Raw genomic sequence first — 111,529 nt, forward strand, 5'->3', positions numbered from 1 at the left:
ACGCTCAAGACCCGAAGCGGAGTGATCTAGCCATGGGCAGGTTGAAGCGGAGGTAAGACTTCGTGGAGGACCGAACCCACCAGGGTTGAAAACCTGGGGGATGACCTGTGGTTAGGGGTGAAAGGCCAATCAAACTCCGTGATAGCTGGTTCTCCCCGAAATGCATTTAGGTGCAGCGTCGTGTGTTTCTTGCCGGAGGTAGAGCACTGGATAGGCGATGGGCCCTACCGGGTTACTGACCTTAGCCAAACTCCGAATGCCGGTAAGTGAGAGCGCGGCAGTGAGACTGTGGGGGATAAGCTCCATGGTCGAGAGGGAAACAGCCCAGAGCATCGACTAAGGCCCCTAAGCGTACGCTAAGTGGGAAAGGATGTGGAGTCGCACAGACAACCAGGAGGTTGGCTTAGAAGCAGCCACCCTTGAAAGAGTGCGTAATAGCTCACTGGTCTAGTGATTCCGCGCCGACAATGTAGCGGGGCTCAAGCGTACCGCCGAAGTCGTGTCATTCCAGCACATACTCCCAACGGAGGCTGGGATGGGTAGGGGAGCGTCGTCTGCCGGGTGAAGCAGCCGCGGAAGCGAGTTGTGGACGGTTGACGAGTGAGAATGCAGGCATGAGTAGCGATACAAACGTGAGAAACGTTTGCGCCGATTGACTAAGGGTTCCTGGGTCAAGCTGATCTGCCCAGGGTAAGTCGGGACCTAAGGCGAGGCCGACAGGCGTAGTCGATGGATAACCGGTTGATATTCCGGTACCCGCTGTGAAGCGTCAAACATCGAATCCAGTGATGCTAAGGCCGTGAAGCCGCCCTGGAGCCTTCGGGTGAAGGGGAGTGGTGGAGCCGCCGGCCCAAGTTGGTAGTAGGTGAGTGATGGGGTGACGCAGGAAGGTAGTCCATCCCGGGCGGTGGTTGTCCCGGGGTAAGGGTGTAGGCCGTGCGATAGGCAAATCCGTCGCACATTAAGGCTGAGACCTGATGCCGAGCCGATTGTGGTGAAGTGGATGATCCTATGCTGTCGAGAAAAGCCTCTAGCGAGTTTCATGGCGGCCCGTACCCTAAACCGACTCAGGTGGTCAGGTAGAGAATACCGAGGCGTTCGGGTGAACTATGGTTAAGGAACTCGGCAAAATGCCCCCGTAACTTCGGGAGAAGGGGGGCCATGTCTGGTGATCCGTTTTACACGGTGAGCTGGGTGTGGCCGCAGAGACCAGCGAGAAGCGACTGTTTACTAAAAACACAGGTCCGTGCGAAGCCGTAAGGCGATGTATACGGACTGACGCCTGCCCGGTGCTGGAACGTTAAGGGGACCGGTTAGTGACCTTTCGGGGTTGCGAAGCTGAGAACTTAAGCGCCAGTAAACGGCGGTGGTAACTATAACCATCCTAAGGTAGCGAAATTCCTTGTCGGGTAAGTTCCGACCTGCACGAATGGCGTAACGACTTCTCGACTGTCTCAACCATAGGCCCGGTGAAATTGCACTACGAGTAAAGATGCTCGTTTCGCGCAGCAGGACGGAAAGACCCCGGGACCTTTACTACAGTTTGATATTGGTGTTCGGTTCGGCTTGTGTAGGATAGCTGGGAGACTTTGAAGCTCACACGCCAGTGTGGGTGGAGTCGTCGTTGAAATACCAGTCTGGTCGTGCTGGATGTCTAACCTGGGTCCGTGATCCGGATCAGGGACAGTGTCTGATGGGTAGTTTAACTGGGGCGGTTGCCTCCCAAAGGGTAACGGAGGCGCCCAAAGGTTCCCTCAGCCTGGTTGGCAATCAGGTGTTGAGTGTAAGTGCACAAGGGAGCTTGACTGTGAGACCGACGGGTCGAGCAGGGACGAAAGTCGGGACTAGTGATCCGGCGGTGGCTTGTGGAAGCGCCGTCGCTCAACGGATAAAAGGTACCCCGGGGATAACAGGCTGATCTTCCCCAAGAGTCCATATCGACGGGATGGTTTGGCACCTCGATGTCGGCTCGTCGCATCCTGGGGCTGGAGTCGGTCCCAAGGGTTGGGCTGTTCGCCCATTAAAGCGGTACGCGAGCTGGGTTTAGAACGTCGTGAGACAGTTCGGTCCCTATCCGCTGTGCGCGTAGGAGTCTTGAGAAGGGCTGTCCCTAGTACGAGAGGACCGGGACGGACGAACCTCTGGTGTGCCAGTTGTTCTGCCAAGGGCATGGCTGGTTGGCTACGTTCGGGAGGGATAACCGCTGAAAGCATCTAAGCGGGAAGCCTGCTTCGAGATGAGGACTCCCACCCACTTGATGGGGTAAGGCTCCCAGTAGACGACTGGGTTGATAGGCCGGATATGGAAGCACGGTAACGTGTGGAGTTGACCGGTACTAATAGGCCGAGGGCTTGTCCTCAGTTGCTCGCGTCCACTGTGTTGGTTCTGAAACCACGAACAACCCCATGTGCCACACATGGTGCGGTTGACAGTTTCATAGTGTTTCGGTGGTCATAGCGTAGGGGAAACGCCCGGTTACATTCCGAACCCGGAAGCTAAGCCTTACAGCGCCGATGGTACTGCAGGGGGGACCCTGTGGGAGAGTAGGACGCCGCCGAACTCCTTTTATAGCTCCGGCCCTTGGGTGATACCCGAGGGCCGGAGCTTTTTTGCGTTGAGGTAAGGTCAGGGAGCATCGTCGGCACGTTTACCGCAGGAGGCCCCCGGGTGGAGGTCCAGGAGACCCGCGTCCAGACGGACAGGGTGCTCACCATCCCGAACATCCTCAGCATGGCCCGTCTCGTCGGCGTGCCCCTGTTTCTGTGGCTGATCCTCAGGCCCGAGTTTGGGGGGCCGAAGAGCGATGGCTGGGCTCTCCTCGTGCTGGCCCTGAGCGGGATCAGCGACTATCTGGACGGCAAGCTGGCGCGTCGGTGGAACCAGATCAGCAGCCTCGGCCGGCTCCTGGACCCCGCGGCCGACCGGCTCTACATTCTCTCGACGCTGGTCGGACTCACCTGGCGCGAGATTCTGCCGCTCTGGCTGACCGCGGTACTGCTGGCGCGGGAGTTGGTCCTGTTGGTGATGGTGGGTGTCCTCCGTCGGCACGGGTATCCGCCGCCCCAGGTGAACTTCCTCGGGAAGGCGGCTACATTCAACTTGATGTACGCCTTCCCCCTGCTCCTGCTCAGTGACGGAAGCGGTTGGATCTCGTCACTCGCTGCTGTTTTCGGATGGGCGTTCGCCGGATGGGGTACAACGCTCTACTGGTGGGCAGGAGTCCTCTACGTGGTACAAGTCCGCCGTATCGTTCGGGCGGACGCCATGGCCGATTGAACTCGCGGATTGGCGCGGCCGTAACGCCGCGATGGCCCGCATCGGAAATGTGCGGGACAATTCGGACGGGTGAAGTCGGCTAGACCGTCGTCTCTTCGAGGAGGACGCTTCCGACATGAAGGCCGTCGTGATGGCCGGAGGCGAAGGCACGCGCCTTCGCCCCATGACCTCAAGCATGCCCAAGCCGCTCCTGCCGGTTGCCAATCGGCCGATCATGGAGCATGTTCTGCGGCTGCTCAAAAGGCATGGGCTCAATGAGACCGTCGTTACCGTGCAGTTCCTGGCCTCACTGGTCAAGAACTACTTCGGTGACGGTGAAGAGCTCGGCATGGAGCTCACCTATGCCAACGAGGAGAAGCCACTCGGTACCGCCGGAAGCGTCAAGAACGCCGAAGAGGCGCTGAAGGACGACGCTTTCCTGGTCATCTCCGGTGACGCGCTCACCGACTTCGACCTCACCGATCTGATCCGTTTCCACAAGGAGAAGGGCGCGCTCGTCACGGTCTGTCTGACGCGTGTGCCCAATCCGCTGGAATTCGGCATCACCATCGTCGACGAAGAGGGCAAGGTCGAGCGGTTCCTGGAGAAGCCGACCTGGGGGCAGGTCTTCTCCGACACCGTGAACACCGGCATCTACGTGATGGAGCCCGAGGTCTTCAACTACGTCGAGGCCGATGTGCCCGTCGACTGGTCCGGCGATGTCTTCCCGCAGCTGATGAAGGAAGGCAAGCCGATCTACGGCTACGTGGCCGAGGGCTACTGGGAGGACGTCGGCACCCACGAGAGCTACGTCAAGGCCCAGGCCGATGTCCTCGAGGGCAAGGTCGACGTCGAGATCGACGGGTTCGAGATCTCGCCGGGCGTGTGGGTCGCCGAGGGCGCCGAAGTGCATCCCGATGCCGTGCTGCGCGGGCCGCTCTATATCGGTGACTACGCCAAGGTCGAGGCCGGCGCCGAGATCCGGGAACACACCGTCGTCGGATCGAACGTGGTCGTCAAGAGCGGCGCGTTCCTGCACAAGGCCGTGGTGCACGACAACGTGTATGTCGGCCAGCACAGCAATCTGCGGGGATGCGTCGTCGGCAAGAACACCGACATCATGCGCGCGGCCAGGATCGAGGACGGCGCGGTCATCGGCGACGAATGCCTGATCGGTGAAGAATCGATCGTCCAGGGCAACGTGCGGGTGTACCCGTTCAAGACGATCGAGGCCGGTGCCTTCGTCAACACCTCGGTGATCTGGGAGTCCAGGGGACAAGCGCACCTCTTCGGTGCCCGTGGCGTCTCCGGGATCCTGAATGTGGAGATCACGCCCGAGCTGGCCGTGCGGCTCGCCGGCGCCTACGCCACGACCCTGAAGAAGGGCTCGACCGTCACCACGGCCCGCGACCACTCCCGTGGTGCTCGTGCACTGAAGCGGGCCGTCATCTCCGCGCTGCAGGCCAGCGCCATCGACGTACGCGACCTGGAGAACGTACCGCTGCCCGTGGCGCGGCAGCAGACGGCGCGGGGAAGTGCCGGCGGGATCATGATCCGGACGACGCCCGGCGTGCCGGACTCGGTGGACATCATGTTCTTCGACGGGCAGGGTGCCGACCTGTCACAGGGCGGCCAGCGGAAGCTGGACCGGGTGTTCGCGCGGCAGGAGTACCGGCGGGCCTTCCCCGGGGAGATCGGGGACCTGCACTTCCCGGCGAGCGTCTTCGACTCGTACACCGGGTCGCTGCTGCGGAACATCGACACGACGGGGATCGCGGAGTCGGGGCTGAAGGTCGTCGTCGACGCGTCGAACGGCAGTGCCGGTCTGGTGCTGCCGAGTCTGCTCGGCAAGCTCGGGGTGGACGCGCTGACGATCAACCCCGGTCTGGACGAGGCGCGGCCCACCGAGACGGCGGAGGCGCGGCGGTCGGGGCTGGTGCGGCTCGGCGAGATCGTGGCGTCCGCGCGGGCCGCGTTCGGCGTGCGGTTCGACCCGGTCGGTGAGCGGCTGTCGCTCGTCGACGAGAAGGGCCGCATCGTCGAGGACGACCGGGCGCTGCTGGTGATGCTCGACCTGGTGGCCGCCGAGCGGCGCAGCGGGCGGGTCGCGCTGCCGGTGACGACCACGCGGATCGCCGAGCAGGTGGCGGCGTACCACGGGACGCAGGTGGAGTGGACGACGACATCGCCGGACGACCTCACGCGCGTGGGCCGCGACGAGTCGACCATCTTCGGCGGCGACGGCAAGGGCGGCTTCATCGTCCCGGAGTTCAGCGGCGTGTTCGACGGTACGGCGGCCTTCGTACGGCTGATCGGGCTGGTCGCGCGGACGCAGCTCACGCTGAGCCAGATCGACGCGCGCATCCCGCGTGCGCACGTCCTCAAGCGTGATCTGGCGACTCCGTGGGCGGTCAAGGGGCTCGTCATGCGGCGGGTCGTGGAGGCGGCCGGGGACCGCTTCGTGGACACCACCGACGGTGTACGTGTGGTCGAGACGGACGGGCGCTGGGTGATGGTGCTGCCCGATCCCGCCGAGGCGGTCACCCATCTGTGGGCGGAAGGCCCGGACGACGCGTCCGCGCAGGCCCTGCTGGACGAGTGGTCGGCTGTCGTGGACAGCGCCGGACGGTAGAAAAGGCAGCACACGCGCGTGCCGGACAAGTGCCCCCAAGGGGGCCTGTCCGGCACGTCGGTGGGGCCATTCGGAGGTACCGGCTGCGACATGCGACGATGTGCGGCATGTCGCAGCAGCCCCCCGTTCGGAGCACTACCGCGCACCCCCCGCGCCCGGACGCGTCCATGTCGCTGCTCACCAACGTCATGGACCACAGCCTCGACGACGGCTATGCCGAGGCGGCGGCCCGGAAGACGGCCGCGGGCGAGGGGGGTCTGCCCAGGACGCTCCGGGCGAAGCTCGGACTCGCCGCAGGGCTGGTGCTCGCGGCGCTCGTGGTGACCGTCGGCGCTGCGCAGGCGCGGGTCGCGGCCCCGGTCGTGGCCAAGGAGCGCGAGGAGCTCATCGACCGGATCGGTCGGGAGACCGACGCCGCGGACGAGCTGGAAGAGTCCGTGGAGGCGCTGCGCGACGATGTCGGAGCGCGGCAGCGGGAGGCCCTCAAGGACAGCGGGGGCGGCGACCAGGGGGAGCTGGTGAGCCTGCTCTCGGGTGCCGTGGAGGTGCACGGGCCCGGAGTGAAGCTGATCGTCGACGACGCCGAGGAGACCGCCGAGGGCGGGGACGGCGATCCGCGCGGGACGTCGGGTTTCTCCGACACGGGCCGGGTGCGCGACCGGGATCTGCAGCGCGTGGTGAACGGGCTGTGGGAGTCGGGCGCCGAGGCGATCTCCATCAACGGGCAGCGGCTGACGGCGCTGTCCGCGATCAGGGCCGCGGGTGACGCGATACTGGTCGACAACAGGCCGCTGGTACCGCCGTACACGGTGCTCGCGGTGGGGGACGGGAAACAGCTGAGCACCCGGTTCCAGGACAGTGCCGACGGGCTGTATCTGCACGTCCTGCAGGAGAACTACGGGATCCGCACCGCCCTCTCCGTGGAGGAAGACCTCCGGCTGCCGGCCGCGCCGAGCCTGATCGTACGTACCGCACAGCCGAGAACCGAGACAGCACAGCCGCAAGCTGAGAAGGGCACATCGTGATCGCCGTACTGGGCCTCGTCGTGGGAGTCGTGGCCGGCCTGTTGGTCCGGCCTGAGGTTCCGGCGGTGGTCGAGCCTTATCTGCCGATCGCCGTCGTGGCGGCGCTGGACGCCGTCTTCGGCGGTCTGCGGGCCATGCTCGACGGGATCTTCGACGACAAGGTGTTCGTGGTGTCGTTCCTGTCGAACGTGGTCGTCGCCGCGCTGATCGTGTTCCTCGGCGACAAGCTGGGCGTGGGGGCGCAGCTGTCCACGGGCGTCGTGGTCGTGCTCGGCATCCGTATCTTCTCCAACGCCGCCGCGATCCGCCGGCACGTCTTCCGGGCGTGAGGCCGATGAGCAACCAGGACGAGTCGCCCGAGAACCGGCTGCGCAAGGAGCTGCCCGAGGAGGTGCCCGCGACGGCGCCCGCGGTCGGGCCGCCCGCGCGGGACGCGGAGCCCGGGCTCACGGGCCGCGGGCGGCTGGTGAAGGGGTTGTGGCCGCCGCGTGTCAGCCGGGCCCAACTCATCGTCGCCGTGCTGTTGTTCGGTCTGGGCTTCGGTCTCGCGGTCCAGGTCGCGTCCAACAGCGACGACGACACGGCCCTGCGCGGGGCACGCCAGGAAGATCTTGTGCGCATCCTCGATGAACTGGATGACCGTACTCAGCGTCTTGAGGACGAGAAGCAGGGTCTCGAGCAGCAGCGGGACGAGCTGGAGAACAGCTCCGACCAGGCGGAGGAGGCCCGTAGGCAGACGGTCGAGAAGGAGAGGCAACTCGGCATCCTGGCGGGCACGGTGGCCGCGCAGGGTCCCGGGATCACGATGACCATCGACGACAGCAAGGGCACGGTCGAGGCGGACATGCTGCTCGACGCCATCCAGGAGCTGCGCGCCGCCGGCGCGGAGGCGATCCAGGTGAACGGCGTGCGGGTGGTGGCCGGGACCTATCTGACGGATTCCGACGATCGTGTGAGCGTCGACGGGAACAAGATCAACGCGCCCTATCGTTTCAAGGTCATCGGCAAGCCTCAGGATCTCGAACCGGCACTCAACATCCCGGGAGGCGTGGTGCAGACGCTGGAGAAGGAGCAGGCCACCGTTACTGTCGAGCGGTCGGACAAGATCGTTGTGGACGCCTTGCGAGCAGCGAAGCGGCCTGACTACGCTCGGTCGTCCTCCCAGTGAACCGGGGGTGCATGGGGGCCGTCCGTCGAGGGCATGAGGTTGCGGGGGGTCGGCGCACCGATTGGGTGGTGCGTGGTGGAAACTGTCTGGTGGATACGGACGTTGTGAGGATGTCCGGGTCTTCCGGAGTGTGCAGTCAGGGTTCGTCCTGCCCCACGGGCGGGTCTGTTTCGGTCAAGGGGAATCGCCCGTGAAGTTGTTTGCGAAGTTGTTCGGCAAGAGCGCGCGAGAGGGCAGCGACAGCAGCGCCACCGCTCGTCATCGCGCACAGCCCGACGCCGAGGGTCAGCGCCCGCTGTTCCGCGACCAGGTCGCTGGGCCGGGCGGTGACATCCCCGGTGGTCAGGGCGCGCCGTCGGTCGACCCTGCCCAGGCCCCAGGCATAGGTTTCGGGCAACCGTCGACCTCAGGTGCGGGCGGAGGGTACGCCCCCGGCCCGTACGCGTCCAACGCCCCGGCGGGGCAGCCGCGGCAGGAGGAGCCGTCCATGTCGGCCCTGGTGTGTACGAGGTGCGGTCACCGCAACGCGGAGAACAGCCGGTTCTGCTCCAACTGCGGCGCTCCGCTGCGGGCGGGTGCCGTCCCCGAGCGGGCGTCCGAGACGACCTCCACGATCTCGATCTCGGGTCTTGAGGCCTACGACGCCGAGGTGACCGGTCAGACGCAGCTCCCGGCGCTCTCTCCCGAGGCGCAGGCCGCTGTCGACGCGCTGCCGCTGGGTTCGGCCCTGCTTGTCGTGCGGCGCGGTCCGAACTCGGGCAGCCGCTTCCTGCTGGACGGCGAGCTGACCACGGCGGGCCGCCACCCGCAGAGCGACATCTTCCTGGACGACGTGACGGTCTCGCGCCGCCATGTGGAGTTCCGGCGCCAGCCGGACGGTTCGTTCACCGTCGCCGACGTGGGCAGCCTCAACGGCACGTACGTCAACCGTGAGCGGATCGACCAGGTCGCTCTGTCCAACGGTGACGAGGTGCAGATCGGAAAGTACCGACTCGTTTTCTACGCGAGCCGGCAGAGCATCTGACCCACCCCCAGGGAAGGTCCATGCTTCATACACCGAGCGGCGGTGCCGGGAGCGGCACCGCCGCCGCGGACAGTGGTCTGATGAGCATCGGCACGGTGCTGAACGTGCTGCGCGACGAGTTCCCCGAAGTGACGATCTCCAAGATCCGTTTCCTGGAGTCGGAAGGGCTCATCGAGCCGCAGCGGACCCCCTCGGGGTACCGCAAGTTCAGTGCGAGCGACGTCGAGCGCCTCGGCCAGGTGCTGCGGATGCAGCGGGACCACTATCTGCCGCTGAAGGTGATCCGCGAGTACCTGGACGCCGTCGAGCGCGGCGAGGACGTACGGCTTCCGGCGCTCGGCCGGCAGCGGGACGGCGAGGCGCTGCCGGAGGCCACCGAGGGACCGACGGTGGCCCGGATCGGGCGCGCGGAGCTGCTCGCGGCGGCCGACATCGACGAGGCCGAACTGGCCGAGTGGGAGTCGTACGGCCTGGTCACGCCGCTGTCGGACGGGGTGTACGACGCCGAGGCGGTGACCGTGGCCGCGTTGGTCACCGAGCTGGGCCGGTTCGGTATCGAGCCGCGGCATCTGCGGATGGTGAAGGCCGCGGCCGACCGTGAGGCCGGTCTGGTGGACCAGGTGGTGGCCCCGCTCAGACGGCACCGCAACCCGCAGACCCGGACCCATGCGGAGGCCCGTACCAAGGAGCTGGCGGGGCTCACGACGAAGCTGCACGCGGCGCTGTTGCAGACCGCGCTCGGGGTCCGCCTGCCCTGAGCGGCGGCGGCCCGATCGGGTCCCGCTCCCGGGCCCCGACTACCCAAAGGTCCCGGGCACGGCCTAGGGTTGCTGTGTGAACGAGCTCGATGTCGTAGGTGTCCGGGTCGAAATGCCCTCCAACCAACCGATCGTGCTCCTGCGTGAAGTGGGAGGCGACCGCTACCTCCCCATCTGGATCGGGCCGGGGGAGGCGACCGCGATCGCTTTCGCCCAGCAGGGCATGGCCCCCGCGCGGCCGCTGACCCACGACCTGTTCAAGGACGTGCTGGAGGCCGTCGGCCAGGAGCTCACCGAAGTACGCATCACGGACCTGCGTGAAGGCGTCTTCTACGCCGAGCTGGTCTTCGCCAGCGGCGTCGAGGTGAGCGCCCGCCCGTCCGATGCCATAGCGCTGGCCCTGCGCACCGGCACGCCGATCTACGGCAGTGACGGGGTGCTCGACGACGCGGGCATCGCGATTCCGGACGAGCAGGAGGACGAGGTGGAGAAGTTCCGCGAGTTCCTCGACCAGATCTCGCCCGAGGACTTCGGCTCCAGCAACCAGTGAGACGCGGTGCGGCCGGCTGGGCGGAGGTTCCGCCGGGCCGGCCGTACGATGTGTCGTCGCCGCTGTGACGGCGTCGAGGGCCCCTTCGGGAGTGGCGTATCGGCGCGGACGACTCGGCACATGCCAGCGGCGATTGAGAGCGTCCTGCGGCCTCCCGGGAGCGCATTCGGCTAGCCTTTCCCCGCGACGGGATACGGGAAACCACTCCTAGGGTGATTATCACTCGGCGTGCCGAGTGTGGCGATCGTTGACGCACCCTTGGTGACTGCCTACCGTCGAGAGGGCAGGTCAAGGACGGAGGTCGGCGTGAGAAGCAGCGGCGACGGTACGGCTGGGGGTGCCACCGGACGCAGTCCGGGGGAGAGCGGTCCGTACCCGCTTCATGGCGGCGCGTCCGATCACGCTCCGAAGCGGCCTACGGTCGTGCCCAGCGACGGAGGGGCGTCCATGGCGACCGAGGAGATCGGCTACCGCGGGCCGACGGCCTGCGCAGCCGCAGGTATCACGTACCGGCAACTGGACTACTGGGCGCGCACGGGCCTCGTGGAGCCGAGTGTGCGGCCCGCGTACGGGTCCGGGACCCAGCGTCTGTACAGCTTTCGGGACGTCGTCGTCCTGAAGATCGTCAAGCGGTTCCTGGACACCGGGGTGTCGCTGCAGAACATCCGCAGCGCCGTGCAGCATCTGCGGGAGCGCGGGTTCCGTGACCTGGAGCGCATGACGCTGATGAGCGACGGTGCCACCGTCTACGAGTGCACCTCGCCCGACGAGGTGCATGCCCTGCTGCAGGGCGGTCAGGGCGTCTTCGGTATCGCCGTCGGTGTGGTGTGGCGGGACGTGGAGAGTGCGTTGTCGCAGCTGCACGGGGAGCGGATCGACACCGGGGAGACGCTGGTCGGGCACAACCCGACGGACGAGCTGGCCAGGCGGCGCAACAAGGCCGTGTAGCGCCTGCCGTCGGTTCCGCCCGGGGTGTGGGCGGGGCCATTGTCAGTGGCGTGGTGCAGCATCGGAGATGTGAGAACCGCGCCCACGATCCTGCATCTCGACATGGATGCCTTCTTCGCCTCGGTGGAGCAGGCGTCCAAGCCGAGCCTGCGCGGGAAGGCCGTCGTGGTGGGCGGTCTCGGGCCGCGTGGGGTGGTGGCGACCTGCTCCTACGAGGCCCGGGTGTTCGGGGTGCACTCGGCGATGCCGATGGCGCAGGCGCGGCGGCTCGCGCCGAACGCGGCGTATCTGGTTCCGCGGGGAGGGCTGTACCGGGCGATCAGCGAGCAGGTGATGGGGCTGCTGCGGGCGCTGTCGCCGTTGGTGGAGCCGCTGAGCCTGGACGAGGCGTTCGTGGACCTGGAGGCCGGTGGGGCGGCCTGGGACGGGGAGTCCGCGCGGCTGGCCGGGGAGAGACTGCGGGCGGACATACGGGCCGTCACAGGGCTCACCGGCTCGGTGGGGCTGGCCGCGTCCAAGATGCTGGCGAAGATCGCCTCGGAGCAGGCCAAGCCGGACGGCCTGGTCCTGATCCCGCCCGGGACCGAGCGGGCGCTGCTCGGGCCCATGTCGGTGCGGACCCTGCCGGGGGTGGGGCCGGCGACCGGGGACCACCTGAGACGGGCGGGCATCCACACCGTCGAGGAGCTCGCCGAGGCGGGCGAGGACGAGCTGGTGCGGCTGCTCGGGAAGGCCCACGGGCACGCCCTCCACGCCATGGCACTCGCGCGTGACGAGCGGCCGGTGGTGGCCGAGCGGGAGGCTAAGTCGGTCTCCGTCGAGGACACCTACGACGTGGACATCCATGAGCGGGTGCGCATCGGCCTGGAGGTGCAGCGACTGGCCGACCGGTGTGTGCGCAGGCTGCGGGGGGCCGGGCTGTCGGGGCGGACGATCGTACTGAAGGTGCGCCGGTACGACTTCTCGACCCTGACGCGTTCGGAGACGCTGCGGGGGCCCACGGACGACCCCGCGGTCGTGCGGGAGGCCGCGCTGCGGCTGCTGGACTCCGTCGACACCACGGGTGGGGTGCGGCTGCTCGGCGTCGGGGTGAGCGGGCTGGCCGACTTCACGCAGGAGGACCTGTTCGCGCAGGCCGCCGGGGAGGCGGAGACGGACGACGAGGAGGAGACGGCCGAGGAGGCGGCGCGGGAGCCGGCGGAGCCCGAGGAGCGGCGGTGGGCTCCCGGGCATGACGTGCGGCACACCGAGTACGGGCACGGGTGGGTGCAGGGCAGCGGGCTCGGGCGGATCACCGTGCGGTTCGAGACGCCCTGGTCGGAGCCGGGGCGTGTGCGGACGTTCCGGATCGACGATCCCGCGCTTGAGCGGGCCGAGCCGTTGCCGTTGGTCCAGGGAGGGGAGGGGGTGGAAGAGGGGGAGCGTGTGGAGGGCGTGGCGGGGGCTGCGGAGGTGTCTGAGGTGTCTGAGGTGCTTGGGGTTCGTGGGGCTTCGGCGGTGTAGGTGCCGTGCCCTGGGCGTGGGCGTTGGGCTGGGGCTGTGGGGCGCGGGCCGTCGGCCTTCGCTGGGTGGGGCCGGCTGTGCTGCCCGGTGGCGGCGGGCGGTCCGCGTAATCGTCCGTGCCAGGCGGTCGGCGGCCGGCGGCCGGGTGCGTGCCCGGTCGTCCGTGCCGGGCGGCCGGCGGCCGGGCGTGGTGCGTGCCCGCCTGTGGCGCTCAGCGATGGTGAGTGCGTGGGCACCCTTCTCGGCCCGGGCTCTCCGCTTGGCCCGGGGTCTCCGCTTGGCCCGGGCTCTCCGCGTGCTCGTGCCTGCCGTCGGCCCGTGCTGCATCAGCGGGGACTACCCCTAGGCGGCGCCCGGGCGGGGCTCCGGCTGCGCGGAGGTCACTGGGGATGCGTGTGCGGATCGTGGTCGTTGTGGGGGTCCTGGCCTGCGACGTTGCCGAAGTCCCGGTCGGGGGGCGGAGGTGATGGGGCCACGTTGAGGCCGTAGTGGTGGTAGAGCTGGAGTTCCTGTTCGGGGGAGAGGTGGCGGCCGACGCCGAAGTCGGGGGCGTCCTTGATGAGGGCTCGGTCGAAGGGGACGTGGAGTGTGCCCTCGATCAGCTCGCTGGGCTCCAGGGGGACGAAGGCGTCTCTGGAGAACAGGCCGGTGCGTATGGCCGCCCATTCCGGCACGCCGGTCGCGTCGTCGAGGTACACCTCGTCGATCGTGCCGATCTTGGTGCCGTTGCGGTCGAACGCCTTGCGGCCGATCAGGTTGCGCGGATCGATGTCGGTCTGCACGAGCCCTCCACTTGGTCGCAAATCATCCGTAAGCACTACGAAAGAGCACATTTGGGTGCGCGGCCACTCGAAGGCTCGTGCGGTGGGCTCGCTGGTAGGCTTGCAGACGGCTGCTGACCCCGTGCGGGAGAGTCCTCCGATCGTCACCGGAGGCGCCGAAGGAGCAAATCCTCCCCGGAATCTCTCAGGCCCACGTACCGCACGGACGAGGTCACTCTGGAAAGCAGGGCGGATGTCGACGGCTTCCGCTCTCACCGACGGTGAAAGCCGGGCGCCCTCGGGCGGCCGGTGAAGCTCTCAGGTTGAGATGACAGAGGGGGAGGCCGTCGGGGTACCCGCGCCGTGGTGCCCCTCGAAGGTCGCGTCAGACCAGGAGGCCTCCGCAATGACCGCCCAGCGCATTCCGCTCTCCGAGCTCGAACAGGGCATCCCCTTCGAGCAGCGTCACATCGGGCCCGACCAGGAGGCGCGGGCCAAGATGCTCGCGCAGGTCGGCTACGGCTCGCTCGACGAGCTCACCGCCGCCGCGGTGCCGGACGTGATCAAGAACGCCGACGCCCTGGACCTGCCGGGCGCCCGCTCCGAGGCCGAGGTGCTGGCCGAGCTGCGCTCGCTGGCCGACCGCAACCAGGTCCTCGGCTCCATGATCGGGCTCGGCTACTACGGCACTTTCACCCCGCCGGTCATCCTGCGCAACGTCATGGAGAACCCGGCCTGGTACACGGCGTACACGCCTTACCAGCCGGAGATCTCCCAGGGACGTCTGGAAGCCCTGCTGAATTTCCAGACGATGGTCGCCGAGCTGACGGGGCTGCCGACCTCCGGCGCCTCGCTGCTCGACGAGGGCACCGCGGCCGCGGAGGCCATGGCGCTGTCGCTGCGGATGGGGAAGAACAAGAAGGGCCTCTTCCTGATCGACGCGGACGCGCTGCCGCAGACCATCGCCGTGATCGAGACCCGCGCCGAGCCGACCGGTGTCGAGGTCGTCGTCGCCGATCTGAGCGAGGGCATCCCGGCCGAGATCGCCGCGCGTGAGATCAACGGCGTGCTGATCCAGTACCCGGGCGCCTCCGGTGCCGTACGCGACATCAAGCCGGTCATCGACCAGGCGCACGAGCTCGGCGCGCTCGTCACCGTGGCCGCCGATCTGCTGGCGCTGACGCTGCTGAAGTCGCCGGGTGAGCTGGGCGCGGACATCGCGGTCGGTACGACGCAGCGGTTCGGTGTGCCGATGGGCTTCGGCGGGCCGCACGCCGGTTACATGGCCGTGCGCGAGAAGTTCGCGCGCAGCCTGCCGGGCCGGCTCGTGGGCGTGTCCGTGGACGCGGACGGGAACAAGGCGTACCGCCTGGCTCTCCAGACGCGTGAGCAGCACATCCGCCGGGAGAAGGCCACCAGCAACATCTGTACCGCGCAGGTGCTGCTCGCGGTGATGGCCGGGATGTACGCCGTCTACCACGGCCCCGAGGGGCTGAAGAGCATCGCCGGGCGGACCCACCGCTACGCCGCGATCCTGGCGCAGGGGCTGAAGGCCGGCGGTGTTGACGTCGTTCACAGCTCTTTCTTCGACACGGTCAGTGCACGCGTCGAGGGCCGTGCGGCCGAGGTCGTCGCCGCGGCGCGTGTGAACGGTGTCAACCTGCACCTCGTCGACGCCGACCAGGTGTCGATGTCCTGCGACGAGACCACCACGCGGGACCAGCTCCAGGCCGTCTGGGCCGCCTTCGGTGTCGAGGGCGACGTCGAGGCGCTGGACGCGGCCGCCGGTGAGGCGCTGCCCGAGGCGCTGCTGCGCACCGACGACTACCTCACCCACCCGGTCTTCCACCAGCACCGCTCCGAGACCGCGATGCTGCGCTACCTGCGCAAGCTCGCCGACCGTGACTACGCCCTCGACCGCGGCATGATCCCGCTGGGCTCCTGCACCATGAAGCTCAACGCGACCACCGAGATGGAGCCGGTCACCTGGCCCGAGTTCGGCCAGCTGCACCCCTTCGCGCCCGAGGAGCAGGCCGAGGGCTACCTCACGCTCATCCACGAGCTGGAGGACCGTCTCGCCGAGGTCACCGGCTACGACAAGGTCAGCCTCCAGCCGAACGCCGGCTCGCAGGGTGAGCTGGCCGGTCTGCTCGCCGTACGGGGATACCACCGCGCCAACGGCGACGAGCAGCGGACCGTCTGCCTGATCCCGTCCTCCGCGCACGGCACGAACGCCGCGAGCGCCGTGATGGCGGGCATGAAGGTCGTCGTCGTGAAGACCGCCGAGGACGGCGAGATCGATGTCGAGGACCTGCGGGCGAAGATCGAGAAGCACCGTGACGAGCTGGCGGTGCTGATGATCACGTACCCGTCGACGCACGGTGTGTTCGAGGAGCACGTCGCCGACATCTGCGCGCAGGTGCACGAGGCCGGCGGTCAGGTGTACGTCGACGGTGCCAACCTGAACGCGCTGGTGGGCCTGGCCAAGCCGGGGCACTTCGGCGGCGACGTCTCGCACCTCAACCTGCACAAGACCTTCTGCATCCCGCACGGTGGCGGCGGCCCGGGTGTCGGCCCCGTCGCGGTCCGCGAGCACCTCGCGCCGTACCTGCCGAACCACCCGCTGCAGCCGTCGGCCGGCCCCGAGACCGGTGTCGGGCCGATCTCGGCGGCGCCGTGGGGCTCCGCGGGCATCCTGCCGATCTCGTGGGCGTACGTCCGTCTCATGGGCGGTGAGGGGCTGAAGCGGGCCACGCAGGTGGCGGTGCTGTCCGCCAACTACGTCGCCAAGCGCCTGGAGCCGCACTACCCGGTGCTGTACACCGGCCCGGGCGGGCTGGTCGCGCACGAGTGCATCATCGACCTGCGGCCGATCACCAAGGCGACCGGTGTGTCCGTGGACGACGTCGCCAAGCGGCTCATCGACTACGGCTTCCACGCGCCGACGATGTCCTTCCCGGTGGCCGGCACGCTGATGATCGAGCCGACCGAGTCCGAGGACCTGGCCGAGCTGGACCGTTTCTGCGACGCGATGATCGCCATCCGCGCCGAGATCGAGAAGGTCGGCGCGGGCGAGTGGCCGGCCGAGGACAACCCGCTGCACAACGCCCCGCACACCGCGGGTGCGCTCGGTGGGGAGTGGAAGCACGCCTACTCGCGCGAGGAGGCCGTGTTCCCGGCCGGGGTGTCCGTGGCCGACAAGTACTGGCCGCCGGTGCGGCGCATCGACCAGGCGTACGGTGACCGGAACCTGGTGTGCTCCTGCCCGCCGCTGGACGCGTACGAGGACTGAGGTCCTGAGGTCCGAGTAAGGCCTGAGGCCCTGCCCCTGCTCTGCGGGGGCGGGGCCTCTCGCCTTTCTGCTGCCTGCTCTCTGCCTTACGCCGGGTAGGCGTGCGTCTGGGTCGCCTTGACCGTGGCCCAGACCTTTGTGCCGAGGTGCAGGTCGAGTTCGGCGGCGGCGACGGTGGTGAGGTCCGCGGCGAGGGGGAGGTCGCCGGTGAGGGCCACGCGGATCTGGTCGCCGTGGGTCTCCAGGCCGGCCACCTCGCACTGCCACAGGTTGCGGGCGCTGGAGCCGGTGGGGTGGTCGCCGAAGAGGGTGACGGCGCTGGGTGGGAAGGCCACGAAGGCGGGGCCGGTGAGGTGCTCGGTGGTCGTCACGGTCGGGCCGGCGTCCAGGCGGACGGTGTGGCCGTCGGCCTCGCCGCGGTAGAGGTTCAGGCCGACGAGCTGGGCGATGTAGTCCGTGCGGGGGCGGCGCGCGATCTCGGACGGGGTGCCCTCCTGGACGATACGGCCCTCCTCGATCACGACCAGGCGGTCTGCGAGCACCATCGCGTCCAGCGGGTCGTGGGTGACGAGTACGGCCACCGCTTCGAAGTCGGCGAGGTGGCGGCGGAGTTGGGCGCGCACCTCCAGGCGGGTGCGGGCGTCCAGTGCGGCGAGGGGCTCGTCCAGGAGCAGCAGGCGGGGGCGTACGGCCAGGGCGCGGGCGAGGGCCACGCGCTGGGCCTGGCCGCCGGAGAGGTGGCGGGGCTTGCTGGCGACGTGGTCGGCCAGGCCCATGCGGGCCAGCCACTCTGCGGCCTGGGCGCGGGCCTCCGCCTTGGGGATGCCCTGGCAGCGGGGGCCGAAGGCGACGTTGTCCAGGGCGGTGAGGTGGGGGAAGAGCAGGTAGTCCTGGAAGACGACCCCGACCGGGCGCGCCTCGGGCGGGGTCTGCTCAAGGGGGGTGCCGTCGAGGTGGAGGTGGCCCGCGGTGAGGGGCGTGAGGCCGGCGAGGGTACGCAGGGCGGTGGTCTTTCCCGCCCCGTTGGGACCGAGGAGGGCGAGGACGTCGCCTGGGGCCGCGGCGAGGGAGACGTCCAGGTGGAAGGGGGCGTGGTCGACGATCAGGCGGGCGTCCAGGCCGGGCTGGGGCGGGGGCGGAGGCGGGGTCCGTGGGGTGGTCATGGTGTCGTCGTCCCTGGGGCTGTGGTTTAAAGGGCCTGGTTTCGCTGTGTGGGGGCGTTCACGCGGCTGCCCGCGGTTGCCTCGGGCTGTCCGGTTCTACGGTGCTCTCATCCAGCGGTCCCGCAGGCCCGCCAGTACGGCGATCGAGACCGTCAGGAGGACCAGGCTCAGGGCGATGGCCGCGGCCGGGTCGTTCTGGAGGGCCAGGTAGACGGCGAGGGGCATGGTCTGGGTGCGGCCGGGGAAGTTGCCGGCGAAGGTGATCGTCGCGCCGAACTCGCCCAGCGCCCGGGCCCAGGCGAGGACCGAGCCCGCTCCGATGCCCGGGGCGATGAGGGGCAGGGTGACGCGGCGGAACGCCGTGAAACGGGAGGCGCCGAGGGTGGTGGCGGCCTCCTCGTAGCGGGGGTCCGCGGCACGCAGGGTGCCCTCGACGCTGATGACCAGGAACGGCAGCGCCACGAAGGTCTCCGCGATCACCACGCCCGTCGTGGTGAAGGGGAGCGTGATGCCGAACCAGGCGTCCAGCCACTGCCCGACCACGCCGTTGCGGCCGAGGGCCAGCAGCAGGGCCACACCACCGACGACCGGGGGCAGCACGAGGGGCAGGGTCACCAGGGCGCGGAGCAGGCGGCGGCCCGGGAAGTCGGTGCGGGCCAGCAGCCAGGCGAGGGGCACACCGAGGACGAGGCTCAGGGCCGTCGCCGCCGTCGCGCAGACCAGCGACAGCCGCAGCGCCTGCCACACCTCCGGGCTGGTCAGCTGCTCGGGCAGCGTGCTCCAGGGCGTCCGGATGAGCAGGGCGAGGAGGGGGAGGAGCAGGAAGGCCAGGCCGAAGAGTGCCGGGATGAGGAGGGGGAGGGGGATCGGGGTTGTGCGGGTGCGGGGGCGGGGTTTGAGGGTGCGGGGGCGCCGAGGGGCGGAGGGGGCGGGGTGCGCCTTGCTCCTGCCGTCGGGGAGGCCGGGGTCGGAGGGCGCCGGGTGAGGGTTGCTGGTGCCGCCTGTGCCGCCTGTGCCGCCGGTGCCGCCTGTGCCGACGGCGCCGCCATCTGTGCTGCCTGCGCCTGCTGTGCCGCCGCCCCTATTGCCGCGAAGAGATCCTCCCGCGTTGCCCTCGCGCGGCTCGGCGCCGCCGGTGTTCTCCCAGGAGGGGCCGAGGCCGGCTTGCGGTGGGTCGGCGGTGGGGTCGTCCTTCCAGGGCGTAGTGCTGCTCATGGCTTCAGAAATCCCGCGTCCGTGAGGATCTTCTGGCCCTTGGGGGACTTCACGAGGTCGATGAAGGCCTGGGCCGTTTCCGTGTGGTGGGCGTTCTTGAGGAGGGCGATCGGGTAGTCGTTGATCGCGTCGGCGGACTCCGGGAACTCCACGCCCTGGACCTTGTCGCCCGCCGCCTTCACGTCCGTCTTGTACACGACCGCCGCGTCGGCCTCGTCCAGCTCGACCTTCATCAGGGCGCCCTTGACGTCCTGCTCGTAGGAGACGGGGGTGAGCCGGAGGCCGGCGGCGTCCAGGGCCTTCTGGGCGGCGGAGCCGCAGGGGACGTCCTTGTCGCAGAGGACGACCTTCAGGCCGGGGGCGGTGAGGTCCTTGAGGGAGGAGATGTCGTCCGGGTTGCCGGGCAGCGTGGCGATCGCCAGCTCGTTGCGGACGAAGGTGGTGGGGGTGCCCGCCGCGGCGCCCGCGTCCGTCACGAGGGTCATCGTCTTGGGGCTGGCCGCGGCGAAGACGTCGGCGGGCGCGCCTCCCGTGATGCTCGCGGCGAGCGAGTCGCTGCCCCCGAAGCTGAAGGTGACGTGCGCGCCCGGGTGCTGCCGCTCGAATTCCGCGCCCAGTTTCGTGAAGCTCTCCTTCAGCGAGGCGGCCGCGAAGACCGTGACCGTGCCGGACACCTTGCCGGAGGAGCCGGCCGCCTGGGATCCGGGGGAGTCCGAGGACGCACCGCAGGCCGAAAGGGCCAGCAGCGCGATCCCTCCCACGATGGCGCGGCGTGTGCGTACGGATCGAGTCGTCACAGGTCCCTCCCGGGCATCGGCCGTTCGCGCAGGGCATGCCGGAGCGGCCCTGCCGATACGCCGATCATAGTGACGCAGATGCTGGCCTCAGGTCTGCTGGAGCATCGCATGAGCGAGCGTAAGCAGTCATGTTGATCCGCACATGCGGTTGCCGCGGAGGATCTACGTACGGTCGATGTGTACGTTTGTCGACTTCACCCGGGCCGTGGCCTCCATGCCGACCTCCAGTCCCAGCTCCTCCACGGCCTCGCGGGTCAGCAGCGAGACGAGTCGGTGCGGGCCCGCCTGGATCTCCACCTGGGCGGCGACGTCGCCGAGCTTGATGGCCGTGACGATGCCGGGGAAGGCGTTGCGGACCGAGGTGTACGGGGGCTCGTCGTCGTCCGGGGTGGTGGACGCTCTGGCCAGCTCCACGGAGAACGCGGCGAGGTCACGCCCGTCGATGAGCCGGCGGCCGGTGTCGTCGCGGTGGGTGGCCACGCGCCCGGCGTCGGCCCAGCGGCGTGCGGTGTCGGGGCTGACGCCGAGCAGACGGGCGGCCTGGCCGATGGTGTAGGACTGCATGACCGTCACGATATGGCGTGTCGCCGGTGACGGGCCGCGCGCATACGTCGGGGCCGGTGCGCGGCGGTGCGCCGCGGGCCGGCCCCTGTCGGTGCGTGGCGTCTCCTGTTCGTGGCGACGCCTGTTGTCGCGCGTGGGCGCCTCCAGCCATGGCCGACGCCTGTCGGGCGTTGCGCGGGCGCCTCCCGTCGTGGCCGGCGCCCTGGACTGCTCAGGCGGCCGTCACGACCCTGCTGGTGTCCAGCGGGCGGTGCGGGGCGATGATCTGGCCGTCCGGCAGGAGCTCACCGGTGTCCTCGAAGACGACGACGCCGTTGCAGAGCAGGCTCCATCCCTGCTCCGGGTGAGCCGCCAAGAGGCGGGCGGACTCACGGTCGGCGGAGTCGGCTGAGGGGCACGGTGGCTGGTGCTGGCACATGGGTGGGATCTTTCGCTCGGTCGTGGTGGATGAGATGGCTGTGGTGTCTGTCCCGCGGCGTGAAGAGTCGTTCATGGCCGCCCCCCGTTGTGATAAGTCGGTCCGGAACCAAGTGTTGCCCCACGGGCGTCGATCCGCAGGGATTTCGCAGCACCGCTTCTCACAGGTTGAGGACGCGTCACCCGCGCGGACGGTTCACCTCAACTGCACTGCCCTTTCGGGTGGTTCGCGGTGGCCGTAAAGGGCTAGTCCGCATGGGCAACAGGGCGATGATCAGCTCGTACGAGCGGAGGTGTGCTCGTAGGAGAAGGCGTGCGGCGGGCGCACGAAGAACCCCGCCGCGGGACGACCACGGCGGGGCGGAGGCGGAATACCCGAGGCGGAACCCCGGAGGCGGCCCCAGGCGGCGGAGTGCCGGAGGCGAGATGCCGCAGACGGCCTCAGGCCGGCGAGCCGAGCAGCGGCGGCGGTACGACCGGTGTCACGCGATGGGTGAGCAGCGGGAGCAGTTCGGCGACGCGGTGCGGGAGGTGCGAGGCGATGCCGGGCGGGGCGGGGGCCAGCGGGACGAGCAGGTCGGCGGGCTGGAGTCCGCCGGTCGAGCCGTCCGCGGCCAGGTCGCCGTGCAGCCACAGGGTCAGCATGTAGAGGCTGGGGATGGACAGCAGACGTGGCTGGTAGGCCTGGGTCAGTGTCTCGGCCTGCCGCAGGGCGCGCTCGGTGGAGGCGATGTAGGGGCCCTCGAAGAAGTGCGCGAACGCCCAGCCGTCCGGCGTGAGCCGGGTCTCGGCGGCGGCCAGCGCGCGATCGCCGTTGCGGATCATGAAGCGCCACCCGGCCAGCCTGGTGGCGGGCGGGCCCCCGGCGGCGAACCGGTCCAGCACGTGCACGGGCAGCGGCATTTCGGGCGTCACGGGTCCCTCGGCGATGCGCAGGGAGGGGGTCGGGGCCTCACGGACGGCGGTGGGGGAACCGAGGGCCGTGAGGACGGTGCGCAGGGCGGGCGCGGGAGCCGGGGGGACATGCAGCGGCATGGTGGGTCGCCTCTCGTTCGACAGGCATGGGCGCGCAGGGGCGGGGGCGGACGGCGCTGTCTGCTCACGAGGTCAGAGAGGCGGGGGCCGGGGTCGGTGACGAAAGGGCGGGCGGTTTCGCCGGGTCTCGGCTCGACGGCACTCCGTGCGACCGCGGGCGCCAGCCTTCTCTGCCTTGTTCGCGGAGTTTATACGACAGGTGTTCACCCGGTGTTTCGGCTAGCCGTTACCGGGAAGTCCGGCAAGGAGTAATCCGGTCGCGGAACTGCGGAAATCCTCCCGATTCCGGAACGGTCGCAGGGCGATGACCTCGGGTTTCGCTCCTGGAGCGGTAGGCCAATTCTCGTCGGCGTTTTTCACGAGTCACCGTCCGCCGGAAACCGCTGGTTCCCGCTTGCCCGTGGAATGTGCCCCCGGTACCCCGTGTGCCGCTTTCATCAGAGTAGCGGTGCAGGGGTGGCTGCGGGGACGTTATCGATCGCTCCGGCTGGGCATCATCCCCCCTGCACCAGGACCCCGGCGGCCGGTCCGGCGGTCCGCACATCCGAGGAGGGAGGCCCCGATGGGGGAGAAGGTCGTGGCAGGCGCGTTCGACCTGTCCGATCGGCAGCGCTACCGCGACAAGCTCCGGCGGTGCCTGAGGGGACTGGAGCGGCTCCTGGCGGAGAAGCGGTTCGATCGCCCCAAGAACCTCATGGGGCTGGAGATCGAGCTGAATCTCGCCGGGTCCGACGGCCTGCCCAGAATGTTGAACGCGCAAGTCCTGGAACGCATCGCGAGCCGCGATTTCCAAACAGAACTCGCCACGTTCAACCTTGAAGTGAACATTGCGCCGCACCGCCTCGGCGGGCGGGTTTTCGACCGGCTGGCCGAGGAACTCCGCACGGGTCTGGCATATGCGCACCGGAAAGCGGCCGAACTCGACGCCGGCATCGTGATGATCGGCATTCTGCCCACCCTCGACCGCGACGACCTGGTGTCCTCGAACCTCTCCGCCTCGGACCGCTACACCCTGCTCAACGACCAGATCGTCACCGCCCGAGGCGAGGACTTCACCCTCGACATCGACGGCGTCGAGCGCCTGACCTGCACCGCCCGGTCCATCGTGCCCGAAGCCGCCTGTACGTCCGTGCAGTTGCACCTCCAGGTGACCCCGGCCCGGTTCGCCGACGTGTGGAACGCCGCCCAGGTGGCCTGCGCGCCGCAGATAGCCATGGGCGCCAACTCGCCCTTCCTGTTCGGCCGGGAGCTGTGGCGCGAGTCGCGGCCGCCGCTGTTCCTGCAGTCCACCGACACCCGCCCGCCCGAGCTGCAGGCGCAGGGCGTACGGCCGCGGACCTGGTTCGGCGAGCGCTGGATCAGTTCGGCGTACGAGCTGTTCGAGGAGAACCTGCGCTTCTTCCCGGCGCTGCTGCCGATCTGCGACGAGGAGGACCCGCTGGAGGTGCTGGACGCCGGGGGCGTGCCGAGCCTCGCGGAGCTGGTCCTGCACAACGGCACGGTCTACCGCTGGAACCGGCCGGTCTACGGCGTCGCCGACGGGGTTCCGCACCTGCGGGTGGAGAACCGGGTGCTGCCCGCGGGCCCCACGGTCACGGACGTCGTCGCCAACGCCGCCTTCTACTACGGCCTGGTCCGCGCGCTGGCCGAGGAGTCCCGGCCGGTGTGGACCCGGCTGCCGTTCGAGACGGCGGCCGCCAACTTCGACGCCGCGTGCCGCCTCGGCATCGACGCCCGCTTCCGCTGGCCCCGGCGCGGCCGCTACGGCGGTGTCGGCGAGGTCGACGCCGTCACCCTCGTACGCGAGGAGCTGCTGCCGCTCGCGGCGGTCGGGCTCGACGCGTGGGGTGTGGAACCCGCCGACCGGGACTTGTACCTGGGGGTGATCGACGAGCGGTGCCGGCGGCGCGTCAACGGGGCGTCCTGGCAGGTCGCCACCTTCCACAAGGCCCTGGAGGCCGGCCTGACCCGGCCCGAGGCGCTGGCCGCCACCACCCGCCGCTACAGCGAGCTGATGCACCAGGGCGAGCCGGTCCACACCTGGCCGGTGGGACTGCCGGAGCCGGTGCCGGTCGTGTGAGCGCCGCCCCTGATGTTCGCCGTACGTCCTGACAGGTGATGATGAGGGACCTAGGGCGTGGGCGAGCGGCTGGAGGCAGGGGTGCAGGCGGAAGCGGGAGCGGTCGGCGGACCGGCGGCGGGGGAGGGGCTGTCCCGGCGGACCCTGCGGGACGAGACGCTGCTCGTGCTGGCGCTCTCGCTCGGCGCCAGTGGCGTGTCCGCGCTGATCAGCTTCATCGGCTCGGTGACCAGACCGGGCGGCCTGAAGGACCAGGCCGCCACGCTGAACGCCTCGGCCGCGCCCGGCCGTCCCTGGCTGGATCTCGCCTGGCAGCTCTTCGGGATCACCACCGCCCTTGTGCCGGTCGCGCTCGTCGCGCACTTCCTGCTGCGCGAGGGCCAGGGCCTGCGGACCCTCGGCTTCGACCGCACCCGGCCCTGGCCCGACCTGGGCCGCGGTGCAGCGGTCGCCGCCGTGATCGGCAGCACCGGCATCGCCTTCTACCTCGCCGCCCGGGGCCTCGGCTTCAACCTCACCGTGGTGCCGGAGGCCCTGCCGGAGGTGTGGTGGAAGTACCCGGTGCTGATCCTTTCGGCCGTGCAGAACGCCGTCCTCGAAGAGGTCATCGTGGTCGGCTATCTGCTGCGCCGGCTCGGCCAGTTGGGCTGGTCGCCGGAGAAGGCGCTCGTCGGCAGCTCGGTGCTGCGCGGCTCGTACCACCTCTACCAGGGCATCGGCGGTTTCGTCGGCAACATGGTGATGGGCGTGGTGTTCGTGTACCTGTACCGGCGCTGGGGCCGGGTCGGGCCGCTGGTGGTGGCCCACTCGCTGCTCGACATCGGCGCGTTCGTGGGATACGGGCTGCTCGCGGGCAAGGTGGGGTGGCTGCCGACCGCGTGAGGCCGTGAGGCGTGAGAAGGGGGCGTACGACACCGTCGTACGCCCCCTTTCGCGTGTGTCAGGCGAGCAGCTCGCCGTCGATGGTGGTGACGGCGCGGCCGGTCAGCAGGGTGCGGTCGCCGGTCAGGCGGGTGCGCACCAGGCCGGAGCGGGGCGAGGCCTGCAGGCCGGTCAGCTCGGTGCGGCCGAGGCGCTCGGACCAGTAGGGGGCGAGGGCGGTGTGGGCGCTGCCGGTGACCGGGTCCTCGTCGATGCCGACGTTGGGGAAGAAGCAGCGGGAGACGAAGTCGTACTCGTCGGCGGCCTCCTGGGCGCGGGCGGTGGCGATGATGCCGCGCGAGGAGTGACGGCCGAGGGCCCTGTGGTCCGGGGTGAGGCCGAGGACGGTCTTCTCGTCGGGCAGTTCGACGAGCAGGTCGCCGACGTTGGGGCCGGTGTCGAAGGCGTTGAGCGGCTCGGCTCCGAGGGCCTCGGCGATGCCGTCCGGGACGTCGACGCGGGTGAGCGGGGCCGTGGGGAAGTCCAGGGTGATCCAGCCGTCCTCGCCGGGCGTCGCGACGAGCACGCCACTGCGTGTGGCGAACCGCACCGGGCCCTCGTGCGTGCCCGTGCCGTGCAGCACGTGGGCCGTGGCGAGGGTGGCGTGGCCGCACATCGCGACCTCGGCGACGGGGGTGAACCAGCGCAGCGCCCAGTCGGCCTCGCCGCCCTCGGGCAGGGGGTGGGCGAAGGCGGTCTCCGCGTGGTTCACCTCCATGGCGATCTTCTGAAGCCGGTCGTCCTCCGGGAAGGCGTCCAGGAGGAGGACCCCGGCGGGGTTGCCGGCGAAGGGGCGGTCGGTGAAGGCGTCGACGATTCGAATCCGCATGGACACGAACGGTAGAGGGGCCCGGAAGCCGCAGGCCAATGCCAATTCGAGAGCACTGGACCTGAGCGGGCCTGCCCGCTACCGGGCCGCCGCCGGGCGCCACTGCTCGGCGGGGGCGGCCCCCGGCACCGGCCTGCCGATCAGGGCGAGCGGTACGAAGAAGTTGACCTGGCCGATCACCAGGGCGAGCGTGGTGAGGGCCGTCTCGTCGTAGTGCTCGGCCGCCTGCGCGTACAGCTCGTCGGGGACGCGCTCGCCGTGCGCGGCGGGGGTCAGTACGGCGTCCACGAGCGCCAGGGCGGCGCGCTCGGCGTCGGTGAAGTGCGGGGCGTCCCGCCAGGAGGCCACAGCGGTGATGCGCTCCTCCGACTCGCCGGCCCTGCGCAGGTTGCCGGTGTGCAGGGTCGTCAGGTAGGCGCTGCCGACGATCTGGCCGGCGCGCAACTGCACCAGGCTGACGGTCGTCTGCGGCACCGCGCCGTTCCCGACGGCCTTGAACAGGGCGCCGCCGACCTCGGCCAGAGCCGGGACGAGCTGCTGGGGGTTGGGCAGTCGCGAGGTGGTCATGAGGCGTCTTCCTTCCGGGAGGGGCGGGGCTCGGGGCCCGCGCGGTGATCCGTTCACCTCACTGACGGATGCCGTGGGACATGTGTGACCGCCGGCCGCGGATTTTTTCGGCGAGGGTTGTCGTAAGCACGTTTCCGATATATCGTTGAAGCATCGCGACAGATCAACGATGGAATGGAGTGAGTGCGATGCGTAAGCACGGATTCGAGCGTGGGCATGGTTTCGAGGGGCGTCGGGCGGCCTTCGGTCCGTTCGGGCCCGGGGGCCCCGGTGGGCCTGGGGGTCCCGGGTTCGGTGGCTTCGGGCCCGGACCCTGGGGCGGTCGTGGCCGAGGTGGGCCACGAGGGAGGGCGCGGCGAGGAGATGTGCGCGCCTCGATCCTGGCCCTGCTCAGGGACCGGCCGATGCACGGCTACGAGATGATCCAGGAGATCGCCGAGCGCAGCGGCGGGGCATGGAAGCCCAGCCCGGGTTCGGTGTACCCGACCCTCCAGCTGCTGGAGGACGAGGGGCTGATCGCCAGTGAGAGCGAGGGCGGCAAGAAGCTGTTCTCCCTCACCGACTCCGGCCGCGCGGCCGCCGAGGAGGGGCCCGAGGCGCCCTGGGAGGACGCCGGGCGCGGCGTCGACTGGGAGGCCCTGGGGGAGATCCGCCAGGCCGGGTTCGGCCTGATGGAGGCCTTCGGGCAGGTCTGGAAGACCGGCAGCAAGGAGCAGCGCGAGAAGGCGCTGGCGGTCGTCAACGAGGCCCGCAAGAAGCTGTACCTCATCCTCGCCGACGAGGACTGAATCCTTCCGTACGGCGGTCAGGGTGCCCCGCGGTTCGTGCCGCGGGGCACCTTTGTGTGTCCGGGGCGGGGCGGCCCCTCAGGTCAGCAGTCCGTCCAGCCTGCGCAGGGACTCCTCCAGCGCGGCCGTCGCAGAGTCCTTCAGGCGGCCCGCCATCAGGGAGACGGCCGCGCCCGTGAACTCCCCGTCGATCCGCACCGAGGTGGCCTCGCCCTGCGGGCTGAGGGTGTAGCGCGTGGCGAGGCTGACCGCCATGGGGCCCTTGCCGCGGATGAACAGCAGCCGGGCCGGCTCCAGTTCCTCGACGGTCCACTCGACCTCGGCCGGGAACCCCATCAGCTTCATGTTCTCCAGGAACGTCGCCCCCACCGCCAGGGCCTCGGGCCCGCCCGCGGGGAAGCCGGTGTGGGTCGCGTTCCACTCGCCGTAGGCGGACCACTCCGTGAGCTGTGCCCACACCTTCTCCGCGGGAGCCTCGATCCGTGCCTGAGCGCTGACTTCGGCCATACGACCACCTCTTCGTGTCGGGCTGCGGTGTCGCGGAACGTAGCTCCGGGGGCGCGAACCTTCAATACGCGCGAACCGTCAATACTGACGATCCGTCAGAAGCCGCAGTGCGGCAGTTCAGCACGCCTTGCGTATCACCGCCGCGTCGAAGAGGTCCCACGCGCGCGGATGGGGTCCTTCGTCGTGGCAGTGCCACGCCTCCCAGAACAGGTCAGCGAGCAGCGCGTCCTCCGGGGCGTACACCCGGTACACGTACTGTCTGCCGTCCACGGCCGGCAGCTCCACCAGCCAGCACCCGCTCTCCATGCACTTCGGGACGAGCGGCGGGCGCCCGATGGTTGCCTCCGGGGCGCGAGGCAAACCGGCGCGCGCCCCTTTGTGAGGTCGGCCGAGATCTCCTCCCCAAGGAGGAGATTCCGGGCGGCGGTGTCCCCTTCCCGTGGGACACGAGAATGCTCCCGGACGGGGATGACCTGGACGGCCCCGGCTGATGGGGTGGTGGATGTGCAACCCCGTATTCCCCGGCAGTCGACCGGTGACCAGGTCGGCGCCCGCGCCGACGCCGCTGCCGGGCTCAGTGCCGAGCTCGCCGCGGTGCTGGCCGGTGCCCGCAGACGGGCGCTGCGCGACGGGGACCGGCAGATCGACACCGCGCATGTGCTGCACTCGCTGCTGGAGCACGATCCCGAGGTGTGTGCCGTCTTCGAGGACGGGGCGCAGGTCGCCCGGCTGCTCGGGTATCTCGTGCAGCGCAGCATCGGCTACGGGCTGCGCTGGCAGAGCACCGTGGAGGATTCCGGCGCCATTCCCGTGGTGAGCGCGGTCGAGGGATGCTCGCCGCTCGCCTCCGCCGCGCTGGAGCACGCACGCGCGCGTGCCGCGCGGTTCGGTGAGGACGAGGCCTGCTGTGTCGATCTGCTCGCCGCCGTCGTCGCCGACCCGCAGGCCCGTGCCGTCGAGGTGCTGACCCGGGCCGGGGTGGACCCCCGGGAGCTGTTCCTGCGCATCGAGAGCCGGCCGCGGCGGCCGGAGGAGTACGCCGAGAGCGGCGAGGCCACGCCCTGAGCCCGCCCCGTGAGCGGAGGGTTCGCGTCCGTACGGTGAGACAGGTGTCATCGGGGATGACGCTCATGTCATCGCCTGTCATCATGTGCCGGTGTCTACGACGAACAGCAGTGCCGACGCCCGTGGAAAGGGCGTGGGCCTCGGCCTCGCCCTCGGATCGGCGCTCGCCTTCGGCGGGTCCGGGGTCGCGGCCAAGCCGTTGATCGAGGCGGGCCTGGACCCGCTGCACGTGGTGTGGCTGCGGGTGGCCGGCGCGGCCCTGGTGATGCTGCCGCTCGCGGTGCGCCATCGCGCCCTGCTGCGCCGGCGGCCCGCGCTGCTGGCCGGCTTCGGACTGCTGGCCGTGGCCGGTGTGCAGGCCTGCTACTTCGCGGCGATCTCCCGCATCCCCGTCGGTGTCGCCCTGCTCGTGGAGTACCTCGCGCCCGCGCTCGTCCTCGGCTGGGTGCGGTTCGTGCAGCGGCGTCCGGTCACACGTGCTGCCGCGCTCGGGGTGGTCCTCGCGGTCGGCGGCCTGGCCTGCGTGGTCGAGGTGTGGGCGGGGCTCGGCTTCGACACGCTCGGGCTGCTTCTCGCGCTGGGCGCGGCCTGCTGCCAGGTCGGCTACTTCGTGCTGTCCGACCAGGGCAGCGACTCCGGCGAGGACGCCCCCGACCCGCTCGGGGTCATCGCCTACGGGCTGCTGATCGGCGCCGTCGTGCTGACCGTGGTGGCCCGGCCGTGGGGGATGGACTGGTCCGTGCTGGGCGGCACCGCCGACATGGACGGTTCGGCCGTACCGGCCGTGCTCCTGCTCGCCTGGATCGTGCTGATCGCGACGGTCGTCGCCTACGTCACCGGCGTGCTGTCGGTGCGTCGCCTCTCGCCGCAGGTCGCGGGCGTGGTGGCCTGTCTGGAGGCGGTCATCGCGACCGTGCTGGCCTGGGTGCTGCTGGGCGAGCATCTGTCGGCGCCGCAGATCCTCGGTGGCGCGGTCGTCCTCGTCGGCGCGTTCATCGCCCAGTCCTCCGCGCCGGCCAAGGGCTCCGTCGAGGCGGTGGCGGGCGGCGCGCCGGAGCGGGAGCCGGCCGGGCAGCGGACGGCCCCGTAAGTCATCAAAAGAGCCGACGCATGAGCTGATGCGGCAGGGCGGGCCCCACCCCCGTGTGGGCCCGCCCTGCCGCAGGTCACGCCTGACGCCTGCGCAGCAGATGCCCGCGCGCGGCAGCGTCCCGGGGTCCGGCGCGATCCGCGAGCCGGTCCGCGATGCGGTCCTGGACCTCCGGCTTCTTGCTCCCGGCGTACTTGAACTTCGCCCGTACGCCCGTCACCTCCAGCCGCAGCCCCCGGATGCCGGGCAGCATGCGCCCGTACGGGATCTCACCCACGGCCACACGGGCCGAGCCGCCCTCCGGCTGGAAGTGGCCGACCTGCCGGTTCAGCAGCTCGGCCTTCTCGGCGGGGTCGTCGACGACGTGGGCCCGGCAGCGCAGCTGGACGGCCGCGTAGAGGCTGGTCGGCGTGCCGTGCTCGGGCGGGTCGCCCGGGGCGGCCTGCCAGGGGCCGGGGACGTAGACGTAGTCGTCGACCACGCTGAGCACGACGTCCGGGTTCGCCTCCAGGGCGTCCCAGAGCGGGTTGGGGCGGGCCAGGTGGGTCGCGATGTCGCCGCGCCGGGCGTCGTACGCGAAGTGCAGTGGCTGGGCGAAGGGCGGCTCGCCGGGCAGGCCGTTGACGACGAGCTGGCCGAAGTCGTGCACGGCGAGCCACCGCTGCCACTCGGTGTCGTCGTGGGGCGCGTCCCAGGGGTGGATCAGCATCACAGCACCGACGCGAGGTAGTCCGGGAGTTCGGTGCCCTCGGCCAGCTTGTCGTCCGGGAGCGGGGCGTCGTAGCCCTTGCGCAGCGGGACGACGCCGGCCCAGTGCGGGAGGGCGTAGTCCTCGGGCTCGTCGTTCACACCGCCGGTGCGCAGCTTGGCGGAGACCTCGTTCAGGTCCAGGCGGATGACCGCGGTGGCGGCCAGCTCCTTCTTGTTGGCGGGGCGGGAGTCGGCGGCCCGCCCCGGGACGACATGGTCGACGAGGGCGTCGAGCGCGGCGCGCTTCTCCTCGGGGTCGGTCACGTCGTGGGCGATGCCGTGCACCACCACCGAGCGGTAGTTGATCGAGTGGTGGAAGGCCGAGCGGGCCAGGATCAGCGCGTCGACATGGGTCACCGTCAGGCACACCGGCAGGCCCGGGTCGGCCTGTCCGGTCATCCGCAGCGGGCGCGAGCCCGTCGAGCCGTGGACGTAGAGCCGCTCGCCGACCCGGCCGTACAGCGTGGGCAGCACCACCGGGGCGCCGTCGCGGACGAAGCCGAGGTGGCAGACGTAGCCCTCGTCGAGTATCGCGTGCACGAGCTCCTTGTCGTAGGCGGCCCGGTCGGCGGAGCGTGTGGGGACCGTGCGGTCGGTCGGCGTGTAGGTGGCGGGTGCCGTCGGCTGCTGGGTCCCCTGCATGGCGCTCTCCATTGCACTAGTGCATAATTGGCTTTGTGCTAGGAGAATATCCGATCAAGGGCCGTGGTGCAGCAGAGATTTCCGCCAGCGTCGAGCAGGCGGTGACCGCCGGTGAGCTGCAGCCGGGCCAACTGCTGCCGCCCATGCGCGAGTTGGCCGAGCGGCTCGGGGTGAATCCCAACACCGTCGCGGCCGCCTACCGCGTCCTGCGCGAGCGCGGGGTCATCGAGACCCATGGCCGCCGCGGCAGCAGGGTGCGGCCGAAGCCCGCCACGAGCGGGCGCGAGTACATCCGCGTCGAGGTGCCGGAGGGCGTGCGCGACGTGGCGAACGGCAACCCGGACCCGGCGCTGCTGCCCCGGCTCGCCCCCGCCTTCGCCGAGGCCGCCGCGTACGGCGACCGGGAGCCGGTCCTCTACGGCGACGCGGAGATCGAGCCGGAGCTGGCCCGCCTCGCGCGGGCCGACCTGGACGCCGACGGGGTGCCGGACGGGCCGGTGGCCGTCACCTCGGGGGCGCTGGACGGCATCGAGCGGGTCCTGGCCGCCCACCTCAAGCCCGGGGACACCGTCGCGGTGGAGGACCCCGGCTGGGGCAGCGTCCTCGACCTCGTCCCGGCCCTCGGTCTGCGCGTCCACCCGGTCGGCCTGGACGACGACGGCCCGCTCGTCGACGACGTCCGTGCCGCCCTGGAGGCCGGGGCGCGCGCTCTGATCGTCACCTGCCGGGCGCAGAACCCCACCGGCGCCGCGGTCGGCGCCACGCGCGCGCGTGCCCTGCGCGCGGTGCTGCGCGAGCACCCGGAGACCCTGCTGATCGAGGACGACCACGGCCACCGGATCGTGGACCTCCCCGTGCACCCGCTGGCCGGGGCCACCCGGCACTGGGCCTTCGTGCGCTCCGCCGCCAAGGCCTACGGCCCCGATCTGCGGCTCGCCGTGCTCACCGGCGACGAGGTCACCCTCGGCCGGGTCCGCGGGCGCCAGCGGCTCGGGCCCGGCTGGATCAGCCGCATCACCCAGCGCGCGGTCGTACGGCTGTGGGCCGACGGCGCGGTCGACGCGAGCGAGGTCGCGGCGGCGTACGGGCGACGCCGGGACGCCCTCGTCGGGGCGCTCGCCGACCGCGGGATCACGGGACACGGGCGCAGCGGCATGAACGTGTGGATCCCGGTGCCGGACGAGACCGGCGCGGTCGCCCGCCTGCTGCACGCCGGCTGGGCCGTGGCCCCCGGCGCCCGCTTCCGGATGAAGTCGCCGCCGGGGATCCGGGTCACTGTGTCGTCCCTGACCGAGGCCGACATGGTGCCGCTGGCGGACGCGATCGCCGCCGCGGTGGGGCCGGTGCCGGGGCGGCGGTACGTCTAGGGCCTGTCGTTTGGATCAGGCCGGCTGCGAGAGACTTCCGCGTCCTGGCCGGGTCGAGCGGGGTCTGGTGCGTGCAGCTGCAAGGCGGAGGAGGGCGTCGACGCGATGGGGGTCCCCCCGCGCGAGCTCGATTCGAGCGTGGGGGAGTCGGCAACCGACGACAACGCCGCAGATGCGCGTGCCAGACCCCGCGACGCCGGCATGATCCAAACGACAGGCCCTAGGAGGGCACCCGCTCGCGCGGTGCGGTGGCCGCCTCCGTCGGTGTCCGCCTCCGTGGCCTCGGGCGGGCCTGGGTGAGCGCGGCGCCCGCCAGGACGATCAGCGCGCCCACCGGCGTCGACCACGTCAGCGACTCGCCGAGAAGAGCCACACCGGCGGCCGTGGCGATCACGGGGATGAAGTAGGTGACCATCTGGGCCGTCGTCGGGCCGACTTCGGCGACCAGGCCGTACTGGACGAGGACCGCGAGACCGGTGCCGAGCGCGCCGAGCGCGGCGATCGCCAGCAGGGGGCCGGGCGCGAAGCGCGTCGGCAGCGAGGTGAACAGCGGGGTGACGACGGCCAGTTGCAGCGTGGCCAGCAGCAACTGGGCGCCGGTCAGGGACAGGTTCGAGTGCGTGGACCCCGCCAGGGTGCGACGGACGTAGATCCAGCCGATGGGGTAGCTGAGGGAGGCCAGCAGCGCCATCGCGGTGCCCTTGGCGTCCAGGCCCGCGAAGCCCTGCCACGCCCCGAGGACCGTCAGCACGCCGAGGAAGCCGATGCCGAGCCCCGCCACCCGCAGCCGCGTCGGCCGGTCCTCGGAGAGGGCGACCAGCGACAGGGCCATGCCCCACAGCGGCGAGGTCGCGTTGCAGATGCCGGCCAGGGTGGAGGGGATCGTCAGCTCGGAGTAGGCGAACAGCGAGAACGGCAGCGCGTTCAGCAGGAACGCCGCCACCGCCAGATGCGCCCACGTCCGGGCGCCGCGCGGCAGCCGCTCCCGCCTGACCGCCATCGCCGCCGCCAGTACCGCCGTACCGAAGACCAGACGGCCCAGCGTGACCTGGAAGGGCGCGTAGCCGTCGGTGCCCACCTTGATGAGCAGGAAGCTGAAGCCCCAGATCAGCGACAGCGCGGCGAAGCGCAGGCGCCAGTCGAGGCGGGGGCGGGGCGGAGGGGTCGTGGTCCCGGCGGAGCTCATGGGGGCAGCCTGCCGCACGAGCATCTCGTAGCACAATCGAGATTTCGCGAGCGTTATCTCGTAGCATCGCTTACATGTTGAACCTGGAGCGCCTCCGCACCCTCGACGCCCTCGCCCGGCACGGCTCGGTGAGTGGTGCCGCCGAGGGTCTGCACATCACCACGTCCGCCGTCTCGCAGCAGATGGCCAAGCTGGAGCGGGAGGTCGGGCAGCAGCTGCTGGCCAAGCACGGGCGGGGCGTGCGGCTCACGGACGCGGGGCGGCTGCTCGCCGAGCACGCCGCCCGGATCCTGTCGCAGGTGCAGCTCGCCCAGTCCGACCTGGAGGCGCAGCGCGGGCAGGTCGCCGGCGAGCTGAGGCTGTCGGCGTTCCCGACGGCCGCGCGCGGGCTGTTCCCGGCCGCGCTGTCCGCGCTGCGCGCCGAGCATCCGGCCCTGCGCATCCGCTCCTGCGAGCTGGAGCCGGAGGACGGCATCCGGGCCGTCGTGCGCGGCGACCTGGACCTCGCCGTGGTCCTCGACTGGTACAACAAGCCGATGCCGCTGCCCGACGGCCTGGTCAAGGCGCCGATCCTGGACGACCCGGCCGATGTGGCGATGCCGGCCGGGCACCGGCTCGCGGACCGGGACGAGGTGGACCTCGGGGAGTTCGCCGAGGACGAGTGGATCACCTGGGGCGAGGGCGAGTTCTGCCACGAGTGGCTGCTGTTCACGCTGCGCTCGCGGGGCGTCGAGCCGATCGTCGGCCACCGCGCGGGCGAGACCCACACCCAGCTCGGGCTGGTCGCGGCGGGGCTCGGGGTGTGCATCGCTCCGCTGCTCGGCCGCCATCCGATGCCCGAGGGCGTCGTGACGGTGCCGCTGCGGCAGCGGGTACGACGGCATGTGTACGTCGTGTGGCGCGCGGACGCCGACCGGCGGCCGTCGATCCGGGCGGCGGTACGGGCGCTGCGCGCGGCCGGGGAGCGGGTGGGTGCCCCTGTTGGGGCTGTTGGGGCTGATGCGGCTGCCGGGGTGCCGGATTCCGCCGCGTCCGTTACAGGGACGTCAGCTTCCGGAAGTCCCACGACCTGACCGTCTCGGGTGCGAGCCGCAGCCAGGCGTGCCGGCCGTCGTGCGGGAGCTCGTCGATGCCGAAGTACTTGCGTGCGAACGCCCGCTCCACGGCGTCGAGTTCGGGGTACGGATCACCCGTGCGCGGCACCTCGCCCACGACCTCGACGCCGCCGGACAGCTCCACGCCGCGCAGCTCGTCGTAGTCGTGCCCGGCGTCCACCACGACCGCCACGCGTCCGTCGCGGCGCAGATCGGCCCACCGCTTGCTGCGGGTGATCGAGTACAGCCACAGCGCCTTGCCGTCCCAGGCGAACCACAGCGGGCTGACGTGCGGGGTGCCGTCGGCGGAGACGGTCGCCACGCGGCAGGTGCGCTCGACGGCGAGGAAGGCGTCCAGCTCGGCGGGCGTCATCATGATCTTCCGGCCCCGGCGCTGGGTGGTGGCGGTCATGCGGTCGTCCCCTCCATGGCTGACGGTCTGTCAGGCAAAGAGCATGCTGCGTCTTCCACGTGAACGCAACGGTCGCTACCCTCGCCCGGCGGGCCCGCCGCCGACAAGGGGGAGAGGCATGCCGTCGTACGACGCACTGCGCGAGATCCTGGACCCCGCGGCGACCGTGCTGCTGACCGTCGAGTGCCAGCAGGGGGTCGTCGGACCGGACGCCGCCCTGCCCGAACTCGCCCGCGCCGCACGGGAATCGGGCGCCCTCGCCCGGGTCGCCCGGCTGGTGGCCGCGGCCCGGAAGAGCGGCGTGCAGGTGATCCACGCCGTCGCCGAACGCCGCCCCGACGGGCGCGGGGCCGGCCGCAACGCACGGCTCTTCCGTGCCGCCGAGCGGCTGCCCGTACGGCAGTTGGCCGGTTCCGCCGCGGTGCGGGTCGCCCCGCCGATCGAGGTCGCCGAGGAGGACCTCGTCGTACGACGGCTGCACGGACTGTCGCCCGTGCAGGGCACCGAGGTCGACGCGCTGCTGCGCAACCTCGGCTGCCGGACCCTGATCGTCAGCGGGGTCTCCGCCAACGTGGCGATCCCGAACGCGGTGTTCGACGCGGTGAACCTCGGCTACACCGCCGTCGTGCCCACCGACGCGATCGCCGGGGTGCCCGCCGACTACACTGCCGCGATGATCCGGCACACCCTCGCCCTGGTGGCCACCCTCGCCACCACGGACGAGGTGCTGGACTGCCTCGGACGGCCGCGCGCGAGCTGATGTTCAGGCGAGCGTGATGGTGTCGCCCTTCACCGTGATCTGCTCGGTGGGCAGCGGCTGGGTCGCCGGGCCCTTCTTGACGCTGCCGTCCGTCGCCGAGAACTCGCTGCCGTGACAGGGGCAGGTGATGGTGTCGTTCGCGATGTCCTTCACGGCGCAGCCCTGGTGGGTGCACTTGGCGGAGAACGCCTTGAAGTCACCGGCCGTCGGCTGGGTGACCACCACGCCCGCGTCGCCGAACACCTTGCCGCCGCCCTCGGGGACCTCCGAGGTCTTGCCGAGCACGGTGCCGGCGCTGCCGACCGCCTTCGCCTTGTCCTGGTCGTCCCCGCACGCGGTCAGTGCGACGGCGAGGCCCGCCGCGCCGGCCGCCGCGATGACGGTACGCCGGGCCGGACCCGTCGTGGGCCGAACCGATTCGCTGGTCATGCTGCCGTTCCCTTCGCCTGACGTCACTGGCTCGTCAAGGGTTACGGCCCGCGCGGTGCCGTCGTTCAGCCGCCACGCGTGTCGTCACCCGAACGTACCGCTCCGGGCGACGGGCCGCGTCCCGGCGGGCGTGAACGCCCCGGTAACCTGGGGCGATGCTGAAGGAAGTCGAAGCGACCCGGTTCATCACGCCGCTGCGTGAGGGCGGCTCGCTGCCGGGGCTGGTCGAGGCCGACGACCGGGGGACGTACGTCCTGAAGTTCACCGGGGCCAGTCAGGGGCGCAAGACGCTCGTCGCCGAGGTCGTCGTCGGTGAGCTGGCCCGCCGGCTGGGCTTCCGGATGCCCGGCCTGGTGACCGTCGAGCTGGACCCCGTCCTCGGACTCGGCGAGCCCGAGCAGCAGGTCCAGGACCTGCTGAGGTCCAGCGGCGGCACCAACCTCGGCATGGAGTTCCTCTCCGGCGCCCTCGGCTTCGACCCGCTCGCCTTCACCGTGGGGCCCGAGGAGGCCGGGCGGATCGTGTGGTTCGACGCGCTGGTCAACAACGTCGACCGTTCCTGGCGCAATCCCAACCTGCTGATGTGGCAGGGCGAGCTGTGGCTCATCGACCATGGCGCCACGATGATCTGGCACCACAACTGGCCCGGCGCGCAGAAGTCCGCCGACCGGCCCTACGACGCCTCCGACCATGCCCTCGCCGGGTTCGCGCCCGATGTGGCCGGGGCCGCGGCCGAGCTGGCACCGCGGGTCACCGAGGAACTGCTCGCCGAGGTCACCGCCGAGATCCCCGAGGTGTGGCTCGCGGACGAGCCCGGGTTCGACTCCGCCGACGCGCTGCGGCGGGCCTACGCGGAGCCGCTCGTCGCCCGGGCGGCCGTCGTCCACGAACGTATCGAGGGGATCAAGTGAGCAACGGCCGTATCAACGTGGCCGGTCATATGACCGAGCGCCACATCACCCGGGCCGGGCAGGGCGGGGACCAGGACGTCTTCGAGTACGCCGTGCTGCGGGTCGTACCGCGCATCGAACGGGGCGAGTGCATCAACGCCGGCGTGCTGGTGTACTGCCGCGCCCAGGCCTACGTCGGTGCCCGCACGCATCTCGACGAGGCGCGGCTCCTCGCCCTCGACTCGGCGGCGGACGTGGCGGGCGTGCGGGCTGCACTGCGTGCCGTGGAGGCCGTCTGCGGGGGTGGGGCGGGGGCGGGGCAGGCCGCGGGTGACGATGCCGGGCGGCGCTTTCGGTGGCTGGTGGCCCCGCGCTCCACGATCGTCCAGCCCGGGCCGATCCATACCGGCCTCACCACGGACGCCGCGAGCGAGACGGAACGCCTCCTGGACCTCCTGGTCCGCTGACGGGCTCCCCCCGCCGTTTCGCCGCTTCCTGGCCTTCGCCCACCCGCGCACCGCCCGTCGGAGTCGGCTGGGTGGCTGGCTCTCTTTCTGTGGTTGCTCGCCGTCGGCGGCTGCCCCGCCGTTTCGCCGCTTCGCGGCCTTCGCCCGCCCGCGCGCCGCCCGTCGGAGTCGGCCGGGTGGCTGGGCTCTCTTTCTGTGGTTGGTCGCCGTCGGCGGCCGCCCCGCCGTTTCGTCGTCTTTCCGGCCGTGCTCGTTGCGGGTAATGGATCACATGGGGCCGTGTGGCGTTGACACGGGGTGTCATCGCTTCTAGCGTCTCGTCTGCTGAAGGTACTAAGCGGTCGCTCACCGCATGTCACGTACTCTCAAGGGCGAGGAGATCCAGCAATGTCCACCACTGAACAGCGGGTCGCAGTAGTCACCGGGGCCGCGCGGGGTATCGGTGCCGCCACTGCGGTGCGGCTCGCGGCCGAGGGTCGTGCGGTCGCCGTGATCGACCTCGACGAGGCCGCCTGCAAGGACACCGTGGAGAAGATCACCGCGGCGGGTGGCCGGGCCATCGCGGTCGGGGCCGATGTCTCCGACGAGGCTCAGGTCGAGGCGGCCATCGCGCGCGTCGTGGAAGAGCTCGGCGCGCCCACGATCCTCGTCAACAACGCGGGTGTGCTCCGCGACAACCTGCTGTTCAAGATGAGCGTCTCCGACTGGGACACCGTCATGAACGTGCACCTCAAGGGCTCGTTCCTGATGAGCCGGGGCGTGCAGAAGCACATGGTCGACGCGGGCTTCGGCCGGATCGTCAACCTCTCCTCGTCCTCCGCGCTCGGCAACCGCGGCCAGGCCAACTACTCCGCCGCCAAGGCCGGTCTGCAGGGCTTCACCAAGACCCTCGCCAAGGAACTCGGCAAGTTCGGCATCACCGCCAACGCCGTCGCCCCCGGCTTCATCGCCACCGACATGACCGCCGCCACCGCCGAGCGCGTCGGCATGGGCTTCGAGGACTTCAAGGCCGCCGCCGCCTCGGTGATCCCCGTGCAGCGGGTCGGCGAGGCCGAGGACATCGCCAACGCCGTCGCCTTCTTCACCGGCGAGGCGGCCGGCTTCGTCTCCGGCCAGGTGCTGTACGTCGCCGGCGGACCGCTCGACTAGCGATCAGGGACACTGACATGACTGAACTGCCCCCCCTCTCCGGCAAGGTCGCCCTGGTCACGGGCGCCAGCCGCGGCATCGGCTACGGCGTCGCCGAGGCCCTCGTCGCCCGCGGCGACCGCGTCTGCATCACCGGCCGCAACGAGGACGCGCTGAAGGAGGCCGTCGAGAAGCTCGGCGCCGACCGCGTCATCGGTGTCGCCGGCAAGGCCCACGACGAGGCCCACCAGGCCGCCGCCGTCGAGCGCACGATGGAGGCCTTCGGCCGCGTCGACCACCTGGTCAACAACGCCGGCACCAACCCGGTGTTCGGCCCGATCGCCGACCTCGACCTCAACGTCGCGCGCAAGGTGTTCGAGACCAACGTCATCTCGGCGCTCGGCTTCGCCCAGCGCACCTGGCACGCCTGGCAGAAGGACAACGGAGGCGCGATCGTCAACATCGCCTCCGTCGCGGGCCTCGCGCCCTCGCCCTTCATCGGCGCCTACGGCATGAGCAAGGCCGCGATGGTCAACCTGACCATCCAGCTCGCGCACGAGTTCGCGCCGAAGGTACGGGTCAACGCCATCGCCCCGGCCGTGGTGAAGACCAAGTTCGCCCAGGCGCTGTACGAGGGCCGCGAGGAGGAGGCCGCCGCGGCGTACCCGCTGGCCCGGCTCGGCGTGCCCTCGGACATCGGCGGCGCGGCCGCGTTCCTCACCTCCGACCAGTCCGACTGGGTCACCGGCCAGACGCTCGTGGTGGACGGCGGACTCTTCCTCAACGCCGGTGTCGCGTGAGCCGCTGACCGCCCGCGAGGCGTGAGCGACCCGGGCGCCGTTTCCCTCCGGCCCGTCACCTGTGACGGATTCCGGTTGACGGAAACGGCGCCTTTGTCGTCGTAGAGCCAGCTCACAGGGCCATGACAACGTAGTCACAGCGGAAGTGATCAAGTTGCCGCCGAACGGGCCCTCCATCCGGAACCCGCGCTGCGATAGGGTCTGCCGACCCTTGGTATGGCAGATCGAGGAGCGTGCGCGTGTTCAACCGGAACCGATGCCTGCGGAATATCGCAGCGATCGCGTCCATATCCCTGGTGACCGGATGCAGTCTGTTCTCGGACGGCGGCGACTCGGACCAGGGACCGATCGTGGTGGGGACCACCAGCGCCCCCAGCACGTTGGATCCGGCCGCTTCCTGGGACGGCTCCTGGGAGCTGTTCCGCAACGTCTACCAGACCCTGCTGAGCTACCCCGACGGCGCCACCACGCCGCAGCCGGACGCGGCCAAGGAGTGCGCCTTCACGGACACCACCAACCGCACGTACCGCTGCGAACTGCGTGACGGACTGCAGTTCTCCGACGGCGGCAGGCTGGACGCCGAGGCCGTCAAGCACTCCGTCGACCGCATCCTGAAGATCAAGGCGCCCACCGGCCCCGCCGGACTGCTCGGCAGCCTCGACCGGGTCGAGACCCGCGGCGACCGCGAGGTGGTCTTCCACCTCAAGACGGCCGACGCCACCTTCCCGTTCGTGCTGGCCACCCCGGCCCTGTCGATCGTCGACCCCGACGACTACCCGGCCGACAAGCTGCGCGAGGACGACGGCCGCATCGACGGCTCCGGCCCCTACACGCTGGAGTCGTACACCGAGAACGACAAGGCCGAACTGGTCCGCAACGACACCTACAAGGGCACCGCCGAGCGGCAGAACGACGCCGTGACGATCCGCTACTTCCAGGACTCGGCCGCCATGGTCCAGGCCCTGCGCGACAAGAGCATCGACGTCACGTACCGAGGTCTCGCCGCCGACGACATCGTCGAGCTGCAGAGCAAGGACGCCGACGAGGACCTCCAGCTCGTCGAGGGCACCGGCACCGACATCAGCTACCTGGTGTTCAACCCCAGCGACCCGTGGGCGGGCAAGGCGGCCGTGCGCAAGGCCGTCGCCCAGATCGTCGACCGGCCGGCCATCGCGCACAAGATCTACAAGGACACGGTGGACCCGCTGTACTCCATGGTCCCCACCGGCCTCACCGGCCACACCACCGGCTTCTTCGACAGCTTCGGCGACCCCGACACCGACAAGGCCCGCAAGCTCCTCACGGACGCGGGGATCGACGCGCCGGTGCCGCTCGAGTTCTGGTACACCACCGACCGCTACGGCTCCGAGACCGCCGTGATGTTCAAGGAGCTCAAGCGGCAGCTGGACGCCTCCGGGCTGTTCGAGATCACGCTGAAGAGCCGGCCCTGGAAGACGTACGTCGAGGGCTACCAGAGCGGCGAGTACCCGGTGTTCGGCCGTGGCTGGTTCCCCGACTTCCCCGACCCGGACAACTTCGTCGCGCCGTTCGTCGGCAAGGACAACGCCCTCGGCACGCCCTACCCGGCGCCCGAGATCACCGGCGTCCTGCTGCCGCGCTCGCGCCGCGAGAGCGACCGCGGACGGGTGGTGCGGGACTTCGAGCAGGCTCAGGAGATCCTCGTCGACGACGTCCGGCTGCTGCCGCTGTGGCAGGGAAGGCAGTACGTCGCCGCGAGCGAGGAGATCTCCGGCGGGGCGCAGGCCCTGGACCCCTCCACGATCATGATGATGTGGGAGCTGCACCGCAAGACCAGCTGGTAGCGGGGCCTTGGCGGGCGGTACCGGCGGCGTTGTCAGTGGGCGGCTGTAGGTTCTGAGTGCTGGAACCGAACCGACCGCACATCGTAAGGAAGTTGACGTGACCGACATCGCCATGCTGCCCGAGTCCTGGCGCGGGGTTCTGGGTGACGAACTGCAGCAGCCCTACTTCAAGGAGCTGATGGAGTTCGTCGAGGAGGAGCGGGCGAAGGGTCCCGTCTACCCGCCGCGCGAGGAGGTCTTCGCCGCGCTGGACGCGACGCCGTTCGACCAGGTGAAGGTCCTCGTCCTCGGCCAGGACCCCTACCACGGCGAGGGGCAGGGGCACGGCCTGTGCTTCTCGGTGCGGCCGGGCGTGAAGACCCCGCCCTCCCTGCGCAACATCTACAAGGAGATGCAGCAGGAGCTGGGCCTGCCGGTCCCGGACAACGGCTATCTGATGCCGTGGGCCCGCCAGGGCGTCCTGCTGCTCAACGCGGTGCTCACCGTCCGCGCGGGTGAGGCCAACTCGCACAAGGGCAAGGGCTGGGAGAAGTTCACCGACGCGGTCATCCGCGCGGTGGCCGACCGGCCCGACCCGGCGGTGTTCGTGCTGTGGGGCAACTACGCGCAGAAGAAACTGCCGCTCATCGACGAGAGCCGGCATGTCGTGGTGAAGGGCGCCCACCCCTCGCCGCTGTCCGCGAAGAAGTTCTTCGGCTCCCACCCCTTCACGCAGATCAACGAGGCCGTGGCGGCGCAGGGTCACACGCCGATCGACTGGAGCATCCCGAACCTGGGGGCCTGACCGGCGGCCCCGGCACCCGGCCCGGTCTTGGCCGGACCGGTCCTCCGCCGGGCCGGGCCGGCGTCGTACGGCCGCCTGTCGCCGGGGGCGGCCGGGGTCCGCGTGTGCCTGCGGCGGCCGATGGCGGGCGCGGCCGGGGTCCGCATGTCGCCCGTGACGGTCGGTGGCGGGTGCGGTGGGTGTCCGCCGTGCCTGCCTGTCGCCTGCGGCGGTCGTCGGCTGGTGCGGTCGGTGTCCGCCGTGCCCGTCTGGCGCCCGGGCGGGCGTTGGTGGGTGCGGCCAGCGCCTGCCTGTGTCTGTGGCCGTCGGCTGGTACGGCCCGTGTCCGCTGTGCCCGCCTTGCGGCGGTCGTCGGCTGGTGCGGCCGGTGTTCGCGTGTTGTCCGTGACGGTCGGTGGCGGGTGCGGTTGGTGTCCGCTGTGCCTCGCCTGTCGCCGGGATGGCCGTCGGTGGGTGCGGCCGGTGCCTGCCTGTGTCTCCGGCGGCTGTCGGCTGGTGCGGTCGGTCTCCGCCGTCCCCGCCTGTTGCCTGCGGCGGTCGTCGGTGGGTGCGGTCGTGCTCCCCCGGTTTTCCGTGACGGTCGGTGGCGGGTGCGGTCGGTGTCCGCTGTGCCCCGCCTGTCGCCCGGGCGGCCGTCGGTGGGTGCGGTCGGCGTCTGTCGGCGCCTGCGGCGGCCCTCGGCGGGTGCGGCCGGCTCGCGCGTGTCGCCCGCGTCGGCGGGGGCGGCGCGTGCCTGCCCGTCGCCTGCGGTCGGCGGCGGCGCGTGCCGTCGGTGTCGCCGTGTCGTACGGGCCCGCCTGGCCGGGATCGGGGGGTGGGGCGGTTAGCGTTCGGGGGTCTGGGGTGTTCGGCGCCTTCGGCGCGTTCGGGGCGTCGGCGTCGGGAAGGTGCGGAGGGCCTGATGGTGGAGCGACAGGAACAGGCGGCGCCGGATGCCGTGATGACACGGATCGGGCAGGTCGTGATGCTGCATCACGCGGGCGACCGTGAAGAGGCCCGCGACCGGTTCCTCACCCTGTGGGCCGAGATCGGCGAGGAGGGCGACCCGCTGCACCGGTGCACGCTGGCCCACTACATGGCCGACACCCAGGACGACCCCGACGCGGAGCTGGCCTGGGACCTGCGGGCGCTCACGGCGGCGGAGGAACTCACGGACGACCGCCTCGCCTCGCACGAGGGCGCGCCCGCCGTGCGGGCCCTCTACCCGTCGCTCCACCTCAACCTCGCCGCGGACTACGTCAAACTCGCCCGCCCTGACGCCGCCCGCACCCACCTGGCCCGAGCCCGCCTCGCGGCGGAGTCCCTGGCCGACGACGGCTACGGGGACGGGGTCCGCGCTGCCATCGGCCGCCTGGAGCTGAGGCTGCGCGAGGAGGGCGGCGGGCCCGGCGGGGAGAGCTGGGGGCCGCCGCGGCAGCGGCCGTAGCAGTATTCACGGGCACCCCTCACCTCCCGTACGCCCGCTCGCACGCCCGCGCCTCCGGGCTGTCCGCCCGCCAGCCGCCGTATTTCTTGCCGAGCGCGCAGACGTCGGAGTTCCTGCGGACCGACTCCGAGACGTCCGGGAGGTCCACCGGGGGCACGTGCGGTCGGGCGTGGCGGGTCTTCTCGGGGTGCGGATGCGGGTGGGGACGGCCCGGGTGCTCGGCACGGGGAGCCGGTGGGGGCTCGGCGGGGGCGTGCCGCGGCGCCGGGATCTCCGGCGAGGGGGTGGGCGGCGTGGACGACCGGGGCGGTGTCGAGGGCCGGCGGCCGGCCAGCTCCAGGGCCTCGAGCGCCGGGGCCTGCACGATCTGGGGCTCGGTGTGGCCGTCCGGGCGGGGCACCGACGGCTGGGTCGGTGCCACCGGCGGGCCGGACGCCGGTGGACGCTGGACCGTCACACAGCCCGCGAGGGCCGAGACGGCCACGGTGACCAGGAGCGTTGCGGTGGTCGTCGTTCGATGCACCCGCGCAACTCTGCTGGCTCCGCCCGCTTCCGGGACGACGGACAGGCGCAGGATGCCCCGCACGGGTGATCTCCGGCCCCGTACGAAGGGTGTGGGCGCTTCTGGGGTGACGTGACGTCAGTATCCGGTGACGCCGTCGAGGCGCTCGCGCAGCAGGTCGGCGTGGCCGTTGTGCCGGGCGTACTCCTCGATCATGTGGGTGTAGATCCAGCGCAGGCTGGGGGAGTCGCCGTGCCGGGTGCGGCCCTTGGAGAGGTCGTCGAGGCCGACGCCGGCGGCGTTGTCGCGCGCGATCGCGATCTCGGACTGCCAGGTGGTGCGGGCCTCGTCCCAGGTGTCGGCGCCGGTGAGGTGGAACTCGCCGTCCGGGTCCTCGTCGCTGAACCAGATCGGCCCGGGGGAGTCGTCGGTCAGCACCTTGCGGAACCAGATCCGTTCCACCTCGGCCATGTGCCGTACGAGCCCCATCAGGGTCAGCTCGGACGGTTCGACGGCGGCCGTGCGCAACTGCTCGTCGGTCAGGCCCTGGCATTTGCGGGCGAGGGTCTGCCGGTGGAACTCCAGCCAGCCCTCGAGCATGTCCCGTTCACCGGCGTTCGAGGCAGGCATGGTGCGGTCGTTGGTCATGTCCTCATGGTCGCCCACCGGGGCCCGGCTCTTCCAGGGCATTGCGGCCGAGCATGCCGTGGAGCAGTTCGCGCAGCCCGGCCCGTACGTCGTCCAGGCAGGGGAGTTCGGCGTTGAACGACCCCGCCACGCAGGAGAACATCAGCCCGTCCGCCCAGGCGACCAGCGACAGGACATGCCGGTCCGGTGAGGTCGACCCCATGGCGATGACCAGGGCCTTCAACTGGTCGCGGAACACGGCGCCCGTGGCGTCGAAGTGGGCGCGCAGCTCGGGGCGGCGGGTGGCCTCCAGGGCGAGTTCGTAGCGGGCGAGGGTCAGTTGGCGATTCCGGGTCAGGGCGCGGTGGGTCGCGAGGGCGAGCCCGTCCACCAGTGAGTCGAGGCCGCCGCGGGGGTCCGGCAGCTCGTCCAGGGCGAGGACCCGGGCCTCGCGTTCGGCGAGCCGGCGCACCGCCAGTTCCAGCAGGGCCTGCCGGGTGCGGGCCAGGTTGGAGGTCGAGCCCTGGGGGAGGGCGGCGGTCTCGTCGACCGCCCGGTGGGTGAGCCCGCGCATCCCGCGCTCGGCGAGGAGGGCGAGAGCGGCGTCGGCGACGAGGTCGGCGCGGGCGGGGCCCGTGGTGCGTGCGGACATGGAGATCAACCTACCGGGAGTCGGCCCGCCGAACTACATCCGTAGTACAGTCGACCCTGACGAGCCTCACTACAGGTGTAGTCATCGGGTCTCAGGAGGAGTCATGGCGGGCATACGACGTGTCGTGGTCATCGGCGGCGGCATCGGAGGACTGACCGCGGCGGCGGCCCTGCACCGAGCCGGACGGGAGGTCACCGTCCTGGAGCGGGCCCCTTCGCTGGAGCCGGTGGGGGCGGCCGTCTCGCTCGCCCCCAACTCCCTGCGCGCGCTGGACGTCATCGGGCTCGGCGACGAGATCCGCGACCTCGCCGCCTGGCAGGGCGACGGCGGGCTGCGCACCCCCGGCGGGCGCTGGCTGTCGCGGACCGACGCCGAGGCGGCGGCCGAGCGGTTCGGAGGACCGCTCGTCCTGCTGCCCCGCGCCACGCTCGTCGAGCGCCTGGCCGCGCAACTGCCGCCGGACGCGGTCCGTACGGCCCTCGCCGCGACCGTCATAGACCCCGGTGACGCCGGCTCCCCCGCGCGCGTGGCCACGCCCGAGGGGGAGTGGGAAGCCGACCTGGTGGTCGCCGCCGACGGCATCCGCTCCGCCGTGCGCGGCACCCTGTTCCCGGAGCACCCCGGCACCGTCTACTCGGGCTTCACCACCTGGCGCGTCATGATCCCGGTGCCCGGCGCGGAGTTCGCCTCGCACGAGAGCTGGGGGCGCGGCCGCATCTGGGGCAGCCACCCGCTCAAGGACGGCCGGGTCTACGCCTACGCCGCCGCCCTCGCCCCGGCCGGCGAGCGCGCCCCCGACGAGCGGGCCGAACTGCTGCGCCGCTACGGCGACTGGCACGACCCCATCCCGGCGATCCTCGCCGCCGCCCGGCCCGAGGACGTCCTGCGGCACGACGTCCACCACATCGCGCGGCCACTGCCCGCCTACCACCGCGGCCGCGTGGCCCTGCTCGGCGACGCCGCGCACGCCATGCCGCCGACCCTCGGGCAGGGCGGCAACCAGGCCATGGAGGACGCCGTCGTCCTCGCCCACCACTGCGAGGACCTGCCCGCCTACACCGCCGCGCGCCTGCCCCGTACGACGGCCGTCGCGCGGCAGGCCGTCAGGGTGGCCCGGCTCAACATGACGCCCAACCGCGCCCTGATGGCCGTACGCAACACACTCATCACGGGTCTGTCGGCGGTCGGGCCCGCGCTGTTCCTGCGGTCCTTCGACGGCATCGCCGACTGGCGTCCGCCGCAGGCGCCGTATGCTGCCGGGCAGGGCACGGCAGGCAAGCGCTGAAGGAGTTCCCCGTGAAGGTCGGCTGCATCGGACTCGGTGACATCGCGCAGAAGGCGTATCTGCCGGTGCTCGGGACGCAGCCGGGGATCGAGCTCCATCTCCAGACGCGTACGCCGGCCACCCTCGACAGGGTCGGCGACAGCCTGCATCTGCCGGCCGGGCAGCGGCACCGGGACCTGGACGCGCTGCTCGCGCAGGGGCTGGACGCGGCGTTCGTGCACGCGCCGACCGCGGTGCACCCGGAGATCGTGACGCGGCTGCTCCAAGCGGGCGTACCGACGTACGTCGACAAGCCGCTGGCGTACGAACTCGCCGACTCCGAGCGGCTGGTGCGGCTCGCCGAGGAGCGTGGGGTGTCGCTCGCGGTCGGCTTCAACCGGCGCTGCGCGCCCGCGTACACGCAGTGCGCCGACCATCCGCGCGAGCTGATCGTGATGCAGAAGAACCGCGTCGGGCTGCCCGAGGAGCCGCGGTCGATGATCCTCGACGACTTCATCCACGTCGTGGACACCCTGCGGTTCCTGGTGCCCGGCCCGATCGACGACGTGACCGTACGCGCGCGTGTGGAGGGCGGTCTGCTCCACCATGTCGTCCTCCAGCTCGCCGGGGACGGCTTCACCGCGATCGGGGTGATGAACCGGCTCAGCGGTTCCACCGAGGAGATCCTGGAGGTCTCCGGGCAGGACACCAAGCGGCAGGTGCTCAACATCGCCGAGGTGATCGACCACAAGGGCCAGCCGACCGTACGGCGGCGCGGCGACTGGGTGCCGGTGGCCCGGCAGCGCGGCATCGAGCAGGCGGCGCTGGCTTTCCTGGACGCCGTGCGCACGGGCAAGGTGCTCAGCGCACGGGACGCGCTGGCCACTCACGAGCTGTGCGAGCGGGTGGTGCGTGCGGTTCAGGAGCGTTCCGGCGCGGCCTGAGCGTCCGGGCGGCCTCCGCCGCGCCCAGCGCCGCCAGCACCAGCAGGGCGGCGTGCACCGGCCAGTCGCCGAAGCGGACGTAGGGCGTCGTGCCGTACGCCAGCGGCACCTCGTACACCCGGGTCGCGCTCGCCCCGGTGCCGAGCCAGGAACCGACGCGCGTACCGTCGGGCCCGTACACGGCGGACACTCCGGTGAGGGTGGCGTGCACCATCGGGCGGCCGGTCTCGGCGGCGCGCAGGGCGGCGAGCGAGGCATGCTGCCCTGGCGCCCAGCTGTGCTGGAACGTCGAGGTCGACGACTGGGCGATCAGGACGTCGGCGCCGTCCTTGGTGAGCCTGCGGCTCATGTCCGAAAACGCCGACTCGAAGCACACCATGGGCCCCACCTTCAGCCCGTCGACGTCCATCACCACCTGCTCGGTGCCGCGCCTGCGGTCCTCGCCGGCCGCCTTGCCGACGGAGGTGGCCCAGCCGAGCAGGGAGCGGGCGGGCACGTACTCGCCGAACGGGACCAGGCGCATCTTGTCGTAGCGGTCGCCGGTGAGGCCGTCGGGGCCGACCAGGACGGAGCTCTTGTAGATGCCGGGCCGGTCCGAGCGCCGGGCGTCGACATTGACCAGGATCTCGGTGCCGGTGTCCCGGGACAGCGCCGCGACCCGGCGGGCCAGGTCGGGGCGGGCCCCCAGGTCGAAGCCGACGCTGCTCTCGCCCCAGACGATCAGGTCGAGATCCTGCCCGGCAAGGGCGCGGGTGAGCTGCTCCTCGCGGTCGAAGCGGCGGTCCCCGCTGTCGTCGCCCTCGATCACACCCGGCTGGACCACGGCGAGACGCACCTGCTTCTCGACGTCCGCGCGCGGCGCCCACAGCCACGCGGCCGAGGTCGCGGCGGCCGTGGCGAGCAGCGCCGCGAGCGCGGGCAGCCGGGCGGCGCGCACCACGATCAGCGCGGCGACCGCGGCGTTCACCGCCACCAGCAGCAGGCTCAGCAGCCATACGCCGCCCACCGACGCCAGCCGCAGCGCGGGCGCCACCTGCCACTGGCTGGCACCGAGCATGCCCCACGGCCCGCCGAGCCCCTCCCAGGAGCGCACCAGCTCCACCACCAGCCAGGCCGACGGCAGGGCGACCAGCGCGACCCCGACCCTGCGCGGGCCGGGCTCACCCCCGAGGCAGCGGCGCACCAGCCAGCCCCAGGGCGCCCACAGCGCGCCGAGCAGGGCCGCGATGACGAACGTGAACACATGCAGGCTCGGCAGCAGCCAGTGGTGCACGGCCAGCATGAAGCCGAACCCGCCCCACCAGCCGTCGTACGCCGCTCTGCGCCCGGTCGGCGCGGTGCGCGCCAGCAGGATCCACGGCACCAGCGCGACCGGCGCGCACCACCACAGGGCCGGGGCCGGGAAAGCGAACATGGGCAGCGCCCCGGCGAGCGCCGCGAGCGTCGAGCGCCGCCACGGGGAGGCGAGCCACTGGCCGAACGTCCTCATACGGCGCCTCCCTACCCCGGTGGGCCTCCAGTGTCACCCCGCCGACGATCTCGGTACAGAGGACGATCACGGGCGGCGCCGGACACCGACGGACGCGGATCGGCTCAGTTGATCACAGGAGCGGCGGCACGGTCCGGCAGGCGCCGCCACTTCTCGCGCACGATCACCTCGCGCAGCCGCCAGCCGTCGTCCGTCCGGACCAGCGCGAACGCGTACCGGCCGCCGCACACGAAGTCCGGCGCGGTGGTGCCCATGGGGTTGATGTAGTCGGCCTGCACACGGGCGGTGTCCCCGGTGTCGCGCTCCAGCACCTCGAACCGCACCCGGCGGTTCACGATCAGATGCTGCCTCATCGGGAAGACCCCGAGGCTGTCCGCCAGCCATACGGCGACGTCCCGCGCGTTCCCCTCGATGCCGCCCGCGGAGCGGTAGTCCGCCCGCCCGTCGTGCGTGAACAGCCTTCGGTACGCCTCCCAGTCGCCGTCGTCCACGGCCACGGCATAGTCGGTGATCAGCCCGTCCACGGCCAGCCGATCCATCACGGTCGCGAGCTCCACGCGCTGCGTCATCGGCTCAGTGTCGGGGGCGGGGCGTGCGGAGCCAAGGGGGCGTGCGGGATATTGGCCTGTCCGGCCGACCGGGATGATCCCTTCCGGCCCGAGAGCGGGGGCGTCGGCGGCGATATTCGCTGGCCGGACCGGCGTGGTGGCAGCGAGTCTGGGCCGGTGAACGAAGAGCAGCACCTGACCGCACAAGAGCCCAGATTCCGTGTCCGCGCCCGCTACACGGACAGCACGATCACCGTCTACCAGGCCTACCGTCCCGAGATCGGCCGACCGGCTGCGCGCGACGGCCGCTTCCCGTCCTCCTGGAAGCGGGACCGGATGACCTGGATCAAGCCGTCGTTCCTGTGGATGATGTACCGCTGCGGCTGGGGGACGAAGGAGGGGCAGGAGACGGTCCTCGCCGTGGAGATCACCCGCGACGGCTTCGAGTGGGCCCTGAACAACTCCTGCCTGTCCCACTACGTCCCCGGGCTGCACCCCGATCAGGCCGCCTGGAAGAGGCAGTTGAGGCGGTCGCCCGCGCGCGTGCAGTGGGACCCGGAGCGCGATCTGCACCTGAACCCGCTGCCGCACCGGTCGCTTCAGCTGGGGCTCGCGGGAGAGGCGGCGGCACGTTACGCGGACGAATGGATCGTCGGCATCGAGGACGTGACACCCCTGGCCACGAAGCTGCACGCGCTGGTGCGGGCCCGCGAACTGCGGGCGGCCGGCGCGCTGTTGCCGCCGGAGCGGCCGTATCCGCTCGCCGAGTCTCTGGTGAGCCATCTGCGGTCGTGATCGCTGACCGAGTCTCTGGTGAGCCACCTGCGGTCGTGATCGCTTGCCGAGTCTCTGGTGAGCCACCTGCGGCTGTGACCGCTGCCGAGTCTCTGGTCACGCACCTGCGGTCGTGACCGGCCGGCGAACCCCGCTCAGAGCGCTCCCTGACTGGCCGACGACCCCGCTCAGGCCGCCTCCTGACCGGACGGCGCCTCCCAGCTCAGGCCGCCTCCAGCACCTCCTCGCGCATCGCCTTGGCCCACTCGACCACCAACAGCTCGTACTCCGCCCGCTGTTGAGCACTCAGCGAGCCGCCCGCGCGCCGCCACAACGCGCGGATCCGCTCGTTGACCTCCGCGGCAGAGCGCACGGAACCAGGGGCCTCGGAATCGGGGGACATGCGGGCAAGCCTAGGGGCAAGCACTGACAGAGCGCTACCGGCTGACTACGCTAACGGTGGGGGATCAGCCACGGCCGGGCTCCGCTACTGACCCCTCGCTCAGTCCACCCACACCACGGCACATGGCCCGAGCCGGGCGGCCGTGGCGTAGAACTCCAGCAAGTTGGCGATTGTTCGACCAGGTGAGCGCGGAGGTTGCTGTTCCGTCCCTGGCTGAATCCGCACAGCCCGGCCGCCCGCGCGGGCTCTTCCGGCCAGGCGTCGAGAAGCGAGTTCAGGTCGACTTCGTCAAGTCCGCGAGCCACCTCGCCGACTCCGCGGTGGTGTCACCGGTGCACGCCCTTTCCAGCAGCGCGACCACATCCGGATCGGCGCCCGAGGCCCGGCAGAGGGCGCTCCTCTCCGCCGAGGGCGCGGCCGGCGACGGGCACACATGCGAAGGCTCCCGCGGCGCGGTGCCGCGGGAGCCCGGTGTGACGGGAAGGCGGTGTGGCGTCAGCCCGCCGATTCCGCCGCGTGCGGGCTCAGGACGCCCATCGTGACCAGCGCGACCAGGATGATGCCGAGGACGACGCGGTACCAGACGAAGGGCATGAAGCTCTTGGTGGAGATGTACTTCATGAACCACGCGATGACGGCGTACCCCGTCGCGAACGCGATGATCGTGGCGAAGATCGTCGGGCCCCAGGAGACGTGGCCGCCCTCAAGGGCGTCCTTCAGCTCGAAGGTGCCGGAGGCGAGCACGGCGGGGATGGCGAGGAGGAAGGAGTACCGGGCCGCGGCCTCGCGCTGGTAGCCCATGAAGAGGCCGCCGCTGATGGTGGCGCCGGAGCGGGAGACGCCCGGGATGAGGGCGCAGGCCTGGCAGAGGCCGAAGATGAGGCCGTCGCGGACGCCGAGGTCCTGCAGGCCCTTGCGGGGACGCGCGGCGCGGTGCTTGCCGCCCGTCTCGTCGCGGGCCGCGCGCCGGTCGGCGATGCCGATGATCACACCGACCACGATCAGCATGGTCGCGGTGATGCGGAGGTCACGGAACGGGCCCTCGATCTGGTCCTTCAGCGTCACGCCGAGCACACCGATCGGGATCGAGCCGACGATCACGAGCCAGCCCATCTGGGCGTCGTGGTCCTTGCGGGCCGCCTTGTCGAACAGTGAGCGCGTCCATGCCGACAGGATGCGGCCGATGTCCTTGCGGAAGTAGATCAGCACCGCCGCCTCCGTGCCGATCTGCGTGATCGCCGTGAAAGCCGCCCCCGGGTCCTCCCAGCCCGAGAAGGCCGCGGTGAGTCGCAGGTGCGCGCTCGAGGAGACGGGGAGGAACTCGGTCAGCCCCTGGACGAGTCCGAGGATGAGTGATTCGAACCAAGACATGAAGTTACGGAGTCCAAGAGTGCCGATCGTGCAACGGGCGACGGACACACCGAACCCCCGTGCGCGGAGGTCGGTGTGTTGAGGGGCAGCGTAGCGTCCTCGGGTGACGGGCCATGACGCAGGGGCTTCGGTGATGATCGTCGGATGATCGGGCCGGGGTGTTGACGCTCGCCCGGAGGGCACTTACGTTGCAGCGGAGAAAGCGCTTACTGTCGCCCTTGCTGTCACGCTTGTCGCAACCTCGTGGAGCCCTGACATGGACCATCCCCTCCCGTCGCTCGCCGGACGCCCCATCAGGGCCGCGATCGTCGGCACCGGCGCCATCGCCCGCGGATCCCATCTGCCGGCGCTCGCCCGGCTCGCCGAGGAGGGGGAGGCCGAGGTCGTCGCGGCCGTCGACATCGACGCGGACGCGGCCCGCGCCTTCTGCGCCGAGGGCGGTGTCCCGTACGCCTACGACGACCTGAAGCGGATGCTGCGCGAACAGCGGCCCGACCTCGTCACCATCTGCACCCCGCCGACGCTGCACCGTGAGCAGACCGTCGCCGCGCTGCGTGCCGGGGCGTGGGTGTGGTGCGAGAAGCCGCCGGTGCCGTCGCTGTCCGACTTCGACGCGGTCGAGGCCGAGGAAGGCGCGGACGGAGGGCCGTACGCCGCCATCGTCTTCCAGCACCGCTTCGGTTCCGGGGCCACGCACGTACGGCGGCTGCTCGCCGAAGGCGCCCTGGGGCGGCCGCTCGTCGCGCACTGCCAGACCACCTGGTACCGCGACACCGCCTACTACGCCGTCCCCTGGCGTGGCCGCTGGCACACCGAGGGCGGCGGCCCCGCCATGGGCCACGGCATCCACCAGACCGACCTGCTGCTGGACCTGCTCGGCCCGTGGAGCGAGGTGCGGGCGATGGCCGGGCGGCTGGTGCACGACGTGGAGACCGAAGACGTCTCCACGGCCCTGGTCCGCTTCGAGAGCGGCGCGCTGGCCACTGTCGTCAACAGCGTCCTCAGCCCCGACGAGGTCAGCCGCATCCGCGTCGACTGCGAACGCGCCACCGTCGAACTCACCCACCTGTACGGCCACGCCAACGCCGACTGGCGCATCACCCCCGCGCCCGGTGTGCCCGAGGAGGAGGCCGCGGCCTGGCAGGACTTCGGGGAGGACGTGCCGAGTTCGCACCTGGCGCAGTTGCGCGAGCTGGTGGCGAGCATGCGCGCGGGGCAGCGGCCGCGCAGCAGCGGGGCGGACGGGCGCAAGAGCCTGGAGCTGGTCACCGCGCTGTACAAGTCGGCGTTCACGGACACCACGGTGCAGCGTGGCGGCATCGGCCCCGGCGACCCCTACTACACCGAACTGCACGGCGGTGCCCCCGGCTGGGCGCCCGCCGTGGCCGCGGAGGTGCGTGCATGACCGCCGGCCTGGCGCTCGTCCACACCCACGGCGAGCGCATCACGGTGACCGACCCGGCCACCGGCGTCGCACTCCTCGCCTACGTCTACGGGGCGGAGGGCCACGCGAAGGCCGCCTGGGAGGCGCCCAAGCCGTACGTCCATCCGCTGCGCACCCTCTCCGGCGCCGTGGTCACCGACTACCGGCCCAACGACCACCGCTGGCACAAGGGCCTGGCGCTGACCGCCTCGCATCTGTCCGGCGCGAACCTGTGGGGCGGCAACACATACGTCCACGGAAAGGGATATCTCGAACTACCAGAGCGCGTCGGCTCGATGCGGCACGCCGGCTTCGACGAGGTCGCCGCCTTTGACGGCCGTGCCGTGATCGCCGAGCGGCTGACCTGGCATCCGTACGACGGTGCGCTGTGGGCCGACGAGGTGCGCCGGATCGAGGTCCATGACGTCGAACCGGCCGTCGGTGCCTGGGCGTTGACCTGGACGAGCGCCGTCACCAACCGGCGCACGGAGCCGCTGCGGTTCGGCAGTCCCACCACGGCCGGGCGGGAGATGGCCGGCTACACCGGCCTGTTCTGGCGGGGCCCGCGCGCCTTCCGCGAGGGCCGCGTCCTCGCGCCCGACGGCGAGGGGCCCGGCCTGATGGGGCGACAGGCGCCCTGGCTGGCGTACTCCGGCGAGCACGACGGCGTCGACGGCCGCGCCACGCTCGTCTTCGCGCACGCCCCCGAGAACGACCACGCGGGTTCGGCGGGAGGCCATCCCGCCCACTGGTTCGTGCGCAACGACCCCTTCGCCGCGGTCGCCCCCTCCTGGGCGTTCTTCGACGAGCTGGAACTCGCCCCCGGCGACACGCTCACCCGCCGCTACCGGGTCGTCGTGGCCGACGGGGCCTGGGAGCGGGAGGAGATCGCCGAGTACCTGCGGGCGCACCCGTGGTGAGCCCGGTCCCGTACGCCGGGCTGCCGGGCGGTGTCGCCGTGTCGCGGCTGTGCGTGTACGACTGGCCCGCCGCGGACGGGGTGAGCGGCGGAACTCCGCACCTCCACCTGGTCTGTTCGGAGGCGTACGTCGTCACCGGCGGGCGCGGGGCCGTGCAGACGCTCACCACGTCCGGCTACGAGGTCACCCCGCTCATGCCGGGCACGGTCGCCTGGTTCACCCCGGGCACGATCCACCGGCTGGTGAACGACGGCGACCTGACCATCACCGTCCTGATGCAGAACAGCGGGCTGCCGGAGGCGGGGGACGCGGTGCTGACGCTGCCGCCGCGCTACCTCGCCGATCCTGAGCTGTACGCGCGCGTGACGGCCCTTCCCGCCGACGCGCCCGAGGAGGAGCGGGCGCGTCTGGCCCGCGCGCGGCGCGACCTCGCCCTGGAGGGCTACCGCGCCCTGTGTGCGGCCGAGGGCCCCGACGCCCTGGCCGCCTTCCACCGGGCGGCCGCCGCGCTCGTACGACCCCGGCTCGCCGAATGGCGCGAGCGGTGGCGGCAGGGGGCGCGGGCGGCGGCCGAGGCGACGGGGGAGCAGCTCGACCGGCTCGCCGACGGGGACGTCTCCCACCTGTCCGAGGCGGCCGTACGCGCGCAGTCGCCCGCCGAGCGGGGGCGGTTCGGGATGTGCGGGCGGCTGGAGGTTTACGAGGCCGGCTGAGCGCACGGGGAGGCACTCCGTCGCCGCGACGGCGGGTGCCGCCGTGCCTAGGCTGGTGGTATGGCGACGACGGTACGCGCACGTGGGGTCGACGTCGCCTATGTGCGGGTGGGGGACGGGCCTCCCGTGGTGCTCGTGCACGGGGCGGGACTCGACGGGCGGATGTGGGAGCCGCAGCTGGCCGGGCTGGCCGGTGAGTTCACGGTGGTCTCCTGGGACGAGCCCGGCGCCGGACGCTCCTCCGATCTGCCGCCCGGCTTCGAGCTCGCCGACTTCGCGCACTGTCTGGCCGCCGTGATCGAGCACGTGGGGCTCGGCCCGGCCCATGTCGCCGGGCTGTCCTGGGGCGGGACCGTCGTACTGGAGCTGTACCGGCATCACCCGGAGCTCGTGCGGTCGCTGATCCTCGTCGACACGTACGCCGGCTGGAAGGGGTCACTGCCGCCCGAGGAGGTCGCGGCGCGGGTGGCGGGCGCGCGGCGGATGCTCGCGGTGCCGCGGGAGGAGTTCGATCCGACGTTGCCGGGGCTCTTCGCCGGTCGGCCGCCGGCCGCGTTCGTGCCGCTGCTCGACGCGATGGCGCGGGATGTGCGGCCGGAGACCATGGGGGCGCAGTTGTTCATGATGGCCGAGGCCGACGAGAGCGACCTGCTGGCCGAGATCGCCGTGCCCACGCTGCTGGTGTGGGGCGAGCTGGACGCGCGGTCACCGCTGAGCGTCGCCCGCGCCTTCCAGGAGGCCATCGCGGGCGCCCGGCTCGTGGTGCTGCCCGGGGCGGGGCATGTGAGCAACCTCGAAGCGCCCGAGGAGTTCGACCGGGCGGTGCGCGCGTTCCTGCACGGCCTCAGGCCGCTGTAGGGCCCGAGAGCGTCCAGCCGGGGCTCTGCGGGTGGGCCGTCAGGTCCTCGTGGCGGACCTCCTCGCCGCAGGCCTTGCACGTGACGACCGGGACCAGTTCATGGCCGCAGTGGTGCTCGACCACCATCGGACGGTCGTTCTCGTTCAGATGCCGGTCGCCCCACTCCTTGAGGACCATCAGCAGCGGCTCCAGCTCGAGACCCGCCGGGGTCGGCCGGTACTCGAAGCGCTGCGGGCGCTCGCTGTAGACGCGCTTGGTGAGGATGCCCGCGTCCACGAGCCGGCGCAGGCGGGTGGTCAGGACGTCGCGCGGGGCGCCGATGTTGCGCACGAGCTGGTCGAAGCGCCCGTTGCCCAGGCAGACCTCGCGGAGCACGAGCAGGGAGTACTTCTCGCCGACCAGCGCCAGGGTGTCGGCGATGGAGCAGGGGCGGGGGTCCTTGGTGGCGGCCATGCGGCCAAGTCTAGGGGAGAGTTCGGTTTTCAAACTTAGAGGGCTCCTAGAGGGTTTGATTTTCCAACCCACGGCGTTATGGTGAGTTTGAAATTCCTACTCACCGGTAATCGCGCCGGTCGCCGACCCGCACCACGGCACCACGGACCGGACGCCCCTGCCCCTCACAGGAGGCCCCACATGCGTGACGCAGTCATCGTCGAAGCCGTACGCACCCCCATCGGCAAGGGAAAGCCAGGCGGCGCCCTCGCCCATGTCCACCCCGTCGAACTCCTCGCCCACACCCTGCGCACCCTCGTCGAGCGCTCCGGCGTCGACCCCGTGCTGATCGACGACGTGATCGGCGGCACCGTCGACCAGGTCGGCGAGCAGGCCATGAACACCACGCGCTACGCCGTCCTCTCGGCCGGCTTCCCCGAGACGGTCCCCGCCACCACGGTGGACCGCCAGTGCGGCTCCTCCCAGCAGGCCGTGCACTTCGCCGCCCAGGGCGTCATCTCGGGGGCCTACGACATGGTCGTCGCCTGTGGCGTGGAGTCGATGAGCCGCGTGCCGATGTGGTCCAACGTGCCGCCCGGCGCCGACCCCTTCGGCCCCGGCGTCGCCGAGCGCTACCCCGAGGGCCTGGTCCCGCAGGGCATCAGCGCCGAGCTGATCGCCGCCAAGTGGTCCCTCACCCGGGACCGTATGGACGCCTTCGCCGTCTCCTCGCACCACAAGGCGGCCGCCGCCTGGGACAAGGGCCTGTTCGACGCCGAGGTCGCGCCTCTGGAGGGCGTCTCGCGCGACGAGTGCGTCCGGCCCGGCAGCAGCCCCGAGATCCTCGCCGGGCTCAAGCCCGCCTACTACGACCCGGGCTTCGGGGAGCGCTTCCCGCAGATCGAGTGGAACGTCACCGCGGGCAACGCCAGCCCCATCAACGACGGCGCCTCCGCCGTCCTGATCACCTCCAGCGAGACCGCGGCCCGCCTAGGCCTGCGCCCCCTCGCCCGCCTGCACAGCTTCGCCGTCACCGGCTCCGACCCGCTGCTGATGCTGACCGGGGTCGTCCCCGCCACCGAGAAGGTGCTGCGCCGGGCCGGCCTCTCCCTCGACGACATCGACCTGTTCGAGGTCAACGAGGCCTTCTCCAGCGTCGTCCTCACCTGGCAGCAGGAGACCGGCGCCGACCTGGCCAAGGTCAACGTGCACGGCGGCGCCATCGCCCTCGGCCATCCGCTCGGCGCCAGCGGCACCCGCCTGACGACCACCCTGGTCCACGCCCTGCGGGAGCGTGGGGCCCGGTACGGGCTGCAGACCATGTGCGAGGCCGGTGGGCTGGCCAACGCGATGATCGTCGAGGCCGTCTGACCCGTAGGGTGAGCCCTCGGCTCAGGGGTCAGCGCCCGCGCAGCTGATGCCGCTTGCGCCAGGCCACCACCGCGCCCGCCAGCGCCGGTACGGCGATACAGGCCATCGCGATCAGGAACGCGGGCGAGGTCGGCGTGGAGGCACGGGCGCCCGCGACGACGTAGGCGGCGGTGTTCGGGACGGACCCGAGCGCCGTCGCCAGCAGGAACGGCAGCCAGCCCATCCGGGACACCGCGGCGCAGTAGTTCGCCGCCGCGAACGGCACGCCCGGGAACAGCCGCACCGCCAGCATCGAACGGAACCCGTGCCGGCTGAGCTGCCCGTCCGCTGCCGTCAGCAGCCGGCCCCGCAGCAGCGGACGCAGCGCGTCCTGCCCGAGCACCCGCCCCAGACCGAAGGAGATCCCGGCCCCGAGCACCGTGCCCGCCACGGCCGCGCCCAGCCCCAACTGCGTGCCGAACAACGCACCCGCGGCCAGATTCAGCAACGGCCGCGGCACGAACGCCACCGTGCACAGCCCGTACGCGAGCGCGAACACCAGCGCCGCGGCCGCACCGCCCAACTGCGGCGGCCAGCCGTCCGCCAGCAACCGCTGCGGCTCGAACAGCAGCACAGCCGCAGCCGCGCCCACGAGCAGCGACACGAGCAGCGCGAACCGGGCCCAGGGCGAGAGCAGGGCTCTTGTACAGCGACCCGCGAGACCGAGGCGGACAGGAACAGCGACGACGGCGAGCTCAGCGGTCCCGTGCGAGACCGTGGCCGTGCCCCCAGAACGGGTGGTGGCATCGAGCGGCATCCGGTGACATTAACCGACAGGTGTGTGTGATCGCCGTATGGTTCGTCTCATGAGCGTCACAGGTACCGGCCCGACCGCGGTGCCGCGCAGTGCTCTGGCCGACACCCTGCTGGAGCGGCTGACCGACGTCTACGCCGCCGCGGCCGACCCGGAGCGGGCCGTGGGCATGCGCGCGTACATGAAGGACGTGGGCCCCTTCCTGGGCGTGGCCACCCCCGAGCGCCGCGCCCTGTCCCGCGCCGTGACCGCGGGCACGCCCCGTCCCGACGAGGCCGACCTGACCGCGCTCGCGCTGGGCTGCTGGCGGCTGCCGGAGCGGGAGTACCGCTACTTCGCCGTCGACTACCTGCGCCGCCACGTCGGCCGCTGCTCCTCCGGGTTCCTGCCCGTGGTCCGGCACCTGATCCGCACCGACTCCTGGTGGGACACCGTCGACCTGCTCGCCGCGCACGTCGTCGGCCCGCTCGTGGCGGCCGACCCGGCGCTCACCGCCGACATGGACGCCTGGATCGCCGACGACGACCTGTGGATCGCCCGCGCCGCCCTGCTGCACCAGCTCCGCTACGAGGAACGCACCGACACCGCCCGCCTGTTCGCCTACTGCCTGCGCCGCTCCGGCCACCCCGACTTCTTCGTCCGCAAGGCCATCGGCTGGGCCCTGCGCGAGTACGCCAAGACCGACCCCGACGCCGTACGCGACTTCCTCGCGCACGAGCGCGGCCGGTTCGCGCCGCTGACCGTGCGCGAGGCGCTGAAGAACATCCCCGCCTGAACGGAACATCCTCGGCTGAACGGAACGTCCCCGCCTGAACGGGCGTACCGCCGAAAACCGTTCGACGCCGCGCCCCGCCTCCGCGATGATCTACGCATGTTCCGGCACGCCTTCCTTCTCGCAGCATCCGCGGTCGCGGATGCCCCGAAGGCTGCCGTCCTGATCCTCCTGGCCGCTGTCGACGGCGCCCGAAGCTGACCCTCCCCGGACAGTCCGGCGGACCCCGCAGGGGAAGAGGGTCGGCGGGTTCCCGGGGTCCCGACTTCCTTCGCACAGCCTTGAGGTACAGCCATGCCCAAGACGGCGTACGTCCGTACGAAACCGCATCTCAACATCGGCACGATGGGTCATGTCGACCACGGCAAGACCACCCTGACCGCCGCCATCACCAAGGTCCTCGCCGACCGCGGCGCCGGCACGTTCGTGCCGTTCGACCGCATCGACCGCGCCCCGGAGGAGGCCGCGCGCGGCATCACCATCAACATCGCGCACGTCGAGTACGAGACCGACACCCGGCACTACGCGCACGTCGACATGCCCGGTCACGCCGACTACGTCAAGAACATGGTCACCGGCGCCGCGCAGCTCGACGGGGCGATCCTCGTCGTCTCCGCGCTCGACGGGATCATGCCGCAGACCGCCGAACACGTGCTGCTCGCCCGGCAAGTGGGCGTGAACCACATCGTGGTCGCGCTCAACAAGGCCGACGCCGGGGACGAGGAGCTGACCGACCTGGTCGAGCTGGAGGTCCGCGACCTGCTCACCGCGCACGGCTACGGCGGTGACTCCGTGCCCGTCGTACGGGTCTCCGGGCTGAGGGCACTGGAGGGGGACCCGCGGTGGACGGCGTCGATCGAGGCGCTGCTCGACGCGGTGGACACGTATGTGCCGATGCCGGAGCGGTACCTCGACGCGCCGTTCCTGCTGCCCGTCGAGAACGTCCTCACCATCACCGGGCGCGGAACCGTGGTCACCGGTGCCGTCGAGCGTGGTGTCGTACGCGTCGGGGACCGGGTCGAGGTGCTCGGGGCGGGTGTCGAGACCGTCGTCACCGGGCTGGAGACCTTCGGCAAGCCGATGGAGGAGGCGCAGGCCGGGGACAACGTGGCGCTGCTGCTGCGGGGGGTGCCTCGGGATGCCGTGCGGCGCGGGCATGTCGTGGCTGCGCCGGGAAGTGTGGTGCCGCGCAGTCGGTTCCGGGCTCAGGTGTATGTGCTCTCGGGCAAGGAGGGCGGTCGTACGACGCCGGTCGTCAGCGGGTATCGGCCGCAGTTCTACGTCCGTACGGCGGATGTCGTGGGTGAGGCCGATCTGGGGGAGGGCGGTGTCGCTCGGCCTGGGGAGACCGTCACCATGACCGTCGAGCTTGGCCGTGAGGTTCCGCTGGAGCCGGGGCTCGGGTTTGCCGTTCGTGAGGGTGGACGGACTGTGGGGGCCGGGACTGTGATCGCCGTTCTGTGAGGGTGGTTTCGGTTCGTGGGGGACTGCCGGCCCGTTTCGGCTGGTCGCGCAGTTCCCCGTGCCCCTTGACGGCACCTCCTCCAGGCACAATGGAGCAGTGAACGAACCCATCCCCGTCAGCCGTGTCACCGACTTCGGCGTCGTCAAGCTCATGCCCGATGTCGACCGGGCGCGGGCGTGGCTGTTGACCGTGGACGGGGCGCCCCAGTCGTACGTGGATCTCGACGAGCCGGAGCATCTGGAGTTCGAGTACGCGCGGCGGCTGGGGCATGTCCTGGACACCGTGGCGCCCGACGGGGTGCCGCTGGATGTCGTCCATCTCGGCGGCGGGGCGTTCACCCTGCCCCGGTATGTGACGGCGACGCGGCCCGGGTCGCGGCAGGACGTCGTCGAGGCCGATCAGGGGCTGCTGGAACTCGTGGGCGAGCACCTGCCGCTGCCCGCGGATGCCCGGGTCGGCGCGCATGCGGCGGATGCGTTCGCGTGGCTGGAGAAGGCGCCCGATGCCTCCGCCGATGTGATCGTGGGGGATGTGTTCGGCGGGTCGCGGGTGCCGGCGCATCTGACCACGCTCGGCTACGCCCGGCAGGTCGAGCGGGTGCTGCGGGCCGACGGTGTCTATGTGGCGAACCTCGCCGACGGGGCGCCCTTCGACTTCCTGCGGTCCCAACTCGCCACCTTCGGGGCGGTGTTCGAGGAGCTGGTGCTGATCGCCGAGCCCGGGGTGCTGCGCGGGCGGCGGTTCGGCAACGCGGTGCTCGTCGCCGCGCACCGGCCGGTCGACACGGCGGCGCTGGCCCGGCGCACCGCGGCCGACGCCTTTCCGGCGCGGGTCGAGGAGGGCGGCGGACTGCGCCGGTTCATCGGGGCGGCGCGTCCGGTGCGGGACGAGGACGCGGTGCCCTCACCCGTGCCCCCCGACGGGGCGTTCGGGATCGGGTGAGCCGTTCGGGGCGGGCTGTGCCGTGACCTCCTTGGTACGGCGGCGCAGCCGGCGCACGTCGGGCACGAGCAGGACGAGTGCCGTGACCAGGACGATGCTCACGGCGCAGCCCCACAGCGCCTCGGTGCGCCCGAAGGCGGACTCCGCGGGCCCGGCCAGCGCGGTCGCCAGGGGCATCAGGGCGACCGAGCCGAACCAGTCGTAGGCGGAGACGCGGGAGAGCTTGTGCTCGGGTATCTCCTGGTGCAGCGCGGTCATCCAGGAGACGCCGAACACCTCGAGCGTCACACCGGTCAGGAACATCACCGCGCACAGCACCCCGACCGGCGTGGGGATCGCGAGCGCGGCGGAGGGCAGGGCCAGCGGGAAGACGCACAGCGTACCCACGAACAGCAGCCGGCGGGGCTTCCAGCGGGTCATCAGCAGGGCTCCGGCGACCGTGCCCGCGCCGAAGAAGCCCAGCGCCAGGCCCCAGGGGGCCGCCCCGCCCAGGTGGTCGCGGGCGACGAGGGGGCCGTAGACGGCGTCGGCGGCACCGACGACCGCGTTGGCGATGGAGAACTGCACGACGATGCCCCACAGCCAGGGCCGTCCGATGAACTCCTGCCAGCCCTCCCGCAGGTCGGCCAGCAGGCCGCCGCCCGCGTCGCGCGGCGGGATGTGACCGACGTCGAGGAAGGCGCGCATCGCCCCGGCGAGGGCGAACGCGGCGGCGTCGGCCGCCAGCACCCAGCCCGGCCCGAACGCCGCGACCAGGGCGCCGCCCAGCGCCGCGCCGCCGACGGCCGCGCCCTGCATGGCCATCCGGAACACCGCGAACGCGCGGCTCGCCTGCTCCCCGGAGACCGACGACAGCAGCATGCCCTCGGCCGCCGGGCTGAAGAACGCGTGCCCGGTGCCGCCGAGGGCGGTCAGCAGCATCATCTGCCACAGCTGCGGCTCGCCCGCCAGCACCAGGACGGCGAACAGGCCCTGGGAGACGCAGTTCAGGGCGTTGGCCGCGACCATCACGCGATGCCGGGGGAGCCGGTCCGCGACCGCGCCGCCGATCAGCAGGAACAGCACCAGCGGCAGGGTGCGGGCGGCGGCCACCAGGCCCACGTCACCGCTGTCGCCGCCGCCTTCCAGCACGGCGAACGCGGCGGCGATCAGGGCGCCGTGGGTGCCGAGGTTGGTGACGAAGGCGGCCGCGGTCAGCAGGCTGTAGTTGCGCCCGGCCCACTCGGGTCTGCGCAGACGGCGGGCGGGGCGGGGCGAGTCGGCGGCGGTGTTCACCGGCCGACTATCCCTGCCCGGCCCCGCCTTTGCCAAACGCATTGCCGGGCAGGGGCCGCGCTCAGCTCTCCGTCGGGTCGCCGTGCAGCCGCACCGTGCTGAGGATCTTCAGGATGGTCGCCTTCGGCACCTCGCCCGTGACACCCTTGGCGCCGTAGAAGTTCCAGGCCACGAAGGCGCCGTCGGAGTTCTTGAAGCCGAAGGTCACCGCCTTGCCGTCGCTGGCGCACTTGCCCTTCTGCGGGGTGTTCGTCGACTGGGCCCAGGCGAGGCTGCCCGTGATGCCGGACGTGGTGGTGTAGGCCGTGGCCTTCTTGTCGAAGGTGATGCTCTTCTTGTCGGGCTGCGTGTAGCCGCCGTAGACCCACCAGGGCACCTGGTTGACCGCGACCTCGTCGGTGTTCTTCGCGCCGTCCGCGCCCTTGGTGCCGACCGCCGCAAGGTGGGAGTCCTCGGTGCGGCCGTCCTTGTTCTCGTCGGTCGAGCACCACTTGGACTTGTAGTAGGCGGGCGCCGACATCATGATCAGCGGCTTGCCGTCCTCGGACTTGTCGTCCTCGAAGCCGATCGACAGCGTGGGGGACTGCACCTCCCAGTCCGCCGGCACGTCGAAGGCGATGCCCCACTTGGGGTTCACGACGACCTTCCAGCCCGCGATGGTGGGCTGGATGGTCTCGCCACCGCGCGGGTTGTCGTCCGAGCCGCTCGTCGAGGGGCTGGGGTCGGCGGACTCGGTGGACTGGGTGGGCGACTGGCTGGCCTTGTCCTTCTTGCCGTCACCGCCTGCGGTGTCCTCCTTGTCACCGCCCAGGACCAGGAAGCCGGTCACGGCGGCGGTCAGCACCACCGCCGACGCCGCGATGATCGCCACCAGCTTGGTCCGGTTCCCGCCGCCTCCACCGCCCCCGCCGCCGGGCAGCGTCTGCGGCAGGCCCCCGGGCGGGGTCACCGGCTGGGGCGCACCCGGCTGCTGGGGAGCCCCCCACTGCGGCTGCTGCCCGTAGGGCGCCGGCTGCTGCTGGTAGCCGGGCTGCTGATACGGATTCGGCTGCTGGTACCCCGGCTGCTGGTACGGGTTGTTCGTCTGCGGGTTCTGCTCGCCCCCGGGCGGCTGCTGTCCTGGCCACATGTGCCGTAACCCTAGTGCTGTCACGGACACGATTCGGTCACCGGGCCTTGTCAGGGACGTACCAACATGCCCGCACCCGTGGCCCACGGCTCTGGCCATCGCTGGCTACTCGTGGGTAACATCCTCGCCATGAGCGCAGATCAGATGTCCATCGGCGAGCTGCTCGCCGCCACGGTGCCGATGGTTCGCACCCTGAACCTCGAGTACCTGGAGACCACCCCGGAGAAGGCCGTCCTGGTCCTGCCGGACCAGAGCGAGTACCGCAACCACGTCGGTGGGCCGCACGCGGGCGCCATGTTCACTCTCGGCGAGTCCGCGAGCGGCGCGATCGTGCTCGCGGCCTTCGGCGACCAGCTCTCGCGGGCCGTGCCGCTGCCGGTGACCGCCGAGATCGCGTTCAAGAAGATCGCGCTCGGCCCGGTCACGGCCACCGCCACCCTCGGCCGCCCCATCGCCGAGGTCGTCGCGGAGCTCGACGAGGGCAAGCGCCCCGAGTTCCCGGTCGCCGTCTCCATCCAGCGCGAGGACGGCGCCGTCACCACCGAGATGACCGTCGTGTGGACCCTGCGCCCCAACGGCTGAGCGACCTCGTCCCTCGCAGCAGGCCCTGGCCCCCTAGGGCCGGGGCCTTTGCCGTGCACGCCGTCGTACGCCGGCGTGCAACCTCCGGGACTCCGCGACCGTCACACTGAGCGGGTAGGCTGCGTCGGCGCGTACGCATCGGCGAGGATCTGGGAGGAAGCGGCGTTGCACGTCCAGGAATGGCTCGAAACGGTGCCCCCGCTCGCCATCTATCTGCTGGTCGGCGTGGTCATCGGGCTGGAGAGCCTCGGCATCCCGCTGCCCGGCGAGATCATCCTGGTCTCCTCGGCGCTGCTCGCCTCCCAGCACGGTGACATCGACCCGGTGATCCTCGGCGCCTGCGCCAGCGCCGGCGCGATCATCGGCGACTCGATCGGCTACGCCATCGGCCGCAAGGGGGGACGGCCCCTGCTGGCCTGGCTCGGCGGCAAGTTCCCCAAGCACTTCAGTGAAGGCCATATCGCCACCGCCGAGCGCTCCTTCCAGAAGTGGGGCATGTGGGCCGTCTTCTTCGGCCGCTTCGTCGCCCTGCTGCGCATCTTCGCCGGCCCCCTCGCGGGCGTGCTCCGCATGCCCTACTGGAAGTTCCTCGTCGCCAACGTCCTCGGCGGCATCGTCTGGGCGGGCGGCACGACGGCCGTCATCTACTACGTCGGCGTCGTCGCCGAGTCCTGGCTGAAGCGCTTCTCCTGGCTGGGCCTGGTGGTCGCGGTACTGATCGGCCTGACGTCGATGCTCATCCTCAAGCGCAAGGCGAAGAAGGCGACCGCCGAGCCTGTAGGTGTGCCCGAGTAGAAGGTACCCAGGGGCGCGGGGAACGGCGCGATCAGCCACCCAGGACCCGCAGACCGCAACGGCGATCAGCCCTGGTGCACATCCCGGTGAGCCCGAGCAAGCTCGGCATACATGACGCCGTTGAGAGTGACGCCCTCCCGCTCCTCAGGACTCAGCACACGCCTCACCTTCGCCGGCACCCCCGCGACAAGAGACCCCGGCGGCACCACCATCCCCTGCGGCACCAACGCCTGCGCGGCGACCAGCGACCCGGCCCCGATCACGGCCCCGTTCAGCACGGTCGCCCCCATCCCGATCAGACAGTCGTCCTCCACGGTCGCCCCATGAACCACCGCGTTGTGCCCGATCGACACCCGCTCCCCGACGGAGACGGGAAACCCGGGATCGGCGTGCAGCGTGCAGTTGTCCTGCACATTGCTGCTCGCCCCCACGGAGATCCGCTCCACGTCACCCCGCAGGACGGCGCCGTACCAGACGCTCGCCCCCGCGGCCAGGGACACGTCCCCGATCACCGAAGCCGTGGGCGCCACGAACACGCCCTCGTCCACCTTGGGCTCCCGCCCGCCGATGCCCTTGATCATCATCGCCTCCTGGTCATGTGATACCGGGCACGGTACGTCACCCGCTGGGGCGAAGATCACAGGCCCCCGACCTCACCGGCAGGCCCAACCCTCAGTACGGTGAGCCCGTGCCGAAAAGCAAGAACACGTTCTCATCCTGGCGAGGCCGCCTCGCGCAGCGTGCCGTGCACGCGGCCTGGGCATGGGCCCAGCGGACGGGCTCGGTGACGGCGGAGCGCCCGGGCCGCCTCCGTTTCGGCGCGCTCGGCGAGGCCACCCGGCTCGCCTTCCCGCTCGGCACGGTCTTCGGCGAGCCCTGGATCCATCTGGGCTCCCACTGCATCGTCGGCGAGCAGGTCACCCTCACCGCCGGGCTGATGCCCGACCTGGACCTCGGCCCGGACCCGATCCTGCGCATCGGAGACGGCGTGGTCCTCGGCCGCGGCAGCCATGTCATCGCCGACACGACGGTCACGATCGGCAGCGACTGCTACTTCGGCCCGTATGTGTACGTCACGTCCACGAACCACTCCTACGACGACCCGCACGAGCCGATCGGCAAGCAGTGGCCGCGGATGGAGCCGGTGGAGATCGGCCCCGGCTGCTGGATCGGCACCGGCGCGGTGATCCTTCCCGGGGCGCGGATCGGCCGGAACGTCGTGGTCGCCGCGGGCGCGGTCGTACGGGGCACCGTGCCCGACCACGCGGTGGTCGCGGGGGCGCCCGCCAAGGTCGTACGGCGCTGGACACCCGAGGACGGCTGGCAGCCGCCGCTGCGCACACCGGCGCCGGTGCCGATACCGGACGACGTCACCCCGGATCAACTGCGCGCGCTGTCGGACCTCGACGAGGAGACGGTGGCACGGCTCGCGGAGCTGGACGAGGACGCGGTGACGCGCCTCGCGGAGCTTGAGCAGGGGGCCTGACCCGCCCGGGCTCGGCTCAGCCCGCCGCCAGCAGCAGCGTGCCCATCAGCGCCAGCCCCGCACCCGCGGCCTGCACCCCGCGCAGCCGTTCGCTGAGGAAGCCCCGCGCGGCCAGGGCGGTCACCACCGGGTAGAGCGAGGCGAGTACGGCGGCCACGGTGACCGGGCCGTGCTGAGCGGCGACCGAGTACGTGCCGTTCGCGGCGACGTCGGCCAGGCCCACGAAGGCGAGCAGCGGCAGAGCGCCCCAGGGGAAGCCGCCCTCCGGCAGGGCGGGGGAGCCGCGCCGGACGGAGACGTACAGGGCGGTGCCGCCCGCGACGACGTTGGTCAGGCGCTGCACGAACAGGGCGAGGAACAGGCCGGTGAGCGTGGTGGACGCCTCGGCGATCAGGGCGACGCAGGCGCCGAATCCGAGCGCTCCGACGAGCGTGAGCAGGAGCGTCCGGCGCTGCACGGAGCCGCCTGCGCGCTGCGGGCCGCCGGCGAGGACCACGCCCGTGACGGCCACCGCGATGCCCGCGATCTGCAGCAGGCCCGGACGCTCGCCCAGGAGCAGCCCGACGGAGACCGGGACGGCCACGCTGACCGCGGTGAGCGGCGAGACGACGCCCATGGGGCCACGGGCGAGTGCCTCGTAGAAGCACAGGATGGCGACCGGCCCGATCAGACCCGCGGCCACCGCGAACCACAGACGCGGACCGGCCTCGGTCCAGGCCCCCGTGGCGAGCACGAGCGCGCCCAGGACGCCCGTCGCGATGGTCTGCGAGACCACGACCACCGTCAGCGCCGGGGTGCGCCGCGTCAGCAGTCCGCCGCCGAAGTCGGCGAGGCCCCAGAGCAGGCTGGTGGCCAGGGCGAAGAGTGCTGTCACGGCGAGCCTCGCAGTACAGTTCGGTGAACGATCGGGTGCACCTCACCGTAGTGCAGTCAATTGAACCCTGTCATCCAGAATATTGGACGGAATGTGGCGGACCTCGACCTGCTGACCCAGTCCCTGGCGCGCAACGTCAAGCGCTGGCGCACCGAGCGCGGCTTCACCTTGGACGCGCTCGCCGGACGCGCCGGAGTCAGCCGGGGCATGCTCATCCAGATCGAGCAGGCGCGTACCAATCCCAGCCTCGGCACCGTCGTGAAGATCGGTGACGCGCTCGGCGTCAGCATCACCACCCTCCTCGACTACGAGCAGGGCCCCAAGGTCCGGATCGTCCCCCCGGAACAGACAGTGCGGCTGTGGCGCACCGACGCCGGCAGCTACAGCCGGCTGCTGGCCGGCACGGAGTCGCCCGGCCCCCTCGAACTGTGGGACTGGCGGCTCATGCCCGGCGAATCGAGCTCCTCCGACCCGCACCCGGCCGGCACGGTCGAGCTCATCCATGTCACCGCCGGCGAGCTGACCCTCACCGTGGACGGCGTCGAGTACCGCGTCCCGGCCGGCTCCAGCGCCTCCTTCGAGGCCGGGGCGCCGCACACCTACGGCAACACGGGCACGGAACCGGCCGAACTCGTGCTCGCGGTCTCCGTTCCGCCTGTGCACTGAGACGCCCAAGCCGCGGCCCGAACGCGGCTGTTAGCGTGCGGGCATGCGTGCACCCATCGGAGACTTCGACAACGCCGTACCCGCCCCCGACCGCCTCGACGAGCTGACCCGCCCGGTCGCCGACGCCGTACGCCACTGGCGCGGCAGTGTGCCCGCCGAGCGGATCCTCTACGTCGACACCGAGCCGGAGTGGGCCGACACCGCCGTCTTCGTGGAGCACTACGGCCGCGACATCCTGGAGCAGTCCGCCAACTGCGTGGTCGTGGCGGGCAAGCGCGCCGGGGAGACCACGCTCGCCGCGTGCGTCGTGCTGTCGCACACCCGGGCCGACGTCAACGGCGTCGTACGCCGCCATCTCGGCGCGCGCAAGGTCTCCTTCGCCTCGATGGACACCGCGACCGGCGAGAGCGGCATGGAGTACGGCGGCATCACCCCGGTCGGCCTGCCCGAGAGCTGGCCGGTGCTGGTGGACGCCGCCGTCGTCGACCTGCCCTACGTCCTGGTCGGCAGCGGCCGCCGGCGCGGCAAGCTGCTGGTGCCGGGCAAGGCCTTCGCCGAACTCCCGGGCGCGGTGGTCCTGGAGGGGCTCGGGGTGGCCTGAGTTCCTTCACGGCCTGGGTTCCTTCACGCCGTGGCGTGGTGGGCCAGCGGCAGATGCGGGTCCGCCTCGCCGGGGACCGGGGCCGGGTCGGCGTGCACCAGGGCCGCGGTCAGCCGGGGCACGGCGTGCAGCAGGGCGTGTTCGGCGTCCACGGCTATGGCGTGCGCCTCGCGCACGGTCGCCTCGCCGTCCACGACCACCGCCACCTCGGCCCGCAGCCGGTGTCCTATCCAGCGCAGCCGCAGCTCGCCGACCCCGCGCACGCCCGGCACCTCCCGCAGCGCCCGCTCGGCCCGGTCCACCAGCGCCGGGTCCACGGCGTCCATGACCCGCCGGAACACCTCCCGGGCGGCGTCCCGCAGCACCAGCGCGATCGCCGCGGTGATCGCCAGGCCGACGATCGGGTCGGCCAGCCGCCAGCCGAGCGCGGAGCCGCCCGCGCCGAGCAGCACCGCGAGGGACGTGAAGCCGTCGGTGCGGGCGTGCAGGCCGTCGGCGACCAGCGCCGCCGAGCCGATCTCGCGGCCCACGCGGATGCGGTAGCGGGCGACCCACTCGTTGCCCGCGAAGCCGACGAGCGCGGCGACCGCCACGGCCGGGACATGCGCCACCGTCCGCGGATCGAGCAGCCGCTCGATCGCCGTCCAGCCCGCGAAGGCCGCCGACGCCGCGATCGTCAGCACGATCGCGATCCCCGCCAGGTCCTCGGCCCGCCCGTATCCGTAGGTGAAGCGGCGGCTGGCCGCCCGCCGGCCCAGCACGAACGCGATCCCGAGCGGTACGGCGGTCAATGCGTCGGCCGCGTTGTGCACGGTGTCCCCGAGCAGCGCGACCGACCCCGACACCGCGACCACCACCGCCTGGGCCAGCGCCGTCACCCCGAGCACCGCCAGCGACACCCACAGCGCCCGCATGCCACGGGCGGAGGACTCCAGGGCGGAGTCGAGCTTGTCGGCGGTCTCGTGGGAGTGGGGGGTGAGGAGGTGTCCCAGGCGGTGCCGCAGGGTGCGCCGGCCGCCGGGGTGCGGGTGGGGGTGCTCATGGGCGTGTGCGTGCGGGTGGTCGTGCTCGTGGTCGTGCCGCAGGGCCTCCTCATGGCCCTGACGCCGCCCCGGACGCCCCGATGCCTTTTCCTGCCGCTCGCTCACGTCGTTCCCCTTCCCTGCGCCGTGATGGACGTACGCGGTCCCTCGGGGCCATTATGTGCGTATGAACGCACGCATGCACCTGTCACCTGCGCATGATGCGCACTCGCGCACCCCGGGCGAGGAGCAGTTCGCACTGGCGGCCGAGTTGCTGGCGCTCCTCGGGGACCGAACGCGGCTGGCGCTGCTGCACGCGCTGACCGGTGGCGAGGCGGACGTCACGACGCTGACGGAGGTGTGCGGGGCGGCCCGGCCCGCGGTGAGCCAGCATCTGGCGCGGCTGCGGCTGGCCGGGCTGGTCAGCACGCGCAAGGAGGGGCGCCGGGTGGTCTACGCGCTGCGGGACGGGCATGTGCGCCGGCTGGTCGGCGAGGCGCTGAGCGTCGCCGACCACCGTATCGCCGGGCGGCCGGCGCACGAGGACTGAGCGGCGTCAGGACTCGGTCTGCGGTGCCCCGCTGAAGCTCGGCTGATTGTCCCGGCCGGCGGCGGCGCGGCCGGTGAAGAGGTACGCGACCCACTCCAGCACCCAGAACAGCGCGAGCCACACCGTCAGCACCAGCGCGGGAACCGCGAGGAACGCCACGGCCGGCACGGTCACCAGGAGCCACAGCAGCCACTGTCCTGGACCGGCCCCCGACAGCCGGCCCCCCGCCCGCACCGCCGCCCACATGATCCAGCGCCGCAGCGCCGACACCCCCAGCTCGCGCAGGGCCCGCCGGAAGACGCCGTCCGCGTCGGCGCGGCTCACCGGGGCCATCCGGCACAGGAAGTCGTGCAGGATCGCGGCTTTGGTGTAGACGCCGTAGCGGGGGATGAGCCACACGAACACGGTGGGGACCGAGGCGAAGTCGGTGCGGAAGCCGACCGGCACGGTGAAGGTCTCCTCGCGCGCCCGGTAGCCCACTTCCTCCCGCAGCTCCCACGTCTCGGCGTCGATCTGCCGGACGGTGATGTCCCCGTCGACGAAAGGCATCGCGATCACCCCGCGCCCAGTCACCGGGCGTGCCCCGGCGGACGCCCTGTCACCGGTGTAGCGCGACGCGGCCCTTCTGTCTCCCTGTCAGACGAGATCCGTGCCCAGGTACTGCTCGGCGAACGCCGCCGCGGCGACGGGCGAGTCGAACACCCGCCGCAGCCGGGCCAGTGTCACGCCCGCGCGGTACGGGTCGCCGGACGCCGTGCCGTGGTAGACGTCCGACAGCCACTGCGAGAAGTCCTGGTAGTCCCACACCCGCCGCAGACAGGCCGCCGAGTAGCCGCGCAGCCCGCTGTCGTCGCCCTTCGTGAGCCGCGCGACGAGCGCGTCGGCGAGCAGCAGGGCGTCGTGCAGGGCGAGGTTCATGCCCTTGGCGGCGATCGGCGCGGTCAGGTGCGCGGCGTCGCCCGCGAGGAACAGCCGCCCGTACGCCATGGGTTCCACGACGTAGTCGTGCATGTCCAGCACACGCTTCTCGATCAGCGGCCCCTCGACGAGCGGCGGTGCGCCCTCCGCGGCCAGCCGGCGGCGCAGCTCGCTCCAGACCCGCTCGTGCGGCCAGTTGTCCGGGTCGTCGCCGGGCGGGCACTGGAGGTAGTAGCGGGTCACCTCGGGGCTGCGGGCCATGTGCCCGGCGAACCCGTCCGGGTGGACGCCGAACACCACGCAGTCCGAGGACGGCGGTGCCTCGGCGAGCAGCGCCAGCCAGCCGATGCCGTAGTCGTGCCGGGCGATCCGCACGCGGCCGGCCGGCAGCGCGTCCCTGCTCACCCCGCGTGCCCCGTCGCAGCCCGCCACGAAGTCGCAGCGCACCACGTGCCGTTCACCTGTGTCCGGATCGGCGTACGACACGGCGGGCGCGGCCGTGTCCAGGCCGTGCAGCCGTACGTCCCGCACCCCGAACCGGATCTCCCCGCCGCGCACGTCGGCGTACTCCCGCACCAGATCGGTCACCAGCAGCGGCTGCGGATACACCCAGTGATGACGCCCGGTCAGTTCCCCGTACGGCAGCCGCTGTCTGCGTCCGTCGAAGCGAAACTCGCACGCGGTGTGCCGCTGGGCGCGCGCCAGGAGGTTGTCCGCGAGGCCGCGCCGCTCCAGCGCGCGCACGGCCCACTCCTCCAGCACCCCGGCCCGCGGCCGACGTTCGACGAACTCCCGGCTCTCCGTCTCCAGCACCAGGCAGTCCACGGACGCGGCACGCAGGATGTTGGCCACCGTCAGCCCGGCGGGCCCGGCACCCACGACGACCACCGAAGGCCCGGACCCGGAAAGCGAGTTGAGATCCACGCGAGCATTATGTCCGGGCCACGGCGGACGCCGGATGCGAGTACGGTGGAGGGCCTGGGCGGAGCGCGTGAAGCGGCCGACGGGGGTGAACGATGGACGGCGTGGACGGCGGCGCGTGGCTTCCCGCGGACTTCTACCGGCCCGTCGACGGCGGCCTGCAGTGCACCCTGTGCCCCTTCCGCTGCCGGCTGCGCGACGGTGACACCGGCGCCTGCAAGGTCCGCCGCAGGGAAGGCGACCGGGTCCTGACGGCGACCCGAGCCACCACCGTCGAGCATGTCTCGCCCGTCGAACGCAAACCGCTCTACCACTACCGGCCCGGACTGCCCCTGCTCACCCTCGCCCCGCCCGGCTGCTCGTTCCGCTGCGACTACTGCGTCAACTTCCGCCTCTCCCAGTACGGCCGTGATCCCGCGGCCCCCATCGCGCCGCAGCGCGCCACCGACCCGGCCGCCCTGGCCCGTTCGGCGGCGGAGCGCGGCGCCGGACTCGCCCTGTCCTACTCCGAGCCGTCCCTCGCCGCCGAACTCACCCTCGAACTCGCCGCAAAAGCAGCCCCGTTGGGGGTGCCGGTCGTCTGGAAGAGCAACGGCTTCCTCACTCCCGAGGCCGTCGCCCGGCTCGGTCCCGTGCTGGACGCCGTCAACGTCGACGTCAAGGCAGCCGACGAGCACGCCCATCGTGCGCTGACCGGCGCACCCCTCGCCCCCGTCCTGGACACCCTGCGTCGGCTGAAGGACGCCGGAGTGTGGGTCGAGGTGAGCACCCCGCTCGTGCCGGGCAGCAGCGACTCCGACGAACAGCTCGCCGGCATCGCGGAGTTCGTGGCCGGGCTCGGCCTCGACACCCCCTGGCACCTGCTGCGCTTCACCCCGACCTACCGCATGGACCGGCACCGGCCCACCCCGCCCGAGCGGCTGCGGCGGGCCGTCGCCCTCGGCCGCGAGGCCGGACTGCGGTACGTCTACGTCGAACGGGCCCTCGGCGCCGAGGGCCGCGCCACCCGCTGCCCCGGCTGCGGCACCGAGGCCGTCGCCCGCGAGCTGTGGGGGCGGGTCGACAACCGGCTGCACGAGGGGGCGTGCCGGGCGTGCGGGGAGCGGTTGGCCGGGGTGTGGCAGTGACGGACCCCTACTCATCGAAGGGAAACCGATTATGAGCGCCGAATACCGCTTCGTACCGGACCTGCCCGACCTCATCGACGCCTCGGAGTACGACCGCCACCCCGACGGCCAGCTCGTCCGTGTCCGGATCACCTGGGACGAGCAGGGCGTCGAGGTGCTCGGCGACGCGTTCCGGCCGGACGCCCTGGAGGAGCTGCTGGAGCGGATGGAGCCCGACGTGGTGGAGCAGATGCTCTGCGGCTAGCCGCCGCTGCTAGAGCCGGGCCAGTACGGCCGTCAGGACCCGGCGCAGTTCCTCGCCCCCCGGCTCCGGCGCCAGTACCCAGGTGTCGGGGCCGTCTGGGGCCACGGGATGCCGCGGGTAGTGCACGCGCAGGGTGAGGGAGCCCGGCAGCGGCAGGGGCGGCTCGTGCGGGTGGGTCAGCAGCAGGGTGCGGGGCTCGGCGGCGTCCGCGGAGCTCAGGCCCCGTGCCGCGCGGCGGGCCAGCGCGGCCGCCCGGACCGGGTCGGCGGGCTCCGGCCGTACCGGCGTCCACAGCCGGCGCAGATCCGCCGGGGCCGCCAGCCGTACCGGGGCGTCCCGGGCGTCGAGCCGTACCAGCGCCACCGCGTGCCCGGCCGCCATCAGGGCCGTGGCCAGCAGATGCGCGCTCAGCCGCAGGCAGCTGCCGACCTGGCCGTGCGCGGCGGCCGAGGTGTCCAGCACCAGTACGGCGTCCCGTTCGGTGAAGGGGAGCCGGCCCCGCCGGGTGCGGTAGAGCAGCGCGTCCTGCGCCCACAGGGCGTTCAACAGGGGCCCGGGCAGGGCCATCTGGGCCGGGACCATCCGGTCCGGCGGGCCATGGCGGGCCCACTGGGCGGGGGCGCCCGCGGTGGCCGGGCCGGGCACGTCGTCGCCGTGGGCCACCGGCAGCCGGGGCGGCAGACCCGTACGCCGCGTCGCCTCGGCCGCCGCCCGGGCCCAGGGCACGTCGGCGAGGCGCAGCGGCAGCGCGGGGTCCTGGGCCACCGCGTCCGGGCCCAACAGGGCCAGCAGCGGCAGGAGTTCGCGGTGGGTGCGGTCCAGCGCGGCGGACAGGTCGTCGCCGGTGACCGGCGTGCGCTCGGCGGGTTCGCCGCCGCCGCGCAGACCCCACTCCAGGGTCGTCCGCAGCTCCTGGAGCGGCACCCCGGGCGGCGGGGCGTACCGCGGGTCGGGGCGCAGCCGGGACGCCACGACCGCGCCGAGCGCCGGGTGCGCGTGCCGGGGCCAGCCGAGGTCCCGCAGGGCGCGGGCGGCCGTGCCCCGATGCAGCGCCCTGCGGTGCGCCGGGGGCGTCGGGGAGAGCAGCGCCGACAGCTCGGCCAGCGCGGACAGCGGTACGGCGGCGTCCACTGCGGCCGCCATCGCCCCCGCCTCGGCGAGGAACTCCGGCGACTCCGGCAGCCCGGGTCCCGGTTCGGGACGGCCGCCCGAGCCCAGGACGGGCCACAGCAGGGTGCGGCCGCCGGTGTACGTCGTGGCGAGCCGGCGGCCGTCCGGCGACCAGCGCACCGACCACAGCGGGCCGGGCGGTGTGTCGGGCTCCAGGGTCATCGCCAGGGTGCCCCGTGCCACGTCCCACACCTGCACCGCCGCCGTGCCCTCGCCCGGCCCGGGTGCCGCCAGCAGCGAGCCGTCCGGTGACCAGGCCAGCGCGGGCGCCCAGCCCCGTCCGCCGGGCGTGCCGAGCTCCCGCTGCACCCGCCAGGTCAGCGTCGACCACACCACCAGCGGGCCCTGCCCGGCGGCCGGGGTCGCGGCGAGCCGGCTGCCGTCGGGGGAGAAGGCGACCCGGGTGGCGAAGGCGCCGGAGGGCAGCTCCAGACGGCGGGCCCTGGCCGGCTCCGGCATGTGCCACAGCACCACGGCGCCCAGGGTCCCGGCCCCGAGCAGCCTGCCGTCCGGCGCCCAGCCGGGCCGGCCCGTGCCCTGGGGGAGATGCAGGCTGTGCGGGGTGCCGGCGGGGTTGCCTGCGGCGTCCACCGTGTGGACGTAGAGGTGCGTCGGGCCCGGCCCCGGCTCGGGGACCGCGAGCATCGCTCCGTCCCTGTGCGGCTCGGGGCACCATGCGGGCGCCTGGCCCCCGGCGAGTACGGCGCGCTGGGCGCCGGAGCCCGCGTCCAGCAGGGTCAGGCCCGCCCTTCCGTCACGGCTGGCGCAGGCCAGCAACGCATAAGGTGCCGGGGCGAGTTCCAGGTCGTGGGCGCCGCCCGGGCCGGTCGCGGCCGGAGCCGACCACAGCGCGCCGGGGCGGCCCGGCAGCAGCGCGCCCAGTGTGCCGGGCGCGGTCTCCAGGACGCACCGGCCGCCGGTGGCCGTCCAGGCGAACGCCGGGGCCCTGAGCGCCGTACCGGCGTCGTGCAGCGGCGAGGGCGTGCCGACGCGGGGCGCGTGGTCGCGCAGCGACGGCAGGGACCGGCCCACCGACCGGCACATCGCCGCCGCCCAGCCGCGCAGCAGCACCCCCACCCGCCGCTCGGCCGGGTAGGCCGCCGCGTCCGGCAGCTCCCACAGCTCGGTGCCGCCCGGCGCGGCGAACAGCACCCGGCCCGTCGGCGACACACCGAGGTCGCGCGGCGAGCCGAGCCGCGCGGGCAGCCGGGCCACCTCCTCCAGCGCCCGGTCGAACACCAGCACCACGTCCTGGTCGGTGCCCACCACCAGGAAACGCCCGGTCCGGCTGAAGCCCAGCCCCAACACGCCGCCCGGCGACGGCACTTCGGCGAGCAGACGGCCCGTCGCACGGTCGACCAGATGCACGCCGAGCACATCGGCGAAGGCCAGCGCGTCCCGGTCCGGCGACCAGGCGAGCGCGGTGACGCCCGTACGGCCGGTGCTGGGCGCGAAGTCCATGCGGACCGGCGCGACACTCCACAGTTGCAGCGCGGTCGCCGTCGCCAGGCACAGCTGGCGGCCCTGCGGGTCCCACGCGGGCGCGACCACCGGGTCGACGGCGGGCACCACCGCTGAGGCGTGCGTGGCCCGGTGGTGCACGAGCACCCCGCCTCCCGCACACGCCACCCGCAGTCCGTCCGGCGACACCGCCAGCGTGTGCGCGTCCGGCGGCGCCATGAAGCCCTCGCCGACCGGGGTGCCGGTGTCGCCGTCGCGGACCACGACCCGGCCCGACCGCAGCGTGAACACCTCCCCGCCGTCCGGGCCCCACGCCACCGCCGCCGGCGCCCCCTCCACGGGCACCGACCACAGCACCCGCCCGGTGTCGTCCCGGCAGTTCAGCGTCTCCTCGCCGAGCTGCACGAAAGCGGTCCCGTCGTGCGAGAGCCCAGTGCACGGGCCGTCCCCGGCCAGGGCGAGCACCCGCCGCAACCCGGGCAGCGCCCCCGTCACTCCTCCTCCGGCAGGTCCAGCGCGGCCTCCTCGAACAGCCGGGCGGCCTCCAGCAGGTCGCCCGCCGCGCGGAAGGCCTCCGCTGCGCCCTCCTTGTCGCCCAGCGCCCGCAGCCGCGCGGCACGTTCCAGCGCCCCGCCGGGGTCGGCGCCGGGACGGGACGCGGCCGCCGGGGTCGGCGCAGGTCCGACCAACTCCGTCAGTGCGTCCAGCAGTTCACGCCCTGCCGCGGACAGGCCCGCGGACACCTCGACGGGTCCCGGGGGCGCCCACAGCGTCCACGCGGGCACCATCCGCTCCAGTGCGTACCGGTGCCGGCCGCCCTGCCAGCACACGACCGCCGAGGAGTCGTCCACCGCGAACAGCCGCGCCCGCGCCGACGGCGGCAGCGGCGGCGCGAGCCCGTATCCGCACTCCAGGAAGCAGGCCCCGGGCCCGATCCGGCGCAGCGGCACCCCGAACGGCAGATCCCGCGCGAGCCCCACCGGCTCCAGCAGCAGATGCCGGCCCGGACCGGGCAGCAGGAACGCCACCTCGCCGAGCGGCCTGCCCGGCAAGTAACGCCGCAGTAAGGGGAGTTCGTCGTCGTGCAGCAGCACCGCGTCGACCTCGTCGCGCGCGTCGGGGTCCGCCACCACCCGCACCGGAGTGGCCGGGGCGGCGTGGAACGCGTCCGGCAGCCGGTACGGCGCCGAGGGCGGCGGCGGTTCCTCCGCCACCCCGACCAGCACGGCCGGAGCGGGCGCCGGACCGCCGAGCAGCCCGAGGCGCAGCGGCGGCCACTCCGCAGGGTCGCCGACGAGCCACAACTCCCCTTCCGGAACAGGGGAGTACAGCACCTCGTCGTCGACCGGCGGATGCAGCCGTACGTCGATCAGCAGCCGCTCGCAGCCCGCGACCGGCCGGCACACGCAGGTGCGCGGCAGCGCCGTCAGGGCCACGACCAGAGCGTGCGGCACGGCCTGAGGGGCGGACAGCTCCAGCAGCAGCGTCTCCCGCGCCTGCGCCTCGTCGCCGGCCAGCGGACGTGCCAGCACCGCCTGCGTGGTCACCTCCACCCCGAACGCCGCCGCCTGCCGCAGCACCGAGCCCAGCAACTGCCGTACGGTCAGCACCCGTACGACCGGACGGTCGGACAGCTCCGGCACGGCCGGTGGCAGCCGTGCCACGAGGTGCACGGCGTCGAGGCGCGGCCACGCGGTCACCTCGTCGATCCGGGCGGGCCCGTCGCCGTGAGGCGCGGCGAGCGCCCCATGGGGCAGCAACTGCCAGGGCTCGCCGCCGTGCAGCACGGTCAACTCCCCGGCCAGCGCCGGATTCAGCGTGCCGAGCAGCCATACGGCCGTGCCGCCCGGCTCGGCGTGACAGGCCCACTCCCCGCCGCCCGCCCGGTGCAGCGCGCCGACGGCGGCCAGCGCCCGGTGCGCGCCCGGGAACCGGCCCGCACTGCGCCACCGTACGGCGGACGGGGTGTCGTACGACGGACTCGGCGGCGGCAGCGGTGGCTCCTCCTCCTCGGCCGGGTGGGCCGGGCGGACGCTGAAGCGGACGCCCAGGTCCGGCGCGGCGGTGCGGTGTTCCGCCGGTGGGGGAGGGGCGGGCGTGGGCACGTGCCGGCTCGGCTGCACCGGCGGTGGTGCGCGGTGGCCGCGTGGGGGTGCACCGGGCTGTGCGGGCCTGGCCACGAACGGGGTGGGCGCAGTGGTGGGCGGCCGGGCGGCAGGGGTCTCGCCGGCGTTCCGGTCGTTCTCGGCCGCGATGCGGTTCAGCAGCCGCCGCAGCGGCCCGTCGGACGACGCCATCGGGTCACGGCCCTCCCGCCTGCGGGACGCCGGCCGTCGGCTCTGCGGGGTCTGCCGGCAGCCACGCCGTCGAGCCCAGGCGGTCCGCCGCCCAGTCGCGCCAGCGGGGGAGGACCTCGCCCGCGTCCTGGCCGTCGTAGGCGGCACGGAACAGGCGGGCGCCCCAGTCGAAGCGTTCGACGCGGTCGGCGGCCTCGACGCCCCACTCCAGCAGCAGACGGCGTTCGGTGCGGGCGGCCGGGGTGGGGAGCCGGTGCTCGATCCGGGGGAGGAGGGCGAGAAGCGGCTCGGCGGAGCCGCCGCCGAGGCGGTCGGCCAGCGCGCGGGCGAGTTCCAGGCGCAGTTGCTGCGGGCCGTGGCCCACGGCCGTGCCCGGGTCGCGAGCGGCGGCGGCCAGCAGCCGCCGGGCGGCCCCGGTCTCCCCGGTCAGCAGCAGCTCCCAGGCGGCCTCCAGCCGCCGGCCCCGCTCCTGCCAGCAGCGGGCCGCGAGATCCGGCCGGCCCAGCAGCCGGTAGCAGCGGGCGGCCTGCTCCGGATGCCCGGCCAGGCGGTAGGTGCGCGCCGCGTGCTCCAGGTCACCGGCCCGCTGATAGGCGTCCGCGGCCGACCAGCGCCAGCCCAGCAGGTCGTAGCAGCGGGCCGCCTCGGCGTGCGCCCGGACCTCGGAGTAGCAGCGCGCCGCCCGCAGCAGCAGCCGGGTGCGCGGGCTCACGACAGCTCCCGCTCGCCCTGCTCGGGATCCTCCGTCTCCTGCGTGCTCTGCCAGGAGGCCGGGGCGGGATCGTGCCGCCACAGCGGCCGCTCCTCCACCGGCAGGACCTCCTCCACGTCCGGTCTGCGGGCCAGCAGCCCGCCCAGCTCCGCGCTGATCCGGTCGTGCTCGGCGTCATGCGCCGGGCCGGAGCCCTCGCCCACGTCGTCGACCTGGAACAGCTCGACCTCTCCGGACTCGGTGTTGAACCGGAATCGCACCCGCACCCGCATCCGTCACAGCTCCAGCTCGAACTCGATGTCGATGCCGCCCTCGGACTCCTCCTCGCGGATGCCGGTGGCCCCGCGCTGTCTGGCGAAGTCGAGCAGCGCCTGCCGGTAGGCGGTGGCCAGCACGCCGTTGACCGCGCGCAGTCCGTCCTGCCCGAGCCGGCCGATCCGCTCGCGGTTGCGGGCGTCCAGCTCGGCCCGCACCCGCTCGCGCTCCTCGGCGAGGCGGGCCTGCGCGTCGGCGTCCGCCTGCTGCTGGAGCCGGTCCTGGGCCTCCTGCGCGGCCGCCGCCGATGCCCGGTCGGCCTGCGCGCGCAGCCGCCCGGTCAGCTCCCGGGCCCGGCGCAGCGCGTCGGCCTCCGCGGCGGCCTGGGCCTCGCTCTCGGCGACGCTGCGGGTGCGGCCGCCGAACCCGTCGGCGTAGTAGCGGCCCTCGCCCTGGCCGGTGACCTGGTCGGTGACCTCGCCCCGCAGCCGCTGCGAGGCGCTGCCCTCGACGGTGGCGACGTCCTCCAGGCGGGCGGTGACGACGAGTTCACCCGTACCGGGGATGTAGCGGACGCGGCCGTCGTCCAGTTCGTGGACATGTCCGTCCTGCTCGGCCCGCCAGCCGTCGGCCGTGGCCAGCGCGCGTTCGAAGACCTCCCGGGTGCGCGGCCCCAGTGTGCCGCCGAACGGGTGGGTCATCTCCAGTTCGCTGACCACCGAGTCGCTCGCGCCGGCGCGGCGCTCCAGTTCCAGCTCCCACGCCTCGACGACCTCCCGGGTGGCCTCGACGCGGACCCTGCGTGGATTGCACATGCAGTTGCTGTCCCCCCACCTGCGTCAGGCCCGCTCCAGCAGGGCCAGAGTGCTGTCGATGATACTCGCGACCTCCTGCTCGGCCTCCCTTTCCCCGGAAGCCGATGTCCTCAACTCCCGCCGCAGGGCGTTGAGTTGGCGCAGGACCCGGTCCACGGCGGCGGGCGGTGAGCCGGTCGTCACCTGACGGCCGAGCAGCCGCGCCTCCACGAGCAGGCGATGCACCGAGCGGGCGGGCTCGTCGGGGTCCTCGCCCGTGGTGCCGGCGCGCCGGCGTACGGCCTCCTGTACCACCGGCGCGTGCGCCGGGTCCGACCAGAAGTGCGCCAGCGGCCACAGATCGCCCGGCTCGGCCCTTACCCGCTCCGCGCGCAGCGCGGCCGCCGCGACCAGCCGCAGGCCCCGGATGACCCGCCGGTCCGACAACGTCACGCCCTGGCCCAGCAGTTCACGGACCAGCTCGGTGTACTCCGGGGTCACCGCGGTGAGATCGGCGTGCGCGAGCTGGCGGCCCAGCCGGTCCAGCTCGTCCGGCCCGATCCACTCGTGCTGGTCCCCTCCCGAACTCCGACCGAGAGCCTTGGCCAGCAGCTCCTCCAGACGGCCCTCGGCGACCGGCGGCACCGTCAGCCGCAGCAGGAACCGGTCGGCGAACGCCAGCAGGGACGGGTCCTGCGGCATCCCGTTGGCCGCGCCGACCAGCGTGATCAGCGGCACCGGCGCGACCTCGTGGCCGTTGTGGAACACGCGCTCGTTCATCACCGTCAGCAGGGTGTTCAGGATCGGGCTGCCGCTCTGGAAGATCTCGTCCAGGAACGCCACACGCGCGGCCGGCAGCATGCCCTCCGTGCGCACCCGGTACACCCCGTCGCTCTGGAACGCGGGCACGTCCACCGGCCCGAACAGCTCGGCGGGCTCGGTGAACCGGGTCAGCAGCCGCACGAACGGACGGCTGCCCAGGCCCGCCGCGAACCGGGTCACCAGGTCCGTCTTGCCCGTGCCCGGTGGACCGAGCAGCAGCATGTGCTCGTGCGCGAGCACCGCCACCTCCAGCAGGTCCAGCGCGAGCCGGCGCCCCACGAAGTGCTGCTCCACACTGCGGCCCAGCGCCTTCAGCCGGTTCACCGCGCCGATGTCCGTCTCGCTCCACGCGGTCGGTGCGCTGGTCATCGGCCCTCCGGGGAGTACGCGGTCGGTGCGCTGGTCATCGGCCCTCCGAGATCATTTCCAGGCGCCCCTGCTGGAGCCGCCCCACCAGCCAGCCCAGCCGGCGGGCGTCCGGCTCGATGCCGTGCAGGTGCTTGCCGACGAACGCGTCCCGCATCAGGGCCCGCAGCTCGTCTCCGTTGCGCCGCGCGGTGGCGTCGGCGATCAGCTCCAGCACCTCGTCGTCCAGCTCGATGTGGTACCGGCGGGCGTGATGGCGCAGGATCGCCCGCCGCGCGGTCACGTCCGGCAGGGAGATCGCGATGGAGCGGAACCGGCTCGGCCGCAGCAGGGCCTTGTCGATGATGTCGATGCGGTTGGTGGTGCCGATCACCAGCATCGGCACCTCCGGCCGGAAGCCGTCCATCTCCGTGAGGATCTGGGCGACCACGCTGTTGCCCGCCCGGCTGCCGCCGTCCGGCCGGTTGGTGCGCTCCATCGTGATCGCGTCGATCTCGTCGAACACGATCACCGCGGGCGCGCTGCGCCGGGCCGACGCGAAGATCTCCCGCACCTTGCGCTCGCTCTCACCGACGTACATGTCGGTGACCTCGGGGCCGGACACCACCTGGATCGTGGCGTTCATGCCGTTGGCGATCGCCTTGGCGAACAGCGTCTTGCCCGTGCCGGGAGGGCCGTAGAAGATGATCCCGCGCGGGACCAGTTCGCCGCGGACCTCCTCCATGTCGTCCGGCAGGCTCTGTGCCCCGCTGATGATCGCCAGCGTCTGCCGGATCTCGTCCTTGACCTCGTCGTAGCCGCCGATGTCCTCCAGCGTGACGTCGGGCACCTCGAAGTGGGAGGACTGCTGCGCCTTGAAGGTCAGCAGGGTCTCGCGCAGATCCTGCAGCGTCGCCCGCTTGGGCTGGTCGCGGTGCTTCTCATGGGCGTACCGCATGGCCTGCCGCAGGCGTACGGGGTTCATGCCGGCCACGTGCTTGTAGAACTCGCGCGGCTGGAACCCCTCGAAGGTGCCGGCCTCCTCCTGGGTCACCAACGCCCGCCCCAGCGGGGTCTGTTCGACGTCCGGCGTCCTGACCTCGGGCGGCAGGCCGCTGAGGGTGACCCGGGCGCTGAACCGCTCGGCCAGCACGTCCGGCAGCGGCAGGGTGGGGTCGGCGAAGGCCAGCACCAGTTGGTCGGGGAAGGCGTACAGCAGCTCCACCAGCTCCCGGGCCTCGGCGTGCCGGCCCAGGTCGTTGCTGCCCGCGAGCAGGTCGAGGTGGGTGAGGACGATGACGTCACCCTCCTTCAGCTCCTCCAACTGGGCGCGCAGCCGGGCCAGTCGGCGCTGGCGCAGGTTCATCGACGACTCGGACATGCCGGCCATCGGGTCGCGCGGGTCGCCGCCGGGGTCGTCCGCCGAGTCGTCGTCGAGGCGGATGCCGCGGCATCCGGCGAGCGTGACCATCTCCTCCCATAAGTGGGTGACCACGAGCTTCTCGCTGATCACCAGCACGGGAAGCCGGCTGCGCAGCAGCGAGGCGACGTGCTCGATGTGCGGGTAGTAGGCGCGGCGCACCGCCTCGGCGTCGGTGATTCGCTCGGGGTGACCGGCGTCCAGCGGCACCGCCTCCACGGCCGGCGGGGGCTTCTCCAGCGAGGGCCGCTCCGCGGCGGGCGCGCCCGGCGGCGCGAACAGCGGTGTCCCCGGAGGGAGTTCGGACCGCAGTCGGCAGTCGGCCGCGAAGTCCGACCAGGGCAGGTCCAGCAACTCCGGTTCCAGCGGCTCCAGGAGCCACACCTCACAGGAGGCCAGCACCTCCCGCAGCGGGCGGCCGTCGGGCGCGGAGTACAGCGTCATCCGGCCGTCGTGGTCCGTCGTGGCCAGACGCAGGGGGCGGGTCATCGGCCGAGCACCTCGCGCAGGTCCTCCCACTCGCGGATACGGCCGTACACGCGCTGGAGCGTCACCCCCGCGCGGTAGCCCTGGAGCATCCGGCGCCGGCGCAGCTCCTCCGGGTGGCGCCGGGCGAGCACGGCCAGCGGCTCCCACCAGTCCAGCGTGGCCCGCGCCCACCGGCCGCCCGCGTCCTCGTCGAGCAGCCGGGCCGGGCTGTCGCGCAGCAGCTCCCGCACCCGGTCGGTGTGCCGGCCGTAGCTGTCGGCGTGCCGCAGCAGGGCCGTCTCGTACACGTCGTACACGACTGTTCTCTCCCCCGGGGTGAAACGGAACCGGCGCAGCAGCGACGCGCGGTAGCGGGCGGTCTCCGGCGACCCGGGTGGTGCCGCGAGGGCGGACACGGCGGCGCGCCGGCCCTCGGGGTGGGCCAGGAGCCGGTCGAGCAACTGGGCGCAGCGTTCCTCGCCGCCCGGCGGCGGACGGTCGAAGAGCGCGGTGAGCGGCGAGGTCCGCAGCAGCCCGGGGCGCAACGGGTCCTCCGCCGGCGTCGTCGCCAGCGCGTGCGCCACCAGGCCGTGACGGGCCATCACCTCCCGTACGGAGGCGGGCTCGCGGGCCCCGTCGAGTGCGGTGCGGGCGGCGTCCGGGTCCTCGCGGACCACCACCGCGGCGGCGATCAGCAGCGGCTCCAGGCCCGTCGGGCCCGGGTCGCCGAGCGGCGGGTCGGACAGCCGCAGCCGGGCCGCGGTGACCCGGGCGAGGCGCTCGAGCAGCAGCACCGGGTCGCCGCAGGCGGGCGGCGCCGGCGCGGGCCCCTCGGCGGCCGGGTCAGTGATGGCCCAGTGAAGGGTGCGCACTACGGCGGCTGTCAGTGTCGTCATCGAGGCTCCGGATCGGACACGACGCCATCCAGTCGGCGGAGGCGGCGTAGCAGCTGAGGATCCGCCTGGTGGAGGTCAGATTGATCAGCGCGGCCACCTGCCAGGGGCGGCGGAAGGTGTCGCGGTGCAGGTCGATGTCGGTGCGGGACAGGCCGATGGTGCGCTCCGTCTGGAACAGATGCGTGTGGTACCAGCCCACGAGCTGCCGCTCCGGATGGTGCTCGCCGAGCGTGCGGCTCATCGCGCGGAACGAGTCGCCGGTGAAGGTGAAGTGCATCAGGGACGCGCCCGAGTGCTCGGCGGGCAGCACCTGGTCCACGATCACCGCGTACCGCTCGGGATCGTCGGCCCGGCGGAACGGCCGCCCCACCAGGAAGCCGCCCTCCTCCACCTCGGTCGACAGATCCATCTCCATCAGCCGCCGCTGCACGCCCGCGCCCAGCAGCACGGTCACCGGCTTGTCGGCCTCCTCCGGCACCACGCCGTACTCGGCGAGATCCAGCAGCGGCACCTGCGGCTCGGCCGCCGGGCGGATGCCGAAGGACAGCCGCGCGGACCGGGAGACGTCGATGTCGTCCGTGCCGTCCACCACGGGCGGCAGCCGCTGCGCGTCCTCCGCGGCCGGCAGCCCGGCGATCCGGAACGCCCAGTGCCGCTCCTCGGGGGCGATCTCCCGCGCCACCCGGGCGAGGACCGGGCCGACCAGGCTGTTCACCGCGTAGGGCTTCTGGTGGACCACGCGTCCCTCCACATGGATCGAGACATGGATGTACCCGAAGTCGGGCCGCAGGTTGGTGAGTGCGGGGTCTCCCTCGTAAGTGTCGGGTCCGGGGTCGTTGCGCAGCCTGAGCTGGAAACGGGGGCGGCCCGGGTGCGGGGCCAGCTCCTCGGCGAAGACCGGGCGCACCAGCTCGATCAGCGGCTGGGTGCGCACCAGCTGCCGCGACTCGCCCTGGTACAGCTCGATGTCAAGTGCCATCGGCGGCCCCGTCCGTAGGCGTTATCCGCAGGGCGCTGACGCGCAGCGCGGCCCCCTGGGCGGGCGGGTCGTCCACCGGGGGCTTGCCTCCGATGTCCTCGATCATGGCCCTCCCCTCCTCGGTCAGGGCCCAGGCCGCCGCAATCGGGTTGAAAGGGTCCCTGATCTCGTAGGTACGATACCCAGCCATGTCCACGAGCAGCTGGCACAGTTGGCCGAAGTCGAGCGTGGGCCGGTAGGACTCGGCCAGCATCCCCAGGCACACCGCGCCCTCGGCTTCGGGGCGGGCCGGGTCGGGGCCAAGGATGTTGGGGTGGAAGACGGGGCTGAGCCAGGCCGCCTTGGGTGCCGTCAGCGGGAAGTGCTCGCCCAGCCAGATCAGTACGTTGTGCCGGTTCTGCCGCTCCGGGCGCGGGAAGGCGTCCGCAGACGCGTGCTCGGGCAGCCGCAGTCCCGTCGCGGTGAAGCGGATCTCGTAGTCGGTGGGGAACTCCGGGTCGTCCGTGTCGACGATCTCGAAGTCCTCGTGACTGTGCGCGTAGCGGTGCATTTCCTCACGCACCCGCAGAATGGCCTGCATCCGCAGCTCGGCGTGGCCCGCGGTGGCCTCCGGGTACACGCTCAGGGTGTCGCCGTCGTGCACCCCGGCCGCGTGCAGCGACTGGGCCGGGTCCAGGCGGTGGAAGCTGCCGTCGGGCTGCTGGTGGTCCACGACCGTGCGCGGCCGCCTGCCCATCCGGCCCTCGTAGTGGGCGAGCACCGCCGCGGCGATGTCCCGCACCGGGGTGATCGAGGGCACGCCCGCCAGGTCGTACGGCTGCTGGTCGGGGCCGTGCACCCGCAACTCCTCCAGCAGATACGGGCGATGGTCGTACACCTCCTGGAGGACCTCCAGGTCGGGCTGGGCGCCCGCGGCCACCAGCCGGCGGCGCACCTCGTCCAGCTGGAGCTGCGACAGCTCGTACGTCAGCGACAGCGCGATCTGGCCGACCTGGGCGCCCTCGCCCTGGCTGACGAAGAACAGCTCCGCGCGCGGGTCGAGGCGGCGCACCTCCTCGATGAACGCGGCGTGGTGGGTGCTGCACACGAACACCAGCGTCGGGTACGAGCCGGACTCCGCGGCCTGCGGCCGCGCCTGCGCGGCGGGGCCCGGCGTGGGGGCCGCCGCGGCGGGCTGCTCGGCGCGCGAGGGCTGCGGGGGAGCGGTCACCGGCTCCAGCGCCTCGACGGCGGCCCGGAACACCGGGTTGCCCGGGTACCCGGTGTGCACCGCCCGCGCCAGCAGCGCCTCGCCGTCCACCATGACGCCGGCCTCGATGAGTCTGCGGATCTCCGTCCAGTAGTAGCGGGCGGACAGCTCCACGTTCGGCAGATGCCCCTCCGGGAAGCCGATGGAGCGCAGGATGATCTCGCCCTCGTGCGGGTTGATGCGTCCCCGCTGGAGCTCTCGGTACAGCTCTTCCCTCACCGCACACCCTCCGTCGTCGCACGCCGTCCCCCGGCGGTGCCGCCCTCACCGATCACGCCCGGCACGTCGTCACCGGCCGGCGCCAACTCCACGTATCGCAGCCCCGTTCCGTCACGGCGGGCGACCGGCAGGATCTCGCGCGGGGCCACGCCCAGGTCGACCAGACGGGCTCCGGCGGGGGCCGCGCGCAGACGGGTGGTGACGGAGCGCAGTGCTGGCCGGCCCGGCACCGGGCGGGCGAAGCCGGCCCAGGTGAGCGGCTCCTCCTCGGCGCCGACACGGGCGAGCAGTTCACCGACCGTGGCCCGGCCGTCCAGCGGCAGCACCGGGACCTGCCCGGGGAGCCGCTCGTGCAGCGGGCAGTCCGGATCGGCCCCGGGCGTCCACGCCCCGCCGAGCGGCGACGCCGACCCGGCCGCGTCGATCCGCAGCGGACCCTCGGGCACCGACAGCCGCAGCAGCAGTCGTACGGCGAAATTCGCCAGCCACGCCCCGACCAGCGCGGAGACGGGCGCCGAGGCACCCGCCGGGGCGAGCGGGCCGGGCGCGGCGCACGACCAGGGGTCGTCCTGCACGGCCCGCTCCGCAGGGGTCAGCCCGCAGGCCCGGCAGCGCCCGCCCGGCGGGTACCAGCAGGTCTCGCCGCCCCAGGGATGCGTGCCGCCGTCCAGCAGACCCGTCCCGGCGAGCGTGCAGCGCCCGGCCAGCGAGATCCGGGCCGCCCGGCTGTCCAGCGCGGCCACCACCAGATCGGCCTCGCGCAGTTCGGCCAGGCCCACACCGGACACGTGCGGCGCCTCGCGCGCGTCGACGACCGTGTCCGGGGCGAGGCCGGCGAGCGCCTCGGCGAGGACCCGCGCCTTGGGCCGGCCCACGTCGGCGGCACGGAACAGCGGGGTGCGGCTGAGGTTGCCTACCTCGACCGTGTCCGGGTCGGTGACGACCAGCCGGCCCAGCCCGGCCAGCGCCAGCGACTGCGCGACCGCGTTGCCCAGCGCCCCCGCCCCGGCCAGCACCACCGTCGCCCCGGCCAGCCGCTGCTGGTCCCAGCCGGGCACCAGGGCGTGGCGGGCGTAGCGCCCCCGGGGCGTGCCGTCCTCCGGCCCTCGCGCGCGGCGCTGCCCGGCCGCGGTCACCGCGGGTCCCGCAGCGCGTTGAGCATCAGGCACGGCACCGCGGGATGCTGGGCCTTCCAGTCGTCGTAGCAGACCAGGCCGTGGTCGGGGTCGCGGTGCACGGCGCAGGCGCAGTTCGGGGAACTCGGGCTGCACGTGCAGTGGATGACCATCTCGTCGGGGCGGAAGGTGTGCCCGCACACCCAGCAGCGGTGCCGGGTGGGTGCCCCGCCCGCAGTGCCGGGGATCAGCCGCAGCAGTTGGTGGTCGCGGTGCAGGCGGACCGTGCACAGCTGCGGGGGAGGCGGGTTGGCCTCGTCCAGGCCGCGGTGGAACAGCTCGGCCGCGGCCGTGGCGCCCTCCGTCGCCTCGGGGTTGAGACAGTCCAGGCGCCGGCTGTGGTGCTTGAGGACCACACCGGTGCCGGAGTCCGAGCGGTGGATCGAGATCTGCTCGCCCAGCCGGAAGGAGTGGTGGCACACCGGGCACGTCGTCCCGGCCCGGCCCAGCTTGCGCAGCAGCTGGGAGGTGACGACGGTGACCTCCACACCGGGCTCGGCACCGCCGTCGCCGTGCCCGGCTTCCCCGGCCTGGTCCCAGGTCCGCTCCCCGGCCTGCTTTCCGGGCAGCGGCAGGTCGGCCTGGTCGCGGCGGCCGCCCGCCTGGCCGACCAGGAACTCGTACGCCGTCCGGCTCGGGACCCGCGCGGACGCCTCGCGCGCCTCGGCCTCCGCCCGCTCCCGCTCCCGGCTGCGGCGGCGCCGCTCGGCCACGTCCACGCCCTGCGGCACCGGGACGCCCCCCTCGCGGGGCTGCTGCGTGGTCATCCGGCGCTCACCACCCGCCGCAGGTCGGGCGTGCCGCCGGGGCCGAGGCCGACCGTGGCGACGCCGGAGTCGAAGGCCCGCTGCCAGGACTCGCCCAGCGCGAGAGCGGAGTAGTAGCCCTGGCTGAAGGCGAGCGCGTCCCGGTCCGGCAGCCGCTCCGCGGAGCCGATCACCTCGCGCACGTGCGGGCTGATGACATCCAGATAGCGGCCGAGATGACAGGCGTTGAGGACGGCCACCGACACACCGCCCGCCGACTTCAGCACCCCGGCGAGCCCCTCGGCGCTGACCGGCGCGACCCGGCCGTCGTCCTCCTCCAGGAGCAGATAGCCGTTGGGGGAGCCATGCCCCGCGAAGTGCACGATGTCCGGCCGGTGTTCGCTCAGCGCGGGCAGGATGTCGTGGCGGCGCGTCGCGGCCGACAGCTCCACCCGCAGCGTCCGCCGCCGGCCGCGCCGGGCCGCCTCCTCGATGGTGCGGTACTCCCGGCGCAGCTGTAACTGCGAGGCCTCCCGCGGCCCGGCCAGCAGACAGAGCACGGTCAGCTCGTCCGCGGGAGCGCCCTGCGACCCGTTCGCCACCGCGCTCAGCACCGCGTTGCCCGGGAAGTCCCGGTGCGCCGCCGCCACCAGGTCCTCCAGGGTGAAGGCGAACGCCCCGTTCTCGATGGTCAGACAGGCCTGGAACCAGCTGTTGAGCGGCACCTGCGCGCCCGCGAAGTGCGGCAGCCGCGACAGCTCCGCCCCCAGGCCCTGCAACAGCGCCTGGGCACCGACGGGGTCCGGGTACAGCGCCGCGATCTCCCGCAGCACGCCGTCGCGGTACAGCCCCGCCGCGGTGAGACCCGCCATCGCTGCCCCCTCCCCGTCACAAGCCGGTGGCTTTCGACTGTAGCGGGACCCCGCGGACCCCGAACCTCCTTTGCGGAACAGGAGTTGATCAGACGTCAGGCGGGACGCGCGACCGGAACACCCGATCCGGTGCAGTGCTCCAACTGGGCGCCGTACGGGCCGTGTTCTGTGATAGTTGGTGTGCGGACGGGACCGGCCGGACGGGCACACGGTCCCCGACCGGGAGGTGACGCGGGGGTGGGTGACACGGGGGCGGAGGAGATGCGGGAGCGGCCGCCGGGGGCCGAGGGGTTCCGGGAGCGGCGATCCGGCGGGGAGGAGTTCCGGGGCAGACGGCCCGGGGCGGGCGGCCGGGAGCCGGTGTCCTTCGCACTGCTGGCGGAGACCGGCGAACAGTCCCGCTTCGACGACCCGCCCTACCTGACGCGGCGACTGCGCCGGACCCCCGGCCGGCATCCGGTCATGGTGCAGGAGGCCTCCGGTCCTGACGCGCAGGACCGCATGCGCCGCCACTTCGAGCTGTTCGGCGCCCTCGCCGACTTCCACGGCCCGCGCCTGCCCCGCCAACTGGTCCAGGTCCTCGCCTACGACGACACCGCCGGGCCGCACCGGCTGCTGATCGACCGCCGCGGCACCCGCCTCGCCGACCTCGGCTCCCCGGACCCGCTGCACGGACCCGGACTGCGCCGGACGGTCCAGGACCTGTTCGAGGCCGTCGCCGCACTGCACGAGCCGCGCCTGGTGCACGGCCGGATCGGCCCCGAGTACCTGTGGTGGGACCCGGCCGACGGACTCCAGCTGGCCGGCCTCGACGGCGCCGTACGCGCGGGCGAGCCGCTGCCCGACCGGCCCGTCACGCCCTGGGACCCGCCCGGTTTCCGGCCCGGGCTGCCCGCCGGTGCCGAGCAGGACGTGCACAGCGCGGCCCTGGTCGCGTTCTGGATCGCCACCGGCGAGACCGTCCCGCGCGGCGCCTCCCGCGAGCATCTGCACGCCCTGCTGGACCGGGGTCATGAGGACTGGCTGCGCGCACTGATGCAGGCCGCATTCCCGCTCGGCTCCGGCGTGTTCGCGCCCGCCCGGGAACTGGCGCGGCGCCTCGCCGGGGACGACGGGGGAGCCGGGCTGTTCGAGCGGCCGTTCGCCGAGCAGGCGCGCCGCCGGGAGGAGCTCGCCCGCCAGGAGTTCCACACCCTGCGGGCCCGGCGCCGGCAGGCCGGCGGGGGCCCCGCCGCCACCGCCGTACGAAGCACGGGTGCCGCGGACGAGCCGCCGGACTGGTGGCGGCGGCTGCGGGTGCGCCTGCGCCCGCAGCGCGACCCCGACCTCGCCCGCGGACTCGTCGTCGAGTGCCCGATGTGCCTGCGGGACCTCGCGTGGGACACCGCCGACCGGGTCGTCCTCGACGAGGCCCGCGGCATGGTGCCCGAGAGTGAACTCACCCCGGAGGGCAGCGAGGCCCGCAACGCCCAGCTCGCCCGCACCTACGTCGTCTGCCCCGGCAACGACGACGTGCCGCAGCACGAGATCCCGTACCGCTACCCGTCGTTCGGCACCGAACCGGTCCGTGTCGGCCTCGTCGGCGCCTCCACCACCGGCAAGTCCCATCTGCTCGCCGCGATGATCGACCAGGCCCGCAAGCCCACCGTCATGGCGCGATACGGCTTACGCGTCGAGGCCCTGGACCCGCTGCACTACCACCGCTACCTCACCGAGACCGTCACGCCCTTCATCGACGGCCGCCAGGAACTGCGCGCCACCGTCGACCGGCCCGACGCCCGCTACTCCACCGGCATGGTCGTCACCGACGAGCGCACCGGCCGCTCGCACAGCGTCATCTTCTTCGACGTGGCCGGCGGCCGGCTGGAGCGCACCGGGCGCGACATGGACTTCCTCAACCGGCTCAACGCCCTGCTGTGCGTGGTCGACCCGACCCGGGTGCCCGGCCTGACCGGGCAGCGCGGCTTCGCCGGCCGCGACCCTGCCTTCGAGCACGTCCGCCAGCGGCTGCGCCAGCAACTCGCCGACCCCGCCGTGCCGTTCCTGCCCGTGCCGTGCGCGCTCGTCGTCACCAAGTGCGACCTGCTGCGCTTCCGCGGCTACCGGGAGATCGACGGCTGGCTGCACGAGAAGCCCGACGCCGAGGGCGACCTGTCCACCATCGAGCGGGAGAGCGAGGACGTGCACGCCTTCCTCCAGGCGCGTGGCGGCGGAGACTGGCTCCAACTGCCCGGCGAATGCCGCTGGTCCACCCTCCACCTCGCCTCCGCCACCGGCACCACCCCGCGTGAACAGCCCAGCGGGCCACGGCTGTTCGACGAGGCGATGTTCCGCCAGCAGCGCGTGCTGCGGCCGTTGCTCGCCCTGTTCGCGATGCGCGGCGTGATGACCGGCCCGGCCGCCGACGCCGTCCTCGGCACGGGGGAGCGCACCGCATGATCCGGTCCGCGCGCGCCGACCTCACCGTCTACCGCTGGTCCGAGCGCTCCCTGATCGGCCGCGGCGACGTCGGCCCTGTCACCACCTCCCTGGAGCGGGAGGCACTGCTGCGCTGGAACAGCCGTATCGAACACCTGGTGTGGGCGGCCCAGGACGACAGCGGTGACCTCTCGGACACCGCTCCCGGCTTCGTCTACCTGCGCTACGGCCACGAGGCCGCCCTGCTGCGCAAGGTGCCCGCCCGCGACCCGCACGGCCGCTCCGGCTCCACCCTCACCCATGTCCTCACCGGCCCCGCCGACAGCATGGACCTGCATCTCGCGCTCGCCGCCTGCCGCAGCGACTGGGACGACTGGCTGCCGCCCCGGGCCCGCCAGGACGCCCTCCTCGACGAACGCGGCCCCCGCGGCCCCGAGGACGAGCTGCTGCCGCGCGTCCCCCTGGACCGGGTCCGCGCCCTGCTGCTCCAGCGCGAGCACCTCCTCGACGACCTGGACACCGCCGCCCTCGCCCTGCCCGAGGAGCTGCTGACCCGGCTCGCCGAGGCCCTCATGGAGCACCCCGGCGCCCCGCTCACCGTGGTCGGCTCGCCCCTGCCGGGCGAGGTCGTGGTGCACGCCCTGGCCGAGCTGCTCAGCCACGTCGTGGTCGGAGACTGGACGTTCGCCACCCATGAGGAGTCCGACGCGGCCCGCGAACTCCCCCAGTTCGTCTTCGTACGACCCGACGCGACGGCCGGACTCCAGGGCACCCGGCGCCGGATCGACGCCACTGCCCCCGACGGCACCGACGGCCCCGCCGGCCCGCTGCGAGGACACGCGGCCCTCCTGGTCCGGCTGCACCGCCGCCGCGGCCGGCACGCCCTGGCCCGGCTGCGACCCCCGCTGCCGCTGACCTCCGCCGAGCAGGTCCAGCACTGGGTCGAGCAGCACAGCGTCGCCCCCGGCCTGCTCAGCGACCTCACCAGCCTGCTGGAGGCCGCCCCGCACGGCGACCTCTCGCCTACCGAGGCCGCCTATCTGCACAGCCGGGCCGCACTGCCCCGCGTACGCCTCGAACTGTCCCGGCTGACCGACGGCCACCTGGCCGCCCTGCTGCACGCCTGGTCCCCCTTCACACCCGAACTCGCGCCCTACCCGCAGGTGCGCGAGGAGATCCGGCTGGCTGCCGTGCAGCGGTGCTTCGACGCCGCGGCCGCGGTCGCGGCGAGGCCCGCCGGCGAACTGGAGGGCGTCCTGCGCGCCGCCCCGCCCGACGCGGGCCTGGTGCGCGGCGTGCTCGGCGAACGGCTGGAGCTGGCCGTCCGCCGGGCCGAGGTCTTCGACGTGGTGCCCCTGCTCTCCTGCGCCGCCCGGATCGGCCTGTCCCGGGCGGGCCTCGACGACTTGACGGAGGTCCTCGTGGGCCGGTTCTCCACCACCGAGCTGATCCGCGAGATCGACCGCATCAGTCGCGCCGAACCCGAACGCGCCCGCGCCCTGCTGGAACGCTGCGCCGAGCGCGGCACCGCCCGGGGACGCCGCGACGCGTACGACATGCTGCGCCGCACCGAGTTCCTCGCGGAGGCCGTGGACCGCATGGCCCCGCAGAACCCCGCGCGGGCCGTCCAGCTGTACGGCCTGCTGCTGCGCTGGACCATCGGCCCCCGCCTCGGGCCGCGCGCGGTGACGGCCGTCCTCGAGGCGGCGGGCTCCCGCCCGTCGCCCGCCCTGCTGTGGGCGCTGCTCGACGGCTGCCGGCGCGGCCGGGCCCACAGAGCCGTCGTCGCCGTGGTCGTCGACCAGTACTTCCGCCTCCAGCTGCCCCACCCCGCCGACCGGCGCGGGCCCTACCCGCACGACGCCCGTGACTGAGGGAGAACCAGTGGCCGGCAACGCCAACAGCAACACCAAGCGCACTCTGCCACCGGCGCCCGAACCCTCCTACGCCCTCGGCGCCGCCGCCGACGCCCTCGCCGCCGACGCCCGCCGGCTGCCCGTCGACAGCCCCGGCCGCTCCGTGCTGACCTGGCTCGCCGAGGACGCCAAGTCCGGCGGACGCGCGCTGACCGGGGTCGATCTGCTGCGGGCCTATCCGTCCGAGGTGCTCGTGCCGGACGCGCAGCCGCGCAACAGCCGGCTGACCGCCTGGCTGTCCGCGGGGCGGGACGTCGCGGTGTTCCTGCCCATCGCGGTGACCTGGTTCTCGCTGTGGACCGCGTTCGACGACTTCGAGGACGCCCCGGCCGGCACCACCTTCCTCGAACTGTGGGCCTCCGGCTTCGGCGGAACCGCCGTCCTGATCGTGGTGCTGCTCATCACCGCCGTCATCGGCGCGACCCTGTGGCTGCAACGGCTCGAGTGGGCCGCCGGACAGGAGGCCTCCCGCGAGGACCTGCGCCAGCGGGTCGCCGGCCATCTCGCCGTCCTCACCATGGAGCTGTCCAAGCACGCGGTCCTGGAGGTGGCGAACGTCCCCGCGCGGCAACTCGTCGGCGTGGCCCGCGACATCACCACAAGTACCGCCCGGCTCTCCCGCACCATGCAGAGCAGCACCGAGCGCCTGGCGAAGATCTTCGAGCCCGGACCCGAAGGCCGGTTCGTCACCGCGCTCGACCAGTGGTCCCACTCGGCACGCGAGTTGAGCGACATGGGCCGCTCGCTGACCGTCCCGCACCAACTCCTGCGCGACTTCGCCAAGATGCGCGAGGAGCTGCGCGCCGACGAGCAGGCGACCCGCGAGACGCTGTCCCGCCTGCTGGCCGAACTGCGCTCCGCCGCGGGCAGTTCCCAGGAGGCCAACCGGGTGCACGCGACCGTCGCCGACGAGGTCTCGGAGACCACCCGGCGGATCGGCGAGGCGATGCTGCTCTTCGTCGACACCAGCCAGCGGCTGTACTCCTACATGGATGCGCTGGAGCGGGTGCTGGCGGTGCTGGAGACGGGGCGTACGCCTGCGGCGCCCTACTCGGCGGCGATGACGAACTCGGACGGGGAGGCGGGGTGGGCCGGCGGGGCGGGCGGGTCCGGAGGTTCCGGTGGGCCTCGTGGCTCTGGAGGCGCTGCCGGCTCGGGTGGCTCCGCGGGCTCTGGGGGCTTTCCGGGCTCGGGTGGCTCGGGTGGCTCTGGTGGCTCTGCCAACGGTCAGGGGCAGGCCGGGGGATTCGGGGAGCCGCGGACGCCGGGTGCGCCCGGCACACCCGGTACGTCCGGCTCGTCCGGCTCGTCCGGCTCCGGCAACGGTGCGGCTCCGCCCCAGCCGCGGCGGCCCGGTGACGAGTGGTACCCGGAGGACCGCACGTGAGGCCCGGCGGCCCCGGCGGCCCCGCCATCGCGCCGCGCCACCTCGCGGGCTGGCTCTTCGCCGACCTGTTCCTCGTGCTGTTCCTGGTGGTCGTGGGCATGGCCGCCGCAGATGGCCCGGACACCGACACCACCGCGGGCGCGTCGCCCACACCGTCCGTGTCGGCCTCCGTGCCCGAGTCCCCGCCGAAGTCCCCCACGCCGTCCCCGTCCCGGACCCGTAAGGGCCCGGTGGGGCTGGACCCCCGCAGGCACACCTTCACCGTGACGCTGAGCGGGGGATCCACCCGCCGTGCCTCCGGCGCGGGCACCCTGAACGCCGCCGACCGCAGAAGGGCCGTAGCCGCGCTGGACAGGGAGATGCGGCGCAGCGCTGACGGGCGTCGTATCGGCATGGTCATCACGTTCGGGCTGGCCCCGCAGGAGATGCTGGGCGCGGGGACCGACCTCGCCGAGGACGTCAACCGGGCCCTCAAGTCCGGACGCCCCCGGGCCTTCTGCGGCGGGCAGGTCGGCACGCGCGCGTTCTGGTTCGGGGGTTCGGCGGACCGGGTGGAGGTAGAGCTGTACTACATCAACTCCTGTGCGAGTCGAGGGGGAGCGGGATGACGGACAGCACGGCCGGCGGCTCCGACGAGGTCGAGGCGGGGAGCATCCGCTTCAACGAGCGTGACGAGATCGAGTTCTACGACGGCGAGCAGTGGAGGCCCGTCGAAGCCCTGGGCGGCCCCGCCCGCGACAACTGGGACGAGTCGCTGATCCGCGAAGCCGACGTCGACGGCCCGGAGCCCGGGTGACCAGCGCACCGGACCCGCAGTCACAGCCTCCAGCCGAAGCCTCGCCGCTCGTCTCCGCCGCCCAGCTGGCGGTCACCGACATGCGTACGACGGCCCGCTGGACCATCGCCGCCTTCGCCGCGGTCGGCGGAGTCATGCTCGGCGGCCTGCCGCTCGCCGGCATAGGCAAGGTGAAAGGCGGCGGCGATCTGGCGCTGGCCACGGCGGGGCTGGCCCTGGCCGTGCTCGGGGTGGCCTGGGCGATCTGGCACACCGGTGAGGCCCTGACCCCACGCCTGACGACCCTGCGCGTCCTCACCGACCCGACGCCCCGCGAACGGCGGGAGCTGAGGGACCTGCACACCGAACTGACCGCCTCGCCCAGGGCGTTCTACGGCCCCTTCGGATCGACGCCCGCCGAACTGGACGCCGCCTGCCGACTGCACGGCAAGGTCGCCGCCAACGTCGAGGCACTCCTCGTCCACGAGACGGACCCGCGCCGCCGCGCCGAGGCGACCTACCGCCTCACGCTGGCCCGCGCCAATGCCGACCAGGCCTTGCGCCGCCGCCGGGATCTCCTCGAACTGGCGCATGCCTGGCAGGTCCGCGGCGCACTGCGCCGGGCCCGCCTGCACACCATGCTGGGCGCGTTCGCGGTGGTGGCGGGGGCGGTGGTGTTCCTGCTGGCGACGGCACACTGAACAAAGGGGTGAATCCTTTCGCGCCGACCGTGCCTCTCATAGGTGTGCGGACGACCGCGTCCGCCTCGCACCCAACGGGAGGACCCCATGACCACTGTCGTGATCGTCGTAGCGGCAGCCGCGCTGCTGCTGTGCGTGTGCACCGTCACGCTGCGCCGCCGGAAGCGTCAGCGTGGCTGACCGCACCTGGCCCGGCGGCACCCTGGTCGCCGCGGCGCAACGCGGCGACGTCGAGGCGCTCAGCGCGCTGGTGTACAGCTCGCATCCGCATGTGCAGCGGTTCGCGCACTCGCTGTGCGCCACACCGCAGGACGCCGAGGACGCCGCTCAGGAAGCGCTGATCATCCTCTATCGCAAGATCGGCATGCTGCGCGCCTCCGGGGCGCTGGCGTCGTGGATGTTCCGGATCGTCCGCAACGAGTGCCTGCGCCGCACCCGCGGCCTGCTCCACCGGGGACCGGCCGACGAGCCGGACCGGCCCGGCACCTCGGGCGGCGGACGGTCCGCCGAGGAGGAGGTGCTGCTGCGCCTGGAGGCCGAACGTGTCGCGGCCGCCGTCGCCGCGCTGCCCGACGACCAGCGGCAGGTGCTGGTCATGCGGGACATCCAGGGCCTGCCCGGCCGGACGGTCGCCGACCGGCTCGGGCTGAGCACCGCCGCCATGAAGTCCCGCCTGCACCGGGCCCGTTCGGCGGTCCGCGAGGCCCTGCACGACGAACCGGCCCGAACCACCGGAACGAGGGGAACCGACGATGACATCTGACCAGAGCACGGCGATCCGCCCCACCAAACCGGGCACCAACTACGCCAGTGCCACCGTCCCGCGCCATCTGGCCCGGGGAGCCGTCGGGTTCGGCGCGCTCATCGCCTCCCTGGCCCTGCTGCCGGTCGTCGGTCCGGTGAGCCTGCTGCTCGCCCCGGTCGGACTGGTCGCGCTGCGCGGCTGCCCGATGTGCTGGGCGATCGGTCTCGCGGAGACCCTCTCGGCCGGCAGGCTCCGCCGGTCCTGCGCGAACGGGAGGTGCGAACTGACCCCCGCCAAGCGCGCCTAGGGCCCGGCTTCGGGATCAGGCCCTAGCGGAGCCGGGGGATCTCGATCGCCGGGCAGCGGTCCATCACCATGTCGAGGCCGGCCGCGCGGGTGCGCTCGTACGCGGCCTCGTCGATGACGTCGAGTTGGAACCAGACGGCCTGCGCGCCCTTGGCGACGGCCTGGTCGGCGATGTCCCCGGCGAGGTCGCTGTTGACGAACACGTCGACGACGTCCACGTCGAAGGGGATGTCGGCGAGCGAGGCGTACCCCTGCTCGCCGTGCACGGTCTCCGCCTTGGGGTGGACGGGCACGATCCGCTTCCCGTACCGCTGCAGCACCTCGGCGACACCGTACGCGGCCCTCCTCCGGTTGGAGGACAGGCCCACCACGGCCCAGGTGTCACCGGCTTCGGTGAGGATCTTGCGGACTGTCTCTGCGTCGCCGTACACCATGGCCTCCTTCGGCCTCGTCGTCCCAGGGGCACTGCTGCCCCGCTGGCGCCAACAGAGGGGGAGTCCCTGAGATTCCCTCGGCCGGGAGCCGGGCCGGGAGCCCGACCGGGCGGCGCCGTGACCTGAATGCGTACGACATCTCTGCGCCGCCCCGTCCCTCCGCCTACGCTCACCTCGTGCTGCGCATCATCGACGCCCGTACCGGCGAGCCCGTCGAGGCCGCTCCCGCCCGCCGGGGCCTGACCCGGGTCGAGGCCCGTGCGACCGGCCCCGGCCTCACGGCACTGCGCGTGCTGCTCGTCGCCGACCTGCTGGTACGTGCGCTCGAGCTGGGCGGCACCCCGGTGTGGGCGGTGCTGAGCGGCGGACCGGAGGAGGCGGAGCTGAGGGCCGCCGCCGCGGCTCTGGGCGTACGTCCCTTCGAGGACAGCCGGGACGTGGGCACCGGGCTGGGTGAGGCGCAGGTCCTCCATGTGGTGGCGGAGGGTGCGACCGGCCCGGCTCCGGAGGGGGTGCGGATCGGCGTGGCCCCCGCGGACGGCACGCCCCCCGACCTGGTGCTTCCGGCTCTCGACCCGGCCGACCCCGCCGACCCGGCCGTCCTCCGCCTCGCCCTCCTCCGCGAGCCCCGCAGCGCGCCCCTGCACCTGGACGCCGCCCTGCTGGACCGCGCGGAGGACACCCTGAGGCGTTGGCGGCGGACCGTGGCCGTGTGGGCGCGGCAGCCGTCGCGGCCGATTCCCGCCGACATACGGGCGCTGCTGCGGGAGGCATGGGAGGACGACCTGGACGTGCCGGCGATCCTGCGGGTGCTGGAGCGGGTCGAGGCGGCCGGGCCGGAGCTGCCGGAGGGCGCGCGGTTCGAGACGTATGCGTATGCGGACCGGCTGCTCGGGCTGGAGCTCACCCGCGACCTGGGCAGCCCGGCGTGACCGCCCGCGCCGGCGCGGGTCCGCGTCGCCGGCTGGTCGTGCTGCGGCACGCGAAGTCCGCGTGGCCCGAGGGCGTGGCCGACCATGACCGTCCGCTCGCGCCGCGCGGCCGCCGGGACGCGCCCGTGGCGGGCCGGGTGCTGGCGGAGAGCGACTGGCTGCCGGACCTCGCCGTGTGCTCCACCGCCGCACGCGCGCGTGGGACGTGGGAACTGGCCTCCGCCGAGTGGGGCACGCCGCCACAGGTGCGCTTCGACCGCCGGGTGTACGCGGCCGACGCGGCGGACCTGCTGACCGTGGCACGCGCAACACCGCCCCAGGTCGGCACGCTGCTGCTGATCGGCCACAACCCCGGCCTCGAGGAGCTGGTCCTCACCCTGGCCGGGAGCGACATGGACGGCGCCCTGGACGCGGTCCACGAGAAGTTCCCGACCTCGGCGATCGCCGTCCTGACCTGGTACGGACGCACCTGGGAGGCACTCGCCCCGGGCTGTGCCCTGCTGACGGCGATGGTCGTGCCGCGGGGCAAGAAGCCCTAGGTCCGGCGGGCCGACCGCGGGGTAAAAGCCCTAGGTCCGGCGGGTCCGTCCGCAGCGCATAGGGTGGCCGGATGCAGGACGAGTACCGCACAGTCGCCCACGCGGGCGTGCACGAGATCGAGATCAACCGCTCCCGCTTCCTGTGCGCGCTCGCCCCCGCGGCCACCGAGCAGGAGGCGCAGGACTTCGTCGCGTCCGTCCGCAAGGAGCACGCCGACGCCACCCACAACTGCTGGGCGTACGTCATCGGCGCCGACGCCTCCGTGCAGAAGGCCAGCGACGACGGCGAACCGGGCGGCACCGCGGGCGTCCCCATGCTCCAGATGCTGCTGCGCCGCGACATGCGGTACGTCGTCGCCGTGGTCACCCGCTACTACGGCGGCGTCAAGCTCGGCGCGGGCGGCCTGATCCGCGCGTACGGCGGTGCTGTCGGCGAGGCCATCGACACCCTCGGCACGATCACCCGCCGCCGCTTCCGCCTCGCCACCGTCACCGTCGACCACCAGCGCGCCGGCAAGATCCAGAACGACCTGCGCGCCACCGGCCGCGAGGTCCGCGACGTCCGCTACACCGAGCAGGTCACGATCGAGATCGGCCTCCCCGACGCCGACGTCGACTCCTTCCGCGCCTGGCTCGCCGACGCGACCGCCGGCACGGCGGGGTTCGAGCTGGGCGGGGAGGCGTACGGGGACGCGTAGGCAAGATAATTGGTGTATATCGGGCATAACTCCCGCCTGTGAGAACGGTCATGACGGGCGGTACGGGAGTAACCGCCCGTGATGTCAGACCCGGCCGTTAGTCTCGGGGATCATGAGGCTCCTGCACACTTCCGACTGGCATCTCGGCCGGGCGTTCCACCGGGTGAGCATGCTCGGCGCCCAGGCCGAGTTCATCGGGCACCTGGTCGCGACCGCGCGTGAGCGCGACGTGGACGCGGTGGTCGTGGCGGGAGACGTGTACGACCGCGCGGTACCGCCGCTGGCCGCGGTCGAGCTGTTCGACGACGCCCTGCACCGGCTCGCCGACCTCGGCGTCCCTACGGTGATGATCTCCGGGAACCACGACTCCGCGCGGCGCCTCGGCGTGGGCGCCGGGCTGATCGGGCGGGCCGGGATCCATCTGCGGACCGACCCGGCGGCGTGCGGGACGCCCGTGGTGCTGCGGGACACCTGCGGGGACGTCGCCTTCTACGGGCTGCCGTATCTCGAACCGGCCCTGGTGAAGGACGAGTTCGCGGTGGACAGGCCCGGACACGAGGCGGTGCTCGCGGCGGCCATGGACCGGGTCCGCGCCGACCTCGCCACCCGCGCGCGGGGCACCCGGTCCGTCGTCCTCGCGCATGCCTTCGTCACCGGCGGCGAGCCCAGCGACAGCGAGCGCGACATCGCGGTGGGCGGCGTGGCCGCCGTCCCGGCCGGCGTCTTCGACGGCGTGGACTACGCGGCCCTGGGACATCTGCACGGCTCCCAGACCATCACCGAGCGCGTGCGCTACTCGGGCTCCCCGCTGCCGTACTCCTTCTCCGAGGCCGACCACCGCAAGAGCATGTGGCTCGTCGACCTCGACGGCGAGGGACAGGTCAGCGCCGAGCGCGTCGACTGCCCGGTGCCGCGTGCCCTGGCCCGGCTGCGGGGCACCCTGGAGGAGCTGCTCGCCGACCCCACCCTGGACCGGCACGAGGAGTCCTGGGTGGAGGCCACCCTGACCGACGCCGTGCGCCCGGCCGAGCCGATGGCCCGGCTCGCCGAGCGCTTCCCGCACACCCTCAGCCTGGTCTTCGAACCCGAGCGCACCGCCGACGACCCCGACGTGTCGTACGCCAGACGCCTCGCCGGGCGCAGCGACGAGCAGATCGCCGAGGACTTCGTCGCCCATGTGCGCGGCGCCGGGCCCGACGAGCGGGAGCGGGCCGTGCTGCGGGACGCCTTCGACGCCGTGCGCGTGGACGCGACCGTGCGGGAGGTGGCCCGATGAGGCTGCACCGGCTCGACCTGACCGCCTTCGGCCCCTTCGGCGCCTCCCACAGTGTCGACTTCGACGCGCTGTCCGCCGCAGGACTGTTCTTGCTGCACGGACCGACCGGCGCGGGCAAGACCTCCGTCCTGGACGCCGTCTGCTACGCCCTGTACGGCTCGGTGCCGGGTGCCCGCCTGGGCACCAACCTGCGCAGCGACCATGCCGCCCCCGGCACGCGTACGTCGGTGACCCTCGAACTCACCGTCGCCGGACGCCGGTTGGAGATCACCCGGCAGCCGCCCTGGGAGCGCCCCAAGAAGCGCGGCGCCGGTACGACGCTCGACAAGGCCCAGACCTGGCTGCGCGAGCACCGGGCCGGCGCCTGGAAGGACCTCAGCCGCTCCCACCAGGAGATCGGCGAGGAGATCACGCAGCTGCTCGGCATGAGCCGGGAGCAGTTCTGCCAGGTCGTGCTGCTGCCGCAGGGCGACTTCGCGCGGTTCCTGCGCGCCGACGCCGAGGCCCGCGGCAAGCTGCTCGGCCGGCTCTTCGACACCCAGCGCTTCGCCGACGTGGAGAAGCGGCTCGCCGAGCGGCGCAGGACCACCCAGGCGGGCGTCCACGAGGGCGACGCCGCCCTGCTCGCGGACGCGCACCGGATGCAGCAGGCCGCCGGCGACGCCATGGAGCTGCCGGAGCTCACCCCGGGCGAGCCGGGCCTCGCCGAGGCCGTGCTGAGCGCGGCGGCCGTCGCCCGCAGCACCGCGCGCGAGCAGCTCACCGTCGCCCACTGCCGACTGGCCGCCGCCGAGTCCGCGCAGGCCGCGGCCGACCGCGCCCTGGAAGACGTACGCGAGACCGCGCGGTTGCAGCGGCGGTTCACGGAGGCGCGGGAGCGGGCGCTGCTGCTCCAGGAGCGGTCGGACGACCACCGGGCGGACCGGGAACGCATGGAGCGGGGCCGCAAGGCCGAGGCGGTCGCGCCCGCGCTGGAGCTGCGCGACTTCGCCGAGGCCGAGCACCGGCGGGCGGCCGCCGCCGAGGCACACGCGCGTGCCCTGCTGCCCGACACCTTCGCCGACGCGGGCGCGCCCGGACTCGCCGCCGCCGCACGCCGGGCCGCCGAGGAGCTGGGCGGCCTGGAGTCCGCCCGGCGCGCCGAACAGCGCCTGGCCGAACTGGTCGCCGAACGCGCGGGGCTCGACCGGCAGGAACGCGCCGACGAGGACGTCCTCGCCGAGGCCGACGCCTGGCTCGCCGAGTGGGACACCGTCCGCGCCACCCTCCAGGCCCGGATCGACGCCGCGCAGGAGGCCGCCACGCGCGCGGAGCAGCTCGCCGTTCAGCGCGAACCGGCCCGGCGGCGGCTGGACGCGGCCGTACGGCGCGACCGGCTCGCCACCGAGGCCGCGGCCGCGCAGCAGCAGGCCCTCGCCTCGGCCGACCACGCGGTGCGGGCCCGTACCCACTGGCTCGACCTGAAGGAACAGCGGCTGAACGGCATCGCCGCCGAACTCGCCGCGAACCTCCGCGACGGCGAGGCCTGCGCCGTCTGCGGCGCCACCGAGCACCCCGCGCCCGCCCGCAGGGTCGACGGACACGTGGACCGCGACACCGAGGAACGCGCGCTGGCCGCCTCGCAGCGCGCCGAGGAGACCCGCGCGCAGGACGAGCGCCGGCTCGCCGGACTCCGCGAGGAGCTGGCCGCCGCCACCGCCGAGGCGGGCGACGCCCCCACCGCCCGGCTCACCGAGGAGGCCGAGGAGCTGGAGCGGCGCTACACCCGGGCGCGCGGCGAGGCCTCCGACCTGCACCCCGCGCACGAGGAGCTGCGCCGGGCCGAGGCGGAGCACCGGCGGCGCACCGACGCCCGCCAGGAAGCCGCGCTGCGGTCGGCCTCCCGCGCCGCTCGCCGCGACGCCCTCGACCGGGAACGCACCGCACTGGAAGGCGAGTTGACCGAGGCGCGGGGCGCCCTGGACAGCGTCGCCGCGCGCGCCGCCCAGCTGGAGCGGCAGACCGTACTGCTCGACGCCGCGGCGGAGGCCGCCCGCGCCGCCGAGGACGCCGCCCAGCGGCTCAAGGATGCCGACGCCCGGCTCGCCGACGCCGCCTTCCGGGCCGGCTTCGACACCCCGCAGGCCGCCGCGGACGCCCTCCTGGACGACGACGCCCACCGCACACTGCAACGCCGCCTCGACGCCTGGCAGACCGAGGAGGCCGCCGTACGGGCCGTCCTCGCCGAGGCCGACACCGCGGCCGCCGCCCAGTGCCCGCCCGCCGACCTGGCGGGCGCCGAGCAGGCCGCCGCCGACGCCGCCCGGCGCGTGCGCGAGGCGGCCTCCGCGCGCGACGCGGCCGACCGGCGCCGCACGGAACTCGACCGGCTGTCCCGGCACGCGGCCGCAGGCGTGCGCCGACTGGCCCCGCTGCGCGAGGAGTACGACCGGGTGGCCCGGCTGGCCGCCCTCACCGCGGGCACGGCGGCCGACAACGAGCGCAAGATGCGCCTGGAGTCCTATGTGCTGGCCGCCCGTCTGGAACGGGTGGCCGCCGCGGCGACCGTGCGCCTGCGCCGGATGTCCTCCGGCCGCTACACCCTCGTCCACTCCGACGACCGCTCCGGACGCGGCCGCAGCGGCCTCGGCCTGCATGTCGTGGACGCCTGGACCGGACGCGAGAGGGACACCTCGACCCTGTCGGGCGGCGAGACCTTCTTCGCCTCGCTCGCCCTCGCCCTCGGTCTCGCGGACGTCGTCACCGACGAGGCGGGCGGGGTGCGCCTGGACACCCTCTTCATCGACGAGGGCTTCGGCAGCCTCGACGACCAGACGCTGGACGAGGTGCTGGACGTCCTCGACTCGCTGCGCGAGCGCGACCGCAGCGTCGGCATCGTCAGCCATGTGCCCGACCTACGGCGCCGCGTCCACGCCCAGCTGGAGGTCGTCAAGGGCAGATCGGGCTCGACGTTGCGCCGGCGCGGTCACTGACCGAGCGGGCGGCGGGGGAGGGGCGAGGAGTAGACGACGCTGGTGGTCACCGACCCCAGCGCGCCGATCCGGCCCGACACGTCCTCCAGGTGCTTCATCGAGCGGGCGGTGACCTTGATCACGAAGCAGTCGTCGCCGGTGACGTGGTGCGCCTCGAGGATCTCCGGGGTCACGGCGACCAGGTCGTGGAAGGGCTTGTAGTTGCCGTTGGGGTAGCGCAGCCGGACGAACGCCAGGATCGGCATGCCCAGCCGGTCGGGGTCCACGACCGCCGCGTATCCCTGGATCACGCCCGCCTCCTCCAGCCGGCGCACCCGCTCGGTGACCGCGCTCGCGGACATCGACACGGCCCGGGCCAGCTCCGCGAAGCTGGCCCGTCCGTCACGCTGCAGGACGTCGAGGATGCGCCAGTCGGTGGCGTCCGGGGAAAACGTGGTCATGCCCGATGGATAGCAGGGGAATCCCCGGCGCATCAAGGTCCGGACCGTGGAACGCCTCTTCAAGAAGATGATCAACAGCCGTAGATTTCTGGTCATCGGAGCAGTCAGTGACAGCGCGGTCAGTGACGAGAGCCCGTGAGAGAGCAGTCACCGAGAGTGCAGTCACCGAAACTGCAGTCGTCGAGAAAGGCCCCGCGATGACCACCGCCGCCACCGCCGCCCCCGCCGTCAGCCCCGTCCTGCGCGTCGCGCCCGCCGCCCCCGCCGAGGCCGCCGCTTACTTCCGTGCCTCGCTGGTCTTCCACGCCGACGTCTCCGACGTGGCCGCCGCGCTCTCCGCCGACGGCGACCCCGGCTTCGTCCTGCTGGACTCCCGCTCCACCGCGAGCTGGGACCAGGGCCACGTCCCCGGCGCCGTCCACCTGCCGACCGCGCTGATCCCCGAGCAGGCCGAGCAGCTCCTCGACAAGTCCGTGCCCGTCGTGACGTACTGCTGGGGCCCCGGCTGCAACGGCGCGACTCGTGCGGCGCTGGCCTTGGCCGAACTCGGTTACCAGGTCAAGGAGATGCTCGGCGGCTTCGAGTACTGGGTGCGGGAGGGTTTCGAGTTCGAGACCTGGGAGGGGCGTGAGCAGCGGGACGCCGACGCGCTGACGGCGCCGGTGGACGCGGAGGACTGTGGGTGTTGACAACGGCAAGGGCGGCAGGGCCTGTCGTCAGGCCCCGCCGCCCTTCGCGTAGTCGGATCAGAGTGCTGAGAGTTCGTCCACCAGGTCGTCCAGGCCCAGGGAGCCCTGGGAAAGGGCGGCCATGTGCCAGGACTTGAGGTCGAAGGCGGCGCCATGGCGCTTGCGGGCGTTCTCGCGGCCGAGCAGCCAGGCGCGTTCGCCCAGCTTGTAGCCGATGGCCTGGCCGGGGATCGTGAGGTAGCGGGTCAGCTCGCTCTCGACGAAGTCTGCCGGGCGGCTGCTGTGCGCGCCGAAGAACTCCTGCGCCAGCTCCGGCGTCCAGCGCTCACCCGGGTGGAACGGCGAGTCCGCCGGGATCTCCAGCTCCAGGTGCATGCCGATGTCGACGATGACCCGGGTCGAGCGCATCATCTGCGCGTCCAGGTAACCGAGCCGCTCCTCCGGGTCGGCCAGGAAGCCGAGTTCGTCCATCAGCCGCTCCGCGTACAGGGCCCAGCCCTCGGCGTTGGCGCTGACTCCGCCGACCGTGGCCTGGTAGCGCGAGAGGTTCTTCGCGACGTACGTCCACTGCGCGAGCTGGAGGTGATGGCCCGGCACGCCCTCGTGGTACCAGGTGGAGACCAGGTCGTAGACCGGGAACCGGGTCTGCCCCATGGTCGGCAGCCAGGTGCGGCCCGGCCGGGAGAAGTCCTCCGACGGCTGGGTGTAGTAGGGCGCGGCCGCGCTGCCGAGCGGCGCGATGCAGGACTCCACCTTCCGCACCGGCTCGGCCAGTTCGAAGTGCGTGCCGTCGAGCGCCTCGATCGCCCGGTCCATCACGCCCTGCAGCCACTCGCGGACCTCGTCGACGCCCTCGATGTGCCGGCCCTGCTCGTCGAGGTGCGCGAGCGCCACCCACGGCGTCTGTGCGCCCGGAAGGATCTTCTCGGCCTCCTTCTTCATCTCGCCGAGCAGCCGGTGGTACTCGGACCAGCCGTACGCGTACGCCTCGTCCAGGTCGAGGTCCGTGCCGTTGAAGTAGCGCGACCAGCGGGCGTAGCGCTCGCGGCCCACCGTGTTCGGGGCGCCCTCGATCGCCGGGACGTACACCTCCCGCATCCAGTCCCGCAGCTCCACCACGGCCGCCGTCGCCCCGCGGGCGGCCTCGTCCAGTTCGCCGCGCAGGGCATCGGGACCGGCCGCCGCGAAGTCCTCGAACCAGCCGCGGCCGTTGCCGTCGGTGTCCGCCCACTCGCCGAGCTGGTCCACGAACGTGGCCGTCGGCCGCGGCGCCGCGTACAGCTTGCGCTCCAGGCCGAGCGTCAGCGACTCCCGGTAGCCCGCCAGCGCGGCCGGGACGGCGCGCAGCCGCTCGGTGATCGCCGCCCAGTCCTCGTCGGTGTCGGCGGGCGTGACCGTGAAGACCTCCCGCACACTGTGCGCGGGCGTCGCCATGTTGCCGACCGCCCGCAGGCCCTCGTGGGCCTCGTGCACGTCGAGTTCGGCGGTCAGCCGCTCCCGCAGCAGTCGTGCGCACCGGCGTTCGATGTCACTGTCCGCGCCGGGCTGCCGCTCGGCCTCGTCGAGCCGCGCGAGCGTCGCCCGTTGCAGTGCCGCGAGCGCCTCCTGCCCCGCTGGCGAGAGATCGGGCAGTCGGCTCGAACTCTCCTTCACACCGAGGTAGGTGCCGGTGACGGGATCGAGGGCGACGAGGTCGTCGACATAGGCGTCGGCGACCTCACGGGGCAGCGGGCTCTTGGTCTGTGACATGTTGACCATCCTCGTACGGCCGCCCGTCGCACGTCACCCCGATTGCGCCGAGGGCGAAGGCGGCAGCAGGGGCCCGCAGTCCCACCTCTGGAAGATCAACCGGGTCTCCACCCGGGCCACCTCCCGCTGTGATGTGAACTCGTCCAGCACCAGCCGCTGCAGATCGGCCATGTCCGCCACGGCCACATGCACCAGGTAGTCGTCCGGCCCCGTCAGATGGAACACGGTCAGCGACTCCGGCAGCGCCCGCACCCGCTCCACGAACGGCCCCACCAGCTCCCGCCGATGCGGCCTGACCTGCACCGACAGCAACGCTTGCAGGCCGCGGCCCAGCTTGGCCGGATCCAGTCGCAGCTGATGGCCGAGGATCACCCCGGCCCGCCGCAGTCGGGTCACCCGGTCCAGGCATGTCGACGGGGCGACGCCCACCAGGGCGGCGAGATCGCGGTAGGTCGTCCGTGCGTCGTTCTGCAGCAGGGTCAGCAGCTGAAGATCGACCGGATCCAGTACGACAGATTCGGCCACGCGCCGAACGTAGCACGGTGTTCGATTCCTGTGGCCCGGTCGGTGTTCACCCTGTCCGTTCATGGACACCGACATGGACACGCCCCAGGGCGTCATTGCAGGCCACCGCCCCGCATCCCGGGCCCTGGCCACCGAGGCTGTGCACGCCGGCCGCGACGACCTCGCGCGCCAGGGACTGCACGCGCCGCCGATCGACCTGTCCACCACCTACCCGTCCTACGACAGCCGCGGCGAGGCCGCCCGCATCGACGCCTTCGCCGAGACCGGCGCCGAACTCGACGGCCCGCCCGTGTACGCCCGCCTCGGCAACCCGACCGTCGCCCGGTTCGAGACGGCCCTGGCCCGCCTGGAGGGCACCGAGTCGGCCGTCGCCTTCGCCAGCGGCATGGCCGCCCTCAGCGCGGTCCTGCTGGTCCGGGCCTCCATGGGCCTGCGCCACGTCGTCGCCGTACGCCCCCTGTACGGCTGCAGCGACCATCTGCTGACCGCCGGGCTCCTCGGCTCCGAGGTCACCTGGACCGACCCGGCCGGCATCGCCGATGCGCTGCGCCCCGACACCGGCCTCGTCATGGTCGAGTCGCCCGCCAACCCGACCCTCGCGGAGGTCGACCTGCGGGCCGTCGCCCACGCCTGCGGCTCGGTCCCGCTGCTCGCCGACAACACCTTCGCCACGCCCGTGCTCCAGCGCCCCGCCGAGCAGGGCGCCCGCCTGGTGCTGCACAGCGCCACCAAGTACCTCGGCGGCCACGGCGACGTCATGGCCGGCGTCGTGGCCTGCGACGAGGAATTCGCCGGGAAGCTGCGCCAGGTGCGCTTCGCCACCGGCGGCGTCCTGCACCCGCTGGCCGGATACCTCTTGCTGCGCGGACTGTCCACCCTGCCGGTGCGGGTGCGCGCCGCCTCCGAGACCGCCGCCGAACTGGTCCGCCGTCTCGCCGCCGACCCGCGCGTCGCCCGCGTCCACTACCCGCGCATCGGCGGCGCGATGGTCGCCTTCGAGGTGCACGGCGAACCGCACGAGGTGATCGCGAACGTCCGTCTGATCACCCCGGCGGTCAGCCTCGGCAGCGTCGACACCCTCATCCAGCACCCCGCCTCCATCAGCCACCGCATCGTCGACGCCGACGACCGCCGCGACGCCGGCGTCTCCGACCGCCTGCTGCGCATGTCGGTGGGCCTGGAGGACGTCGAGGACCTGTGGGCCGACCTGGACCAGGCACTGACGCCGGTGAGGACGGGAGCACGAGCGACAATGACGACCGCCTGAGCTGAAGCGCCCCGTCAGGGGCGCGGGGCTCTGCTCAATTTGCGGCTACCGCCGCGCGGGCGCGACAAGCCACAACGCACCGGTAGCCGCCGCACAACCCCCGCCCCTTATGGCGCGTCGGCCACCCCGAACTCCCCTGCACGAGAAAGCCGCTCCACAGCACCGGCCGCCTCACCCAGCGGAGCGAGCCGCGCCGTGATCACCAACGTGCCCTCCTCGATCTGATAATCCAGCGGCAGCCCAAGCCCCCGCATCGCCGCGACCATCCCGGTGTTCGCCGCCTGCGTCACCGCGTACACGCTGTCGCAGCCCGCCTCCACCGCCATTCCCACCAGCCTGCCGAGCAGCTCGCTGCCGACCCCCCGCCGCTGCCAGTCGTCCTCGACGAGCAGCGCGACCTCCGTCTCGTCCCCGTCCCACAGCAGATGCCCGAGCCCGACGACCCGGCCCGAGGGGGTCTGCGCCGCGAGCGTGCGGCCGTAGCGCGGGCTGAGCAGATGGTTGAGATAGCGGTCGGCGTCCTTCACCGGCCCGTGGTACCGCATGCCCAGCGTCCGCTGCGAGCACCGCTCGTGCATCGCCTTCGCCGCGGCGACGTCCCCGGTGTCGGCGCGCCGCACGGTGATGGGGTTGCCCTCCGGCAGCGTCAGCTCGTCCTGTCCGCGCGGCACCCGCGGGCCGAGCCGCGCGTCCAGCTCCACCAGTGCGCGCGCCCGCGCGAACTCGGTCGGGGTGAACGGCAGATACGGCCGTTCCACCGTGATCACACCGCCCTCGGGCACCCGCAGCCGCATCACCGTCTCCTCCAGCGCGCCCTCCACCGGGCCGCCCTCGCCCCGGCCGCCGGTCCTGTCGCGGGAGGCGGGCGGCGTGGCGGGCAGCGAACGGATCGTGCAGCGGCCCAGCAACTGGCGCAGGGCCAACGGCAGTTCCGCCGTGTCCAGAGCCGTGCGAGTGGCCAGCCCCAGCACCCGGGTCGGTGCGTCGACCAGGTCATGGGCGTCGGCCCGCTCGATCCAGGTGTGCGCGCCACCCGCCTCGGACACCACACGCGTGATCTCCGCCGCCGAGAGTCCGCCCGGCGAGCGCAGCAGGAACTCGTCCACCGTGTCCTCGCCCAGCGGATGCGTCTGCAGGGTGAGGATGTCCACCTGCCGCTCGGCCAGTGCCGTGCACAGCGCGGCCAGCGAACCGGGCGCGTCCTTCACCGTCGTCCGCATCCGCCACAGCGCGCTCGCCCCGGCCGTCTGCCCGGCCGGCGCTTCCGACGGCCCGGTCTCGCCCTCTGCGGGGCGCGGCCGGGCATCGGTATCGCTCGTCGGCGGTGCATGACCGTGGCGCCGTGACCACCATGTGTGGAACGCCGCCGTGGCCAGCAGCACCACTGCCGAGATCACCAGCAGCGCCGGTCCGTCGGGGCCGTGCCCGATCAGGTTCGCCACCGCGTCGGCCACCGCGACGGCTGTGAACAGGGCGGCGAGCTCGACCACGTCCCGGCGCCAGTGGTGGACGGG

General features: G+C 72.6%; 110 protein-coding genes, 2 rRNA genes and 1 riboswitch (2 of these 113 cut by a window edge). Of the genes, 62 read left to right on the forward strand and 50 right to left on the reverse strand.

The window, feature by feature from the left end; genetic code table 11:
• From RKD23_RS31820 to RKD23_RS31875, 12 genes are all read left to right on the forward strand, one after another.
• Positions 1–2,359 (forward strand): 23S ribosomal RNA (locus RKD23_RS31820) (it extends 764 nt beyond the left edge of the window).
• A gap of 84 nt (positions 2,360–2,443) precedes the next feature.
• Positions 2,444–2,560: ribosomal RNA gene (gene rrf, locus RKD23_RS31825) — 5S ribosomal RNA — on the forward strand.
• Positions 2,561–2,667: 107 nt separating this feature from the next.
• Positions 2,668–3,276: a CDP-alcohol phosphatidyltransferase family protein gene (locus RKD23_RS31830; RefSeq protein WP_424856819.1), complete on the forward strand. Its 609-nt coding sequence runs from the start codon at positions 2,668–2,670 to the stop codon at positions 3,274–3,276.
• 115 nt (positions 3,277–3,391) lie between these two features.
• Positions 3,392–5,887, forward strand: a complete 2,496-nt coding sequence (locus RKD23_RS31835; protein ID WP_404040045.1) for a sugar phosphate nucleotidyltransferase — start codon at positions 3,392–3,394, stop codon at positions 5,885–5,887.
• 107 nt (positions 5,888–5,994) lie between these two features.
• On the forward strand, positions 5,995–6,912 hold the full coding sequence (locus tag RKD23_RS31840) for a DUF881 domain-containing protein (RefSeq protein WP_424856820.1): 918 nt from the start codon (positions 5,995–5,997) through the stop codon (positions 6,910–6,912).
• Entirely contained in the window at positions 6,909–7,241 is a 333-nt protein-coding gene (locus RKD23_RS31845; RefSeq protein WP_003988855.1) for a small basic family protein, read from the forward strand. Before RKD23_RS31840 ends, RKD23_RS31845 begins: the two co-directional genes overlap by 4 nt.
• 5 nt (positions 7,242–7,246) lie before the next feature.
• Positions 7,247–8,080 (forward strand): DUF881 domain-containing protein, encoded by an 834-nt coding sequence (locus RKD23_RS31850; RefSeq protein WP_424856821.1) that lies wholly within the window; start codon positions 7,247–7,249, stop codon positions 8,078–8,080.
• 61 nt (positions 8,081–8,141) lie between these two features.
• Positions 8,142–9,104 (forward strand): FHA domain-containing protein, encoded by a 963-nt coding sequence (locus RKD23_RS31855; RefSeq protein WP_424856822.1) that lies wholly within the window; start codon positions 8,142–8,144, stop codon positions 9,102–9,104.
• Positions 9,105–9,124: 20 nt separating this feature from the next.
• The gene (locus RKD23_RS31860; RefSeq protein ID WP_424856823.1) at positions 9,125–9,862 is read left to right on the forward strand and encodes a MerR family transcriptional regulator; all 738 of its coding nucleotides are present in this window, start codon (positions 9,125–9,127) and stop codon (positions 9,860–9,862) included.
• A gap of 76 nt (positions 9,863–9,938) precedes the next feature.
• The gene (locus RKD23_RS31865; protein WP_109294339.1) at positions 9,939–10,412 is read left to right on the forward strand and encodes a bifunctional nuclease family protein; all 474 of its coding nucleotides are present in this window, start codon (positions 9,939–9,941) and stop codon (positions 10,410–10,412) included.
• Between the two features lie 306 nt (positions 10,413–10,718).
• Entirely contained in the window at positions 10,719–11,360 is a 642-nt protein-coding gene (locus tag RKD23_RS31870; RefSeq protein ID WP_424856824.1) for a MerR family transcriptional regulator, read from the forward strand.
• Between the two features lie 69 nt (positions 11,361–11,429).
• Positions 11,430–12,863 (forward strand): DNA polymerase IV, encoded by a 1,434-nt coding sequence (locus RKD23_RS31875; protein ID WP_424856825.1) that lies wholly within the window; start codon positions 11,430–11,432, stop codon positions 12,861–12,863.
• Positions 12,864–13,243: 380 nt separating this feature from the next.
• Here RKD23_RS31875 and RKD23_RS31880 read toward each other — a convergent pair whose 3' ends face one another.
• Positions 13,244–13,645 (reverse strand): PRC-barrel domain-containing protein, encoded by a 402-nt coding sequence (locus RKD23_RS31880; RefSeq protein ID WP_404040025.1) that lies wholly within the window; start codon positions 13,643–13,645, stop codon positions 13,244–13,246.
• A 114-nt stretch (positions 13,646–13,759) separates the two neighbouring features.
• A riboswitch (glycine riboswitch) is annotated at positions 13,760–13,855 on the forward strand.
• A 175-nt stretch (positions 13,856–14,030) separates the two neighbouring features.
• Between RKD23_RS31880 and gcvP the strand changes: the two genes are divergently transcribed.
• Positions 14,031–16,916: an aminomethyl-transferring glycine dehydrogenase gene (gcvP, locus tag RKD23_RS31885; protein ID WP_424856826.1), complete on the forward strand. Its 2,886-nt coding sequence runs from the start codon at positions 14,031–14,033 to the stop codon at positions 16,914–16,916.
• An 86-nt stretch (positions 16,917–17,002) separates the two neighbouring features.
• On the opposite strand, the gene RKD23_RS31890 is transcribed toward gcvP, so the two are convergent.
• The 6 genes from RKD23_RS31890 to RKD23_RS31915 all read right to left on the reverse strand — a co-directional run bounded on the left by RKD23_RS31890 (position 17,003) and on the right by RKD23_RS31915 (position 22,107).
• Entirely contained in the window at positions 17,003–18,079 is a 1,077-nt protein-coding gene (locus RKD23_RS31890) for an ABC transporter ATP-binding protein (protein ID WP_424856827.1), read from the reverse strand.
• Positions 18,080–18,175: 96 nt separating this feature from the next.
• Positions 18,176–18,946: an ABC transporter permease gene (locus RKD23_RS31895; RefSeq protein WP_424858380.1), complete on the reverse strand. Its 771-nt coding sequence runs from the start codon at positions 18,944–18,946 to the stop codon at positions 18,176–18,178.
• Between the two features lie 344 nt (positions 18,947–19,290).
• Positions 19,291–20,091: a molybdate ABC transporter substrate-binding protein gene (modA, locus tag RKD23_RS31900; RefSeq protein WP_424856828.1), complete on the reverse strand. Its 801-nt coding sequence runs from the start codon at positions 20,089–20,091 to the stop codon at positions 19,291–19,293.
• A 162-nt stretch (positions 20,092–20,253) separates the two neighbouring features.
• A complete protein-coding gene (locus RKD23_RS31905; protein WP_404040010.1) occupies positions 20,254–20,655 on the reverse strand; it encodes a TOBE domain-containing protein in 402 nt (133 codons plus the stop codon).
• A 211-nt stretch (positions 20,656–20,866) separates the two neighbouring features.
• On the reverse strand, positions 20,867–21,073 hold the full coding sequence (locus tag RKD23_RS31910) for a DUF5999 family protein (RefSeq protein WP_404040007.1): 207 nt from the start codon (positions 21,071–21,073) through the stop codon (positions 20,867–20,869).
• A gap of 440 nt (positions 21,074–21,513) precedes the next feature.
• Positions 21,514–22,107: a hypothetical protein gene (locus RKD23_RS31915; protein ID WP_424856829.1), complete on the reverse strand. Its 594-nt coding sequence runs from the start codon at positions 22,105–22,107 to the stop codon at positions 21,514–21,516.
• Between the two features lie 562 nt (positions 22,108–22,669).
• Here RKD23_RS31915 and RKD23_RS31920 point away from each other — a divergent pair.
• Both RKD23_RS31920 and RKD23_RS31925 read left to right on the forward strand, forming a co-directional pair.
• The gene (locus RKD23_RS31920; protein ID WP_424856830.1) at positions 22,670–24,187 is read left to right on the forward strand and encodes a glutamate--cysteine ligase; all 1,518 of its coding nucleotides are present in this window, start codon (positions 22,670–22,672) and stop codon (positions 24,185–24,187) included.
• 81 nt (positions 24,188–24,268) lie between these two features.
• Positions 24,269–25,069 (forward strand): CPBP family intramembrane glutamic endopeptidase, encoded by an 801-nt coding sequence (locus tag RKD23_RS31925; RefSeq protein WP_424858381.1) that lies wholly within the window; start codon positions 24,269–24,271, stop codon positions 25,067–25,069.
• Positions 25,070–25,127: 58 nt separating this feature from the next.
• On the opposite strand, the gene RKD23_RS31930 is transcribed toward RKD23_RS31925, so the two are convergent.
• Both RKD23_RS31930 and RKD23_RS31935 read right to left on the reverse strand, forming a co-directional pair.
• Complete coding sequence (locus tag RKD23_RS31930; RefSeq protein WP_424856831.1) at positions 25,128–25,937, reverse strand: PhzF family phenazine biosynthesis protein; 810 nt, start codon at positions 25,935–25,937, stop codon at positions 25,128–25,130.
• 78 nt (positions 25,938–26,015) lie between these two features.
• Positions 26,016–26,504 carry a carboxymuconolactone decarboxylase family protein gene (locus tag RKD23_RS31935; RefSeq protein ID WP_424856832.1) on the reverse strand — a complete coding sequence of 163 codons (489 nt, stop codon included), beginning with the start codon at positions 26,502–26,504 and terminating at the stop codon, positions 26,016–26,018.
• A gap of 188 nt (positions 26,505–26,692) precedes the next feature.
• Between RKD23_RS31935 and RKD23_RS31940 the strand changes: the two genes are divergently transcribed.
• Positions 26,693–27,292, forward strand: a complete 600-nt coding sequence (locus RKD23_RS31940; protein ID WP_424856833.1) for a PadR family transcriptional regulator — start codon at positions 26,693–26,695, stop codon at positions 27,290–27,292.
• Positions 27,293–27,370: 78 nt separating this feature from the next.
• Here RKD23_RS31940 and RKD23_RS31945 read toward each other — a convergent pair whose 3' ends face one another.
• Together RKD23_RS31945 and RKD23_RS31950 are read right to left on the reverse strand one after the other, a co-directional pair.
• Complete coding sequence (locus RKD23_RS31945; RefSeq protein ID WP_424856834.1) at positions 27,371–27,799, reverse strand: type II toxin-antitoxin system Rv0910 family toxin; 429 nt, start codon at positions 27,797–27,799, stop codon at positions 27,371–27,373.
• 117 nt (positions 27,800–27,916) lie between these two features.
• Entirely contained in the window at positions 27,917–28,105 is a 189-nt protein-coding gene (locus RKD23_RS31950; protein ID WP_424856835.1) for a hypothetical protein, read from the reverse strand.
• A gap of 198 nt (positions 28,106–28,303) precedes the next feature.
• On the opposite strand from RKD23_RS31950, the gene RKD23_RS31955 reads away from it, so the two are divergent.
• A complete protein-coding gene (locus RKD23_RS31955) occupies positions 28,304–28,864 on the forward strand; it encodes a Clp protease N-terminal domain-containing protein (protein WP_424856836.1) in 561 nt (186 codons plus the stop codon).
• Positions 28,865–28,949: 85 nt separating this feature from the next.
• The gene (locus tag RKD23_RS31960) at positions 28,950–29,954 is read left to right on the forward strand and encodes an EamA family transporter (RefSeq protein WP_424856837.1); all 1,005 of its coding nucleotides are present in this window, start codon (positions 28,950–28,952) and stop codon (positions 29,952–29,954) included.
• Between the two features lie 76 nt (positions 29,955–30,030).
• On the opposite strand, the gene RKD23_RS31965 is transcribed toward RKD23_RS31960, so the two are convergent.
• On the reverse strand, positions 30,031–30,663 hold the full coding sequence (locus RKD23_RS31965; RefSeq protein ID WP_424856838.1) for an FMN-binding negative transcriptional regulator: 633 nt from the start codon (positions 30,661–30,663) through the stop codon (positions 30,031–30,033).
• Positions 30,663–31,346, reverse strand: coding sequence for a pyridoxamine 5'-phosphate oxidase family protein (locus RKD23_RS31970; RefSeq protein ID WP_424856839.1), 684 nt, complete (start codon positions 31,344–31,346; stop codon positions 30,663–30,665). Before RKD23_RS31970 ends, RKD23_RS31965 begins: the two co-directional genes overlap by 1 nt.
• A gap of 35 nt (positions 31,347–31,381) precedes the next feature.
• Between RKD23_RS31970 and RKD23_RS31975 the strand changes: the two genes are divergently transcribed.
• Positions 31,382–32,713 carry an aminotransferase class I/II-fold pyridoxal phosphate-dependent enzyme gene (locus RKD23_RS31975; RefSeq protein ID WP_424856840.1) on the forward strand — a complete coding sequence of 444 codons (1,332 nt, stop codon included), beginning with the start codon at positions 31,382–31,384 and terminating at the stop codon, positions 32,711–32,713.
• 220 nt (positions 32,714–32,933) lie between these two features.
• Here the strand turns inward: RKD23_RS31975 and RKD23_RS31980 are convergent, their stop codons facing one another.
• Positions 32,934–33,923, reverse strand: a complete 990-nt coding sequence (locus tag RKD23_RS31980; RefSeq protein WP_424856841.1) for a DMT family transporter — start codon at positions 33,921–33,923, stop codon at positions 32,934–32,936.
• Positions 33,924–33,973: 50 nt separating this feature from the next.
• Between RKD23_RS31980 and RKD23_RS31985 the strand changes: the two genes are divergently transcribed.
• Positions 33,974–34,972 carry a LysR family transcriptional regulator gene (locus tag RKD23_RS31985; protein WP_424856842.1) on the forward strand — a complete coding sequence of 333 codons (999 nt, stop codon included), beginning with the start codon at positions 33,974–33,976 and terminating at the stop codon, positions 34,970–34,972.
• Here RKD23_RS31985 and RKD23_RS31990 read toward each other — a convergent pair.
• Complete coding sequence (locus RKD23_RS31990) at positions 34,935–35,405, reverse strand: pyridoxamine 5'-phosphate oxidase family protein (protein ID WP_424856843.1); 471 nt, start codon at positions 35,403–35,405, stop codon at positions 34,935–34,937. The genes RKD23_RS31985 and RKD23_RS31990 overlap by 38 nt on opposite strands.
• A 118-nt stretch (positions 35,406–35,523) precedes the next feature.
• On the opposite strand from RKD23_RS31990, the gene RKD23_RS31995 reads away from it, so the two are divergent.
• On the forward strand, positions 35,524–36,165 hold the full coding sequence (locus RKD23_RS31995) for an isochorismatase family protein (RefSeq protein ID WP_424856844.1): 642 nt from the start codon (positions 35,524–35,526) through the stop codon (positions 36,163–36,165).
• A 3-nt stretch (positions 36,166–36,168) separates the two neighbouring features.
• On the opposite strand, the gene RKD23_RS32000 is transcribed toward RKD23_RS31995, so the two are convergent.
• Positions 36,169–36,594, reverse strand: coding sequence for a Rieske (2Fe-2S) protein (locus RKD23_RS32000; RefSeq protein ID WP_424856845.1), 426 nt, complete (start codon positions 36,592–36,594; stop codon positions 36,169–36,171).
• Positions 36,595–36,749: 155 nt separating this feature from the next.
• Here RKD23_RS32000 and RKD23_RS32005 point away from each other — a divergent pair, with 155 nt between their 5' ends.
• The 7 genes from RKD23_RS32005 (at position 36,750) to RKD23_RS32035 (ending at position 43,912) form a co-directional block, all read left to right on the forward strand.
• Complete coding sequence (locus RKD23_RS32005; RefSeq protein WP_424856846.1) at positions 36,750–37,505, forward strand: HipA family kinase; 756 nt, start codon at positions 36,750–36,752, stop codon at positions 37,503–37,505.
• Positions 37,506–37,534: 29 nt separating this feature from the next.
• On the forward strand, positions 37,535–37,951 hold the full coding sequence (locus RKD23_RS32010; protein WP_424858382.1) for a DUF3037 domain-containing protein: 417 nt from the start codon (positions 37,535–37,537) through the stop codon (positions 37,949–37,951).
• 387 nt (positions 37,952–38,338) lie between these two features.
• Complete coding sequence (gene fabG, locus RKD23_RS32015; protein WP_424856847.1) at positions 38,339–39,100, forward strand: 3-oxoacyl-ACP reductase FabG; 762 nt, start codon at positions 38,339–38,341, stop codon at positions 39,098–39,100.
• A gap of 17 nt (positions 39,101–39,117) precedes the next feature.
• Positions 39,118–39,879, forward strand: a complete 762-nt coding sequence (locus RKD23_RS32020; RefSeq protein WP_424856848.1) for an SDR family oxidoreductase — start codon at positions 39,118–39,120, stop codon at positions 39,877–39,879.
• A gap of 239 nt (positions 39,880–40,118) precedes the next feature.
• Positions 40,119–41,702 (forward strand): ABC transporter substrate-binding protein, encoded by a 1,584-nt coding sequence (locus tag RKD23_RS32025; protein ID WP_424856849.1) that lies wholly within the window; start codon positions 40,119–40,121, stop codon positions 41,700–41,702.
• 97 nt (positions 41,703–41,799) lie between these two features.
• Positions 41,800–42,486, forward strand: a complete 687-nt coding sequence (ung, locus tag RKD23_RS32030) for a uracil-DNA glycosylase (protein ID WP_424856850.1) — start codon at positions 41,800–41,802, stop codon at positions 42,484–42,486.
• A gap of 901 nt (positions 42,487–43,387) precedes the next feature.
• Positions 43,388–43,912, forward strand: a complete 525-nt coding sequence (locus tag RKD23_RS32035) for a hypothetical protein (protein WP_424856851.1) — start codon at positions 43,388–43,390, stop codon at positions 43,910–43,912.
• 19 nt (positions 43,913–43,931) lie between these two features.
• On the opposite strand, the gene RKD23_RS32040 is transcribed toward RKD23_RS32035, so the two are convergent.
• From RKD23_RS32040 to RKD23_RS32050, 3 genes are all read right to left on the reverse strand, one after another.
• On the reverse strand, positions 43,932–44,435 hold the full coding sequence (locus tag RKD23_RS32040; RefSeq protein ID WP_424856852.1) for a hypothetical protein: 504 nt from the start codon (positions 44,433–44,435) through the stop codon (positions 43,932–43,934).
• Between the two features lie 117 nt (positions 44,436–44,552).
• Positions 44,553–45,062 (reverse strand): DinB family protein, encoded by a 510-nt coding sequence (locus RKD23_RS32045; RefSeq protein WP_424856853.1) that lies wholly within the window; start codon positions 45,060–45,062, stop codon positions 44,553–44,555.
• 4 nt (positions 45,063–45,066) lie between these two features.
• Entirely contained in the window at positions 45,067–45,693 is a 627-nt protein-coding gene (locus RKD23_RS32050) for a TetR/AcrR family transcriptional regulator (protein ID WP_424856854.1), read from the reverse strand.
• On the opposite strand from RKD23_RS32050, the gene RKD23_RS32055 reads away from it, so the two are divergent.
• Together RKD23_RS32055 and RKD23_RS32060 are read left to right on the forward strand one after the other, a co-directional pair.
• The gene (locus RKD23_RS32055; RefSeq protein WP_424856855.1) at positions 45,692–46,978 is read left to right on the forward strand and encodes an FAD-dependent monooxygenase; all 1,287 of its coding nucleotides are present in this window, start codon (positions 45,692–45,694) and stop codon (positions 46,976–46,978) included. The two genes, RKD23_RS32050 and RKD23_RS32055, sit on opposite strands and share 2 nt — an antisense overlap.
• An 11-nt stretch (positions 46,979–46,989) precedes the next feature.
• Positions 46,990–47,901, forward strand: a complete 912-nt coding sequence (locus tag RKD23_RS32060; protein WP_424856856.1) for a Gfo/Idh/MocA family protein — start codon at positions 46,990–46,992, stop codon at positions 47,899–47,901.
• Here RKD23_RS32060 and lnt read toward each other — a convergent pair.
• Complete coding sequence (lnt, locus tag RKD23_RS32065) at positions 47,819–49,390, reverse strand: apolipoprotein N-acyltransferase (RefSeq protein WP_424856857.1); 1,572 nt, start codon at positions 49,388–49,390, stop codon at positions 47,819–47,821. The genes RKD23_RS32060 and lnt overlap by 83 nt on opposite strands.
• 104 nt (positions 49,391–49,494) lie before the next feature.
• Positions 49,495–49,959, reverse strand: coding sequence for a nuclear transport factor 2 family protein (locus tag RKD23_RS32070; RefSeq protein WP_424856858.1), 465 nt, complete (start codon positions 49,957–49,959; stop codon positions 49,495–49,497).
• Positions 49,960–50,115: 156 nt separating this feature from the next.
• Between RKD23_RS32070 and RKD23_RS32075 the strand changes: the two genes are divergently transcribed.
• On the forward strand, positions 50,116–50,733 hold the full coding sequence (locus tag RKD23_RS32075; protein ID WP_424856859.1) for a DUF4291 domain-containing protein: 618 nt from the start codon (positions 50,116–50,118) through the stop codon (positions 50,731–50,733).
• A 202-nt stretch (positions 50,734–50,935) separates the two neighbouring features.
• On the opposite strand, the gene RKD23_RS32080 is transcribed toward RKD23_RS32075, so the two are convergent.
• Positions 50,936–51,115 carry a hypothetical protein gene (locus RKD23_RS32080; protein WP_399643817.1) on the reverse strand — a complete coding sequence of 60 codons (180 nt, stop codon included), beginning with the start codon at positions 51,113–51,115 and terminating at the stop codon, positions 50,936–50,938.
• 495 nt (positions 51,116–51,610) lie between these two features.
• Positions 51,611–52,486 carry an undecaprenyl-diphosphate phosphatase gene (locus tag RKD23_RS32085; RefSeq protein ID WP_424856860.1) on the reverse strand — a complete coding sequence of 292 codons (876 nt, stop codon included), beginning with the start codon at positions 52,484–52,486 and terminating at the stop codon, positions 51,611–51,613.
• Positions 52,487–52,742: 256 nt separating this feature from the next.
• Here RKD23_RS32085 and RKD23_RS32090 point away from each other — a divergent pair, with 256 nt between their 5' ends.
• The 4 genes from RKD23_RS32090 to RKD23_RS32105 are packed head-to-tail and all read left to right on the forward strand — an operon-like array spanning position 52,743 to position 56,400.
• Positions 52,743–53,891, forward strand: a complete 1,149-nt coding sequence (locus RKD23_RS32090) for a Gfo/Idh/MocA family protein (RefSeq protein ID WP_424856861.1) — start codon at positions 52,743–52,745, stop codon at positions 53,889–53,891.
• Positions 53,888–54,829 carry a PmoA family protein gene (locus RKD23_RS32095; RefSeq protein WP_424856862.1) on the forward strand — a complete coding sequence of 314 codons (942 nt, stop codon included), beginning with the start codon at positions 53,888–53,890 and terminating at the stop codon, positions 54,827–54,829. Before RKD23_RS32090 ends, RKD23_RS32095 begins: the two co-directional genes overlap by 4 nt.
• Positions 54,823–55,542: a cupin domain-containing protein gene (locus tag RKD23_RS32100; RefSeq protein WP_424856863.1), complete on the forward strand. Its 720-nt coding sequence runs from the start codon at positions 54,823–54,825 to the stop codon at positions 55,540–55,542. Before RKD23_RS32095 ends, RKD23_RS32100 begins: the two co-directional genes overlap by 7 nt.
• 60 nt (positions 55,543–55,602) lie before the next feature.
• Positions 55,603–56,400 carry an alpha/beta fold hydrolase gene (locus RKD23_RS32105; RefSeq protein ID WP_424856864.1) on the forward strand — a complete coding sequence of 266 codons (798 nt, stop codon included), beginning with the start codon at positions 55,603–55,605 and terminating at the stop codon, positions 56,398–56,400.
• Here RKD23_RS32105 and RKD23_RS32110 read toward each other — a convergent pair.
• Complete coding sequence (locus tag RKD23_RS32110) at positions 56,387–56,854, reverse strand: winged helix-turn-helix transcriptional regulator (protein ID WP_404039901.1); 468 nt, start codon at positions 56,852–56,854, stop codon at positions 56,387–56,389. The genes RKD23_RS32105 and RKD23_RS32110 overlap by 14 nt on opposite strands.
• Before the next feature lie 180 nt (positions 56,855–57,034).
• Here RKD23_RS32110 and RKD23_RS32115 point away from each other — a divergent pair, with 180 nt between their 5' ends.
• On the forward strand, positions 57,035–58,204 hold the full coding sequence (locus RKD23_RS32115; protein ID WP_424856865.1) for a thiolase family protein: 1,170 nt from the start codon (positions 57,035–57,037) through the stop codon (positions 58,202–58,204).
• Between the two features lie 28 nt (positions 58,205–58,232).
• Here RKD23_RS32115 and RKD23_RS32120 read toward each other — a convergent pair whose 3' ends face one another.
• Entirely contained in the window at positions 58,233–59,000 is a 768-nt protein-coding gene (locus RKD23_RS32120; RefSeq protein WP_424856866.1) for a TVP38/TMEM64 family protein, read from the reverse strand.
• 49 nt (positions 59,001–59,049) lie between these two features.
• Here RKD23_RS32120 and RKD23_RS32125 point away from each other — a divergent pair, with 49 nt between their 5' ends.
• The 3 genes from RKD23_RS32125 (at position 59,050) to RKD23_RS32135 (ending at position 62,176) form a co-directional block, all read left to right on the forward strand.
• Positions 59,050–59,772, forward strand: a complete 723-nt coding sequence (locus RKD23_RS32125; RefSeq protein WP_424856867.1) for a DNA alkylation repair protein — start codon at positions 59,050–59,052, stop codon at positions 59,770–59,772.
• A gap of 291 nt (positions 59,773–60,063) precedes the next feature.
• Positions 60,064–61,233 carry an elongation factor Tu gene (tuf, locus tag RKD23_RS32130; RefSeq protein ID WP_424856868.1) on the forward strand — a complete coding sequence of 390 codons (1,170 nt, stop codon included), beginning with the start codon at positions 60,064–60,066 and terminating at the stop codon, positions 61,231–61,233.
• 97 nt (positions 61,234–61,330) lie between these two features.
• A complete protein-coding gene (locus RKD23_RS32135; RefSeq protein WP_424856869.1) occupies positions 61,331–62,176 on the forward strand; it encodes a spermidine synthase in 846 nt (281 codons plus the stop codon).
• Here the strand turns inward: RKD23_RS32135 and RKD23_RS32140 are convergent.
• Complete coding sequence (locus RKD23_RS32140; protein ID WP_424856870.1) at positions 62,138–63,493, reverse strand: MFS transporter; 1,356 nt, start codon at positions 63,491–63,493, stop codon at positions 62,138–62,140. The two genes, RKD23_RS32135 and RKD23_RS32140, sit on opposite strands and share 39 nt — an antisense overlap.
• Before the next feature lie 19 nt (positions 63,494–63,512).
• Positions 63,513–64,580 (reverse strand): hypothetical protein, encoded by a 1,068-nt coding sequence (locus RKD23_RS32145; protein ID WP_424856871.1) that lies wholly within the window; start codon positions 64,578–64,580, stop codon positions 63,513–63,515.
• A gap of 144 nt (positions 64,581–64,724) precedes the next feature.
• On the opposite strand from RKD23_RS32145, the gene RKD23_RS32150 reads away from it, so the two are divergent.
• A complete protein-coding gene (locus RKD23_RS32150; protein ID WP_404040121.1) occupies positions 64,725–65,162 on the forward strand; it encodes a DUF4442 domain-containing protein in 438 nt (145 codons plus the stop codon).
• 165 nt (positions 65,163–65,327) lie between these two features.
• Positions 65,328–65,957: a DedA family protein gene (locus RKD23_RS32155; protein ID WP_424856872.1), complete on the forward strand. Its 630-nt coding sequence runs from the start codon at positions 65,328–65,330 to the stop codon at positions 65,955–65,957.
• 65 nt (positions 65,958–66,022) lie between these two features.
• Here the strand turns inward: RKD23_RS32155 and RKD23_RS32160 are convergent, their stop codons facing one another.
• Entirely contained in the window at positions 66,023–66,541 is a 519-nt protein-coding gene (locus RKD23_RS32160; protein WP_424856873.1) for a gamma carbonic anhydrase family protein, read from the reverse strand.
• Positions 66,542–66,645: 104 nt separating this feature from the next.
• Between RKD23_RS32160 and RKD23_RS32165 the strand changes: the two genes are divergently transcribed.
• Positions 66,646–67,443 carry an acyltransferase gene (locus RKD23_RS32165; protein ID WP_424856874.1) on the forward strand — a complete coding sequence of 266 codons (798 nt, stop codon included), beginning with the start codon at positions 66,646–66,648 and terminating at the stop codon, positions 67,441–67,443.
• Positions 67,444–67,459: 16 nt separating this feature from the next.
• On the opposite strand, the gene RKD23_RS32170 is transcribed toward RKD23_RS32165, so the two are convergent.
• Positions 67,460–68,317, reverse strand: coding sequence for an EamA family transporter (locus RKD23_RS32170; RefSeq protein ID WP_424856875.1), 858 nt, complete (start codon positions 68,315–68,317; stop codon positions 67,460–67,462).
• Between the two features lie 93 nt (positions 68,318–68,410).
• Between RKD23_RS32170 and RKD23_RS32175 the strand changes: the two genes are divergently transcribed.
• Both RKD23_RS32175 and RKD23_RS32180 read left to right on the forward strand, forming a co-directional pair.
• Positions 68,411–68,983, forward strand: a complete 573-nt coding sequence (locus tag RKD23_RS32175) for a helix-turn-helix domain-containing protein (RefSeq protein WP_424856876.1) — start codon at positions 68,411–68,413, stop codon at positions 68,981–68,983.
• A gap of 43 nt (positions 68,984–69,026) precedes the next feature.
• Positions 69,027–69,584, forward strand: coding sequence for a YbaK/EbsC family protein (locus RKD23_RS32180; RefSeq protein ID WP_424856877.1), 558 nt, complete (start codon positions 69,027–69,029; stop codon positions 69,582–69,584).
• 23 nt (positions 69,585–69,607) lie between these two features.
• On the opposite strand, the gene RKD23_RS32185 is transcribed toward RKD23_RS32180, so the two are convergent.
• The gene (locus RKD23_RS32185; protein ID WP_424858383.1) at positions 69,608–70,669 is read right to left on the reverse strand and encodes a cation diffusion facilitator family transporter; all 1,062 of its coding nucleotides are present in this window, start codon (positions 70,667–70,669) and stop codon (positions 69,608–69,610) included.
• 124 nt (positions 70,670–70,793) lie between these two features.
• On the opposite strand from RKD23_RS32185, the gene RKD23_RS32190 reads away from it, so the two are divergent.
• Positions 70,794–71,156, forward strand: coding sequence for an ArsR/SmtB family transcription factor (locus RKD23_RS32190; protein ID WP_404039859.1), 363 nt, complete (start codon positions 70,794–70,796; stop codon positions 71,154–71,156).
• A 6-nt stretch (positions 71,157–71,162) separates the two neighbouring features.
• Here RKD23_RS32190 and RKD23_RS32195 read toward each other — a convergent pair whose 3' ends face one another.
• Both RKD23_RS32195 and RKD23_RS32200 read right to left on the reverse strand, forming a co-directional pair.
• Entirely contained in the window at positions 71,163–71,705 is a 543-nt protein-coding gene (locus RKD23_RS32195; RefSeq protein WP_424856878.1) for a DUF1353 domain-containing protein, read from the reverse strand.
• A gap of 87 nt (positions 71,706–71,792) precedes the next feature.
• Positions 71,793–72,998, reverse strand: a complete 1,206-nt coding sequence (locus RKD23_RS32200; RefSeq protein WP_424856879.1) for a 4-hydroxybenzoate 3-monooxygenase — start codon at positions 72,996–72,998, stop codon at positions 71,793–71,795.
• A 92-nt stretch (positions 72,999–73,090) separates the two neighbouring features.
• Between RKD23_RS32200 and amrS the strand changes: the two genes are divergently transcribed.
• The gene (amrS, locus tag RKD23_RS32205) at positions 73,091–74,122 is read left to right on the forward strand and encodes an AmmeMemoRadiSam system radical SAM enzyme (RefSeq protein ID WP_424856880.1); all 1,032 of its coding nucleotides are present in this window, start codon (positions 73,091–73,093) and stop codon (positions 74,120–74,122) included.
• Between the two features lie 31 nt (positions 74,123–74,153).
• The gene (locus RKD23_RS32210; protein ID WP_424856881.1) at positions 74,154–74,366 is read left to right on the forward strand and encodes a radical SAM-modified peptide, FtsH ternary system-associated; all 213 of its coding nucleotides are present in this window, start codon (positions 74,154–74,156) and stop codon (positions 74,364–74,366) included.
• 9 nt (positions 74,367–74,375) lie between these two features.
• On the opposite strand, the gene RKD23_RS32215 is transcribed toward RKD23_RS32210, so the two are convergent.
• The 13 genes from RKD23_RS32215 to RKD23_RS32275 are packed head-to-tail and all read right to left on the reverse strand — an operon-like array spanning position 74,376 to position 90,246.
• Positions 74,376–77,492 carry a WD40 repeat domain-containing protein gene (locus tag RKD23_RS32215; RefSeq protein ID WP_424856882.1) on the reverse strand — a complete coding sequence of 1,039 codons (3,117 nt, stop codon included), beginning with the start codon at positions 77,490–77,492 and terminating at the stop codon, positions 74,376–74,378.
• Complete coding sequence (locus tag RKD23_RS32220) at positions 77,489–79,294, reverse strand: hypothetical protein (RefSeq protein WP_424856883.1); 1,806 nt, start codon at positions 79,292–79,294, stop codon at positions 77,489–77,491. Before RKD23_RS32220 ends, RKD23_RS32215 begins: the two co-directional genes overlap by 4 nt.
• A 4-nt stretch (positions 79,295–79,298) precedes the next feature.
• A complete protein-coding gene (locus RKD23_RS32225; RefSeq protein WP_424856884.1) occupies positions 79,299–80,006 on the reverse strand; it encodes a hypothetical protein in 708 nt (235 codons plus the stop codon).
• Positions 80,003–80,266, reverse strand: coding sequence for a hypothetical protein (locus RKD23_RS32230; protein WP_424856885.1), 264 nt, complete (start codon positions 80,264–80,266; stop codon positions 80,003–80,005). The genes RKD23_RS32225 and RKD23_RS32230 overlap by 4 nt, the downstream gene beginning before the upstream one ends.
• A 15-nt stretch (positions 80,267–80,281) precedes the next feature.
• Entirely contained in the window at positions 80,282–81,076 is a 795-nt protein-coding gene (locus RKD23_RS32235) for a hypothetical protein (RefSeq protein ID WP_424856886.1), read from the reverse strand.
• 24 nt (positions 81,077–81,100) lie between these two features.
• Complete coding sequence (locus RKD23_RS32240) at positions 81,101–82,246, reverse strand: AAA family ATPase (RefSeq protein WP_424856887.1); 1,146 nt, start codon at positions 82,244–82,246, stop codon at positions 81,101–81,103.
• Between the two features lie 34 nt (positions 82,247–82,280).
• On the reverse strand, positions 82,281–84,131 hold the full coding sequence (locus RKD23_RS32245) for an ATP-binding protein (RefSeq protein WP_424856888.1): 1,851 nt from the start codon (positions 84,129–84,131) through the stop codon (positions 82,281–82,283).
• Complete coding sequence (locus RKD23_RS32250; RefSeq protein WP_424856889.1) at positions 84,128–85,006, reverse strand: hypothetical protein; 879 nt, start codon at positions 85,004–85,006, stop codon at positions 84,128–84,130. The genes RKD23_RS32245 and RKD23_RS32250 overlap by 4 nt, the downstream gene beginning before the upstream one ends.
• The gene (locus RKD23_RS32255) at positions 84,954–85,985 is read right to left on the reverse strand and encodes a JAB N-terminal domain-containing protein (RefSeq protein WP_424856890.1); all 1,032 of its coding nucleotides are present in this window, start codon (positions 85,983–85,985) and stop codon (positions 84,954–84,956) included. Before RKD23_RS32255 ends, RKD23_RS32250 begins: the two co-directional genes overlap by 53 nt.
• Positions 85,975–87,453: an effector-associated domain EAD1-containing protein gene (locus RKD23_RS32260; protein ID WP_424856891.1), complete on the reverse strand. Its 1,479-nt coding sequence runs from the start codon at positions 87,451–87,453 to the stop codon at positions 85,975–85,977. The genes RKD23_RS32255 and RKD23_RS32260 overlap by 11 nt, the downstream gene beginning before the upstream one ends.
• Complete coding sequence (locus RKD23_RS32265; RefSeq protein ID WP_424856892.1) at positions 87,450–88,589, reverse strand: ThiF family adenylyltransferase; 1,140 nt, start codon at positions 88,587–88,589, stop codon at positions 87,450–87,452. The genes RKD23_RS32260 and RKD23_RS32265 overlap by 4 nt, the downstream gene beginning before the upstream one ends.
• Positions 88,586–89,395, reverse strand: a complete 810-nt coding sequence (locus RKD23_RS32270) for a hypothetical protein (protein WP_424856893.1) — start codon at positions 89,393–89,395, stop codon at positions 88,586–88,588. Before RKD23_RS32270 ends, RKD23_RS32265 begins: the two co-directional genes overlap by 4 nt.
• The gene (locus tag RKD23_RS32275) at positions 89,392–90,246 is read right to left on the reverse strand and encodes an effector-associated domain EAD1-containing protein (protein ID WP_424856894.1); all 855 of its coding nucleotides are present in this window, start codon (positions 90,244–90,246) and stop codon (positions 89,392–89,394) included. The genes RKD23_RS32270 and RKD23_RS32275 overlap by 4 nt, the downstream gene beginning before the upstream one ends.
• Before the next feature lie 237 nt (positions 90,247–90,483).
• Here RKD23_RS32275 and RKD23_RS32280 point away from each other — a divergent pair, with 237 nt between their 5' ends.
• The 8 genes from RKD23_RS32280 (at position 90,484) to RKD23_RS32315 (ending at position 98,495) form a co-directional block, all read left to right on the forward strand.
• Positions 90,484–92,685 (forward strand): hypothetical protein, encoded by a 2,202-nt coding sequence (locus RKD23_RS32280; RefSeq protein WP_424856895.1) that lies wholly within the window; start codon positions 90,484–90,486, stop codon positions 92,683–92,685.
• Complete coding sequence (locus RKD23_RS32285; protein ID WP_424856896.1) at positions 92,682–94,538, forward strand: hypothetical protein; 1,857 nt, start codon at positions 92,682–92,684, stop codon at positions 94,536–94,538. Before RKD23_RS32280 ends, RKD23_RS32285 begins: the two co-directional genes overlap by 4 nt.
• Before the next feature lie 10 nt (positions 94,539–94,548).
• Positions 94,549–95,967, forward strand: coding sequence for a hypothetical protein (locus RKD23_RS32290; RefSeq protein WP_424856897.1), 1,419 nt, complete (start codon positions 94,549–94,551; stop codon positions 95,965–95,967).
• Entirely contained in the window at positions 95,964–96,575 is a 612-nt protein-coding gene (locus RKD23_RS32295; RefSeq protein ID WP_424856898.1) for a hypothetical protein, read from the forward strand. Before RKD23_RS32290 ends, RKD23_RS32295 begins: the two co-directional genes overlap by 4 nt.
• Entirely contained in the window at positions 96,572–96,763 is a 192-nt protein-coding gene (locus tag RKD23_RS32300; RefSeq protein WP_424856899.1) for a hypothetical protein, read from the forward strand. Before RKD23_RS32295 ends, RKD23_RS32300 begins: the two co-directional genes overlap by 4 nt.
• Positions 96,760–97,443, forward strand: coding sequence for a hypothetical protein (locus RKD23_RS32305; protein ID WP_424856900.1), 684 nt, complete (start codon positions 96,760–96,762; stop codon positions 97,441–97,443). The genes RKD23_RS32300 and RKD23_RS32305 overlap by 4 nt, the downstream gene beginning before the upstream one ends.
• A gap of 172 nt (positions 97,444–97,615) precedes the next feature.
• A complete protein-coding gene (locus RKD23_RS32310) occupies positions 97,616–98,206 on the forward strand; it encodes an RNA polymerase sigma factor (RefSeq protein ID WP_424856901.1) in 591 nt (196 codons plus the stop codon).
• On the forward strand, positions 98,196–98,495 hold the full coding sequence (locus RKD23_RS32315) for a hypothetical protein (protein ID WP_424856902.1): 300 nt from the start codon (positions 98,196–98,198) through the stop codon (positions 98,493–98,495). The genes RKD23_RS32310 and RKD23_RS32315 overlap by 11 nt, the downstream gene beginning before the upstream one ends.
• A 22-nt stretch (positions 98,496–98,517) precedes the next feature.
• Here the strand turns inward: RKD23_RS32315 and RKD23_RS32320 are convergent, their stop codons facing one another.
• The gene (locus RKD23_RS32320) at positions 98,518–98,925 is read right to left on the reverse strand and encodes a CoA-binding protein (protein ID WP_404039788.1); all 408 of its coding nucleotides are present in this window, start codon (positions 98,923–98,925) and stop codon (positions 98,518–98,520) included.
• A gap of 179 nt (positions 98,926–99,104) precedes the next feature.
• Here RKD23_RS32320 and RKD23_RS32325 point away from each other — a divergent pair, with 179 nt between their 5' ends.
• The 5 genes from RKD23_RS32325 to RKD23_RS32345 all read left to right on the forward strand — a co-directional run bounded on the left by RKD23_RS32325 (position 99,105) and on the right by RKD23_RS32345 (position 105,345).
• Positions 99,105–99,860: a hypothetical protein gene (locus RKD23_RS32325; RefSeq protein WP_424856903.1), complete on the forward strand. Its 756-nt coding sequence runs from the start codon at positions 99,105–99,107 to the stop codon at positions 99,858–99,860.
• Complete coding sequence (locus RKD23_RS32330) at positions 99,857–100,399, forward strand: SixA phosphatase family protein (RefSeq protein ID WP_424856904.1); 543 nt, start codon at positions 99,857–99,859, stop codon at positions 100,397–100,399. The genes RKD23_RS32325 and RKD23_RS32330 overlap by 4 nt, the downstream gene beginning before the upstream one ends.
• 71 nt (positions 100,400–100,470) lie before the next feature.
• Positions 100,471–101,097, forward strand: a complete 627-nt coding sequence (locus RKD23_RS32335) for a YigZ family protein (protein ID WP_424856905.1) — start codon at positions 100,471–100,473, stop codon at positions 101,095–101,097.
• Positions 101,098–101,209: 112 nt separating this feature from the next.
• Positions 101,210–102,373 carry an exonuclease SbcCD subunit D gene (locus RKD23_RS32340; protein WP_424856906.1) on the forward strand — a complete coding sequence of 388 codons (1,164 nt, stop codon included), beginning with the start codon at positions 101,210–101,212 and terminating at the stop codon, positions 102,371–102,373.
• The gene (locus tag RKD23_RS32345; RefSeq protein ID WP_424856907.1) at positions 102,370–105,345 is read left to right on the forward strand and encodes an AAA family ATPase; all 2,976 of its coding nucleotides are present in this window, start codon (positions 102,370–102,372) and stop codon (positions 105,343–105,345) included. Before RKD23_RS32340 ends, RKD23_RS32345 begins: the two co-directional genes overlap by 4 nt.
• On the opposite strand, the gene RKD23_RS32350 is transcribed toward RKD23_RS32345, so the two are convergent.
• Entirely contained in the window at positions 105,339–105,785 is a 447-nt protein-coding gene (locus RKD23_RS32350) for an Lrp/AsnC family transcriptional regulator (protein WP_404039770.1), read from the reverse strand. The two genes, RKD23_RS32345 and RKD23_RS32350, sit on opposite strands and share 7 nt — an antisense overlap.
• A gap of 197 nt (positions 105,786–105,982) precedes the next feature.
• Here RKD23_RS32350 and RKD23_RS32355 point away from each other — a divergent pair, with 197 nt between their 5' ends.
• Positions 105,983–106,474, forward strand: a complete 492-nt coding sequence (locus RKD23_RS32355; protein ID WP_424856908.1) for a rhodanese-like domain-containing protein — start codon at positions 105,983–105,985, stop codon at positions 106,472–106,474.
• A 57-nt stretch (positions 106,475–106,531) separates the two neighbouring features.
• On the opposite strand, the gene RKD23_RS32360 is transcribed toward RKD23_RS32355, so the two are convergent.
• Both RKD23_RS32360 and RKD23_RS32365 read right to left on the reverse strand, forming a co-directional pair.
• Positions 106,532–108,223 (reverse strand): DUF885 domain-containing protein, encoded by a 1,692-nt coding sequence (locus tag RKD23_RS32360; RefSeq protein WP_424856909.1) that lies wholly within the window; start codon positions 108,221–108,223, stop codon positions 106,532–106,534.
• 33 nt (positions 108,224–108,256) lie between these two features.
• Positions 108,257–108,748 carry an Lrp/AsnC family transcriptional regulator gene (locus RKD23_RS32365; RefSeq protein WP_424856910.1) on the reverse strand — a complete coding sequence of 164 codons (492 nt, stop codon included), beginning with the start codon at positions 108,746–108,748 and terminating at the stop codon, positions 108,257–108,259.
• 61 nt (positions 108,749–108,809) lie between these two features.
• On the opposite strand from RKD23_RS32365, the gene RKD23_RS32370 reads away from it, so the two are divergent.
• Positions 108,810–110,015: a trans-sulfuration enzyme family protein gene (locus RKD23_RS32370; RefSeq protein WP_424856911.1), complete on the forward strand. Its 1,206-nt coding sequence runs from the start codon at positions 108,810–108,812 to the stop codon at positions 110,013–110,015.
• Positions 110,016–110,122: 107 nt separating this feature from the next.
• Here RKD23_RS32370 and RKD23_RS32375 read toward each other — a convergent pair whose 3' ends face one another.
• Positions 110,123–111,529, reverse strand: the 3' portion of a protein-coding gene (locus RKD23_RS32375) for a GNAT family N-acetyltransferase (RefSeq protein WP_424856912.1). 33 nt of this gene lie beyond the right edge of the window; only the last 1,407 of its 1,440 coding nucleotides appear in the window; its start codon lies beyond the right edge, outside the window; it ends in the stop codon at positions 110,123–110,125.

Source organism: Streptomyces sp. SAI-170, assembly GCF_049739565.1.
GTDB lineage: Bacteria > Actinomycetota > Actinomycetes > Streptomycetales > Streptomycetaceae > Streptomyces.

What these genes read in the sequence shown, in the direction of transcription:
- RKD23_RS31835 (WP_404040045.1), top strand. Translation starts at nt 3,392, where the DNA reads ATGAAGGCCGTCGTGATGGCCGGAGGCGAAGGCACGCGCCTTCGCCCC.
- RKD23_RS31840 (WP_424856820.1), top strand. Translation starts at nt 5,995, where the DNA reads ATGTCGCAGCAGCCCCCCGTTCGGAGCACTACCGCGCACCCCCCGCGC.
- RKD23_RS31850 (WP_424856821.1), top strand. Translation starts at nt 7,247, where the DNA reads ATGAGCAACCAGGACGAGTCGCCCGAGAACCGGCTGCGCAAGGAGCTG.
- RKD23_RS31860 (WP_424856823.1), top strand. Translation starts at nt 9,125, where the DNA reads ATGCTTCATACACCGAGCGGCGGTGCCGGGAGCGGCACCGCCGCCGCG.
- gcvP (WP_424856826.1), top strand. Translation starts at nt 14,031, where the DNA reads ATGACCGCCCAGCGCATTCCGCTCTCCGAGCTCGAACAGGGCATCCCC.
- RKD23_RS31890 (WP_424856827.1), bottom strand. Translation starts at nt 18,079, where the DNA reads ATGACCACCCCACGGACCCCGCCTCCGCCCCCGCCCCAGCCCGGCCTG.
- RKD23_RS31905 (WP_404040010.1), bottom strand. Translation starts at nt 20,655, where the DNA reads ATGCAGTCCTACACCATCGGCCAGGCCGCCCGTCTGCTCGGCGTCAGC.
- RKD23_RS31910 (WP_404040007.1), bottom strand. Translation starts at nt 21,073, where the DNA reads ATGTGCCAGCACCAGCCACCGTGCCCCTCAGCCGACTCCGCCGACCGT.
- RKD23_RS31915 (WP_424856829.1), bottom strand. Translation starts at nt 22,107, where the DNA reads ATGCCGCTGCATGTCCCCCCGGCTCCCGCGCCCGCCCTGCGCACCGTC.
- RKD23_RS31920 (WP_424856830.1), top strand. Translation starts at nt 22,670, where the DNA reads ATGGGGGAGAAGGTCGTGGCAGGCGCGTTCGACCTGTCCGATCGGCAG.
- RKD23_RS31930 (WP_424856831.1), bottom strand. Translation starts at nt 25,937, where the DNA reads ATGCGGATTCGAATCGTCGACGCCTTCACCGACCGCCCCTTCGCCGGC.
- RKD23_RS31935 (WP_424856832.1), bottom strand. Translation starts at nt 26,504, where the DNA reads ATGACCACCTCGCGACTGCCCAACCCCCAGCAGCTCGTCCCGGCTCTG.
- RKD23_RS31940 (WP_424856833.1), top strand. Translation starts at nt 26,693, where the DNA reads ATGCGTAAGCACGGATTCGAGCGTGGGCATGGTTTCGAGGGGCGTCGG.
- RKD23_RS31945 (WP_424856834.1), bottom strand. Translation starts at nt 27,799, where the DNA reads ATGGCCGAAGTCAGCGCTCAGGCACGGATCGAGGCTCCCGCGGAGAAG.
- RKD23_RS31950 (WP_424856835.1), bottom strand. Translation starts at nt 28,105, where the DNA reads ATGGAGAGCGGGTGCTGGCTGGTGGAGCTGCCGGCCGTGGACGGCAGA.
- RKD23_RS31965 (WP_424856838.1), bottom strand. Translation starts at nt 30,663, where the DNA reads ATGCTGATCCACCCCTGGGACGCGCCCCACGACGACACCGAGTGGCAG.
- RKD23_RS31970 (WP_424856839.1), bottom strand. Translation starts at nt 31,346, where the DNA reads ATGCAGGGGACCCAGCAGCCGACGGCACCCGCCACCTACACGCCGACC.
- RKD23_RS31980 (WP_424856841.1), bottom strand. Translation starts at nt 33,923, where the DNA reads ATGCTCGTGCGGCAGGCTGCCCCCATGAGCTCCGCCGGGACCACGACC.
- RKD23_RS31985 (WP_424856842.1), top strand. Translation starts at nt 33,974, where the DNA reads ATGTTGAACCTGGAGCGCCTCCGCACCCTCGACGCCCTCGCCCGGCAC.
- RKD23_RS31990 (WP_424856843.1), bottom strand. Translation starts at nt 35,405, where the DNA reads ATGACCGCCACCACCCAGCGCCGGGGCCGGAAGATCATGATGACGCCC.
- RKD23_RS31995 (WP_424856844.1), top strand. Translation starts at nt 35,524, where the DNA reads ATGCCGTCGTACGACGCACTGCGCGAGATCCTGGACCCCGCGGCGACC.
- RKD23_RS32000 (WP_424856845.1), bottom strand. Translation starts at nt 36,594, where the DNA reads ATGACCAGCGAATCGGTTCGGCCCACGACGGGTCCGGCCCGGCGTACC.
- RKD23_RS32005 (WP_424856846.1), top strand. Translation starts at nt 36,750, where the DNA reads ATGCTGAAGGAAGTCGAAGCGACCCGGTTCATCACGCCGCTGCGTGAG.
- RKD23_RS32010 (WP_424858382.1), top strand. Translation starts at nt 37,535, where the DNA reads ATGACCGAGCGCCACATCACCCGGGCCGGGCAGGGCGGGGACCAGGAC.
- fabG (WP_424856847.1), top strand. Translation starts at nt 38,339, where the DNA reads ATGTCCACCACTGAACAGCGGGTCGCAGTAGTCACCGGGGCCGCGCGG.
- RKD23_RS32020 (WP_424856848.1), top strand. Translation starts at nt 39,118, where the DNA reads ATGACTGAACTGCCCCCCCTCTCCGGCAAGGTCGCCCTGGTCACGGGC.
- RKD23_RS32035 (WP_424856851.1), top strand. Translation starts at nt 43,388, where the DNA reads ATGGTGGAGCGACAGGAACAGGCGGCGCCGGATGCCGTGATGACACGG.
- RKD23_RS32045 (WP_424856853.1), bottom strand. Translation starts at nt 45,062, where the DNA reads ATGACCAACGACCGCACCATGCCTGCCTCGAACGCCGGTGAACGGGAC.
- RKD23_RS32055 (WP_424856855.1), top strand. Translation starts at nt 45,692, where the DNA reads ATGGAGATCAACCTACCGGGAGTCGGCCCGCCGAACTACATCCGTAGT.
- RKD23_RS32050 (WP_424856854.1), bottom strand. Translation starts at nt 45,693, where the DNA reads ATGTCCGCACGCACCACGGGCCCCGCCCGCGCCGACCTCGTCGCCGAC.
- lnt (WP_424856857.1), bottom strand. Translation starts at nt 49,390, where the DNA reads ATGAGGACGTTCGGCCAGTGGCTCGCCTCCCCGTGGCGGCGCTCGACG.
- RKD23_RS32070 (WP_424856858.1), bottom strand. Translation starts at nt 49,959, where the DNA reads ATGACGCAGCGCGTGGAGCTCGCGACCGTGATGGATCGGCTGGCCGTG.
- RKD23_RS32080 (WP_399643817.1), bottom strand. Translation starts at nt 51,115, where the DNA reads ATGTCCCCCGATTCCGAGGCCCCTGGTTCCGTGCGCTCTGCCGCGGAG.
- RKD23_RS32085 (WP_424856860.1), bottom strand. Translation starts at nt 52,486, where the DNA reads ATGTCTTGGTTCGAATCACTCATCCTCGGACTCGTCCAGGGGCTGACC.
- RKD23_RS32090 (WP_424856861.1), top strand. Translation starts at nt 52,743, where the DNA reads ATGGACCATCCCCTCCCGTCGCTCGCCGGACGCCCCATCAGGGCCGCG.
- RKD23_RS32095 (WP_424856862.1), top strand. Translation starts at nt 53,888, where the DNA reads ATGACCGCCGGCCTGGCGCTCGTCCACACCCACGGCGAGCGCATCACG.
- RKD23_RS32105 (WP_424856864.1), top strand. Translation starts at nt 55,603, where the DNA reads ATGGCGACGACGGTACGCGCACGTGGGGTCGACGTCGCCTATGTGCGG.
- RKD23_RS32110 (WP_404039901.1), bottom strand. Translation starts at nt 56,854, where the DNA reads ATGGCCGCCACCAAGGACCCCCGCCCCTGCTCCATCGCCGACACCCTG.
- RKD23_RS32115 (WP_424856865.1), top strand. Translation starts at nt 57,035, where the DNA reads ATGCGTGACGCAGTCATCGTCGAAGCCGTACGCACCCCCATCGGCAAG.
- RKD23_RS32120 (WP_424856866.1), bottom strand. Translation starts at nt 59,000, where the DNA reads ATGCCGCTCGATGCCACCACCCGTTCTGGGGGCACGGCCACGGTCTCG.
- RKD23_RS32125 (WP_424856867.1), top strand. Translation starts at nt 59,050, where the DNA reads ATGAGCGTCACAGGTACCGGCCCGACCGCGGTGCCGCGCAGTGCTCTG.
- tuf (WP_424856868.1), top strand. Translation starts at nt 60,064, where the DNA reads ATGCCCAAGACGGCGTACGTCCGTACGAAACCGCATCTCAACATCGGC.
- RKD23_RS32140 (WP_424856870.1), bottom strand. Translation starts at nt 63,493, where the DNA reads ATGCGTTTGGCAAAGGCGGGGCCGGGCAGGGATAGTCGGCCGGTGAAC.
- RKD23_RS32145 (WP_424856871.1), bottom strand. Translation starts at nt 64,580, where the DNA reads ATGTGGCCAGGACAGCAGCCGCCCGGGGGCGAGCAGAACCCGCAGACG.
- RKD23_RS32150 (WP_404040121.1), top strand. Translation starts at nt 64,725, where the DNA reads ATGTCCATCGGCGAGCTGCTCGCCGCCACGGTGCCGATGGTTCGCACC.
- RKD23_RS32160 (WP_424856873.1), bottom strand. Translation starts at nt 66,541, where the DNA reads ATGATGATCAAGGGCATCGGCGGGCGGGAGCCCAAGGTGGACGAGGGC.
- RKD23_RS32180 (WP_424856877.1), top strand. Translation starts at nt 69,027, where the DNA reads ATGCGTGCACCCATCGGAGACTTCGACAACGCCGTACCCGCCCCCGAC.
- RKD23_RS32190 (WP_404039859.1), top strand. Translation starts at nt 70,794, where the DNA reads ATGAACGCACGCATGCACCTGTCACCTGCGCATGATGCGCACTCGCGC.
- RKD23_RS32195 (WP_424856878.1), bottom strand. Translation starts at nt 71,705, where the DNA reads ATGCCTTTCGTCGACGGGGACATCACCGTCCGGCAGATCGACGCCGAG.
- amrS (WP_424856880.1), top strand. Translation starts at nt 73,091, where the DNA reads ATGGACGGCGTGGACGGCGGCGCGTGGCTTCCCGCGGACTTCTACCGG.
- RKD23_RS32210 (WP_424856881.1), top strand. Translation starts at nt 74,154, where the DNA reads ATGAGCGCCGAATACCGCTTCGTACCGGACCTGCCCGACCTCATCGAC.
- RKD23_RS32220 (WP_424856883.1), bottom strand. Translation starts at nt 79,294, where the DNA reads ATGGCGTCGTCCGACGGGCCGCTGCGGCGGCTGCTGAACCGCATCGCG.
- RKD23_RS32235 (WP_424856886.1), bottom strand. Translation starts at nt 81,076, where the DNA reads ATGTGCAATCCACGCAGGGTCCGCGTCGAGGCCACCCGGGAGGTCGTC.
- RKD23_RS32240 (WP_424856887.1), bottom strand. Translation starts at nt 82,246, where the DNA reads ATGACCAGCGCACCGACCGCGTGGAGCGAGACGGACATCGGCGCGGTG.
- RKD23_RS32245 (WP_424856888.1), bottom strand. Translation starts at nt 84,131, where the DNA reads ATGACCCGCCCCCTGCGTCTGGCCACGACGGACCACGACGGCCGGATG.
- RKD23_RS32250 (WP_424856889.1), bottom strand. Translation starts at nt 85,006, where the DNA reads ATGACGACACTGACAGCCGCCGTAGTGCGCACCCTTCACTGGGCCATC.
- RKD23_RS32255 (WP_424856890.1), bottom strand. Translation starts at nt 85,985, where the DNA reads ATGGCACTTGACATCGAGCTGTACCAGGGCGAGTCGCGGCAGCTGGTG.
- RKD23_RS32270 (WP_424856893.1), bottom strand. Translation starts at nt 89,395, where the DNA reads ATGACCACGCAGCAGCCCCGCGAGGGGGGCGTCCCGGTGCCGCAGGGC.
- RKD23_RS32275 (WP_424856894.1), bottom strand. Translation starts at nt 90,246, where the DNA reads ATGGCGGGTCTCACCGCGGCGGGGCTGTACCGCGACGGCGTGCTGCGG.
- RKD23_RS32285 (WP_424856896.1), top strand. Translation starts at nt 92,682, where the DNA reads ATGATCCGGTCCGCGCGCGCCGACCTCACCGTCTACCGCTGGTCCGAG.
- RKD23_RS32300 (WP_424856899.1), top strand. Translation starts at nt 96,572, where the DNA reads ATGACGGACAGCACGGCCGGCGGCTCCGACGAGGTCGAGGCGGGGAGC.
- RKD23_RS32315 (WP_424856902.1), top strand. Translation starts at nt 98,196, where the DNA reads ATGACATCTGACCAGAGCACGGCGATCCGCCCCACCAAACCGGGCACC.
- RKD23_RS32335 (WP_424856905.1), top strand. Translation starts at nt 100,471, where the DNA reads ATGCAGGACGAGTACCGCACAGTCGCCCACGCGGGCGTGCACGAGATC.
- RKD23_RS32340 (WP_424856906.1), top strand. Translation starts at nt 101,210, where the DNA reads ATGAGGCTCCTGCACACTTCCGACTGGCATCTCGGCCGGGCGTTCCAC.
- RKD23_RS32345 (WP_424856907.1), top strand. Translation starts at nt 102,370, where the DNA reads ATGAGGCTGCACCGGCTCGACCTGACCGCCTTCGGCCCCTTCGGCGCC.
- RKD23_RS32350 (WP_404039770.1), bottom strand. Translation starts at nt 105,785, where the DNA reads ATGACCACGTTTTCCCCGGACGCCACCGACTGGCGCATCCTCGACGTC.
- RKD23_RS32355 (WP_424856908.1), top strand. Translation starts at nt 105,983, where the DNA reads ATGACCACCGCCGCCACCGCCGCCCCCGCCGTCAGCCCCGTCCTGCGC.
- RKD23_RS32360 (WP_424856909.1), bottom strand. Translation starts at nt 108,223, where the DNA reads ATGTCACAGACCAAGAGCCCGCTGCCCCGTGAGGTCGCCGACGCCTAT.
- RKD23_RS32370 (WP_424856911.1), top strand. Translation starts at nt 108,810, where the DNA reads ATGGACACCGACATGGACACGCCCCAGGGCGTCATTGCAGGCCACCGC.